The 115101-nt window shown below is 61.5% G+C and carries 100 protein-coding genes, 1 tRNA gene and 1 pseudogene (2 of these 102 running past the window's edge); 65 read left to right on the top strand and 37 right to left on the bottom strand.

The genetic code is table 11. From position 1 onward, the window contains the following. Positions 1-846 carry the 3' portion of a nucleoside deaminase gene (locus ACQ4WO_RS23835; RefSeq protein WP_436483529.1) on the top strand. It extends 372 nt beyond the left edge of the window, so only the last 846 of its 1218 coding nucleotides appear in the window; the start codon falls outside the window, past its left edge; it ends in the stop codon at positions 844-846. Here ACQ4WO_RS23835 and ACQ4WO_RS23830 read toward each other — a convergent pair. The 4 genes from ACQ4WO_RS23830 to ACQ4WO_RS23815 form a co-directional block, all read right to left on the bottom strand. Next, positions 843-2006 carry a dipeptidase gene (locus ACQ4WO_RS23830; RefSeq protein WP_436483499.1) on the bottom strand — a complete coding sequence of 388 codons (1164 nt, stop codon included), beginning with the start codon at positions 2004-2006 and terminating at the stop codon, positions 843-845. The two genes, ACQ4WO_RS23835 and ACQ4WO_RS23830, sit on opposite strands and share 4 nt — an antisense overlap. 11 nt (positions 2007-2017) lie before the next feature. Then, a complete protein-coding gene (locus tag ACQ4WO_RS23825; protein WP_436483498.1) occupies positions 2018-2440 on the bottom strand; it encodes a VOC family protein in 423 nt (140 codons plus the stop codon). Positions 2441-2600: 160 nt separating this feature from the next. Next, positions 2601-2870, bottom strand: coding sequence for a hypothetical protein (locus ACQ4WO_RS23820; RefSeq protein WP_436483497.1), 270 nt, complete (start codon positions 2868-2870; stop codon positions 2601-2603). 142 nt (positions 2871-3012) lie between these two features. Beyond that, positions 3013-3495, bottom strand: a complete 483-nt coding sequence (locus ACQ4WO_RS23815; RefSeq protein ID WP_034754565.1) for a hypothetical protein — start codon at positions 3493-3495, stop codon at positions 3013-3015. A 310-nt stretch (positions 3496-3805) separates the two neighbouring features. On the opposite strand from ACQ4WO_RS23815, the gene ACQ4WO_RS23810 reads away from it, so the two are divergent. Then, the gene (locus ACQ4WO_RS23810; RefSeq protein WP_436483496.1) at positions 3806-4741 is read left to right on the top strand and encodes a choice-of-anchor A family protein; all 936 of its coding nucleotides are present in this window, start codon (positions 3806-3808) and stop codon (positions 4739-4741) included. A 27-nt stretch (positions 4742-4768) separates the two neighbouring features. Here the strand turns inward: ACQ4WO_RS23810 and ACQ4WO_RS23805 are convergent, their stop codons facing one another. Next, complete coding sequence (locus tag ACQ4WO_RS23805; RefSeq protein ID WP_436483495.1) at positions 4769-5452, bottom strand: TetR/AcrR family transcriptional regulator; 684 nt, start codon at positions 5450-5452, stop codon at positions 4769-4771. Positions 5453-5462: 10 nt separating this feature from the next. Next, a complete protein-coding gene (locus tag ACQ4WO_RS23800) occupies positions 5463-6920 on the bottom strand; it encodes an aminotransferase-like domain-containing protein (protein ID WP_436483494.1) in 1458 nt (485 codons plus the stop codon). Between the two features lie 201 nt (positions 6921-7121). Here ACQ4WO_RS23800 and aptA point away from each other — a divergent pair, with 201 nt between their 5' ends. The 7 genes from aptA (at position 7122) to ACQ4WO_RS23765 (ending at position 17014) form a co-directional block, all read left to right on the top strand. Then, positions 7122-8438 (top strand): omega-aminotransferase AptA, encoded by a 1317-nt coding sequence (gene aptA, locus ACQ4WO_RS23795; RefSeq protein ID WP_436483493.1) that lies wholly within the window; start codon positions 7122-7124, stop codon positions 8436-8438. A 118-nt stretch (positions 8439-8556) separates the two neighbouring features. Then, a complete protein-coding gene (locus ACQ4WO_RS23790; protein ID WP_436483492.1) occupies positions 8557-10059 on the top strand; it encodes a CoA-acylating methylmalonate-semialdehyde dehydrogenase in 1503 nt (500 codons plus the stop codon). Between the two features lie 45 nt (positions 10060-10104). Further along, a complete protein-coding gene (locus ACQ4WO_RS23785; protein WP_436483491.1) occupies positions 10105-11472 on the top strand; it encodes an NAD(P)-dependent oxidoreductase in 1368 nt (455 codons plus the stop codon). Continuing rightward, positions 11472-12752, top strand: coding sequence for an NAD-dependent dihydropyrimidine dehydrogenase subunit PreA (gene preA, locus ACQ4WO_RS23780; RefSeq protein WP_436483490.1), 1281 nt, complete (start codon positions 11472-11474; stop codon positions 12750-12752). The genes ACQ4WO_RS23785 and preA overlap by 1 nt, the downstream gene beginning before the upstream one ends. A 122-nt stretch (positions 12753-12874) precedes the next feature. Further along, on the top strand, positions 12875-14359 hold the full coding sequence (locus ACQ4WO_RS23775; RefSeq protein ID WP_436483489.1) for an NCS1 family nucleobase:cation symporter-1: 1485 nt from the start codon (positions 12875-12877) through the stop codon (positions 14357-14359). Positions 14360-14376: 17 nt separating this feature from the next. Continuing rightward, positions 14377-15768, top strand: coding sequence for a dihydropyrimidinase (hydA, locus tag ACQ4WO_RS23770; RefSeq protein ID WP_436483488.1), 1392 nt, complete (start codon positions 14377-14379; stop codon positions 15766-15768). A 10-nt stretch (positions 15769-15778) separates the two neighbouring features. Further along, on the top strand, positions 15779-17014 hold the full coding sequence (locus tag ACQ4WO_RS23765; RefSeq protein WP_436483487.1) for a Zn-dependent hydrolase: 1236 nt from the start codon (positions 15779-15781) through the stop codon (positions 17012-17014). A gap of 2 nt (positions 17015-17016) precedes the next feature. Here the strand turns inward: ACQ4WO_RS23765 and ACQ4WO_RS23760 are convergent, their stop codons facing one another. Both ACQ4WO_RS23760 and ACQ4WO_RS23755 read right to left on the bottom strand, forming a co-directional pair. Then, complete coding sequence (locus tag ACQ4WO_RS23760; protein WP_436483486.1) at positions 17017-18771, bottom strand: allantoate amidohydrolase; 1755 nt, start codon at positions 18769-18771, stop codon at positions 17017-17019. Positions 18772-18843: 72 nt separating this feature from the next. Then, the gene (locus tag ACQ4WO_RS23755; RefSeq protein WP_034754583.1) at positions 18844-19782 is read right to left on the bottom strand and encodes a LysR family transcriptional regulator; all 939 of its coding nucleotides are present in this window, start codon (positions 19780-19782) and stop codon (positions 18844-18846) included. Positions 19783-19913: 131 nt separating this feature from the next. Here ACQ4WO_RS23755 and ACQ4WO_RS23750 point away from each other — a divergent pair, with 131 nt between their 5' ends. The 13 genes from ACQ4WO_RS23750 to ACQ4WO_RS23690 all read left to right on the top strand — a co-directional run bounded on the left by ACQ4WO_RS23750 (position 19914) and on the right by ACQ4WO_RS23690 (position 35324). Continuing rightward, complete coding sequence (locus ACQ4WO_RS23750) at positions 19914-21146, top strand: urate hydroxylase PuuD (protein ID WP_436483485.1); 1233 nt, start codon at positions 19914-19916, stop codon at positions 21144-21146. Then, on the top strand, positions 21143-22378 hold the full coding sequence (locus ACQ4WO_RS23745; protein WP_436483484.1) for a M20/M25/M40 family metallo-hydrolase: 1236 nt from the start codon (positions 21143-21145) through the stop codon (positions 22376-22378). Before ACQ4WO_RS23750 ends, ACQ4WO_RS23745 begins: the two co-directional genes overlap by 4 nt. Positions 22379-22435: 57 nt before the next feature. Next, the gene (locus ACQ4WO_RS23740) at positions 22436-23353 is read left to right on the top strand and encodes a LysR family transcriptional regulator (RefSeq protein WP_436483483.1); all 918 of its coding nucleotides are present in this window, start codon (positions 22436-22438) and stop codon (positions 23351-23353) included. A 189-nt stretch (positions 23354-23542) separates the two neighbouring features. After that, the gene (locus ACQ4WO_RS23735; RefSeq protein WP_436483482.1) at positions 23543-24214 is read left to right on the top strand and encodes a hypothetical protein; all 672 of its coding nucleotides are present in this window, start codon (positions 23543-23545) and stop codon (positions 24212-24214) included. A 108-nt stretch (positions 24215-24322) separates the two neighbouring features. Next, positions 24323-25651: an MFS transporter gene (locus ACQ4WO_RS23730; RefSeq protein ID WP_436483481.1), complete on the top strand. Its 1329-nt coding sequence runs from the start codon at positions 24323-24325 to the stop codon at positions 25649-25651. A gap of 4 nt (positions 25652-25655) precedes the next feature. After that, positions 25656-26333, top strand: coding sequence for a DUF2848 domain-containing protein (locus ACQ4WO_RS23725; RefSeq protein ID WP_436483480.1), 678 nt, complete (start codon positions 25656-25658; stop codon positions 26331-26333). Between the two features lie 4 nt (positions 26334-26337). Then, a complete protein-coding gene (locus tag ACQ4WO_RS23720; RefSeq protein ID WP_436483479.1) occupies positions 26338-27687 on the top strand; it encodes an amidase in 1350 nt (449 codons plus the stop codon). Positions 27688-27815: 128 nt separating this feature from the next. Beyond that, positions 27816-29108, top strand: a complete 1293-nt coding sequence (locus ACQ4WO_RS23715; RefSeq protein ID WP_436483478.1) for a paraquat-inducible protein A — start codon at positions 27816-27818, stop codon at positions 29106-29108. After that, entirely contained in the window at positions 29101-30732 is a 1632-nt protein-coding gene (locus ACQ4WO_RS23710; RefSeq protein WP_436483477.1) for a PqiB family protein, read from the top strand. Before ACQ4WO_RS23715 ends, ACQ4WO_RS23710 begins: the two co-directional genes overlap by 8 nt. Further along, the gene (locus tag ACQ4WO_RS23705) at positions 30729-31325 is read left to right on the top strand and encodes a PqiC family protein (RefSeq protein WP_070303397.1); all 597 of its coding nucleotides are present in this window, start codon (positions 30729-30731) and stop codon (positions 31323-31325) included. The genes ACQ4WO_RS23710 and ACQ4WO_RS23705 overlap by 4 nt, the downstream gene beginning before the upstream one ends. Before the next feature lie 47 nt (positions 31326-31372). Next, complete coding sequence (locus ACQ4WO_RS23700) at positions 31373-31780, top strand: DUF2946 domain-containing protein (RefSeq protein ID WP_436483476.1); 408 nt, start codon at positions 31373-31375, stop codon at positions 31778-31780. Between the two features lie 77 nt (positions 31781-31857). Continuing rightward, positions 31858-33981 carry a TonB-dependent receptor family protein gene (locus ACQ4WO_RS23695; protein ID WP_436483475.1) on the top strand — a complete coding sequence of 708 codons (2124 nt, stop codon included), beginning with the start codon at positions 31858-31860 and terminating at the stop codon, positions 33979-33981. Between the two features lie 8 nt (positions 33982-33989). Next, positions 33990-35324 carry a PepSY-associated TM helix domain-containing protein gene (locus tag ACQ4WO_RS23690; protein WP_436483474.1) on the top strand — a complete coding sequence of 445 codons (1335 nt, stop codon included), beginning with the start codon at positions 33990-33992 and terminating at the stop codon, positions 35322-35324. Here ACQ4WO_RS23690 and ACQ4WO_RS23685 read toward each other — a convergent pair. The 3 genes from ACQ4WO_RS23685 to ACQ4WO_RS23675 are packed head-to-tail and all read right to left on the bottom strand — an operon-like array spanning position 35296 to position 37283. Continuing rightward, positions 35296-36693, bottom strand: a complete 1398-nt coding sequence (locus tag ACQ4WO_RS23685) for a hypothetical protein (protein WP_436483473.1) — start codon at positions 36691-36693, stop codon at positions 35296-35298. The two genes, ACQ4WO_RS23690 and ACQ4WO_RS23685, sit on opposite strands and share 29 nt — an antisense overlap. Then, positions 36690-37118: a hypothetical protein gene (locus tag ACQ4WO_RS23680; RefSeq protein ID WP_436483472.1), complete on the bottom strand. Its 429-nt coding sequence runs from the start codon at positions 37116-37118 to the stop codon at positions 36690-36692. Before ACQ4WO_RS23680 ends, ACQ4WO_RS23685 begins: the two co-directional genes overlap by 4 nt. A gap of 9 nt (positions 37119-37127) precedes the next feature. Further along, a complete protein-coding gene (locus ACQ4WO_RS23675; RefSeq protein ID WP_436483471.1) occupies positions 37128-37283 on the bottom strand; it encodes a hypothetical protein in 156 nt (51 codons plus the stop codon). Between ACQ4WO_RS23675 and ACQ4WO_RS23670 the strand changes: the two genes are divergently transcribed. Both ACQ4WO_RS23670 and ACQ4WO_RS23665 read left to right on the top strand, forming a co-directional pair. Further along, positions 37282-38418 carry a YncE family protein gene (locus ACQ4WO_RS23670; protein ID WP_436483470.1) on the top strand — a complete coding sequence of 379 codons (1137 nt, stop codon included), beginning with the start codon at positions 37282-37284 and terminating at the stop codon, positions 38416-38418. The genes ACQ4WO_RS23675 and ACQ4WO_RS23670 overlap by 2 nt on opposite strands. 74 nt (positions 38419-38492) lie before the next feature. Beyond that, positions 38493-38876 (top strand): hypothetical protein, encoded by a 384-nt coding sequence (locus ACQ4WO_RS23665; protein WP_436483469.1) that lies wholly within the window; start codon positions 38493-38495, stop codon positions 38874-38876. Positions 38877-38882: 6 nt separating this feature from the next. On the opposite strand, the gene ACQ4WO_RS23660 is transcribed toward ACQ4WO_RS23665, so the two are convergent. After that, positions 38883-39797 carry a LysR family transcriptional regulator gene (locus ACQ4WO_RS23660; RefSeq protein WP_046685653.1) on the bottom strand — a complete coding sequence of 305 codons (915 nt, stop codon included), beginning with the start codon at positions 39795-39797 and terminating at the stop codon, positions 38883-38885. Positions 39798-39899: 102 nt separating this feature from the next. Between ACQ4WO_RS23660 and ACQ4WO_RS23655 the strand changes: the two genes are divergently transcribed. The 4 genes from ACQ4WO_RS23655 (at position 39900) to ACQ4WO_RS23640 (ending at position 43659) form a co-directional block, all read left to right on the top strand. Continuing rightward, the gene (locus tag ACQ4WO_RS23655; protein ID WP_436483468.1) at positions 39900-41009 is read left to right on the top strand and encodes a muconate/chloromuconate family cycloisomerase; all 1110 of its coding nucleotides are present in this window, start codon (positions 39900-39902) and stop codon (positions 41007-41009) included. Positions 41010-41018: 9 nt separating this feature from the next. Further along, positions 41019-41309, top strand: coding sequence for a muconolactone Delta-isomerase (gene catC / locus ACQ4WO_RS23650; protein WP_128140472.1), 291 nt, complete (start codon positions 41019-41021; stop codon positions 41307-41309). 11 nt (positions 41310-41320) lie between these two features. Then, positions 41321-42124, top strand: coding sequence for a 3-oxoadipate enol-lactonase (gene pcaD, locus ACQ4WO_RS23645; protein WP_436483467.1), 804 nt, complete (start codon positions 41321-41323; stop codon positions 42122-42124). Between the two features lie 131 nt (positions 42125-42255). After that, positions 42256-43659: a sodium:solute symporter family protein gene (locus tag ACQ4WO_RS23640; protein ID WP_436483466.1), complete on the top strand. Its 1404-nt coding sequence runs from the start codon at positions 42256-42258 to the stop codon at positions 43657-43659. Positions 43660-43672: 13 nt separating this feature from the next. Here the strand turns inward: ACQ4WO_RS23640 and ACQ4WO_RS23635 are convergent, their stop codons facing one another. The 3 genes from ACQ4WO_RS23635 to ACQ4WO_RS23625 form a co-directional block, all read right to left on the bottom strand. After that, positions 43673-45067 carry a GntP family permease gene (locus ACQ4WO_RS23635; protein WP_436483465.1) on the bottom strand — a complete coding sequence of 465 codons (1395 nt, stop codon included), beginning with the start codon at positions 45065-45067 and terminating at the stop codon, positions 43673-43675. 288 nt (positions 45068-45355) lie between these two features. Continuing rightward, entirely contained in the window at positions 45356-45547 is a 192-nt protein-coding gene (locus ACQ4WO_RS23630) for a hypothetical protein (RefSeq protein WP_436483528.1), read from the bottom strand. Between the two features lie 24 nt (positions 45548-45571). Beyond that, positions 45572-45937: a hypothetical protein gene (locus ACQ4WO_RS23625; protein ID WP_436483464.1), complete on the bottom strand. Its 366-nt coding sequence runs from the start codon at positions 45935-45937 to the stop codon at positions 45572-45574. A 97-nt stretch (positions 45938-46034) separates the two neighbouring features. On the opposite strand from ACQ4WO_RS23625, the gene ACQ4WO_RS23620 reads away from it, so the two are divergent. From ACQ4WO_RS23620 to ACQ4WO_RS23605, 4 genes are all read left to right on the top strand, one after another. Next, on the top strand, positions 46035-47420 hold the full coding sequence (locus tag ACQ4WO_RS23620) for a ParB N-terminal domain-containing protein (protein WP_436483463.1): 1386 nt from the start codon (positions 46035-46037) through the stop codon (positions 47418-47420). 59 nt (positions 47421-47479) lie between these two features. Further along, positions 47480-48334, top strand: a complete 855-nt coding sequence (locus ACQ4WO_RS23615; RefSeq protein ID WP_436483462.1) for a DNA adenine methylase — start codon at positions 47480-47482, stop codon at positions 48332-48334. Positions 48335-48364: 30 nt separating this feature from the next. Continuing rightward, positions 48365-49054, top strand: coding sequence for a hypothetical protein (locus ACQ4WO_RS23610; RefSeq protein WP_436483461.1), 690 nt, complete (start codon positions 48365-48367; stop codon positions 49052-49054). A 114-nt stretch (positions 49055-49168) separates the two neighbouring features. Continuing rightward, entirely contained in the window at positions 49169-49504 is a 336-nt protein-coding gene (locus tag ACQ4WO_RS23605) for a tyrosine-type recombinase/integrase (protein ID WP_436483527.1), read from the top strand. Between the two features lie 26 nt (positions 49505-49530). Here the strand turns inward: ACQ4WO_RS23605 and ACQ4WO_RS23600 are convergent. The 4 genes and pseudogenes from ACQ4WO_RS23600 to ACQ4WO_RS23585 form a co-directional block, all read right to left on the bottom strand. Continuing rightward, positions 49531-50591 (bottom strand): annotated as a pseudogene (locus tag ACQ4WO_RS23600) (IS3 family transposase). A 28-nt stretch (positions 50592-50619) separates the two neighbouring features. Then, positions 50620-50937 (bottom strand): hypothetical protein, encoded by a 318-nt coding sequence (locus ACQ4WO_RS23595; RefSeq protein ID WP_436483460.1) that lies wholly within the window; start codon positions 50935-50937, stop codon positions 50620-50622. Positions 50938-51148: 211 nt separating this feature from the next. After that, positions 51149-51225 (bottom strand) — tRNA-Pro (locus tag ACQ4WO_RS23590). 72 nt (positions 51226-51297) lie between these two features. After that, complete coding sequence (locus ACQ4WO_RS23585; protein WP_436483459.1) at positions 51298-53391, bottom strand: AsmA family protein; 2094 nt, start codon at positions 53389-53391, stop codon at positions 51298-51300. Positions 53392-53511: 120 nt separating this feature from the next. Between ACQ4WO_RS23585 and ACQ4WO_RS23580 the strand changes: the two genes are divergently transcribed. After that, positions 53512-53883: an ArsR/SmtB family transcription factor gene (locus ACQ4WO_RS23580; RefSeq protein ID WP_436483458.1), complete on the top strand. Its 372-nt coding sequence runs from the start codon at positions 53512-53514 to the stop codon at positions 53881-53883. Continuing rightward, the gene (gene arsC / locus ACQ4WO_RS23575; RefSeq protein WP_436483457.1) at positions 53880-54302 is read left to right on the top strand and encodes an arsenate reductase (glutaredoxin); all 423 of its coding nucleotides are present in this window, start codon (positions 53880-53882) and stop codon (positions 54300-54302) included. The genes ACQ4WO_RS23580 and arsC overlap by 4 nt, the downstream gene beginning before the upstream one ends. Before the next feature lie 49 nt (positions 54303-54351). On the opposite strand, the gene ispB is transcribed toward arsC, so the two are convergent. Next, a complete protein-coding gene (gene ispB, locus ACQ4WO_RS23570; RefSeq protein ID WP_034754644.1) occupies positions 54352-55341 on the bottom strand; it encodes an octaprenyl diphosphate synthase in 990 nt (329 codons plus the stop codon). Between the two features lie 304 nt (positions 55342-55645). On the opposite strand from ispB, the gene rplU reads away from it, so the two are divergent. The 5 genes from rplU to proB all read left to right on the top strand — a co-directional run bounded on the left by rplU (position 55646) and on the right by proB (position 59060). Beyond that, positions 55646-55957, top strand: coding sequence for a 50S ribosomal protein L21 (gene rplU / locus ACQ4WO_RS23565; RefSeq protein ID WP_034754730.1), 312 nt, complete (start codon positions 55646-55648; stop codon positions 55955-55957). A 40-nt stretch (positions 55958-55997) separates the two neighbouring features. After that, positions 55998-56270, top strand: a complete 273-nt coding sequence (gene rpmA / locus ACQ4WO_RS23560) for a 50S ribosomal protein L27 (RefSeq protein WP_070219281.1) — start codon at positions 55998-56000, stop codon at positions 56268-56270. Positions 56271-56381: 111 nt separating this feature from the next. After that, complete coding sequence (gene obgE / locus ACQ4WO_RS23555) at positions 56382-57491, top strand: GTPase ObgE (protein WP_436483456.1); 1110 nt, start codon at positions 56382-56384, stop codon at positions 57489-57491. Between the two features lie 12 nt (positions 57492-57503). Further along, on the top strand, positions 57504-57914 hold the full coding sequence (locus ACQ4WO_RS23550) for a hypothetical protein (RefSeq protein WP_128140466.1): 411 nt from the start codon (positions 57504-57506) through the stop codon (positions 57912-57914). Between the two features lie 27 nt (positions 57915-57941). Then, positions 57942-59060, top strand: a complete 1119-nt coding sequence (gene proB / locus ACQ4WO_RS23545; protein WP_086137518.1) for a glutamate 5-kinase — start codon at positions 57942-57944, stop codon at positions 59058-59060. Positions 59061-59210: 150 nt separating this feature from the next. On the opposite strand, the gene nth is transcribed toward proB, so the two are convergent. Both nth and rsxB read right to left on the bottom strand, forming a co-directional pair. Continuing rightward, positions 59211-59858, bottom strand: a complete 648-nt coding sequence (gene nth / locus ACQ4WO_RS23540) for an endonuclease III (RefSeq protein ID WP_034754654.1) — start codon at positions 59856-59858, stop codon at positions 59211-59213. After that, positions 59855-60586 carry an electron transport complex subunit RsxB gene (gene rsxB, locus ACQ4WO_RS23535; RefSeq protein WP_436483455.1) on the bottom strand — a complete coding sequence of 244 codons (732 nt, stop codon included), beginning with the start codon at positions 60584-60586 and terminating at the stop codon, positions 59855-59857. The genes nth and rsxB overlap by 4 nt, the downstream gene beginning before the upstream one ends. Before the next feature lie 368 nt (positions 60587-60954). Between rsxB and ACQ4WO_RS23530 the strand changes: the two genes are divergently transcribed. Then, a complete protein-coding gene (locus ACQ4WO_RS23530) occupies positions 60955-61689 on the top strand; it encodes a substrate-binding periplasmic protein (RefSeq protein WP_436483454.1) in 735 nt (244 codons plus the stop codon). A 99-nt stretch (positions 61690-61788) separates the two neighbouring features. Here the strand turns inward: ACQ4WO_RS23530 and ACQ4WO_RS23525 are convergent, their stop codons facing one another. From ACQ4WO_RS23525 to ACQ4WO_RS23510, 4 genes are all read right to left on the bottom strand, one after another. Beyond that, complete coding sequence (locus tag ACQ4WO_RS23525; protein ID WP_436483453.1) at positions 61789-63009, bottom strand: polyhydroxyalkanoate depolymerase; 1221 nt, start codon at positions 63007-63009, stop codon at positions 61789-61791. A gap of 276 nt (positions 63010-63285) precedes the next feature. Then, entirely contained in the window at positions 63286-63609 is a 324-nt protein-coding gene (gene fdxA / locus ACQ4WO_RS23520) for a ferredoxin FdxA (RefSeq protein ID WP_010395176.1), read from the bottom strand. Positions 63610-63942: 333 nt separating this feature from the next. Further along, on the bottom strand, positions 63943-64230 hold the full coding sequence (locus ACQ4WO_RS23515) for a protealysin inhibitor emfourin (protein ID WP_128140464.1): 288 nt from the start codon (positions 64228-64230) through the stop codon (positions 63943-63945). 92 nt (positions 64231-64322) lie between these two features. Then, positions 64323-65720, bottom strand: a complete 1398-nt coding sequence (locus tag ACQ4WO_RS23510) for a gluzincin family metallopeptidase (RefSeq protein WP_436483452.1) — start codon at positions 65718-65720, stop codon at positions 64323-64325. Positions 65721-65920: 200 nt separating this feature from the next. On the opposite strand from ACQ4WO_RS23510, the gene ACQ4WO_RS23505 reads away from it, so the two are divergent. The 4 genes from ACQ4WO_RS23505 (at position 65921) to proX (ending at position 70188) form a co-directional block, all read left to right on the top strand. Beyond that, a complete protein-coding gene (locus tag ACQ4WO_RS23505; protein ID WP_071325161.1) occupies positions 65921-66205 on the top strand; it encodes a polyhydroxyalkanoic acid system family protein in 285 nt (94 codons plus the stop codon). Positions 66206-66787: 582 nt separating this feature from the next. After that, positions 66788-68020 (top strand): glycine betaine/L-proline ABC transporter ATP-binding protein ProV, encoded by a 1233-nt coding sequence (gene proV, locus ACQ4WO_RS23500; protein ID WP_035828675.1) that lies wholly within the window; start codon positions 66788-66790, stop codon positions 68018-68020. Beyond that, the gene (gene proW / locus ACQ4WO_RS23495; RefSeq protein ID WP_070303355.1) at positions 68017-69120 is read left to right on the top strand and encodes a glycine betaine/L-proline ABC transporter permease ProW; all 1104 of its coding nucleotides are present in this window, start codon (positions 68017-68019) and stop codon (positions 69118-69120) included. Before proV ends, proW begins: the two co-directional genes overlap by 4 nt. Positions 69121-69129: 9 nt before the next feature. Continuing rightward, entirely contained in the window at positions 69130-70188 is a 1059-nt protein-coding gene (proX, locus tag ACQ4WO_RS23490; protein WP_436483451.1) for a glycine betaine/L-proline ABC transporter substrate-binding protein ProX, read from the top strand. A gap of 91 nt (positions 70189-70279) precedes the next feature. Here the strand turns inward: proX and ACQ4WO_RS23485 are convergent, their stop codons facing one another. The 3 genes from ACQ4WO_RS23485 to ACQ4WO_RS23475 form a co-directional block, all read right to left on the bottom strand. Further along, the gene (locus ACQ4WO_RS23485) at positions 70280-70750 is read right to left on the bottom strand and encodes a GNAT family N-acetyltransferase (RefSeq protein ID WP_436483450.1); all 471 of its coding nucleotides are present in this window, start codon (positions 70748-70750) and stop codon (positions 70280-70282) included. A gap of 46 nt (positions 70751-70796) precedes the next feature. Beyond that, positions 70797-71051, bottom strand: a complete 255-nt coding sequence (locus ACQ4WO_RS23480) for an acyl-CoA-binding protein (RefSeq protein WP_034760268.1) — start codon at positions 71049-71051, stop codon at positions 70797-70799. 199 nt (positions 71052-71250) lie between these two features. Continuing rightward, positions 71251-71607 carry an FKBP-type peptidyl-prolyl cis-trans isomerase gene (locus ACQ4WO_RS23475; protein WP_034760263.1) on the bottom strand — a complete coding sequence of 119 codons (357 nt, stop codon included), beginning with the start codon at positions 71605-71607 and terminating at the stop codon, positions 71251-71253. A 196-nt stretch (positions 71608-71803) separates the two neighbouring features. On the opposite strand from ACQ4WO_RS23475, the gene ACQ4WO_RS23470 reads away from it, so the two are divergent. From ACQ4WO_RS23470 to ACQ4WO_RS23440, 7 genes are all read left to right on the top strand, one after another. Continuing rightward, on the top strand, positions 71804-72775 hold the full coding sequence (locus tag ACQ4WO_RS23470) for a YVTN family beta-propeller repeat protein (RefSeq protein ID WP_436483449.1): 972 nt from the start codon (positions 71804-71806) through the stop codon (positions 72773-72775). Positions 72776-72789: 14 nt separating this feature from the next. After that, positions 72790-73629 (top strand): polysaccharide deacetylase family protein, encoded by an 840-nt coding sequence (locus ACQ4WO_RS23465; protein ID WP_436483526.1) that lies wholly within the window; start codon positions 72790-72792, stop codon positions 73627-73629. Further along, positions 73626-74666, top strand: a complete 1041-nt coding sequence (locus ACQ4WO_RS23460; protein WP_436483448.1) for a sterol desaturase family protein — start codon at positions 73626-73628, stop codon at positions 74664-74666. Before ACQ4WO_RS23465 ends, ACQ4WO_RS23460 begins: the two co-directional genes overlap by 4 nt. Next, positions 74666-75493, top strand: a complete 828-nt coding sequence (locus ACQ4WO_RS23455; protein ID WP_436483447.1) for an EI24 domain-containing protein — start codon at positions 74666-74668, stop codon at positions 75491-75493. Before ACQ4WO_RS23460 ends, ACQ4WO_RS23455 begins: the two co-directional genes overlap by 1 nt. A gap of 31 nt (positions 75494-75524) precedes the next feature. Further along, a complete protein-coding gene (locus tag ACQ4WO_RS23450; RefSeq protein WP_436483446.1) occupies positions 75525-76310 on the top strand; it encodes a competence/damage-inducible protein A in 786 nt (261 codons plus the stop codon). 364 nt (positions 76311-76674) lie between these two features. Further along, positions 76675-79803 (top strand): transglycosylase domain-containing protein, encoded by a 3129-nt coding sequence (locus ACQ4WO_RS23445; RefSeq protein ID WP_436483445.1) that lies wholly within the window; start codon positions 76675-76677, stop codon positions 79801-79803. Between the two features lie 59 nt (positions 79804-79862). Then, positions 79863-80243, top strand: a complete 381-nt coding sequence (locus ACQ4WO_RS23440; protein ID WP_436483444.1) for a hypothetical protein — start codon at positions 79863-79865, stop codon at positions 80241-80243. Positions 80244-80252: 9 nt separating this feature from the next. Here ACQ4WO_RS23440 and ACQ4WO_RS23435 read toward each other — a convergent pair whose 3' ends face one another. Continuing rightward, the gene (locus ACQ4WO_RS23435) at positions 80253-80858 is read right to left on the bottom strand and encodes a glutathione S-transferase family protein (RefSeq protein ID WP_436483443.1); all 606 of its coding nucleotides are present in this window, start codon (positions 80856-80858) and stop codon (positions 80253-80255) included. Positions 80859-80989: 131 nt separating this feature from the next. Here ACQ4WO_RS23435 and ACQ4WO_RS23430 point away from each other — a divergent pair, with 131 nt between their 5' ends. Then, positions 80990-82342, top strand: a complete 1353-nt coding sequence (locus tag ACQ4WO_RS23430) for a TAXI family TRAP transporter solute-binding subunit (protein ID WP_436483442.1) — start codon at positions 80990-80992, stop codon at positions 82340-82342. A gap of 4 nt (positions 82343-82346) precedes the next feature. Here ACQ4WO_RS23430 and ACQ4WO_RS23425 read toward each other — a convergent pair whose 3' ends face one another. The 3 genes from ACQ4WO_RS23425 to ACQ4WO_RS23415 form a co-directional block, all read right to left on the bottom strand. After that, positions 82347-82631, bottom strand: coding sequence for an XRE family transcriptional regulator (locus ACQ4WO_RS23425; protein WP_099760471.1), 285 nt, complete (start codon positions 82629-82631; stop codon positions 82347-82349). 1 nt (position 82632) lies between these two features. Further along, the gene (locus ACQ4WO_RS23420; protein WP_436483441.1) at positions 82633-82977 is read right to left on the bottom strand and encodes a type II toxin-antitoxin system RelE/ParE family toxin; all 345 of its coding nucleotides are present in this window, start codon (positions 82975-82977) and stop codon (positions 82633-82635) included. 157 nt (positions 82978-83134) lie between these two features. Next, positions 83135-83596 carry a rhodanese-like domain-containing protein gene (locus ACQ4WO_RS23415; RefSeq protein WP_436483440.1) on the bottom strand — a complete coding sequence of 154 codons (462 nt, stop codon included), beginning with the start codon at positions 83594-83596 and terminating at the stop codon, positions 83135-83137. Positions 83597-83981: 385 nt separating this feature from the next. Between ACQ4WO_RS23415 and glnA the strand changes: the two genes are divergently transcribed. The 7 genes from glnA (at position 83982) to ACQ4WO_RS23380 (ending at position 94422) form a co-directional block, all read left to right on the top strand. Continuing rightward, positions 83982-85397 carry a type I glutamate--ammonia ligase gene (gene glnA / locus ACQ4WO_RS23410; RefSeq protein ID WP_029496182.1) on the top strand — a complete coding sequence of 472 codons (1416 nt, stop codon included), beginning with the start codon at positions 83982-83984 and terminating at the stop codon, positions 85395-85397. Positions 85398-85570: 173 nt separating this feature from the next. After that, entirely contained in the window at positions 85571-86053 is a 483-nt protein-coding gene (locus ACQ4WO_RS23405) for a DUF4124 domain-containing protein (RefSeq protein ID WP_436483525.1), read from the top strand. Between the two features lie 5 nt (positions 86054-86058). Continuing rightward, entirely contained in the window at positions 86059-87147 is a 1089-nt protein-coding gene (gene glnL, locus ACQ4WO_RS23400; RefSeq protein WP_436483439.1) for a nitrogen regulation protein NR(II), read from the top strand. Positions 87148-87195: 48 nt separating this feature from the next. Continuing rightward, positions 87196-88683 carry a nitrogen regulation protein NR(I) gene (ntrC, locus tag ACQ4WO_RS23395; RefSeq protein WP_128140455.1) on the top strand — a complete coding sequence of 496 codons (1488 nt, stop codon included), beginning with the start codon at positions 87196-87198 and terminating at the stop codon, positions 88681-88683. Between the two features lie 146 nt (positions 88684-88829). Next, positions 88830-89795: a magnesium/cobalt transporter CorA gene (gene corA / locus ACQ4WO_RS23390; RefSeq protein ID WP_128140454.1), complete on the top strand. Its 966-nt coding sequence runs from the start codon at positions 88830-88832 to the stop codon at positions 89793-89795. Between the two features lie 134 nt (positions 89796-89929). Beyond that, entirely contained in the window at positions 89930-91303 is a 1374-nt protein-coding gene (locus tag ACQ4WO_RS23385) for a GAF domain-containing sensor histidine kinase (RefSeq protein ID WP_436483438.1), read from the top strand. A 368-nt stretch (positions 91304-91671) separates the two neighbouring features. Beyond that, positions 91672-94422: a TonB-dependent receptor plug domain-containing protein gene (locus ACQ4WO_RS23380; RefSeq protein ID WP_436483437.1), complete on the top strand. Its 2751-nt coding sequence runs from the start codon at positions 91672-91674 to the stop codon at positions 94420-94422. A 79-nt stretch (positions 94423-94501) separates the two neighbouring features. Here the strand turns inward: ACQ4WO_RS23380 and ACQ4WO_RS23375 are convergent, their stop codons facing one another. Beyond that, positions 94502-96133 carry an NAD(P)/FAD-dependent oxidoreductase gene (locus tag ACQ4WO_RS23375; protein WP_436483436.1) on the bottom strand — a complete coding sequence of 544 codons (1632 nt, stop codon included), beginning with the start codon at positions 96131-96133 and terminating at the stop codon, positions 94502-94504. A gap of 1492 nt (positions 96134-97625) precedes the next feature. Here ACQ4WO_RS23375 and ACQ4WO_RS23370 point away from each other — a divergent pair. Then, entirely contained in the window at positions 97626-100688 is a 3063-nt protein-coding gene (locus ACQ4WO_RS23370) for a TonB-dependent receptor (RefSeq protein ID WP_436483435.1), read from the top strand. A gap of 140 nt (positions 100689-100828) precedes the next feature. On the opposite strand, the gene ACQ4WO_RS23365 is transcribed toward ACQ4WO_RS23370, so the two are convergent. Further along, entirely contained in the window at positions 100829-101554 is a 726-nt protein-coding gene (locus ACQ4WO_RS23365; protein WP_436483434.1) for a 16S rRNA (uracil(1498)-N(3))-methyltransferase, read from the bottom strand. Between the two features lie 188 nt (positions 101555-101742). On the opposite strand from ACQ4WO_RS23365, the gene tkt reads away from it, so the two are divergent. Next, entirely contained in the window at positions 101743-103740 is a 1998-nt protein-coding gene (tkt, locus tag ACQ4WO_RS23360; RefSeq protein ID WP_436483433.1) for a transketolase, read from the top strand. 76 nt (positions 103741-103816) lie between these two features. After that, complete coding sequence (gene gap / locus ACQ4WO_RS23355; protein WP_046685413.1) at positions 103817-104827, top strand: type I glyceraldehyde-3-phosphate dehydrogenase; 1011 nt, start codon at positions 103817-103819, stop codon at positions 104825-104827. A 181-nt stretch (positions 104828-105008) separates the two neighbouring features. Here the strand turns inward: gap and ACQ4WO_RS23350 are convergent, their stop codons facing one another. Both ACQ4WO_RS23350 and glnE read right to left on the bottom strand, forming a co-directional pair. Beyond that, entirely contained in the window at positions 105009-105773 is a 765-nt protein-coding gene (locus ACQ4WO_RS23350; RefSeq protein ID WP_139090166.1) for a YoaK family protein, read from the bottom strand. A 13-nt stretch (positions 105774-105786) separates the two neighbouring features. Next, a complete protein-coding gene (gene glnE / locus ACQ4WO_RS23345; protein ID WP_436483432.1) occupies positions 105787-108540 on the bottom strand; it encodes a bifunctional [glutamate--ammonia ligase]-adenylyl-L-tyrosine phosphorylase/[glutamate--ammonia-ligase] adenylyltransferase in 2754 nt (917 codons plus the stop codon). 235 nt (positions 108541-108775) lie between these two features. Here glnE and ACQ4WO_RS23340 point away from each other — a divergent pair, with 235 nt between their 5' ends. The 3 genes in view from ACQ4WO_RS23340 to tldD are tightly spaced (at most 30 nt apart) and all read left to right on the top strand, a layout consistent with a single transcriptional unit that may run on beyond the window. After that, entirely contained in the window at positions 108776-112966 is a 4191-nt protein-coding gene (locus ACQ4WO_RS23340; protein WP_436483431.1) for a YhdP family protein, read from the top strand. 30 nt (positions 112967-112996) lie between these two features. After that, positions 112997-113797: a carbon-nitrogen hydrolase family protein gene (locus ACQ4WO_RS23335; RefSeq protein ID WP_268991801.1), complete on the top strand. Its 801-nt coding sequence runs from the start codon at positions 112997-112999 to the stop codon at positions 113795-113797. Positions 113798-113821: 24 nt separating this feature from the next. Next, a protein-coding gene (gene tldD / locus ACQ4WO_RS23330; RefSeq protein WP_436483430.1) for a metalloprotease TldD crosses the window boundary here: on the top strand, positions 113822-115101 show its 5' portion. The gene runs 181 nt beyond the window's last position; only the first 1280 of its 1461 coding nucleotides appear in the window; the start codon lies at positions 113822-113824; its stop codon lies beyond the right edge, outside the window.

Here is a 115101-nt window from a genome sequence, read left to right as displayed (position 1 = left end):
GGCAGCGCCACGTTCGCGACCTTGCCGGCGCCGCTGCGGGCGCAGGCGGGCCGCAGCTTTTGCTATCCAGCCGTGCGCGGCGCGACCGAATATGCGCGGCTGCCGTCCGGCGCCGCGCCCAAATCTTTTTTCATCGGCAAGAGCATCCACGAGGCGACGCAGGCACTATGTTCGCTCGTGTTCGAGTCGACATCGGCGCAGGTGATGCAGCTGCTGAACGCGGGCGACGACGTGCATCTGCGCGATCCGGCCACCTTGCCGTCCGAGCATGCCGTGGTGCGCGCCTTGCGCCGCCGCTATCCCGACGCCCTGACTTACCGCTGCGAGCCGCATGCGCCCGATGCGGGCCTGGCGCCATTTCTGCAGGCGGCCATGGAGCAGGATGCGCGCGATGGCGGCCAGGGCGACGCGGCCGCCTTGCTCGATTCCTTCGGCAACCTGCTGCTGTGCATGCCGGGAAAATTGTCGCAATCGGTCATCCGCACGCCGTTCATGGAGTGCACGCGCCAGTACGCGCAGCTGCGCTTCGAGTTGATGGCGAGCGCCGATCCTGCGCTGCAGGAAGAAATCAAAAGCTACCTGGGCCACCCCAAGCACGGCACCTTTGTGCTGGCCATCGGCCCGGACGACGGCGCCGCCAGTTTCATGACCCTGGGCGCCTACGGCTCCACCATGGAAGGGGCGCTGCCGGAGAATAATCCCGCGCAATTCCAGTACGTGCGCCCGGCCATGGAGGAAGACGCGCTGCTGGCGCTGTGCGAGTCGATGCCGCCCCTGTACCGCAAGCTGATACGCATCCGGCCGCGCCAGGTGACGCACCAGGCGTTGATCAGCGCACTGGCCTAGGCGTCATCGTCGGGCAGGTTTTTCAGCAAGAAGTCGCGCACGTTTTCACCGGCCACTCTGCGGATCTGCGCTTCCGACAGGCCAGCGTCGAGCAGCGCCTGCGTCAAGCGTGGCAAGCCGGCCGCATCGATGGCCGTGGTGACGGCGCCGTCGAAGTCCGAGCCATAGGCCACATGTTCGGCGCCGATCAGTTTTACCGTGTACTTGATGGCGCGCGCGATGGACGCCACGTCCTTGCCGCAGACGGCCGTATTCCAGAAGCCGATACCCACCAGGCCACCCTGGGCGGCGATGCGTTTCAACTGTGCGTCGCTCAGGTTGCGGCCGTTGGCGCAAGTGCCGCGCACGCCCGTGTGCGACACCATCACGGGGCGTTTCGCCATCGTCAACACGTCGTCGATGGTGGCCGGCGAGGCGTGCGCCAGGTCGACGATCATCTTGCGCTGCTCCATGGCGCGAAGCCATTGCTTGCCCAGCGGCGTCAGGCCGCCTTTCTTCAAACCGTGCTGGGAGCCGGACAGTTCCGTGTCGAAGAAATGCGTGGGCGCGGCCATGCGGTAGCCGGCCTGGTACAGGATATCGAGGTTGTCCAGTTTTCCTTCGAGCGCATGCGCGCCTTCCAGGGTCAGCCAGCCGGCCAGCAGGGCGGGGTCTTTTTCGCGCGCGGCGATGAAGCTGCGCAGCTGGGCGCGGCTGCCGATGACCCGCACCTTGCCATCGCTTTTGTCCGCTTGCTGGCGCAGCTCGCCGGCCTGGTAAGTGGCGCGCGCCAGCAGGCTGTTCCAGGTGGCGGGCGGCAAGCCTTGCGCCACCACCAGCGCCGTGATGTTGTCCGTGTCGCTGCCATTGCGTTCGATATTCATCTTGCGCGGCGTCTTGGTGACGACGGAAAACGCTTGCAGCGCCACGTTGGCCCGCTGCAGGCGGGGGAAGTCGACATGCCCGCGCTGACTGTCGCGGTTCAGATTGCGTTGCCACAGCAGGCTGTCGGCGTGCAGGTCGGCGATCCACAGGCTCTCGTGCAGGGCCGTAGTGGCTGCCGATGGCGCCTTGCCGGACGGGGGATGGACGCGGTTGAAATGTTCGTCGACGAGGACGGGAGCGGACAGGAAGCCGCCGATCAGCGCAAGGCTGGCAGCGGTGAGGGTACTGATAATCATTGTTCTCCGTTTTACCATGGATCGTATGTGCCCAGGCTCCATATATGGCCTTCCGGGTCGCGGCAGGTAAAGCCCCGTCCGCCGTAATCTTCATCCTTGATGTCGAGCACGATCTCGGCGCCCGCTTCGCGCGCGCTGCGGTAGACGGCATCGGCATCGCTGACGACCAGGTAGCAGCTTTGCGTGTTGGCGCCGCCGACGTCGCCGGGCAGTTTCATCAGGCGACCATAGTCGCTGTCGATGGCGGGCGCCACCATGACCATGCCATTGCCAAAGCTCAGTTGGGCATGGGCGACGCCACCGTTGCCGTCAGGCACGATCAATTGTTTTTCAAAACCGAGCGCCTTGCACAGCCATTCGATGGCGGCAGGCGCGTCGCGGTAGCGCAGGCAGGGAATGGTCGTCGCTGCTGTCGTTTTTGCTGTCGTGGTCATCAGAAAACTCCTATGGCTGTGGGGGAGTAGCTTCGATCATGGATCCTGCGTGGCGTTCCGTATCAATACCCTCCATCGGGATGGGCTTGACGCCCGTCAGTGCTGGGCCCATCCATAGTGCCATAGAACAATCATTGCACTCTTGCCACGACACAAATTTTTATTGCGGCGACTGCTGCGAGCCCGGTACTTTTTCGTCTGTGCCGGCATCGTCGCCGTTGCTTGCCCATTTCAGCAGCATGACGAGGGCAAACAGCATGATGGCCAGCGGCAAGATGGTGATCAGGAACGCCAGGCCCAGGCAGCATACCAGCAGCATGGGCCAGGGCATGGCGCGCAAGGCTGCCATGCCCTGGCGCGTGTAAGCGCACAGCTCGTTCCAGAAAGCGCTGAAGGAAGTGCTGCCCGGTGCCGAATTGATGTCTTTCATGCCGTTCTCCTGTCGTGTGGGTGCCGCTGCCGTATGCATGCTGGCAATGAATCCACTATAGGAAAAACCTTGCTGCCGCGCATCGCGTATGCGATGAATGGCAGGAATGGCGGACCGAACGGCGACAGGCAGGGACAAGCGGCTATTCGAATACCTTGAGTTTCAGCTGGAAACTGAGGGCGCCATACAGGCGGTCCTTGTAGGACGGCACGATGGCGATATTCACGCCCACGCGCTGGTATTCATAGCTGATGGTGGGGACGAGGGCCGGGAACCAGCCGCCATCGCGCATCTTCGGATAGCCGCTGAAGCCGCCAACGACGGCGCCGATGCGCAGCGGGCCCACCTTGATTGGCTGGTAGTACACGCCCAGGTAGTTCGAGTAGGCGCGGTCGCTATTGTAGAAGCGGCCAGCCGTGACCGACGCGACCGTGGAAAAGCGGTATTCGGCGCCCAGGCCCGGATTGCTGTCGTTCAGGTTCTTGTCGCGCTGAAAGTGATACGAATAAAAACCCGCGTTGAGCCAGGTTTCGCTGAGCGGCTGGTTGTCGATCATGTTAAACACATCGGCGTGCGCGCCGCAGGCATATGCCAGCATCAGTGCGCCTAGGGACAATCGTTTCATGCGTGCTTCATCCTTATGATTTCGTACTCTGTGGGCGGGCCTGGTCTGGCGCTGCCGCGATCGTATCACCAAGTTGGCCGCGCTTCTAAGCAATATTGAAAGTGCAGAACAGGCGGCTGTTTACCCGTCTGTTCAAAGCGTCATCGGGACGGCGTGGGCGTTCTCCGGGCAGCGATAGGAGAATGATTCTCATTGTGCAACTATGTTTGCATTATTATTATAAAAGTTGTTGGTTTGCGACATATCAAAGTCAATGGATATGATATTCTGGCGTCAAGTTAATTTTCTTTTTGGAAATAAAATGTCAATCATGCCTAAATCATCATTCGTACTCGTTCTGTCGACCGTGTTTGTCGCCAGCGCCGCGCAAGCCGGTGTTCTCGATTTGGGCATCGGTGGCGCCAATTTATATTCCCTGAGCAACTTCAGCGCGTCCGGCAGCGATGTCGAAGGCGGCGTGCTGGTGGCCGGCAATCTGACGGCATCGAATTATTCGGTCAATGACAAGAACAAGGACGCTTACGTCACGCACGGTAATACCGGCTATGCGCTGGTCGTTGGCGGCAACCTGAACTACAGCTCCGGTTCGATCAAGAACGGCAATTACTTTGTCGGCGGCAGCGCGACGACGAGCAGCGTGGGCCTGAACACGGCGACCAAGACGACGGCGTCGCCCGTATCGTTTGACTCGACCTCGGCCCAGCTGAAAAACACCTCGGCCTCGCTGGCGAACGTGGCGTCCACGGGCAGCAGCTCCGTGGCCTACGGCGGCATGACCCTGAAGGGCGGCACGGGCAATGTGCAAGTGTTCGACCTGACTTCCGCCACGCTGGGCTCGGTGAACAATTTCAAGTTCAGCAATCTGCACACGAACGACACCCTGATCCTCAATATCAGCGGCACGAACGTGAACCTGTCCGGCGGCTACGGCGATTTCAGCAAATACAATGTGCTGTACAACTTCTATGAAGCGCAGACGATCACCCTGAACGGCGTGGGCCTGTACGGCAGCGTCCTGGCGCCGCTGGCGACCATGACCGGTGGCAACGGCCAGATCAATGGCGACGTGGTCGTGGGTAACTGGGCTTCAAACATCCAGGTCAACGCCAGCCATTCTTTCAACGCCACCAACGTGGCCGGTTATGTCTCGGCCGTGCCGGAACCGGAAACCTATGCGATGCTGCTGGCAGGCCTGGGCCTGGTTGGCTTCATGGCGCGCCGCCGCAAGAGCAAGACGGCAGCGTAACGTTCGCGCTGTTCGGGAAACCGCCTTTCAAGGCGGTTTTTTTTCGCCTGCCGGCGGCATGGACACGGCCGCCAGCACCATGTGCGCGATCAGGATTTCCGCATCCTCGTAATCCTTGCGCGTGAGCTGCCTGCGTTCCAGCACCAGGGCCATCTGCGCCGAAAAATCCGCATACGATTGCGTCATGGCCCAGATGGCGAACATCAGGTGCGTGGCATTGACGGGCGCGATCCTGCCGGCCGCGATCCACGCTTCGAAGACGGCGATATCCTTGCGCAGCAGGGGCACGACTCTTTCTCGTATCTGCGCGCCGTACAGGGGCGCGCCATTGATTACTTCCAGCGCATACACGCGCGAAGCCCATGGCTGCTCGCGCGAAAAGCGCAGCTTGGCGCCGATGTAGGCGCGCAGTACGTCGCGCGGCTCGTCGTGTGCATTGGCCAGCATGTCCATGCGCGCCAGCCAGTCGTCGAGCACGTCGTCGAGCACGCGCTGGTACAGCAGCTGCTTGGACGGGAAGTAATACATGAGGTTTTGCTTCGACAGGCCGGCCCGCTCGGCGATCGTGGCGATCGACGCGCCTTCATAGCCGCTTTCCGCGAACGCGCGCACGGCTTGCTCGAGGATGTCCGCTTCCAGGCGGTCGCGGTTTTGCAGGCGCCGGCCGCCGGCATTTTTCAAAAGAAGGGCAGGGGATTTGTCGCTGGCCATGGCGGGTTCTTTAGCGTGGGCGGATCGATTGCAGGAATGCCTGCAGCACGGGGGTATCGGTGTAGGCCACGTTGAAGCGGAACCACACCGTCTCGGGCGCGCGCAGCATGAAAAATTCGTTTGGCGACAGCAGGATGCCCGCCTTCAAGGCCATGTCGGCGATGATCTTGCCATTCCATTCCGGCGTCTGCACGTCGGGCCAGCCGGCGCTGACGAACATGCCGCCGCGCGGCCGCGCCACGGGCGCCATGCCCGCCTGCGCCAGGCAGTCGATGCTGCGCTCGCGGGCCGCATCGAGCTGCGCCACCAGCCGCTCCACCATGCGCTTGTAGGGCCGCGCGGACACGGCGTGGTAGACGGCGCGCTCGTTGATTTCCGACGTCGTCAACCCTGCCAGCATTTTCACGCGCACCAGTTCGGCCACCAGCGACGGCGAAGCGCAAATCGATCCCACGCGCAGCACGGGCGACAGGGTCTTGGAAAAACTGCCCACGCGGATCACGCGGCGCAAGCCATCCATGGCCGCCAGCGACGCTTCGCCGCGCGCCGCCAGTTCGCGGTAGATATCGTCTTCCACCAGCCAGAAATCGAATTGTTCGGCCAGTGCCAGCAGACGGTGCGTTTGCGCCTGGCTGAGCGAGGTGCCGAGCGGATTTTGCAGCACCGTGTTGACGAACATGAGTTTCGGCTGCGTGCGCGCGGCTTCGCTGGCCAGCGCATCGAGGTCGAGGCCCGCCTCGCCGCGCGCAATGCCGACGGGGATGCAGCCGTGGTGGCGGATCAGCGACTGCAGATTGCTGTAGCCGGGATCTTCCACCAGTACCGTGTCGCCCGGCTTGGTCAGGCTGCGCAGGATCAGATCGAAGGCATGCGTGGCGCCATGCGTCAGCAAGACCTGGTCGGGCTCCACCTGGAACAGCTCTTCCGACAGGCTGGTAGCCAGGTGCTGGCGCAGCGAGGGAAAGCCCAGCGGGTGGCCATAGCCGCGCAATCGGCTGGCGGGAATGCGCATGGCCTGGCGCACGGCATCGAGCACGGTCGCCTCGCCATACATTTCGGGCGGCAGCCAGCCAGCCCCCACGGGCAGGGCATCGGACACGCCCGAATACAGATCGGGCGTGAGGGCGTCGATGGCGGTGGGACTCGCATGTACGGTGCTCTGTGGCGTAGCGGCGATATCGTGGCGCGCGACGAAATAGCCGGAGCCGCGGCGCGACGACAGCAAGCCGAGGTTGACCAGGCGGTCGTACGATTCGACGACGGTAAACGTCGACACGCCATTGCAGCGGGCGAACTGGCGCACGGACGGCATGCGCGTGCCGATGCGCAGGGCGCGGCTGCCCACCATGACGCTGATGGCGATGACGATCTGCTCGACGAGGCCGCCCTTTTTCTGGCGGTCGATGTCGAGCACGGGCCAGCCACTGGCTTGCTCGGGGGCATCGTCCTGCTTCACGTTGTGCGTCACCGGTGGCTCCTTTGCTGCCTTGCACAAAACTGTAGTGGTTTTCCGACCTGTACGGTTGGGATACTTTGCCGTTTGTGTATCTGTGCCATTGGGGATGGCCTGTCTATTATTACATCAGCTTTTTGCCAACTGGTAAATTATTTTACGCTTCGTCAAAAACGATCCTGGCCCCGCGCCAGCCCCCATCCCAAGGAGAAGGTCATGAACGAAACAAGGCCGGAATCGATGTCGGCATTCTGGATGCCGTTTACGAATAACCGTGATTTCAAGGCCAACCCGCGCCTGCTCGTGTCGGCCGAAGGCATGTACTACAAGGACGTCGATGGCAACGCCATCCTCGATGGGACGGCCGGCCTGTGGTGCGTGCCGTGCGGCCATGCGCAGCCAAAAATCGTTGGCGCCATCCGCGAGATGGTGGGCCAGCTGGACTTCGCGCCCACCTTCCAGATGGGCCATCCGGCTGCCTTCGAGCTGGCGGAAAAACTGATGGATTACACGGGGCATAAATTCGGCCACGTCTTCTACACCAACTCCGGTTCCGAAGCCGTCGACACGGCGTTGAAGATCGCGCTGGCCTATCACCGGGCGCGCGGCGAGGGTGCGCGCACCCGATTGATCGGCCGCGAACGCGGTTATCACGGCGTGGGTTTCGGCGGCATTTCCGTGGGCGGCATCGGCGGCAACCGCAAGACCTTCGGCCCCCTGCTGCCCGGCGTGGACCATCTGCCGCACACGCATAACCTGGACAAGAATGCCTACACGGTGGGCGAGCCCGAATATGGCACCCATCTGGCTGATGAACTGGAACGCATCGTCGCGCTGCACGACGCGTCGACGATCGCCGCCGTCATCGTCGAACCGGTGGCCGGTTCCACGGGCGTGCTGATCCCGCCGAAAGGCTATCTGAAACGCTTGCGCGAGCTGTGCACCAAGCACGGCATCCTCTTGATTTTCGATGAAGTGATCACGGGTTTCGGCCGCATGACGACACCGTTCGCGGCTGATTATTTCGACGTCGAGCCGGACCTGATGACGACGGCCAAGGGCCTGACCAACGGCATGGTGCCGATGGGCGCCGTGTTCAGCAAAAAATACATTCACGACGCCTTCATGGACGCGCCAGCCGGCATCGAACTGTTCCACGGCTACACGTATTCCGGCCACCCGCTGGCCTGCGCCGCCTCGCTGGCGACCCTGCAAGTGTTCGAGGAACAGGACATCCTCGGTCACGCTAAAGCGATGCAGGCGTATTGGAGCGACGCCGTGCATTTCCTGAAAGGCTTGCCGCACGTTATCGACTTGCGCAGCATCGGCCTGATCGCCGGCATCGAACTTGATCCCATCGCCGGCAAGCCTGGTGCGCGCGCCTTCAACGCCTTCAAGCAGGCCTTCGCCGACGGCGTGCTGATACGCACGACGGGCGACATCATCGCCCTGTCGCCGCCGCTGGTGCTGGAAAAACAGCATGTCGACGAGCTGTTCGGCAAGCTGGCCAAGGTACTCAAAAATCTCGATTGAACGGCAAACTCAAACAAAACCCGTGGTCAGACCACCTCATCCATTAGCGTCGACTTTTGCGTTAGCGGCATTGAGGGTCTGACCCCAGCCTCTGCCCTTGGGGTTAAAAAGGAACACCATGAACGATCTCGATACGATTACCCACTTCATCAACGGCGCCAAAGTCGACACCCAGAGTGGCCGCTACGGTGACGTCTACAACCCCGCCCTGGGCGAACCCGTCGCCAAAGTGGCGCTGGGTACCGTGGAAGACGTCGACGCGGCCGTGCAGGCGGCCGCCGCCGCCTTTCCCTCGTGGTCGGCCACGCCGCCATTGACGCGTGCGCGTGTCCTGTTCCGCTACCTGCAGCTGTGCCAGCAGCACACGGACGAATTTGCCGCCATGCTCACGCGCGAGCATGGCAAGACCTTTGCCGATGCGCAGGGCGAAGTGGCGCGCGGCATCGAGATGGTGGAATTTGCCGTCGGTATTCCGCAGCTGCTGAAAGGCGAATTCACGGACCAGATTTCGCGCGGCATCGACGCCTGGTCCATGCGCCAGGCACTCGGCGTGGTGGCCGGCATCACGCCATTTAATTTCCCCGTGATGGTGCCGATGTGGATGTTCCCCGTCGCCATCGCCTGCGGCAATACCTTCGTCTTGAAACCATCCGAGCGCGATCCGTCGGCGTCCCTGCTGCACGCGAAACTGCTGAAAGAGGCGGGCTTGCCCGACGGCGTCTTCAACGTGGTGCAGGGCGACAAGGTGACGGTCGATGCCTTGCTCGATCACCCTGTCGTACAGGCGATCAGCTTTGTCGGCTCTACGCCGATTGCCGAATACATCTATGCGCGCGGCAGCGCCAGCGGCAAGCGCGTACAAGCCTTGGGCGGCGCAAAAAACCATATGGTGGTGATGCCCGACGCGGACATGGACATGACGGTCGATGCGCTGATCGGTGCGGCCTACGGTTCGGCGGGCGAGCGCTGCATGGCCATCTCCGTGGTGGTGGCCGTGGGCGACGCGGGGGACAAATTGATCGACGCACTGGCAACGCGCACGGCCGCACTGAAAGTGCGCGACGGCATGGAAGATGGCGCGGAAATGGGGCCCGTCGTGTCGCTGGCCGCCAAGCAGCGTATCGAAAAACTGATCGCCTCGGGCGTGGAGCAGGGCGCGACCCTGGTCGTCGATGGCCGCAACCACGTGGTGCCGGGCCGCGAGAACGGCTTCTTTGTCGGCGGCACCTTGTTCGACCACGTCACGCGCGACATGAGCATCTACAAGGAAGAGATTTTCGGCCCCGTGCTGTGCGTGCTGCGCTGTCCTGACGTGGTGCACGCGGTGGAGCTGATCAACGCCAACGAGTATGGCAACGGCGTGGCCATTTACACGCGCGACGGCGGCGTGGCGCGTGAATTCGTGCGCCAGATCCAGGTCGGCATGGTGGGCGTCAACATCCCCTTGCCCGTGCCGATGGCCTTCAACAGTTTTGGCGGCTGGAAGCGCAGCATGTTCGGCGACCACCACGCCTATGGCCCCGAAGGCGTGCGCTTCTACACGCGTCACAAGGCCGTGATGCAGCGCTGGCCGAACACGGCAAGTGCTGGTGTGGAATTTGCTTTTCCCCAGATGAAGTGAAGGTTTAAATTACAAGTCGGCCGCACATAACAAGAGGAATACGCGATGATCGAGTCTTTGAACTATTTGCCCCATCCCGCCCTGCCCAATGAAGAACTGGCGGGCCATTTCACGGACCTGGCGCCGCCACTCACGGCACGCCAGGCGGCCATCGAAAGCGCCCGCTGCCTGTATTGCTACGATGCGCCGTGCAGCCGCATCTGTCCGTCGGAAATCGACGTGGCCAGCTTCATCCGCAACATCCACGACAAGAACATCAACGGCGCCGCCGCCGGCATCCTGAAACAGAACATCCTGGGCGGCAGCTGTGCCAGGGTCTGCCCGACGGAAATCCTGTGCGAAGACGTCTGCGTGCGCAACCACGACGCGGAAGGCCAGCCCGTCAAGATCGGCCTCTTGCAGCGCTACGCCGTCGACCACATGCATTTTGCACAGCACCCGTTCAAGCGGGCGGCCGCCACGGGCAAGACGGTTGCCATCGTCGGCGCAGGGCCGGCCGGCCTGTCGTGCGCGCACCGCCTGGCCATGCTGGGCCACGACGTGGTGATCTTTGAAAAGGAAGGCAAGGCAGGTGGCCTCAATGAATACGGCATCGCCAAGTACAAGCTGACGGACGGCTTCGCGCAAAAGGAGATCGACTTCCTGCTCGATATCGGCGGCATCGAGATCCGATGTCGCCAGGCGCTGGGCGAGAACGTGCAGCTGCGCGACTTGCATGCGCAGTACGACGCCGTCTTCCTGGGACTGGGCCTGGGCGCCAGCCGCAAGCTGGGCTTGACGGGGGAGGATGCGCCGGGCTTGCTGGCCGCCGTCGATTACATCGCCGCGCTGCGCCAGGCGGACGACCTGGCCGCGCTGCCCGTGCCGAAGCGGGCGATTGTGATTGGCGCCGGCAATACGGCCATAGACATGGCCGTGCAGATACAGCGCTTGGGCGCCGAGGAAGTCACCCTCGTCTACCGGCGCGGTTTCGACGCCATGACGGCCACCCACCATGAACAGGAGATCGCCAAGGCGAATCAGGTGCGCATGCTGACGTGGGCCCAGCCGCAGCAGGTGCTGCTTGACGCTGCCGGCAAGGTGGCGGGCATGCGTTTCGAGAAAACGCAGATGCAGGGCACGCGCCTGGCGGGCACGGGCGAAACGTTCGACGTGCCGGCCGACGCCATCTTCAAGGCCATCGGCCAAAGCCTTGACACGGAAATGCTGCATGATCCGATGGCGTCGCTGCTGCAGCGCGAAGGCGACAAGATCGCCGTCGATGGAGGTTTTCGCACGGTGCTGCCGGGGATCTACGCGGGCGGCGATTGCGTGGCGCCCGGGCAGGACTTGACGGTGCAAGCCGTCCAGCATGGCAAGCTGGCCGCACTGGCCATCCATTCCGATTTATTGATTAAAGTGGAGGCTGCATAATGGCTGATCTCAGCATCGAATTTTGCGGTATCAAGGCGCCGAATCCCTTCTGGCTGGCGTCCGCACCGCCGACCGACAAGGCTTATAACGTAGTGCGCGCCTTCGAGGCGGGGTGGGGCGGCGTCGTGTGGAAAACGCTCGGTGAAGACCCTGCCGCCGTCAACGTCTCGTCGCGTTATTCCGCTCTGTACGGCAAGAACCGCGAAGTGGTCGGCTTCAACAACATCGAGCTGATCACCGACCGCTCTTTGGAGATCAACCTGCGCGAAATCACGCAGGTGAAAAAGGATTGGCCCGACCGCGCCATGATCGTCTCGCTGATGCTGCCCTGCGAAGAGCACTACTGGGCCGACATTCTGCCCAAGGTCGAGGCGACGGGGGCGGACGGCATCGAACTCAATTTCGGCTGCCCGCACGGCATGCCGGAACGGGGCATGGGCGCGGCCGTGGGCCAGGTGCCCGAGTACGTGCAGATGGTGACCAGCTGGTGCAAGAAGCACAGCAAATTACCCGTCATCGTCAAGCTCACGCCCAACATCACGGACGTGCGCATGCCGGCGCGCGCGGCCAAGGCGGGCGGCGCGGACGCCGTCTCGCTGATCAATACGATCAATTCCATCACCTCGCTGGACCTGGATCGCATGGTGGCCTTGCCCATCGTGGGCAGTGCCAGCACGCACGGCGGTTATTGCGGCTCTGCCGTCAAACCGATCGCCCTGAACATGGTGGCGGAAATCGCCCGCGATCCGCAGACGCGCGGCTTGCCCATTTCCGGCATCGGCGGCATCGGCAACTGGCGCGACGCGGCCGAATTCATCGCCCTGGGCGCCGGCTGCGTGCAGGTGTGCACGGCCGCCATGCTGCATGGTTTTCGCATCGTCGAAGAGATGAAGGATGGCCTGTCGCGCTGGATGGATGAAAAGGGCTATGCACGCATCAGCGACTTTTCCGGGAAGGCCGTGGCCAACACGACGGACTGGAAATACCTGGACATGAATTACCAGGTCATCGCGCAGATCAACCAGGACGACTGCATCAAATGCGGCAAGTGCTACGTGGCTTGCGAAGACACGTCGCACCAGTCGATTGCGCAACTGATCGACGCCGCCGGCACGCGCACGTATGAGGTGATCAAGGACGAATGCGTGGGCTGCAATCTGTGCGAAATCACCTGTCCGGTGCAGGGCTGCATCACGATGGTGCCGCAAACAACAGGCAAGCCGTACATGAACTGGACGCAGGATCCGCGCAACCCTCGGGCATTGGCGGAGTCGGCATAGGGCACGGTTATTGCGTGCGTTTTATTTGTAAACAGCGGCCGGCCTTTGCGGTAAGCTAGATCGACTTAAAGGTCGCGCCGTTTCTATAAAACCGATCCCCTCCCAACCGATGGAGCATACCTGTGAACCACGACTACTCAGGCAACACGCAACTCTGGAATGAAGACCTGGCGCCCACCACGGCGGCGCAGCGCACCTGGCGCTGGTATCACTTCGCCGCGCTGTGGGTCGGAATGGTGATGTGCATTCCCGCCTACACCCTGTCGGCCAGCCTGATCGACAGCGGCATGTCCGGTTACCAGGCCGTGCTCACGGTATTTCTCGCCAACGCCATCGTACTCCTGCCCATGCTGCTGATCGGCCATGCGGGCACCAAGTACGGTATTCCGTATGCGGTGCTGGCGCGCGCCTCGTTCGGGACCATGGGCGCGCGCTTGCCCGCCCTGATGCGCGCCATCGTCGCCTGCGGCTGGTACGGCATCCAGACCTGGTTCGGCGGGCAGATGATCTACACCCTGATGGGCGTGCTGGCGGGCCATGAACTGGGCGGCGAGAAGATCGCGGGCCTGGGCATCAACGGCAGCCAGTTGCTGTGCTTTTTGGCTTTCTGGGCCATCCAGTTCTATTACATCCTGCATGGCATGGAATCGATCCGCAAGCTCGAAACCTATACGGCGCCGCTGAAAATCCTCATCTGCTTCGTGCTGCTGTACTGGGTGCACAGCAAGGCGGGCGGCGTGGCCAGCCTGCTGGACCAGCCATCGCAGTTCATCCCCGGCGGCAAAAAGGCGGGCCAGTTCTGGAGCGTCTTCTGGCCATCGCTGACGGCCATGGTGGGTTTCTGGGCCACGCTGGCATTGAACATTCCCGACTTCACGCGCTTCGCCAAGACGCAGCGCGACCAGGTGATCGGCCAGTCGATCGGCTTGCCCGTGCCGATGGGCCTCCTGGCCATGCTGGCCGTGATCGTCACGGCAGGTTCCGTCGTCATGTACGGCAAGGCCATCTGGGACCCCGTCGACCTGGCCAGCCGCATGACGGGCGCCGCCGTGCTGATCGCCCTGATCATCCTGCTGATCGACACGGTCAGCGTCAACCTGGCGGCCAACCTGGTGGGCCCGGCGTACGACTTTTCCTCGCTGGCGCCGAAGCAGGTTTCGTACAAGATGGGCGGCTACATCACGGCCTTCATCGCCATCGTCATGATGCCGTGGAAGGTGCTCGAGTCGACGCAGGGCTATATCTTCACGTGGCTGATCGGCTACTCGGCCCTGCTGGGGCCCATCGCCGGCATCCTCATCGTCGATTATTATTTTGTGCGCAAGACGCAGCTCGACGTCATGCAGCTGTACCGCGACGACGGCGTCTACTCGTATGGCAATGGCTGGAACATGGCGGCGTTGATCGCTTTTGTCATCGCCGTGCTGCCGAACATCCCGGGCTTTTTGAATGCGGCCTTTCCCACGGCGTTTCCCGGCGTGGCCGAAGGCTTCAAAACCATCTACACCTACGCCTGGTTCGTGGGCGTGGCCATCGCCGCCGTCGTGTACGGCGTCATGATGAAGGGCAAGGCCGTGGCGCACGTGCAGCAGGCGCCGCAGTCGTAATCACTGAAGGAGACAAGATGACTACACTGATACGTGGCGGTACCGTCGTCAACGCCGACCGCGCGTTTCGCGCCGATGTGCTGATCGAGGGTGACACGATTGCCGCCGTCGGCGAGAACCTGGCCGTACCGGCAGAGGCTACGGTGATCGACGCGGGCGGCCTGTACGTGATGCCGGGCGGGATCGACACGCACACGCACATGAACCTGCCCTTCATGGGCACGGTGACGTCCGACGATTTTTTCACGGGCACGGCGGCCGGACTGGCGGGCGGCACCACCACCATCATGGACTTCGTCATCCCGGCGCCGAAGCAATCCTTGATCGAGGCCTTTCACCAGTGGCGCGAGTGGTCGGCCAAGGCGGCCGGCGACTATACCTTCCACGTGGCGATCACCTGGTGGAGCGAGCAGGTACATGCAGAGATGGGCACCCTCGTGCGCGAGCATGGCGTGAACAGCTTCAAGCATTTCATGGCCTATAAAAACGCCATCATGGCCGACGATGAAACCCTGGTGAAAAGCTTTACCCGTTCGCTGGAGTTGGGCGCCCTTCCTACTGTGCATGCGGAAAATGGCGAGCTGGTTTTTCAACTGCAGCAAGCGTTGCTGAAAAAAGGCATCACCGGGCCACAGGCCCATCCGCTGTCGCGCCCTCCGGCCGTGGAAGCGGAGGCGGCCAACCGCGCCATCGCCATTGCCAACGTCCTCAATACCCCCGTGTACATCGTGCACGTCTCGTGCGCGGAGTCGCTCGACGCCATCACGCGGGCGCGCGCCAACGGCCAGCGCGTGTATGGCGAAGCGCTGGCGGGCCATCTGGTGATCGACGACAGCGTCTACCGGAGCGATGATTTCGACTACGTGGCCGGCCACGTCATGAGCCCGCCGTTTCGCGGCAAGCACCATCAATCGGCCCTGTGGCATGGTCTGCAAAGCGGCAACCTGCACACGACGGCCACCGACCACTGCACCTTCTGTGCCGAGCAGAAGGCGGCCGGCAAGGACGACTTTACGCGCATCCCGAACGGCTGCGGCGGCGTCGAGGAACGCATGGCCGTCGTGTGGGACGCTGGTGTCAATTCCGGCATGCTGACGCCTTCCGAATTCGTCAAGGTCAGTTCCACCAATGCGGCGCAGATCTTCAATATGTATCCGCGCAAGGGTGTCATCGCCGCGGGCAGCGACGCCGATATCGTGCTGTGGGACCCGCAGGGCACGCGCACCATTTCCGCCGCCACGCAGTTCGCCAAAGGGGGCTTCAACGTCTTCGAAGGGCGCACCGTGCGCGGCATCCCCAGCACCACGATTGCCGCCGGCAAGGTGGTGTTCCACCAGGGTGAACTGATGGCCGTCGAAGGGGCCGGGCGCTATATCGAGCGTCCCGCCTTTTCCGCCACCACCGCATAAGGAGTTGACGATGGATGCATTGCGTATCAATGGCGAACGCCTGTGGGCGGCCCTGATGGAACTGGCGCAGATCGGCGCGACAGCGAAGGGCGGCGTCAAGCGCCTGGCCCTGACGGACCTGGACAAGCAGGGACGCGACCTCGTGGTGGGCTGGGGGCGCGAAGCTGGCATGAGCATCACGATCGACCAGATCGGCAATGTCTTCATGCGCCGCGACGGCGTAGATAACACCTTGCCGCCCGTGATGACGGGCAGCCATATCGACACGCAACCGACGGGCGGCAAGTTCGATGGCAATTACGGCGTGCTGGCCGGCCTGGAAGTGGTGCGCACCCTGAACGATCTGAAGATCAAGACGCGGGCGCCCATCGAAGTGGCCTTCTGGACCAACGAGGAAGGCTCGCGCTTCGTGCCCGTGATGATGGGTTCCGGCGTATTTTGCGGCGCCTTTTCGCTCGAAACGGCGTATGCGGCCAAGGACACGGAAGGCAAAACCGTGGGCGAGGAGCTGGCGCGCATCGGATACAAGGGCGAGCAGGTGCCGGGCGACCATCCGATCGGCGCCTATTTTGAAACGCATATCGAGCAGGGCCCCGTGCTGGAAGATGCCGATAAAGTCATCGGCGTCGTGCCTGCCGTGATGGGCCTGTCGTGGTACGACTGCGTGGTGACGGGCATGGAAGCGCATGCGGGCCCCACGCCCATGGGCTTGCGCAAGGATGCGCTGCAGGTGGCCACCACCATCATGCAGGAAGTGGTGGCGATTGCCAACCGCTACCCGCCGTATGGGCGCGGCACCGTGGGTATGGTGCAGGTCTTCCCGAACAGCCGCAACGTGATCCCCGGCGAGGTCAAATTCAGCATCGACCTGCGCAACGTGAACGACGAGCTGCTCAACACCATGCATGGCGAGATCACGGCCTTCATCGAGGCCACGCGCGACAGGACGGGCCTGGGCATTTCACTGGAAAGGGTGTCCTACTACCCGCCATGCCCATTTCACCCCGACTGCGTGGGCGCCGTGCGCAACGCCACGGAAAAACTCGGCTACTCGGTGATGGACGTGGTCTCCGGCGCCGGCCACGACGCCATCTACGCGGCCCGGCTGGCGCCGGCCGGCATGATCTTCGTGCCATGCAAGGACGGCATCAGCCACAATGAAATCGAGGACGCCAAGCCCGAACACCTGGAAGCGGGCTGCAACGTGCTGCTGCACGCGATGCTGGAGCGGGCCGTGGCGGTGTAACCTTATGGCTTCGGCTGGAAGGCACGCAAAAACGCCAGCAGCGCGTGCGCCGCGATGTCGGCGTCGTCCGCCGTCATGGTTTCCAGCGGGTTGTGGCTGATGCCGCCATTGCCGCAGCGGGTAAACAGCATGGCCACGTCGGTGATGGCGGCCATGGCCATGGCGTCGTGACCGGCGCCCGACAGCAGCGCATACGGTTCGATGCCGACCGATTCCACGGCCTGCGCCAGCTGCGCCATCAGCCACGGTGCGCACGGCGCCGCACGCGCCGACAGCAGCAGTTCCAGCTGGTAGTCGATCTGGCGCCGCGCGCAGATGGCGGCGATGCCATCCAAAATGTCGTCAACGGCTGCCTGGCGCACGGCATCGCTGGCGGCGCGGATATCGAGCGACAGGGTGCAGGCGCCCGCGATCACGTTGACGGAGCCGTTGGGCACGTGCAGCTGGCCCACGGTGCCCACCAGCGCTTCGCCCTGGCTGCAGCGCTGTTCCACCAGCAGGATGATTTCGGCGGCAGCACTGGCCGCGTCCTTGCGCATGGTCATGGGCGTGGTGCCCGCGTGGCTGGCCACGCCGCCAAGATTGACCAGGTAGCGCGAGCTGCCGGCAATCGCCGTGACGATCCCCAGCGGCAGGTCGCGCTCGAGCAGCACGGGTCCTTGCTCGATATGCACTTCCACATAGCCGAGCAAGCCGGCGGGATCGCGCGCGACGGCGCCGATGGCGCCCGCCTCGTGGCCGGCGGCGGCCAGCGCGTCGCACATGCTCACGCCGTCCGCATCGACTTGCTCCAGCAGCGACACGTCGAACTTGCCCGTGATGGCCGTGCTGCCCAAAAACGTGCTCTTGAAGCGCACGCCTTCTTCTTCGGCAAAGCCGACGACCTCGAAATGAAACGGCAGTTTTTCGCCCCGTTCATGCAGGTGGCGCACGACGGTGATCGGCAGCACGATGCCCAGCCGGCCGTCGTACTTGCCGCCATTGCGCACCGTGTCGTAATGCGATCCCGTCATCAGGGTCTTCGCGCCGGGGATATCGGACAGATAGCGGCCGACGACATTGCCGACGGCGTCGATGTGCACCTGCATGCCGGCGTCCCGCATCCAGTCGCCCAGCTGCGCGGCCGTTTTCTGGTGCGCCGGCGTCAGGTAAGCGCAGGTCAGGTTGTAATCGCTGTCGCTCCAGCCGGCCAGGGTTTCCGCCTGCTGCATGATGGCCGGGCCGAACTCCAGGCGCACGTCGAACAGCTCGTTCAGGCGCAGCTCGGCGATGCGCTTGATCTGCCGCAGCGATTCGGCCAGTTCGTCGGCGCGGCGGTTTTTCAGGCGCCGCGCAAACGTGGCGATGATGTCCTGGCGCGTCAAGCCTTCGCCTGTCGGGCCCTTGACGGCCAGGATGAAGGGAAAGCCGAACTTGGCGTTGTAGTCGGTGTTCAGGCGCTGCAGGGTGGCGAATTCGTCGGCGCTGCACAGGTTCAGGCCGGACTTGGCCTGTTCGCGTGTCGATTCCGCCGTCAGCTGCCCGGCGATGGCGGCCTTGCCGGCCAGCTCCGGGTGGGCGCGTATCAGCCCCAGCTGCTCTTCGGGCGAGGCTTGCGCCAGCACCCGCTGCAGTTCCGTCTTGAGTGCCGTCAGGCTGGCAAACGGCCGGGCGGCGGCCGCGCGCTGGGCGATCCAGGACGAATGTTCGTAGATGCCGTGCAGGTGCGCGATAAAATCGGCCTGGCTGCCGGCGTTCAGGTCTGAAAGGGTGGTCATGGTTTTCCGATCATGCAAGCGGTGATGATAGCGCCCCGTTCTGCGTCCATTATATGCGCGCGCTGATAGCGGCTATCGCTGGACCAGCGCCTTGGCCGCCGCGCTGACCTGGTCGCGCAGCCATTTGTGCTCGGGCGCCTGGTGTACGCGTTGGTGCCACAGCTGGTAAAAGCGCATGGGCGGGAATTTCAGTGGCACAGTGTACGTTTTCAGCGGCAGGGTCTTTTCATAGAAGCGCATGAATTGCCGGCCCGTGGTCAGTACCAGGTCCGTCTGCGTCAGCATGTAGGGAATCAGCCCGAAATACGCGGATTCCACCACCACGTTGCGCTGCAGGTTTTGCCGTTCGAGGAAGGAATCGATGACGCCGTGGTAGCCGGGCATCATCTGCGACGGCGCCACATGGGGCAGGCTCAGATAATCGTCGAGGGTCATGGCGTCGCTGGCCGTGCGCCGCGCATAGGCGTTTTCCGCATGCATGGCGCAGATGATGGGGTCTTCGAACAGCTTCGAGATATGCAGGTGCGCGGGCGGCTCGTCCCAGTTGGCGATGACCAGGTCCAGGCCACCATCGGACAGCTGGCGGATATGGTCGATGCCCGGCCCCAGGCTATGCAGCACGACGCGGCTTTTCGGCGAACCGCGGCGCAGCAGAGCCACCACGTTGGGCAGGAACTGGCTGTCCAGGTAGTCGGGTGCGGCGATATGGAAGGTGCGCGCCTCTTCCTGCGCCACGAACGGCGTCTTCTTGACGAACAGGCTTTCCGTCTGGTCGAGGATGCGCTTGGCCGGATTGAGCAGGCTTTCGCCATGCTGGGTCGGCACCATGCCGCGCGCGCCGCGCACGAGCAGCGGGTCGCCCGTCAATTCTCTAAGCTTGCGCAGGGAGGCGGAAATCGAGGGCTGCGGCTGATTGAGCTTCAATGCCACGCGCGAGACATTCTTTTCCACCAGCAGCAGGTAGAGGATGCGGATCAGGTGCAGGTCGAGGTGTTGCGGCAGGCTGGACATGTGGCGGCGGCTCTGTTGTATATCGATTTGAATATGTCAAATATACGATATTTTTCATATGATGGGCGGTAAATCCGTTTATCTTGTGTAGATTGGCACGAATATTGGTTCGGTCTGACTAGAGGAAATTTATGGAAGTATTTGCCTACCTGATCCCGTACGGCCTTGAGTGGCTGAACCTGATCGTCCGCTGGCTGCACGTCATCACGGGGATCGCCTGGATCGGTGCTTCCTTTTATTTCGTCTGGCTCGACAACTCGATCCGCCCGCCCGCGCCCGGCTCCGAGCTGGCGAAGAAGGGCGTCTCGGGAGAATTGTGGGCCGTGCATGGCGGCGGCTTCTACAACCCGCAAAAATACCTGGTGGCGCCGGCCGAACTGCCGAAGGAGCTGCACTGGTTCAAGTGGGAAGCGTATTCCACGTGGCTGTCCGGCTTTGCGCTGCTGACGATTGCCTACTACTTCAATGCCCAGGCCATGATGATCGACAAGGCCGTGGCGGACATCTCCAGCGGCCAGGCCGTCGGCATCGGCATCGCCACCCTCGTCATCGGCTGGACCGTGTACGATTTGCTGTGCCGTTCCCCGCTGGCCAAACATGAACTGTGGTTCGGCGTGACCGTGTTCGCGCTGATCGTCGGCGCCGCCTACGTGCTCACGCATTTGCTCAGCGGGCGCGCCGCCTACATCCACGTGGGCGCCATGATCGGCACCATCATGGTGGCCAATGTGCTGATGCTGATTATTCCCGGCCAGCGCAAGATGGTCGAAGCCATGGCGGCCGGCAAACTGCCCGATCCCAAGCACGGCTTGAAGGCCAAGCAGCGCAGCGTGCATAACAATTACTTTACCTTGCCTGTGCTGTTCATCATGATCAGCAACCACTACGCGATGACTTACCGGAACGACCACGCGTGGCTGGTGCTGGCGCTGATCATGGCGGCTGGCGTCTTCATCCGCCACTTCTTCAACCTGCGCCACAAGGGACGTGTCGAGTGGCGTTATCCGGCTCTCGGCGTTGCCCTGTTGCTGGCAGTGGCCGTCGCCATTGCACCCAATGCACCCGTGGCCGTGGCGGCCGCGCCGGCGGTGGACCCTGCCGCGCAGTTCAAGAGCGTGCATGCCATCATCGCCCAGCGTTGCGCCACCTGCCATTCGGCCCAGCCCACGCAGCCCGGCTTCGCCACGGCGCCAGCCGGCATGATGCTGGATAATGAAACTGAAATACGCCAGCACGCGGCGCAAATCTACAAGCAGGCCGTCGAGCTGAAAGCCATGCCGATCGGGAACCTGACGAATATGACGGAGGCCGAGCGCAGCGAGCTTGGCGCCTGGCTGCAACAGACCATGCAAGGAGCAAAATGACTACGCAAGCAGAAAAAATCACGGCCTGGATCGACGAACACTTCGACGAGGAAGTCGCATTTTTACAGAAGGTGGTGCAGCAGCCGACGGATACGCCGCCCGGTAATAACGCGCCCCATGCGGACCTGGTGGCGCAGCTGCTGCAGGCGTATGGCTGGAACGCGGAAAAGCACGCCGTGCCGGCGGACCAGGTCGAGGCGTATGGCATGCAGAGCATCACCAACCTGATCGTGCGCCGCCCCTATGCGGCGGGCGGTCCGACCGTGGCCCTGAATGCGCATGGCGACGTGGTGCCGCCCGGCGACAACTGGACGTATCCGCCGTACGGCGGGCAGATCGACGGCGGCTATATCTATGGCCGTGCGACGGCCGTGTCGAAAGGCGATTTCGCCACCTATGTGTTTGCCGCGCGCGCGCTCGAAGCCTTGGGCGTTCCGCTCAAAGGCCAGCTGGAACTGCATTTTACGTACGACGAGGAATTCGGCGGTTTGCTGGGGCCGGGCTGGCTGCTGGAACAGCAGCTGACGAAACCCGATTTCGTCATCGCCGCCGGTTTCAGCTACGGCATCGTTACGGCGCACAACGCCTGCCTGCAGCTGGAAATCACCGTGCACGGCAAGTCGGGCCACGGCTCGATGCCTGAGACGGGGCACGACGCGCTGCAGGCGGCCAACAAGATCCTCAACGCGATCTATGGACAGTTGCCGGAGCTGAAAAAGATCAAGTCCAAGGTCGCCGGCATCGATTCGCCCACCATGCTCGTGGGCCGTATCGATGGCGGCACGAACACCAATGTGGTGCCAGGCAAGGTCGTCATGAAGATGGACCGCCGCATGATTCCGGAAGAAGACCCGGTGGCGGTGGAAGCGCAGGTGCGCGCGCTGATCGAGGACGCCGTGCGCGGCGAGCCGGGCATCCGTATCGAGATCCGCCGCCTGCTGCTGTCGCACGCGCTGCGGCCCTTGTCCGGTTCCGAACAGCTCGTCGGCAGCCTGCAGAAAAACGCGCAAGCGATTCTGGGCGAGACCATTCCCGCCGTCGGCACGCCCCTGTATGCGGATGCGCGCCTGTATGGCGAGCGTGGCATCCCGGCCGTGCTGTATGGCGCCGGCCCGCGCACGGTGCCCGAGTCGAACGCGAAGAAGGCCGACGAACGTCTGGCGCTCGATGATTTGCGCAAGGCCAGCAAGATCGTCGCCCTGACTTTGCTCGACTTCCTGGGCGAGAAATAGAACGGGGCGCTTTGGCTTACAATGGGGCGGACACTCAACCTGTGAAGAAGAGCTCCATTGAATACCCGTTTTCTCGAAGCGTTTGTCTGGGCTGCGCGGCTGGGCAGCTTTCGCACGGCAGCCGACAAGCTGCACATCACGCAGGCGGCCATCTCGAACCGCATCGCCTCGCTGGAGCAGGACTTCGGCACGCGTCTGTTCGACCGCGACGCGCGTGAAATCCGCCTGACTTTCGCCGGGCGCAACCTGCTCGTGTACGCCGAACGCATGCTGGAGCTGTGCCGCGACATGTATGCGGCCAATTCCTCGCCCGCGCTGATCACGGGCGAAGTGCGTATCGGCGTCATCGAAACCATCGTGCATACGTGGCTGATCCCGTTCCTGCAGCGCGTGCAGGAGCGCTATCCTGGCATCGAGATTCAACTGACGTCGGAATCGACGCGCCGCCTGCACGAACAGCTGCAGCAGGGCGAGCTCGATATCGCGCTGCAGACGGACATGCTGACGGGCGACCATATCCGCAGCACGGGCAGCGGCGCCATCGCCATGGGCTGGGCCGGCAGGGCCGCCGACTGGCCCGACACGGGCGTGCCGTTCACGGTGGCGCAACTGGCGCAGCATCCGATCATCACCATGAACCGCGGCTCGCAGCCGCATTCCGCTTTAAAGGCGCTGTGCCAGGACGAGGGTGTGCAGCTGGGACGGGTCCATTGCGTCAGCTCGATCTCCGCCATCGTGCGCCTGGTCAAAGCGGGCTTCGGCATCGCCGTGCTGCCGCTGGCGCCCCTGCGCGAGGAAATCGAGCAGGGCCACATCGCCCTGATTCCCTGCGCCAGCAGCCTGGCGCCGCAGCGCATCGTCATCAGCTACAGCGAAGACATCACCACGGAAGCGATCCAGCTGGTGGCCATGCTGGCGTGCGAGGAGGCGGCACGGTTTACCCTGGGCCTGGGCGAGGAGTATGGCGCAGGGTGACGTCGGCTTACGCTGACCGCGTAGGTCGGATTAGCGCCATGCGCGTAATCCGACAACATTGTTGGCCCGTCCCCCGCGCCACCCACAAGAAAAACTTATCAGTCGCGTTCAGAATAACCCGTTTGCCAAGTGTTGGCGTGCCCCCTATTCTGGGTTGGCATACCACCCATAACGCAGAACGGAACCATCATGACGACGTCCCCCACCTTGCCAGGCATCCTGTTTGTCTGGACCAGCGCCGACCCGGAGCACGAACGCGATTTCAATCGCTGGTACGATCGCGAACACGTGGAAGAGCGCGTGCGCATTCCCGGCTTCGTCAGCGGCACGCGCTACCAGAGCGTGCGCGGCCCGCGCAAATACCTGGGCCTGTACCGCACCATGTCGCTGGGCGCCTTCCAGACGCCCGACTACTTCAAGGCCTTCGGCCAGCAGACGCCATGGTCGCTGACGAACTTGCAGCGCATGGTCGACCCGATGCGCCGTGTATGTGCCATCGAGGCGGAAACGGGCATGGGCACGGGCGCCTGGCTGGCCGTGCTGCGTCTGGGCGCGCCAGCCATCGGCCAGGACGCGCAAGCCGTGGACGCCATGGCCACGCTGGGAACGAAGCTGCTGCAGATCGACGGCGTCATTGCCACGCGTCTGCTGACTCCGGACGCGAATCTGTCCGGCCCTCTGCCGGCGGAACGGACGGAGGGTCGCGTGCTCGATCCGATTTTCCTGATCGACGCATCGTCCGAAAGCGCCGTCATGGCGGCCGCCAATGCCGCCAGCGCGGCGCTGGGACTCGATGCGGAACAGGCGGCCATCCTGCAGTTGTCCTGGCAATTGCGCGAGGCGGACCTGCGCGCTGCCTGACACGGCCGCGCGCATCTTGCCGGCACCGATAACACGAGACACGGGCCACGGCGCAGGGCAAAGCATCCTGCGCCGGGCCTGCAATAAAACTGACAAGAGAGGTAGGCTATGACCACATATACGAACGCTGCGCATCCGGCAGCCCAGGCACCGGGCGAGAAGGCCACGACGGCCAAGACGGGCCGCCTGGCCACGGCCAGCATGGTCGGCACGACCCTGGAATGGTATGACTTCACCGTCTACAACACCATGGCCGCGCTGATCTTCAACCACCTGTTCTTCCCTTCATTCGACCCGTTGACGGGCACCATCCTGGCCTTTTCCACATATGCCGTCGGCTACATCTCGCGCCCCATTGGCGGCGTGATCTTCGGCCATTTGGGCGACAAGCTGGGACGGCGCTGGGTGCTGGTGGTGACCCTGATGCTGATGGGCGTGACGACGGGCTTGATGGGCCTCTTGCCGACTTACGCGACGGCCGGCATCTGGAGCCCCGTTCTGCTGGTGGCGCTGCGCTTCGTGCAGGGCATCGCGCTCGGTGGCGAATGGGCGGGCGCCGTGCTGATTTCCGTCGAACACGGGGCGCCGGACAAGCGGGGACGCAACGCCTCGTGGACACAGGTGGGACCGTCGTTCGGCACCTTGCTGGCCACCGGCTGCATCGGCCTGATCACCTACCTGCTGCCGCATGAAGCATTCATGGACTGGGGCTGGCGCATGCCGTTCATCGCCAGCCTGCTGCTGGTGGCGTTCGGCATGTGGATACGCAGCGGCATCGAGGAAACCCCGCTGTTCAAGGAACTCGACCAGCAGGATGCGAAGGCGGAAGCGCCGATCGGCGACGTGCTGCGCGTGTACTGGCGCCGTTTGCTGATCGCCGGCGGCGTGCGTATCGGCTCGGACGTGCTGTATGCGCTGGTGGTGGTGTTCACCCTGACGTATGTGACGACGGTGCTGCACTTGTCGTCGACCCTGGCGCTCACGGCCATCATGGTCGGCACGGCGTGCAATGCGCTGGCGGTGCCCGTCTTTGGCGCGCTGTCGGACAAGATTGGCCGCCGCCCCGTGTATGCGCTGGGCGCCATCCTGGGCCTCGTGTGGGCGTTTGCCTTCTTCACCTTGTTAGACACGGCCAGCCCGGCCGCCATCGTCACGGCCGTCGTCGTGGGCCTGGTCATCCACGCCATCATGTACGGCCCGCAAGCGGCCTTCGTCATCGAACAGTTCCCCACCAAGGTGCGCTACGCGGGTTCCTCGCTGGCCTACACCCTGGCCGGCGTCATCGGCGGCGGCTTCGCACCGCTCGTCATCGCCAGCCTGTACCGTTCGTACAACAGCACCGTGGCCGTCTCGCTGTACGTGGCGGCGGCCTTGCTGATCACCGGCGCCGCCGTTTTTGCGGCGCGCGAAACGGGCCGCGGCCCCCTTGAGGAATAACATCATGACGACATTGCGTTTTCAACTGGCCGGCCACGGCCCCGTTACCTTCGACATCGATCACCTGATCATCGCCGGCTGGACGGGCCGCGACATGGCGATGGTGGAACACCATATCGCCGAACTGGAAGCCATCGGCGTGGCGCGCCCGAAAAGCGTGCCCACCTTTTACCGGGTCTCGGCGGCATTGCTCTCGAGCGACGCCGCCATCGAAGTGCCGGGCGGCGATTCCTCGGGCGAAGCGGAATTCGTGCTGTTTTCCACGGAATACGGCCTGCTGGTGGGCATCGGTTCCGATCATACGGACCGCAAGGTGGAAAGCTATGGCGTGACGGTATCGAAGCAGATGTGCGGCAAGCCCGTGGGCGACACCTTGTGGCGCTATGCCGACGTGGCCGGCCACTGGGACCAGCTGCAGATGCGCTCCTGGCGCGAACGGGCTGGCGTGCCGGCCCTGTACCAGGATGGCCCCGTGACGCGCATGCTGTCGCCGGAAGACCTGATTCAGCGCTACACGGGGCAGGCCAGCCTGCCCGTGGGCAGCGCCATGTTCTGCGGCACGCAACCGATCATCGGCGAGATGGGCCATGGCGACGCATTCGAGCTGGAGCTGTATGATCCGGCCTTGCAGCGCCGCCTGCAGCACCGCTATGCCGTGCAAACCCTGCCCGTGGAAGGATAAAACAATGACCAAGACCATTCGAGAACTGGCGGCCGACCTGGCCGCCGGCCGCAGCACCAGCGTGGCGCTGACACAGCAGATGCTGGCGCGCGCCGAGGCGCACCGGGCGCAGGGTGGCCATGCCTATGTCAGCCTCGACGGCGAACAGGCGCTGATGGAGGCGCGGGCCAGCGATGCGGCGCGCGCCGCCGGCATCGTTGCCTCGCCGCTGGCCGGCGTGCCCATCTCGATCAAGGACCTGTTCGACGTCAAGGGGCAAACCAGCAGCGCCGCCTCGCTGGCGCTGGCCGATGCACAGCCTGCCGTGGCCGATGCGGGCGCCGTGGCGCGCCTGCGCGCGGCCGGCGCCGTCCTGCTGGGCCGCACCAACATGAGCGAGTTCGCGTTTTCCGGCCTGGGCTTGAATCCCCATTACGGCACGCCGCGCAATCCGCAGGACCGTGAACGTGTGGCGGGCGGTTCCACCTCGGGCGGCGCCGTGACGGTGGCGCTGGACATGGCGGCCGGCGCGCTGGGCACCGATACGGGCGGCTCGATCCGCATCCCGTCCGCCTTTTGCGGCTTGACGGGTTTCAAGCCGACGGCCGCTTCCGTGCCGCTGGCCGGCACGGTGCCCCTGTCGCGCTCCCTCGATTCGGCCGGCCCCATCGCCCACAGCGTCGACTGCTGCGCCATTCTGTACGCAGCGCTGTCGGGCCATGACATCGGCGCGCAGGCGCCGGCACTGAAAGGCTTGCGCTTCGGTTTTACCCTTGACTATGTCGGCACGCACGTGGAGCCGCAGGTGCAGCAGGCTTTCGATGCGGCGCTGGACCAGCTGCGGCAAGCGGGCGCCCTTGTGGAGCAGTTCGATTTCCCCGAATTGCTGGAACTGCCGGGTATCAATGGCGGCGGCGGGCTGGTGGCGGCGGAGGCCTGGCACTGGCACAGGGAGCTGCTGGAAGAGAAGGGCGCGCAGTACGACCAGCGCGTGGCGGCGCGCATCCGCCGCGGCCAGCAGCAGGGTGCAGCGGACTACATCGACTTGCTCGATGCGCGTGCGCGCCTGATCGCCATCGCGAAGCAGCGCCTGGCGCCATTCGACGCCTGGCTGATGCCCAGCGTAGCCATCGTCGCGCCGCAGGTCGCGCCATTGGAATCGGATGACGCCACCTTTTTCGCCACGAATGGCCTCGTGCTGCGCAACGCCAGCGTGATCAACTTCCTCGACGGCTGCGCGCTGTCCTTGCCGTGCCATGCGGAAGGCGAACTGCCTGTGGGGCTGGGCATTTGCGGCCTGGCCGGCGCGGACGATCAAGTGCTGCAAATCGGTCGCGCCGTGGAGGCGCTGTTGCGCGGGAGCGAAAAAGAATAGTGCCGTAGTGCAGGAAAATGCCAACTCTGTCATGATGGCTGGCATTAACATGGGAAAGTCGCGCTTCGGGCGCCGGCAAACTTCATACTGTGCACCGATACGACCTGATTAGCTGTCATGACTGCGGCGTGCTGTACCGCAAACGTCCGCTGCGTCCCCGCGAAAAGGCGCGCTGCATCCGTTGCCGCTCGGTGCTGTACCGGGGCACCCACGCCCGCGGCGCATCGGCCGAATTGGCCAAGGTAGTGGCGCTGACGCTGGGTGCCGCTTTCGTCTTCCTGATCGCCCAGTTTTTCCCCATCGTCGAACTCGACGTCAACGGCCTGACGTCCAGCGCCACCTTGCTCGGTTCCATCCGCGTGCTGTGGTCCGAGCAGATGCACATCGTGGCGACGATGGTCTTCCTGTTTACCATCCTCTTTCCCGCCATTGAACTCGGTTCCCTGCTGTATGTGGCGCTGGGCTTGCGCGGCGGCGTCAAGGTGCCGGGCTTTAACCGCGTGCTGCGCGCCGTGCAGACGGCGCGCGAATGGGGCATGACGGAGGTGCTGATGATCGGCATCCTGATCACCGTCGTCAAGATGACCAGCCTGGCCACGGTGCTGCCGCAACCGGGGCTGTTCGCGTTTGGCGCGCTGACCCTGATGCTGGCCATCGTCGTCTCGTTCGACCCCAAGGCCCTGTGGAACCTGGGCGACGACCTGACCCGCCAGGCGCTGCCCGGCATCCGCTACAAGGCTTTCGCGCCGGGCGAGAAGGTGCTGCCCTGCCATGCGTGCGGCCTGGTGGCGCCACCCTTGGGCAAGGGCAGGCACCTGGCGTGCGTGCGCTGCGGCACGGCCCTGCACGTGCGCAAACCGGATAGCATCAACCGCACCTGGGCCTTGCTGATCGCCGCCATGATTCTCTACATTCCCGCCAACCTGCTGCCCGTGATGGTGACGCAATCGCTGTTCGGCGCGCAGGACGACACCATCATGAGCGGCGTGGTGCTGTTCTGGACCAGCGGCTCGAAGGGGCTGGCCATCATCATTTTCATCGCCAGCGTGGTCGTGCCCATGCTCAAGCTGGGCGTGCTGGCGCTGCTGGCGTTCACCGCGCAGCGGCGTTCGCGCTGGCGGCCGCGCCAGCGCACCATCTTGTACCGCATGGTCGAATTCATCGGCCGCTGGTCCATGCTCGACATCTTTGTCGTCACCCTGACGGTGGCGCTGGTGCGCTTCAAGTCGCTGGCCGTGATCACGGCCGGACCCGGCGCGCTGGCCTTCGGCGCCGTGGTGGTGCTGACCATGCTGGCGGCGATGCAGTTCGACCCGCGCCTGATCTGGGACCCCGTCGACGACAAGGCGGCCGAGGATGAAAAACGCAGCAGTGCAGCAGCTACCGGAAACAATACAGTGATTGGAGAACAGCATGTCTGACAAAGAAGCAGGCGACCTTGCCGAAACCGGCGCACGGCCTTTGCCCGAACCCGATGTGGACCCGGCCAGCCGCTGGCTGCCGTCGCTGGTGTGGCTCATTCCGCTGCTGGCCGCGCTGATCGGCGCCGGCCTGGCCGCCAAGTCCATCCTCGACCAGGGGCCCACGGTGACGGTCAGCTTCAAGAGCGCCGAAGGCCTGGAGCCGGGCAAGACCAAGGTCAAATACAAGGATGTCGATATCGGCCAGGTGCGCGCCATCACCCTGGGCGACGACTTGAGCAAGGTGCTGGTGACGATCGACATGAGCAAGGAAGCGCGCCGCTTCGCCACCGCCGATTCGCGCTTCTGGGTGGTGCGCCCGCAGATCGGCGCCAGCGGCGTGACGGGGCTGGGCACCTTGCTGTCGGGCGCCTACATCGGCGTCGACACGGGCAAGTCGGAAGCAAAAAAGGAGAGCTTCATCGGCATGGAAAGCCCGCCCGCCGTGGCGGGAGACCAGAAGGGCAAGCTGTACACGCTGCATGCGGAAAGCCTCGGTTCCGTCGACGTGGGCTCGCCCCTGTTCTTCCACCGCCTGCGCGTGGGCAAGGTGGTCAGCTTCGCGCTGGACAAGGATGGCAACGGCATCACCATGTCGGTCTTCGTCAATGCGCCGTACGACCAGTTTGTCGGCAAGGATGCGCGCTGGTGGCATGCCAGCGGCGTCGACGTGCGCCTCGATTCCAACGGTTTCAAATTGAATACGCAATCGCTGGCCGCCATGCTGGTGGGCGGCATCGCCTTCGAGGCGGAAAACGGCCGCAAGCCCGTGGAGCCGGCGCCGGCCGGCACCAACTACCGCCTGGCGGCCGATGAGGCCAGCGCCATGCGCGAGCCCGATGGCGAGGCGATCACCACCGTGTTCTATTTCGACCAGTCCCTGCGCGGCTTGCAGCCTGGCGCCACGGTGGACTTCCGCGGCATCGTGCTAGGCGAGGTGCGCTCGGTGGGCATCGAATTCGACCCCGTGAAGAAGAACTTCCGCATGCCCGTCACCGTCAACCTGTACCCGGCCCGCCTGGGCATGCGCTTCAAGGCCGCCGTCGACGATGAGGAAGGCTCGGCCGGCCACCAGCTGCTCGAACGCATGGTCAGCCGTGGCTTGCGCGCCCAGCTACGCACGGGCAACCTGCTGACCAGCCAGCTGTACATCGCGCTCGACTTCTTCCCGAAAGCGCCGAAGGTGGCGCTCGATCCGAACAGGTACCCGCTGGAAGTGCCGACCGTACCGAATACCCTTGATGAATTGCAGACGCAGATCGCCAGCATCGCCCGCAAGCTCGATCAGGTGCCGTACGCGGAGATCGGCAATAACCTGAATGCCACCATCAAGCAGGCCAATACTCTGTTCAAACAGCTCGATGGACAGGTGGTGCCGGAAATGCGCGATACGCTGACGGCGGCGAAGCAGACCTTCGGCACGGCCGAACAGGTGCTGCAAAAGGATTCGCCGCTGCAGTCGGACGTGCGCCAGGCCTTGCAGCAATTGACGCAAACCCTGCAATCGCTCAATGCCCTGTCGGATTACCTGGAACGTCATCCCGAGTCCCTGATCCGCGGTAAAAAAGGAGATGAAAAAAAATGATGAAACCAATTTTTTCCGCACTGCTGGCGGCCAGCCTGCTGGGCGCCTGCTCCACGCCCCAGCCCGAGCATTTTTATACGCTGAGCGGCGGCGCCGACGCGCAGCCGGCCAAGCCCGTCAAATACTATGTCGAGGTGCTGGCCGTCAGCGTGCCGCAGCAGGTGAGCCGCAACCAGTTCGTCGTGACGGCGCCATCGGGCCGTATCGAATTGCTGGAGCAGCAGCGCTGGGCGGGGCCGCTGGCCGGCGAGATCGGCCAGGCCCTGTCCACGGCCGTGACGAACGACCTGGGCGCCATCGATGTGTTCCGCACGCCATACCCGGACAAGCTGCCCGTGTACCGCATCAGCACCAATGTGCAGCGTTTCGAGTCGGTGATGGGACAGTATGCGCTGATCGACGCCGTGTGGAGCGTGCGCCAGCTGGCCAGCAACAAGGTGGTGACGTGCCGCACGATCGCCAATGAAAAGGTGGGCGCCGGCTACGATGAACTGGTGCTCGGCCACCGCCGCGCCGTGAACCGCATCGCCGCCGATACGGCAAGCGTCGTGCGCGCTTTTGACAGCGGCAACGCCGCCTGCCCGGCCGCCTGAGCCGCTTTCCGCTACCCAGTCCCGGCGGCCGCTGGTAAAATGCGGCCATGGGAATGACCTTGTTCACGCGCCGCTTTGCCGCCTGGATCGCCTGTTTCGCGATCCTGCTGGCGGCGCTCGCGCCATCGATTTCCCAGGCCGTCGCCAACGCCAAACAGGAATCCGGCTCCGGCTGGGCGGAAATCTGCTCGGTGGCCGGCATCCGCTTTGTCCAGCTTGTCCAGGCCGGTGACGGCGCCGCCGATGAAAAATCCGGCGGCAAGGCCATGCAGATGGAGCATTGCGCCTTCTGTTCCACGCATGCGGGTTCCGTCGGCCTGCCGCCCGCCAGCCCCATGCTGCCGCTGCTTGTGGCCAGCGGCACGGCCGTTTTCCCGTCCCTGTACTACCAGTCACCCGCACCGCTGTTCATCTGGTCCACGGCGCAGTCGCGCGCGCCGCCCCCTCTCGCCTGAGTTTTTGCATTTTCAATGCTGGCGCTGTCCACCTTGCGGTGTGACGCGCCGCATCCGCACACTTAGACGAGAATCACATGAACAAGAAACTGTTGGTGCTGGCTGTCGCCATCACCGTAGCTTACCCCTGCGCGCAGGCGCAGCAAGCTGACCAAACTGACCACGCCATCGACACCGTCGTCGTTTCCGGCTCGCGCGCGCAATCGTGGCTGTCCGAAACGCCGCAAGCGATCGGCGCCGTCAATGCCAAAATCCTGGAACGCGACAAGCCCAAGACCATGGGCGATATCCTCAACCGCATCGCCGGCGTGTACTGGAATGACCTGGGCAACGAGCAGCACAGCATGAGCATCCGCCAGCCCATCGGCACGAATGCCGTCTACCAGTACCTGGAAGACGGCATTCCCATCCGTCCGCTGGGCGTCTTCAACCACAATTCTCTCAACGAGATGAACATGGCGGGCGCCGGCGGCGTGGAAGTGGTGAAGGGCGCTGCTTCCTCGCTGTACGGCAGCAATGCCGTCGGCGGCGCCGTCAATTTCCTCACGGCTGGCGCCAGCGTGACACCGACGGCAAGCGTGGGCGTGCGACGCGATAACGTGGCCGGTTACACGCGCTATGACACGGCCGCCAGCGATACCTGGGGCCCGCTGGGACTGCGCTTTTCCCACTACAGCTCGCGCCGCTCGCGCGACAACTGGCAAGAGTACAGCTATGGCGACAAGGATTCGTTCTCGCTGCGCGCCGACTATGCGCTCAGTCCCACGTCCCAGCTGCGCGCCACCATCGTCCACACGGATCTCGATGCGGCCATGACGGGCAGCCTGTTCGAGAACGACTACCGCAACAATCCGGGCAAAAGCCTGAATACGTTCACCTATCGCAAGGACAAGACCACGCGCATGAATCTGGCGTGGGAGGTGGCAACGACGTCCAATGGCATCAGCACCGTCACCGTGTTTACGCGCAAGAACGACCATGGGCAGCTTCCCGCGTACTCCATCGGCAGCTGCGTGGGCCTGCTGTGCAAGGGCGTCATCAACAACAACCACGTCGATTCACTGGGGCTGGACGTGAAGCACCAGCAGGAATTCGCCTGGCTGCGTTCACGCCTCGTCGCCGGCGTGTATGTCGACAAGAGCGACAATCCCTTTGTCAGCGATAACCTGTCCATCGTGCGCGATGCGGCCACGGGCCGCTACCTGCGCTACTCGCTGGCCAATGCGTCCAATCCGCAGGGTGTGCGTGACTACCAGACGGACATCCTCAACACGGCCGTCTTCGCGCAATGGGAATTCTCTCCGCTGGCCGGCACGCGCGTGGTGCTGGGCGGCCGCTCGGACGCCATCCGCTACGACTACCATAACAGGCTGGCGCCGGGCGGCAGCGCCAATTACGGCGCGCCCGACGAGTCGCGCAGCTTTTCGCATGTGAGTCCGAAGCTGGGCGCCACCTACGCCATCGGCCATGCTGGCAGCGCGTATGCAAACGTCAGCCAGGGTTTCACGCCGCCCGAAGTGAGCCAGCTGTATGGCAAGACGGGCATCGCCGACTTGCAGCCGTCCGTCTACAACAACTATGAACTGGGCTTGCGCTGGGCTTTTTTGCAGGGCCGGCTGAAACTCGACACGGCCCTGTACCGGCTCGATGGGCGCGACACCATCGTCAGTTATACGCTGTCGCCGGGTAACAGCGAAAACCGCAATGCGGGGCGCACGCGCAGCGAAGGGCTGGAACTGGGCCTGAACTACGACAGCGGTCCGTTCGACGCGCGCTTCGCCACGGCCATCGCGCGCCACCGCTACCTGCGCTACCAGGTGTCCTCCAGCCTCGATTACAGCGGCCGCGCCATGCCGCAGGCACCGCGCGACATCACCTCGATCGAGATCGGCTACAAGCCCGTGGCCGGTGCGCGTATCGCGCTCGAAGCCGTGCACCAGGGCCGCTACTGGATGAACAATGCCAACACGGTGGAGTACAAGGGCCACGCCTTGCTCAACCTGCGCGCCAGCTACCAGATCGCGCGCGGGCTGGAAGCGTGGGCGCAGGTACGCAATCTGATGGACAAACGCTATGCCGATTCGGCCAGCAGCAGTTACTCGGGTGTGGGCAGTTATGTGGCCAATACGCAGAACCAGTACACGCCCGGTGCGCCGCGCAGCGTGATGCTGGGCCTGTCCTATACCTATAACGGACTGTGAGGATGGTCATGGACGATTTCACCTTTCTCATCGCGCGCCGCAAAAGCCTGTACTGGCGCATCCACTTCTGGGCCGCGCTGATCGCCTCGCCGTTTGCCCTGGTGGCCACCCTGACGGGCATTTTGTATGTGTTCACGCCGCAGATCGAGGCAAGGCTGTACCAGCATCTCGATCACGTGGCGCCGCAAGCGCCCATGCTGCCGCTGGACGCCGCCGTGGCGGCAGCGGAGCGGGCGGCCCCGCGCGGCTGGACGGTGCAGAACGTGGTGCCGCCGTTCCAGGCGAACGACGCGGTACAAGTGGCGTTCGCGCCGCCCGGTAGCGCGCAGGATGAACATGCGGGCCATGGCGGGCATGTCGCGCCGGCCAAGCCGAAGTTCGGCCTGCCCGCGCAAGCCATCGTCGTGTATGTGAACCCCTATGATGCGCGCGTGCTGGGCAGCCTGGCCAGCAGCGAGCGTTTCGGCAACTGGGCAAAAAAGCTGCATTCGCGTTTGCTGCAAAACGATGGCTGGCGCTGGATGATCGAGCTGGCCGCCAGCTGGCTGATGGTGATGCTGGTGACGGGCGTGGTGCTGTGGTGGCCGCGGGGCGCGCAATCGGGCTTGCCGAAGCGGGGCGCGCAGGGCCGCAATGGCTGGCGCCAGTGGCATGCTTTTCTCGGCGTGGGGCTGGGGCTGGTGAGCCTTGTGATCCTGACGACGGGGCTGACGTGGAGCCAGCAGGCGGGCGGCCGCATCCGCGCGCTGCGCGACGTCAGCGGCCAGGCGCCGCCGCCCGTGCCGCGCGGCTTGCATTCGCGCGAGGAGGGCGCGCCGCTCGACTGGCAGGATGCGTGGCAGGTGGCGCGCAGCCATGCGCCCGCCATCGCCGTGCAGCTGACGGCGCCGGCCAGCCAGGACGACGTGTGGCGCGCCACCATGGCCGACCGCAGCCAGCCCACCTTGCGCTTCGACCTGCAATTCGACGCCTACAGCGGCAAGCCCCTGTATTACGCGGGTTGGGCGGCGCAGACGGCGTTCGGCAAGGCCACGGCCATCGGCATTCCGTTCCACCGCGGCGAATTCGGCTGGTGGAACCAGGCCTTGCTGCTGCTCTTTGGCGCCAGCGTGCTGTTCTCGCTGGTATCGGGCTGGGTAATGTTTTTCAAGCGGCGCTTGCCAGGTTCGCTGGGCTTGCCCAAGCTGCTGCCGGGAGCCTGGAGCTCGCCTTCCGCGCTGGCCTGGCTGGCGGCCGCCGCCATGTGCGCGCTGATGCCGCTGCTGCTCGTTTCCGGTGGCATGTTGCTGCTGCTGGAGCTGGTCCTGGCACGGGCTAGCCGCCGACGATGGGCTGCGAGATGATCCAGAGACTGAGCAAAGTGTAGGCGACCATCAGTGCCAGCATCGGATACTGGCTGCGCAGGGCCGCGCGGCGGCTGGTGTACAGGCGCCGCGCGCAGACGTGGGCCAGCCAGACGGCCGCAACATGGCCTGCGACGATGGCGAACAGCGACACGTACCACACCACCTTGGCGTCGACGATGCCAAGACGGATGAAGTACAGCTGCGTGCCGAACAGGTCCCAGCCCAGGCCCAGCGGGTCCGACGCCAGCGGTATCAGATACTGGCCCGCCATCGCCAGAAAGGAGAGGTAGTGGGCGAAATGGTAGGCGATGGCGATCGGCACCAGGGTCAGCACGAAGTGGCCGGCCACGCGCAGCAGCGGCAGGGGCGGCTGGCCGTCGCTGGCGCCGCAGCGGGCGATCAGCGCGCAAAACAGCAGGAACACCAGCAGGAACAGGGCCGGCATCAGCAGCAGGGCGGCCGTGGTGATCCATGCCAGCGCGCCCGGCGCCACGGCGAGGACGGCGTCGACGATGTCGTACCACGTTTGCGTTTCCATCATGCCGTCGAAACTGACGGAGGCCAGCATCAGGATCACCAGCACCAGGCAGGCGGGACGCACGGGTTCCACCGTCAGCAAGCCCGCCGCGTACGGACGCACGTAGCAGGCGCCGTCGCGGAATGTCACGGGCGCGAAGCGCGCCAGCAGGCCGAAGACGACGCTGAACACTTCCGCATTGCGCAGCCAGGCGGCGCGGCCGAACAGCGCCATGCCCGCCCACGAGCAGGTTGAATACAGCAGCATGGTCCAGGCCAGGCTGGCCGGCTGCTCGCTGCCTTCCCAGTTCAGCTCCATCCAGATAAAACAGAAGTACAGGGCCGCCGCCGGCCAGCTGTCGAGCCAGCGCGGCCAGGCCAGCGGTGCGCGCCAGCGGGGAAACAGTTGCTGCCCCGCGCGCGCCACGCTGTCGAGCGGATTAACCAGCGCCCACAGGTCGCCAAGCAGCGCCGACACGTAAGCCATGCCCACCCACCAGATGGCCCACACCATGGCGGGCGCGATATTTTTCACGGGGTTCTGCACGCCCACCAGGCCTGCCACGATGACCAGCAGGTAGAGGGCCAGTACCAGCAGGCGCAGTGCGAGGGTGATGGCGCCCGCGCCGGGGATGCGCCGCAGGAGCAGGCGAGCATAGTCGCCCATGTAGGGCGCTGCATCCTCGCGGCGCCACAGGGCCAGGAAGGCAAACGACAGCGCCACGGTCAGCCCTGCACCGATCAAGTACAGCCATAGCGGCAATGGCAGATCGTAGCGCTGGCCGAAACCGTGCGCATGGGCGAGGCGTGGCGCGACCAGCAAGCCGGCAGCGGCGGCGCACCGCATCATCGCGGCAGCACTTCCAGGTACATCAGGGGCGTCTCGCGGTGATGCTTGTGCTGCTTGCCCTTGCCCTCCGTTTGCGCGCCATAGCCGTGCGCGGAAACGGGGAAGCGTCCCTGCACCGCAGCGTCGATGCGCATGGCTTTTGTCTCGCCCGGCTTGACCGTCAGCAGCTGGTCGTAGCCATGCAAGTGGATATTGACTATTTCGTCGGTAGTCCAATCGAGCGTGATTGTATCGTGTTGTTTGACCCGTACCGTCGGCGGCTTGGCGGCGATTTTTCGCTGCGCGATGGCCAGTGCCATACGCTGTTTCGGCAACGGCCCACTAGCCGCCGGGCCGCTCTGCGACTGGCTTTGCGCCGATATGCACAACAGGGAAAGGGCCAGGCCCAGGCCGGCGGGGGGAAGGCGAAATGGAGTTTTTTTCATGCTTAAATTTTAGGAAAGATTTCCATCATTGGCCATCTGAAAAAAAACGCCAGTTTGAAAAAGTGCGGCCGTAGAATGATCGGCGCGGATCCGACCACACTTGGAAAAGGCAGGGGAGATGATGACAAATAAAAAAGCGATGTTGGCATTGGCGGCGACATGCATGGCGGCGTTGCCTGCGTCGGCCGAAATCCTCGCCATGGTCAATTACGAGAGCAAGGCGCCCGAGTCATTGAAGTCGCTGAAAAGCCCCGTCGCGCCGCCCTCGCGCAAGGAGGGCATCGCCATCATCGATGTCGATCCGGAGTCGAAAAACTTCGGCAAGATCGTGCGCGACATTGCCCTGCCGCCGGACCTGGTGGCGCACCATATTTTCTACAACCACAACATGAGCAAGGCCTACATCACGGCGCTGGGCAAGACGCAGCTGCGCGTGATGGACATGCGCCACAAGGACTTGCCGATCAAGGTGGTCGAGGTGCCGACTTGCCAGGTGGGCGAGGACATCGTCTTTTCGGATGACCACAAGCGCTGGTATCTGAGCTGCATGGGATCGCAGGCGATGCTGGAGGGCGACGCCGTGCACGACAAGCCGGGGCGCACCGTCAAACTGCCCGCGCCTTATCCGCATGGCCTGGCCGTCCACGACGGCATCGACCGCACCCTGTTGACGAGCACCATCCGCCCCACGGACCTGGGCGATGCGGGGGAAGTGATCAGCGTGCTGGAAACGAGCACGGGCAAGGTGCTGGGCACGCACAAGCTGTCGAAAAAACCGTCGCCGTCGGGCGAAGCGCCGGTGGAAGTGCTGTTCGTCCCTGGCAGCAATCCGCCCGTCGCCTACGTCGCCAATATGTATGGCGGCACCGTGTGGACGGCCACGTGGAATCCGACAACGAAGGATTTCGACACGGCGCAGGTGCATGACTTTGCCGAGCAAAAGGCGGGCGTGCCGCTGGAACTGTATTTCAACAAGGGCGCCACGCGCCTGTACCTGACGACGGCCAAGCCGGGCCACCTGCATATCTTCGACCTGACGGGCGGCATCGGCAAGCCCCGGCTATTGAAATCGATACCCGCCGCCGAAGGCGCGCACCACGTGGCGTTTACCAGGGATGGCCGCTATGCCTTCGTGCAGAACGCGCTGCTCAATCTGCCGGGCATGAGCGATGGCAGCATCACCGTCATCGACATGAAAAAAGAGGCGGTGGCGGGCAGTGTCGACACCCTGAAAAACAAGGGGCTCAATCCGAACAGCATCGTGCTGCTGCCGAAGTGGAATGACTTCATGGGGCATTGAAAGACGCATTCCGCTAGAATGGAAAGGCGCGGCCAGGCTCGTTGCCACAGGCCGCACCTTTGCAATGGCTGAACATGATATTCATCGATTTCCCCGCCTTGTCCGCGCTGGCCATCGCTTCTGCCACGATTACCAAAAAATGCAGCTGTTGCGCCGTCCCGCTCGACGCCTGGCAGCGCCTGCCTACCTCGCTGGAGCTGGACCGCTTTGAAGAAATCGGCACCCTGCGCGAAGACCCGTACGAGGAACCGACGTTTGCCGAGTACCACCCGCACGGCACTCGCTACGACAGCATCGATGCGCCCATCGCGCCGCGCTACTATCCCGCGAACCTGAGCCAGGTGGCCCGCTGCCTGAACTGCGGCCGCTACTACCTGCGCTACAACGAGGCGGGCGGCTATTTCACGGAATTGCGCATCCGCGCGCTGCGCCCGGAATTGCTGACCGACGCCGCGTAGTCATAGCTACAGGCTTTCCTTGACGTGCGCGATGCCGTGTTCATCGTAGATCGAGTACACGGCGGCGAGGATGTTTTCCAGCTCGGGCGAGCGGTCCCTATGCCGCATGCTGAATAAGATGGGCGAGAACGCGTGCTTGTCGTCCAGCTTGCGGTACACGACGTTCCGGTGATGCATGGCTTGCACGCTTTCCGGCACGATGGAAATGCCCTGGCCGGCCGCCACCAGTCCCATGGAAATCTGCAGCTCGCGCACTTCCGTGACGGGGCCGGGCGTGACATTGCCTTCGCTGAACATGGCCAGCACCTGGTCGGCAAAGCTGGGGCGGGGCGCTTTCGGATACACGAGCAGGGTTTCGTGGATCAGGTCCGTCAGGCGCAAGCCGCCTTCCCCCTTGGCCAGCCGGTGGCCGGGCGGTAGCGCCACCACCAGCCGCTCCTCGCGCAGCAGAATGCGGCGGATGCTGGGGTCTTCGCTTTTCAAACGCCCGAAACCCACGTCGATGCGGCCTTCCTTCAGGGCCTTGAGCTGCTGCACCGTCGTCATTTCATGCAGGGTCACGTCGACCTCGGGATGGCGCTCGCAAAAACGGTGCACGATGTCGGGCAATTCTCCATACAGGGTCGAGGCGACAAAGCCGATCGACAGCGTGCGTTCCAGCTTGCCCACGCGCTGCGTCATCGCCTGCAGGTCGCGCACCTGGTCGAGCAAGGGCCGCGCATGGGCGAGGAAAAACTCGCCCGCTTCCGTCAGCCGCAAGGGCCGCGAACCTTTTTCGATCAGCGCCACGCCCAAGGTTTCTTCCAGCTGCTGCATCTGCCGGCTCAACGGCGGCTGCGCGATATGCAGGCGCGCGGCGGCCCGCGTGAAGTTCCTTTCCTCTGCGACCGCAACGAAGTAGCGCAAGTGCCGTAATTCCATCTTCATACCTTTCAGGTATAGGTTTGATACCAACTCGGTGTTGGACGTGGGGATATTTGGGGAATATCGTGTCACCACTCCACAGAATTATACGGAATAAATATGATTCAAAATATCGAGACCTACCTGGTCGATGTGCCTACCATTCGCCCGCACCGCATGTCGGTCGCCACCATGCATACGCAAACCCTGGTGCTGGTGCGGCTGCGCTGCGCCGACGGCATCACGGGCTGGGGCGAAGCGACCACCATCGGCGGCCTGGGCTACGGCGGCGAAAGCCCGGAAAGCATCAAGACGAATATCGATACCTATATCGCGCCGCTGCTGGTCGGCATGGAAGCGAGCGAGGTGGCCAAGGCCATGGCCAGGGTGCGCAAGGTCATCCAGGGCAACCGCTTCGCCAAGTGCGCGATCGAGACGGCCCTGCTGGACGCCCAGGCGCGCCGCCTGAACGTGCCGCTGTCGGAATTGCTGGGTGGCCGCGTGCGCGATGCGCTGCCCGTGGCCTGGGTGCTGGCCAGCGGCGACACAGCGCGCGATATCGCCGAAGGGGAAAACATGCTGGAACTGCGCCGCCACCGCATCTTCAAGCTGAAGATCGGCTTGCGCGGCGTGATGGATGACGTGGCCCACGTGCTGGAGATCAAGCGGGCGCTGGGCGAACGGGCCAGCGTGCGCGTCGACGTCAACCAGGCCTGGAGCGAGACGGACGCCGTGCGCGGCATCGCCGCGCTGGAAGCGGGCGGCGTCGACCTGATCGAGCAGCCCGTCAAGGCTGGCAACCGCGCCGCGCTGGCGCGCCTGAAACAGCGCTTCGACGTGGCCATCATGGCCGACGAAGCCTTGCACGGCCCCGCCGATGCGCTGGCGCTGGCGCAGGCCGACGCGGCCGACGTGTATGCGGTGAAGATCACCCAGTCGGGCGGCTTGATGCCGGCGCTGGAAGTGGCCACCGTGGCGCGTCTGGCGGGCGTGGGCCTGTACGGCGGCACCATGCTCGAAGGCGGCGTCGGCACGGCCGCCACGGCCCACGTGTGCTCCACGTTTGCGGAACTGGCCTGGGGCACGGAGCTGTTCGGGCCTTTGCTGCTGACGCAGGAAGTCTTGCGCGAGCCGCTCGTGTACCGCGACTTCATGCTGCAGGTGCCGACCGGCCCGGGCCTGGGCGTCGAGATCGACCTGGACAAGCTGCGATCCATGCAGCGTCAATAAGGAGAAACCATGTTATTCCATGTACGCATGAACGTGAACCTGCCCTTGAGCATGCCCGCCGAGCAGGCGGCGCAACTGAAACAGACGGAAAAGGAACTGGCCCAGCGCCTGCAGCACGAGGGCAAGTGGCGCCATCTGTGGCGCATCGCCGGCCAGTACGCCAACGTTAGCGTCTTCGACGTGGACAGCGTGGACGAGCTGCATAATTTGCTCACTTCCCTGCCGCTGTTCCCTTACATGCAGATCGACGTGATGCCGCTGTGCCGCCATCCCTCGTCGGTGCGCGGCGACGATTCCTGAGGAGACATGCCATGACGCAGATAGGCAATGACACTGTCGGGAAAACGTGCGACGTGGACGGTATTCGCCTGCATTACCGCACGGATGGCGAGCGCGGCAAGCCTTGCCTGGTCCTGTCGAATTCCCTCGGCACCGACCTGTCCATGTGGGATGCGCAGGCGGCCGCGCTGAGCGACGACTTTTTTGTCGTGCGCTACGATACGCGCGGCCATGGCCGGTCGGCCAGCGGCAGCGCGCCGTTCGGCATCGAGCGGCTGGGGCTGGACGTGGTGGCGCTGCTCGACCACCTCGATATCGAACGCGCCGCCTTCTGCGGCATTTCCATGGGCGGCTTGACGGGCCAGTGGCTGGGCATACACCAGCCGCGGCGTTTGACGAAGCTCGTGCTGGCCAATACGGCGGCGCGCATCGGCGGCGCCGCGCCGTGGCAGCTGCGATCGGAGCAAGTGCGCCGCGACGGCATGGCCGCGGTGGCCGAGAGCGCCGCCACGCGCTGGTTCACGCCGCAGTTTATCGAACGCGAAGCGGACACGGTGGCGCGCATGACCGGCATTTTGCACGGCCAGGATGCGGGCGGTTACGCGGCCTGTTGCGACCTGCTGGCCCAGACGGATTTGCACGACGGCGTCGGCACGATCGCCGTGCCGACCTTGATCATCGCGGGCGAGCACGATCCCGTGACCACCATCGACGACGGGCGCTGGCTGCAGCAGCAGATCGCGGGTTCCCGCCTGGCAAGCCTGCCCGCCTCGCATATCTCGAACATCGAAGCAGCGGATTTGTTTACAGCGCAGTTGCGGACATTTTTATTGTGAGGCTTGCTGTACCGTATCGGTACGGCGGGAATGTGGTTTTCCCCTGAGCACCGCCGCCGGCTGGTCCGGCATGCGGCAGGGGAAGCTTTCTTGAAAAATAATAATAAGAAAAGCAGACTTGGAGTAGACGGATGGAAAACAGATTGATCATCATCGCCGCGGTCACGGTGGGCTATTTCGCCCTCATGTCGTACATTACCTATAGCGTGCGCAAGCATGCCAACAGCGCCGAGGGCATGACGGCGGGCGGGCGCAACTATCCCGCCTTCCTGATCGGCGCCTTGCTGCTGTCGGAGTTCATCGGCAGTTCCGTCAGCATCGGCACGGCCCAGAAGGGCTATGAACTGGGCATTTCCGCCGCCTGGAACCTGGTGGCGCTGTCGTTGGGCTTTTTCCTGCTGGCCATCGTGCTGGTCAAAAAATACAAGGAAAGCGGGCAGTCGACGATTTCCGGCATCCTCGCGCAAACCTACGGCGAGCCCGTTCGCTATGCGGCGTCCATCCTCACCATCGTCGCGCTGAGCATCGTTGCCGTGGCCCTGTACGCGAGCGGCGGCGCCGTGCTGGCGGCCGTGCTGCACATCAATAAAACGGTGGCTATTTTGCTGGTCGGCGCCATCACCGTGATCTATGTCAGCCTGGGCGGCATGCGCTCGGTCGTGTATACCAATTTTGCCCACTCCATCGTCAAGTACCTGGGCGTGATCCTGGCGCTGGCGTATGCCCTGGAAGCAACAGGCGGCATCGGCGCGCTGCAGGCGCAGCTGCCGGCCAAGATGTTCAACTGGGTCGAGATCGGCTGGGGCCAGATCATCGCCTGGATGATCGGCGGCATCGGTTCCATCTTTGCCACGCAATACGTGATCCAGGCCCTGGTCAGCACGGACAACCCGGCCGTGGCCAAGCGCGCCTGTTATTACGTGTCGTCGCTGATGATACCGTTCGGCCTGATGGCGGCCCTGATCGGCATGTGCAGCGCCGTGCTGTATCCGGGCATGAAGTCGATCGACGCGTTTCCCACCATGATCGCCCACATGCCGGCGTTTTCCGCCAGCATCATGATCGTCGGCCTGGCCGGCGCCCTGTTCGGCGGCATTTCCGCCACCACCCTAGCATCGGCCACCCTGGCCATGAAGGATTTTTATGATCCCTGGTACAACAAGGCCAAGAACGACGCGAAATCGCTGATGTTCCTGCGCATCGCCATCGTCGTGGCGGGATTGCTGCCGCTGGTGCTGGCGCTGTATGCGGAAAAACTGCTGATGATCGCCTTCCTCGGCAAGGCCCTGCGCGCCACCCTGGCCGTGCTGGTGCTGATGGCCTTCTATGCGCCGAAATTCGGCACGCCGCGCGGCGCCTTTGTCGGCGTGATCGTCTCCGTGATCGCCACCATCGGCTGGTTCCTGGCCGGCAATCCGTATGGCGTGGACAGTTCCTACCTGGCGCTGGCCGGCCCGCTGCTGACCATGGGCATCAGCCATCTGTTCAAGCCGGCGCAAGCATTGGCAAAGCCGGCATCGTCGTCGCGGCTGTAGCTTGCCCCAACCCTCAGACCAGTCCCGTCATGTAATAGATGGCAATGACGAGGAACACGGCCACCGTCTTGATGACGGTGATGCCGAAAATATCGCGGTAGGACTGGCGGTGCGTGAGGCCTGTGACGGCCAGCAGGGTGATCACGGCGCCATTGTGCGGCAAGGTATCCATGCCGCCGCTGGCCATGGCCACCACGCGGTGCATGACTTCGAGCGGAATATGCGCCTGCTGCGCGGCCTGGATGAAACTGTCCGACATGGCCGCCAGCGCGATGCTCATGCCGCCCGAGGCCGAGCCCGTGATGCCGGCCAGGGTCGTTACGGACACGGCCGCATTGACGAGCGGATCGGGCACGCTGCGCAAGGTATTGCTGACTGCAAGAAAACCGGGCAGGGCCGCGATGACGCCGCCGAAACCGTATTCGGACGCCGTATTCATGGCCGCCAGCAAGGCGCCGCCCACGGCTGCCTTCGTGCCTTCGGCAAAGGCGGCGCGAATGCGCCCGAAGGCCGTCACGCAGACGAGCAAAATTCCCAGCAACAAGGCGCCTTCCACGGCCCAGATACCCGTCACGGCGCCTATCGACGTCGACACGGGCGCATGCAAGCCCGGCAGGGCCTCGGCGGTAAGCACGTAGCTGGCGCCATACCATTGGGGAATCAGTTTGGTCAGCGCAAAGTTGGCCACACCGACGAGCACCAGAGGCGCCACCGACAGCAGCGGATGGGGCAGGTCGCCCACGTCGGCCGTGGCCTTGTCGGCCTCGGCCCCATAGCCTTCGCCCGTCGCCATGACGGAGCGCCGGCGCCATTCGAGGAAAGCCAGTCCCATGATCACCGTCAGCACGGCGCCGATGGTGCCCAGCCATGGCGCGGCCCAGCCGGTCGTGTTGAAGAAGGTGGTCGGGATGATGTTCTGGATCTGCGGCGTGCCCGGTAACGTATCCATGGTGAACGAAAACGCGCCCAGGGCAATGGCACCCGGCATCAGCCGCTTGGGGATATTGCTCTGGCGGTACAGCTCGGCCGCAAACGGATACACGGCAAACACCACGACGAACAGCGATACGCCGCCGTACGTCAGCGCCGCGCACACGGCAACGATGGCGGCATTCGCGCGCGCACTGCCGATATAGCGAATGGCGGCCACGACGATGGACTGGGAAAAGCCGGACAGCTCGATCAGTTTACCGAACACCGCGCCGAGCAAAAAGACGGGGAAGTACAGCTTGATAAAGCCCACCATCTTTTCCATGAAGATGCCGCTGAAGACGGCCGGCACGGCCGACGGATCTGTCAGCAGCACGGCGCCCAGCGCGGCGACGGGCGCAAACAGGATCACGCTGTAGCCCCGGTAGGCGGCCAGCATGAGGAAGGCCAGTGCGGCCAGAACTATCAGGAAAGACATCGGTCAGGCCCTTGCGCGAGAAGTGGTTAAGATATTAATAGTGAAATTAATAACATACTTCTCGGCAACCCGCCAACGCGCAGGTCAAGGTGCAAGCAGTTCAAGCTGGCGCAGTGAGGGAAGAGGCTGGTCGGGGTGAGAGGATTCGAACCTCCGGCCTCTGCGTCCCGAAGAATGCGGATTTAACACAGGCACCGCATAAACACTGGCTTCTATGGTCAAGTACTACACTGCTGTACTACACTGACCAGCTGCTGAAAATGTAACACTACAGCAGCTGATGGTCGATCACTTCTTCACGAAGCCTTTGCGCAGCGCGCCGCTCATCACTTCGATCTGGGCGTCCAACTCGCCAGCAGTTACAGCAGCTTTCAGCGTTTCCAGCGTCGGAATCAGGTCAGCTTGCACGGACAGCTCGATAGCCACTTTACCCTTAGCCAGTTCCAGCGGCTTAGTACCGTATTTGACGACCAGACACAGCTTGCCGCTGTCATCGGTGAACCACTAAGGTTTGACGCGCTTCGGCATTTCGACGCTTTTGCGCTCGCCCGATTCCTGATCGGTGACTTTGCGACTGCGCGTTGGCGCGTACAGGCTGCCGTCTTGCTGGGCACGAGCGTAAGCAACCTGTTTGTTCAGTTTCGTGATGAGCATGCTTCGACGGCGTGCGATTGGCGATACAGGGGCAGGGCGTTTAGCAGTAACGATTTTCAAGCTGTTCAGCAGGGATATTTTAGCCATCCTTAGTAGTTGTTCATGTAAAGGACGGTGCGCTTTGATTGGTAAAAAATTAACAATAGAGTGATTTTCTAGATGAAATAGTTCTATGTTAGTTATATTTTGTGGAAATTGGTTAGATTTGCTATGCATCTGAATGTTATGCTGAGCGGCAAATTTCCTGAAACGTAAGTTAGAAAAACCGTCTCAGCGGAAAGATTTTCTATCTCTTTAGGCACGGAATTTAGTTATGGTTACGACACAAGGTAGCAGCCGCAAAAAAGAATCTGCCATAATTTTGGGCGACCAAGTGGTGTCGATCAATCGCCTGCATCTCGATCCCCAGAATCCTCGGCATGATCCTTTGGCTGGTGACGCTGAAGTGATCGCGCAACTTTGCAACGCTGAAATGGTTGCTGAACTTGCACAGGATATCGCAAGACGCGGGGCGTTGAGTCCGCTTGATATCATGGGCGTGATCCCGGTTGTTGGGCATCCCGGTCATTTCGTGACTGTTGAAGGCAATCGCCGTACCTGTGCTTTGATTTTACTGTCAGACCCTAGCCGTGCTCCAACAACAGCTTTGCAAGCGCAGATGCGAAAGATATCATCTTCTACTAAAGTGCCGAACCCGATCAAAGTTCATGTATTCCCTGACCGTGCAGCAGCCAAACAGTGGATAGACTTGCGTCACCTTGGGCTGCAAGGCGGTATCGGAACGCGCGAATGGGATGCGGATCAAAAAACGAGAGCTAGCGGAGATAGTACTCGTACATCCTCTCGTGCCAACACATTGGCTTTAGCAGTCTTGGATCGGCTATCGCTATTGGGGAAACTTACAGCTGCTCAACGCGAGCAGGTCAGCCTTACTACCATTACCAGATATTTAGGTACTCCAGGTGTTCGCGCCATCATTGGACTCGGTAGTGCAAACGAATTGATTTATACGCATGACGCCGCAGAAGTTGATGAGGCGTTGTTACGGCTCGTGTTGGATAGTATTGTGTCTCAAGCTTCCGGAGGCTTTGCTGTCAACTCGCGGAGCGGAAGTGCCGATCGAGTTGGGTATGCAAACACCTTAAAAAAGGAGGGAATTGCTCCGACAACTCCTCTGCCTAGCCCTAGTGCAGTACCCGCGCCGGTCGCTGGCGCAGCGAGTGCTTCGATTCCGCTGCCGACGCCGGGTGGGCAGAAACGTAGTGCACGGAATCCTGCAAATTTACGTACATTGTTCGACAGTAGCTTCCTTGTGAAGCATCGTGATCCTGTGCTGTTAAGATTGCGAAAAGAATGTCTTGAGCTTCAGTTGGAAGACTTTCCGTTCAGTGGCAACTATCTTCTACGCGCTATCGTTGAGCAAATTATGGTGCTGTTTGCAAAAAAACGAGGAAAGTACAACTCGAATATGACTGATGATGCCCTAACCCAGACGTGTGCCGCTGAGTTGAAAGCAATGGGCACTAGCGGTAAAGCACTTGGTGTGATCAATAAAGCGGCTGGCAGCGCTGCTACTCCATACAGCTTACATAGCCTGGGACATGCTGTGCATGGTGGATCTATCCCAACTCGGCAAAGTCTCAGGGCACATGCAGATACCTGGCTTCCGTCACTTAGGGTGATGTTAGATGCGCTATAATTCGGCCCCTTCAATGCCGCTGAGTATGAGACGTTTAAAGTCTCATCGGACTTAATTATATGCCAGTTACTGATTCACCATTGCGTTATCCCGGCGGAAAGACTCAACTAAGTCCATTTGTCGTTGACTTAGTGCGAACCAATGGCCTTTATGGTGGAGTTTACGCTGAACCATTTGCGGGTGGAGCTGGCATTGCATGGCGGTTATTGCTAAATGGTGATATGACTGAGGTTTGGTTAAATGACATTGACCCTGTTATATTTGCTTTCTGGGATGCTGTCATTAATCGTCCAGATCCGCTATGCGAGCTTATACTGCGCAAAGATGTGACAATTGATGAGTGGCATCGACAGCGTGCGATTCTTTCAAGTTCACAATCTTCGCCTTTAGAATTAGCTTATGCAACTCTATTTTTAAACCGGACAAATAGATCAGGGATACTCAAAGCTGGCGTAATTGGTGGAAAGAACCAAGACGGAAACTATAAGCTTGATTGTCGCTTCAATAAAAACGATTTGATACATAAAATCCAGCGAATTCATGTTTATCGCGATGTGATTAAATTCACTAGATTGGATGCTGAAGAATGTTTGAGAAAATGGAATAAAGAATTACCGAGTCGTGCATTGGTTAATATTGATCCTCCCTATTATAATCAAGGGAGGGATTTGTATTTGAGCTTTTATCAGCCTGAAGATCATGCCCGTTTGGCAAAATTAGTCCGTAGTTTAAAGATTAAATGGATGCTTACTTATGATGAGGCGCCCGAAATCGAAAAACTCTATTCGGGATTGCCATTGTATAGAAAGAATTTGGTTTATTATGCACAGGTAAAACGTCGTGCTTCCGAGTTGCTTGTTCTTACACCTAAACTCTCCTTACCCAACTCCATGAAGGTCGGTTTAGCCGCTTAGAAGAATTTTCTATTGAATAATTGAGGTTCTATGCATCTACCATCGGCTCATGTTTTTTCTGTGCTTTCAGAAAAAGGTGTAACGAATCTTCATCATGCTAATAGTGTTGCAACGGCGTGTCAGTTCATTAAAGAAAAATCTTTACTGTCAAGGGGAACTGCGGAACGTAAGGGGACCACACAAACCACGCAATCTTCTGATAGTTTGGATCGTATATATAGCATTTGGTTTGACGTTTTTCTTGACTCGGTTGATATCCATAATAGAGCTAGTCGTGCAAATGTATATGGTCCAGTATTGTTTGAATTTTCTGTTGGGATAATAGATAAAAATAAAACAGGGCGACTTTGGGTGACTAAGTTAAACCCGACTAAGTGGGCTGACAAAGCCGAAGAGCAGCGCTGGTTTCAAAGTAAAGCTGATTTGGAAGAGAATTTTGTTTTGGGTCGGTTTGATCAAATGGTTCTTGCAAGGCACTCAGGAGGTGAACTTCCCTTCGGGAAATATCTAAAAAGAATTGTGCTTGATGATCCTAAACATACGACAGATTCAAATGTAGATGTTTACAGTATGGCGGTAGGGGCCTTACGGTTAGCGATGCAGGACGCTGGGCTTGATGTTCCGATTGTGCGTCGCCAATGCCGTGATCAATGCAGATGTGTAGAATACTGGACGCAAGATGAGGACAGGCTATTGAAAATGTTTGATCCAAAAATCTAAGTTTTTTTGGAATATAAGAAAATTGCTAAATTCTTACATTGTCAGCTAACCTATTGAAATTAAAGGCATTTGTTTGCCATCACTTTTCCGTTGATTTATTGAACAAAAGGTTTCATCTTTAGGTGCATTAAATACTTTTGTTTTTTATATGGCACAAGCAAAACACTTACCAAGAAAGAACTTAAACGCATCCTTGCGTTTATTTCAGTTAAACGACACGCTGCTAGAAATCGGGCTATGTTGCTGATGACCCATTTAGCCGGAATGCGAGTTGGCGAGGTCGCAGCGCTACGCGTCAGCGATGTACGGTTGGAAGACGAGGTTGTTAAGTCTGAAATTCGGCTTCTTCCAGAACAGACGAAAGGGCATCGGGCGCGTACGGTGTTCCTAAACGAGCGCTTGCAAAATAAAGTGGATCCATCAGTCAAGACACTTTGCCGACTAATTTAAGCTGCACCCGTTTCCGCTGCTTCAGCTCATCGGCGCTGACCCGTATTGCTCTTTTCCTGTGACTTCTTATCGTCATCACCGAACCGGTCGACGATCAGCGCACCGCCGCCGATGCCGTCGCGGTAGACTTGTCGGGAGTCTGGTAGCCCAGCGACTGGTGCGGTCGCTCAGCGTTATAGAACGCGAAATACTGTGCCAGGCCCACCATCAATTCCGCCATGTTGGCGTACCCCTTCAGGTACACAACCTCGTACTTCACGTTGCGCCACAGGCGCTCGACAAAGATGTTATCCGGTGCTCGTCCGCGCCCGTCCATGCTGATGGCGACGCCTTAGCGCTTGAGCACGTCGGTGAAGGCCTCGCTGGTGAATTGTGAACCCTGGTCGCTGTTGAACACTTCCAGCGTGCCATGGCGGCGCAAGGCCTCCTCCAGGCAATCCACGCAGAACGACGCGTCCATGCTGTTGCTGATGCGCCTGGACAGCACATTGCGGCTGTACCAGTCGATGATCGCCACCAGATACGCGAAGCCCCGCGCCAACCGGATGTAGGTGATATCCGTCGACCACACCTGGTTAGGGCGCGTCACCGGCACGCCGCGCAACAGGTATGGATAGACCTTGTGCCGTGGATGCGTATGGCTCGTGTTTGGTCCCGGCGCCATGCCCGCCAGCCCCATGCCGCGCATCAGGCGGTGCACGTGCTTGCGGTTGACCACATGGCCAGTCGCGCGCAGGAACACGACCATGCGCCTGCCGCCATAAAAAGGCCGGCTGGTGTATTGCTCGTCAATCAGTGCGCGCAGCTTCAGGTCGCTCTCGTCCTCGCATGCCTGCCGGGATGCCGCGTCGATCCGGCGGTACACCGTTGCGCGCGGCACGCTTGCCAGCTCGCATTGGCGCGTCAGCGGCAGCTTCTCGAGCCCGGCTTCGATTCAGCCCAAGCGCGCCTCCTGGCCCACCAGCACCGGATGCACGCCGAACTCTTGCGCGATTTCCGTCACCGTCTTGACGCCGCGAACGACCTCCAGACCGACCTTGGCCTTGAACTCGGCCGTGTGTACCCGACGTTTTTTACCTTCACTCATTTGCTGTCATCCTTTCACGGACCACAGCTTAAACCATTGTCTCAGATTCGGGATCCACTATATCGACAAAGAAGCCTCGGCTGTGTTCCACCCTCAGCTTAGCGCTCACAAGTTCAGCCTCCTTCAGGGAGTTCGCGTACAACACGTGGTCCTCGTGCCCCTTTTTGCGGATGCGGACCATGTAGTGGTCATCCAGGAGGATCAGCTTGGGTTTGAATTTTTGCATCCGCATGGACTGGCGGTAAGCTTCCGCATTTTTCTGCTTATCGTGGGGGAATATCTTCGTAAGATCGTCGCGGTTCTTGACCGAGACTTGGTAGTGCGAGCGATTTTCAATGGACGCCATGTCCGTACTCCATGAAGTTGTGGAGCACGGTATAGATCGATACCGATGGGATGAATTTTCGCGTTGGACGACACTTCGCTAAATGCCCCTGCAAATAAGCTCAGTTTTTGCAATCGCCACTTCGTCAGATGGTAACTGCCACTGATTTGCCACTGAATTGACTTCGAGGCGAGGTGGTATTGCAGTAACTAATTGTTTTGCAAGGATATTTTGGTCGGGGTGAGAGGATTCGAACCTCCGGCCTCTGCGTCCCGAACGCAGCGCTCTACCAGGCTGAGCCACACCCCGCTTTCCTTCATTACAGCAGATGGCGGGGCGGGTTTCAAGCGGCTGTATCAAGCCAGTTTGTTGCAAGCCTGCTTATTTCCTTTCCTGCTGCGCCTTCCTGATTTCCGCTTCGCTGAGTTTTTTTGCTGGCGCATTTGTCGCCGGCGAAGTCGGGGCCTTGCGGGTGGCGTTGGCTTGGGCCATGACGGCGGCGCAGTCCGTGTCCGGGGCCTTGTCGACGTTGACCAGCGGCAGCAGGGCGGCCAGCGGCGTGACGACCGTAGCGAGGGCCACGGCGGCGCCGGCTTTCAGGGCCAGCGGGCCTTTTTGCGGACCCACGTCCGGGTTCTTGAACGTGCCTTTCGCATACAGCGGCGTGCGCAGGGTGATGATGCGGGCGCCCTTGGTACGGGGGCGCACGTCGAGGTCCAGGGTTTCGGTGGCCAGGTTGACGTTGCCCGTGACATTTACGACGGCCGTGTCCGTGTCGAGCACGAAGCGGCGCACGTCGGCCTGGCCATTCGTGACGGCGAAATCGCTGGCCAGGCAGTTCAGGTGGACTTGCTTGTCGCCAAAGATTTTCACGAAGACGGCGTTGGCCAGGTTGAGGCCAGCCAGTTCCAGCATGAACTGGCTGACGGAGCCTTCGCTGACGGTGGCTGCCAGTTCGCCATTCGCGCTGGCCAGCATGGCCGAGACGGAATTGCCGTGGCCCGTCAGCGCCGCATCGCCATACACTTCACCGAAGCTCGCTTGCATCGATTGCAGCTTGGGGAACAGCTCGCGTATCTTGAGGTGGCGCGCCGCCACCTTGGCCTGCGCGGCGATGGTTTTTTGACGGCCGTCGAGCGTGATGTTCGAGGTGATGTTGCCGCCGGCCATGCCGAAATTGAGCGGCGTCAAACTCAGCACCTTGTCCTGCATGCGGATGTTGGCGACGATATCGTTGAGCGGGATATCGTGCGTGCGCACCAGTTTCTTGCCCGTGAATTTCACGTCGGCGTCGAGCGCATCCCATTTGGCCGTATTGAACTGTTCCACGGGCAAGGCTTTATTCCCGGGCTGCACGGGCGCCTTGCCGCGCGCCTGTTTGCGCGCATTGCTGTCGGCACCGATGGTGGGACCCAGGTCTTCCAGGCGCAGCTGCTGCGACGTCACTTCGCCGCGCAGCAGGGGCCGGGGCTGGCGTGGCAGATATTGCAGGGTGCCGGCCAGGTCGCTCTGGCCTACCGTGCCCTTGAAGTTTTGATAGGTCCAGTTCCAGCTGGCGCCGTCCTTCTTGCCCAGCAGGCGACCCTTGGTCGCGTAGTCCGGCGTTTCCGGCAGCAGCACGCCCGTCAGCGGGTACAGGTCGGCCATGCTGGCGCCGGCCAGGCTCAGCTGCAAATCGATGCCGGACAGCGAGCGCGGGTCCGTCAGCGTGCCATCGATGCTGGCCTTGTTCTTGCCCAGCACGGCATGCGCCTGCACGGGATACACGGTGTTGTTGTCGGTCAATGACAGCACGGCGCCCGCCTTGCCGCCGCCCGTCACGGGCGCCTTGCGGTAGCTGCCGCCCAGGGTGAAGGCGATGCCGTATTTTTGCACGGGCGCATTGCCTGGCGCATCGCCGGGCGTGGCGTCGGGCGCCGTCGAGCTGACCTTGGCGTGTACGTCGAGGGCGATGCCCTCGTCCAGATAGCGGATGACGCCGTCGCCGAAGGCCATGCGCTGAATTTCTACGTCCCATGCCGAAGGGCCGTTGTCTTTCAGGGTCCAGCTGTTGCTGCCGTCGGCGCGCCGTTGCAGGGCAATATTGGGTGCCTCGAGCGCGAGGTCCGTCAGCACCACGCGATGCTGCAACAGGGGCAAGGGATGGATGGCCACGTCGATACGTTTCGCGCTGGCCAGTTGCGGACCGGCCGTCGCCCAGTCCGGGTTGCTCATGCGCACGTCCTGCGCGCTGATGACGGGCCGCGGCACATAGCGGCGCCAGCCCGGCTCCGTCTTCAGCCCCTGCTGCCATTTCACCTGCAAGTCGCCGCCGATGACGAAGCTGCGGCCCGTGCTTTCCGACACCTTTTCGTTGATGTAGGGGCGGGCGCGGTTCCAGTCGAAGGTCAGCACGAAGATGACGACAATGGTGATCAGGGCGAGCAGGGCGGCCAGGCTCCAGCCGAGGATTTTGAGCGGGGTTGAGCGTGTCATGGTAAGCCAATCGCAATGATTTTTTCATCAAGGTAGACTGATAGGCCATGAAAGTCGGTGCGCTAGGTTACGTAAGGCACCTCGCTTGAAATGGTTCAATAATTCGACTATTATTGAAATATGGAAAATGAAAAATCAATTGCGGCGCAAGCCGAGCCACTGACAAGCACGGCCGCCATCGCAGCCTTGGCTGCGCTGGCGCAGGAATCGCGGCTTGCCGTGTTCCGCCTGCTGGTGCAGACAGGGCCGGAAGGCATGGCCGCGACGAAAATCGCCGAAGCGCTGGCGATAGCGCCATCGTCGCTGTCGTTTCACCTGAAAGAACTGGCGCACGCCAATCTGGTGACAGCGAGCAAGGCGGGCCGCTCCATCATCTACGCCGCCAACTATGCGGGCATGAACGGCTTGCTGGCCTTCCTGACCGAGAACTGCTGTGCTGGCGCGCCTTGCTGCGTCAGCGAACCACATTTATTGAAGGACATCACGACATGACGATCACGATTTATCACAACACGGCGTGCGGCACGTCGCGCAATACCCTGGCCCTGATCCGCAATACGGGCGTCGAGCCCGTCATCATCGATTACGTCAAGCATCCGCCATCGCGCGAGGAACTGGTCGACCTGATCGCGCGCGCGGGCCTTTCCGTGCGCGCCGTCATGCGCGACAAGGGCGCCCTGTACGACGAGCTGGGCCTGGCCAATCCTGAGCTCAGCGATGCAGCCATGCTGGACGCCATGCAAGCCCATCCTATTTTGATCAACCGTCCCATCGTCGTCACGGAACTGGGCGTGCGCCTGTGCCGGCCGTCGGAAAAGGTGCTGGAGATTCTGCCGCTGCCCCAGCAAGGCGCATTTGCCAAGGAAGATGGCCAGGCCGTGGTCGGCGCCGATGGCAAGCCGGTGAAATAAAAAAACGGCGCCAGTGGCGCCGTTTTGTATTGCACATAATAAAACGCGATCAGTGATTGCGGTCCACGGCAAACGAGCACAGTTGCAGCATCGATTGCTTGTAGACGCTGTCCGGCCAGCCGGCGATGGCGTCGGCTGCGCGCTGGCCGGCGATTTCCGCCTGCTTGCGCGTGTAGTCGAGGGCGCCGCTGCTGGTGATGGCCGTCAGGACGGTGTCGAAATGCTGTTCGTCGCCTTGCTCGATGCAGCTGCGCACCAGTTCACGCTGTTCCGGCGTACCGTTTTCCATCAGCCAGATCAGCGGCATGGTCGGTTTGCCTTCGCGCAGGTCGTCGCCCACGTTCTTGCCGATTTCGGCGGCGTCGCCTGCATAGTCGAGCACGTCGTCGATCAACTGGAAAGCCGTACCCAGCGAACGGCCGTATTCGGCGGCCGCTTCGATATCGTCTTCGCTGGCGCCGGCGATCAGGGCGCCCAGTTGCGCCGACGCTTCGAACAGCTTGGCTGTCTTCGAGCGGATGACGTTCAAATAGCTTTCTTGCGTCACGTCCGGATCGTGCATGTTCAGCAACTGCAGCACTTCGCCTTCGGCGATCACGTTGGTGGCGTCCGAGAGGATTTGCATGACGCGCATATTATTGAGCGACACCATCAGCTGGAACGAGCGCGAGTGCAGGAAGTCGCCCACCAGCACCGACGCGGCATTGCCGAACAGGGCATTGGCCGTCTGGCGTCCGCGGCGCATCGACGATTCATCGACGACGTCATCGTGCAGCAGGGTGGCCGTGTGGATGAATTCGACCACGGCGGCCAGTTCATGGTGCGCCGTGCCGCGATAGGCGTGGGCATTGGCCACCAGCAAAATCAGCACGGGACGGATGCGTTTGCCGCCTGCGCTGATGATGTATTCAGCGATCTGGTTGATCAGAATCACATCGGAGTGCAACTTTTGGCGGATCACCGTATTGACTGCATCCATATCGGCGGCAATCGTTTGCACGATGGTGTTTTGGTTAACGTGTTTGTTAGCGTCAGACAAGGCGAACCTGCATTAGATTGTGGGTGCCGCGATTATACGACAAGGCTTGCGCGTGCGTGACGTTTGCCTATGGCTGTAGGGCAATTGATTGATCTGGTTGGCACTGGCGCGCGTTTTGTTGTCCGCCTGGCGCAAGCCTGACATGATGGTCGGGTTGTCGACATACCACGATCATCGGCCTTTGTGAATAGTTTTTGACGCCATTTCTCAGTCCGTGTATAATCGCTGGTTCCCCCTGTTGTGTACGGCTTGCTTTGCACGGCAATGGGACAAATTCTTTCAACATTTGATGAGGTTTCAAATCATGTACGCGGTCATAAAAACCGGTGGCAAACAATACAAAGTTGTCGCTGGCGAAAAACTTAAAGTAGAACAGATACCGGCAGACATTGGTTCCGAAATCACCATCGATCAAGTTCTCGCAGTAGGCGCGGGCGACAGCATCAAGTTTGGTGCTCCATTGGTCGAAGGTGCAACGGTACTGGTTACGGTTGTGGCGCATGGTCGCCATGATAAGGTCAAAATTTTCAAGATGCGTCGTCGTAAGCACTACCAAAAGCATCAAGGCCATCGCCAGAATTTTACCGAAATCCAAATCGTTTCGATCAACGGCTAATCGCCGCTGTTTGAATTAATCAGCTATCAAGGAGTCTTAAATGGCACATAAAAAAGGCGGCGGCACAACGCGAAACGGCCGTGATTCAGAATCAAAGCGTCTGGGCGTTAAAGTCTACGGCGGCCAAGCTATCAATGCTGGCGGCATCATCATTCGTCAACGCGGCACCCCAGTGCGCGCCGGCGAAGGCGTAGGCATGGGCAAGGACCACACGTTGTTCGCGCTGATCGCGGGCAAAGTGAAGTTCGTTGTCAAAGGTGCTGGCTCGAAGCAATTCGTGACCGTTGTACCAAACGAAGCAGTACCAGCGTAATTCATCGCGGAGCCAGTTCGCTCCGCAATGATCGCATGATGTAAGGCGCAAGCCTTCAATCGAAAGGCTCTGCCCAAGGTAGAGCCTTTTTAGTTTTATGGCGGCAAAATTATGAAGTTTATCGACGAAGCAAAAATCGAAGTCATCGCGGGCGATGGCGGCAACGGCTGCGCCTCTTTCTGCCGTGAAAAATTCCGGCCTTTCGGCGGTCCCGATGGCGGCGATGGCGGCAAGGGCGGCACCATTTGGGCAGTCGCCGACCGCAATATCAACACGCTCGTCGATTTCCGCTTCTCCAAAATGCACAAGGCTCGCAATGGCGAGCCTGGCCGTGGCGCAGATTGCTATGGCAAGGGCGCCGATGACATCCACCTGCGCATGCCGGTCGGCACCTTGATCATCGACAACGCGAGCGGTGAAATCCTGGCCGATCTGACCGAGCACGGCCAGACCGAAATGCTGGCCAAGGGCGGCGAAGGCGGCTGGGGCAATATCCACTTCAAGTCCTCGACCAACCGCGCACCGCGCCAAAAAGGCGAGGGTAAGGAAGGCGAACGCCGCGAACTGCGCCTGGAACTGAAAGTCCTGGCTGACGTTGGCCTGCTGGGCATGCCGAACGCCGGCAAGTCGACCTTCATTTCGGCCGTCTCGAACGCGCGTCCGAAAATTGCCGATTACCCATTTACCACCCTGCACCCGAATTTGGGCGTGGTGCGCGTGTCGCACGAGAAGAGCTTTGTGATCGCCGACATTCCCGGCTTGATCGAAGGCGCTTCCGAAGGCGCGGGCCTGGGCCATCAATTCCTGCGCCACTTGCAGCGTACGGGTCTGCTGTTGCACATCGTCGACCTGGCGCCGTTTGAAACCAACGTCGATCCTGTCAAGGAAGCCAAGGCGCTGGTCAAGGAATTGCAGAAGTACGACGAGTCGCTGGTCGACAAGCCGCGCTGGCTGGTGTTGAACAAGCTCGACATGGTGCCGGAAGAAGAGCGCAAGAAGATCGTCAAGGACTTCCTCAAGCGTTTCGCGTGGAAAGGTCCCGTCTTCGAGATCTCCGCGCTGAACCATCAGGGTTGCCCGGAACTGGTGAATGCGATTTATCAGCATCTGGAAGAGAAGAAACACAGCGAAAGCCGTGCCGAAGAAACGCAGATGACCGAAGAAGCACGCGGTATCTCGTCGATCGACCCGGATGATCCGCGTTTCAAGATCCTCGACTAAGGCTTTACCCTGATGTCGGTACAGATGGCCGCTGCCGCGCCCGCACGCAAGCAAGCGTGGCAGCGCCGTGTATTGCATCTGATCGCGTATGCTTACGGGCTGAGCGCGGTCGCCTGCCTGCTGTTCGCCGATGCAATGGCGGCCGGCATGGGCATCTTCCTCAATGGCGTCAATGGCTACAGCCAGTTCTACGCTACGCATGTCGGTGTCTGGGGCGCTACCGCGCTCCTGGCGCTGTTCGCGGCACGGCAGGGCGAACCGCCTGTCCTCGGCGATATCACAGCAATGTTGCTCCTGGCGCAGCCCGCCGGCCGTCTGTTCGCGGCCATCAGCTTCGGCTTGCCCCAGGGTTTTGTGTTGTTCATGTGCGCAATGGAGCTGACGGCGGGGCTGGCCTTGCTGCTGCTGCGTCCTGCGCGCTGACGTCTATTAAGTGAAGAGCGCCGCCCCATGGATTCCGTGATTCAAAAAGCTACCCGCATCATCATCAAAGTCGGCTCCTCGCTGGTCACCAACGATGGCCGCGGACTCGACCATGCCGCCATCGCGCGCTGGGCCGCGCAGATTTCCGGCTTGCGCGCCCTGGGCAAGGAAGTCGTGCTCGTCAGCTCCGGCGCCATCGCCGAAGGCATGCTGCGCCTCGGTTTCGAGCAGCGTCCCACCGATATCCACGAATTGCAGGCGTGCGCCGCCGTCGGCCAGATGGGCCTGGCGCAAATCTATGAAAGCAGCTTCCGCGCCCACAGCCTCGGTACGGCGCAAGTGCTGCTCACGCACGCCGACCTGGCCGACCGCGAACGCTACCTCAATGCCCGCTCCACCCTGACGACCTTGCTGCGCCTGGGCGTGGTGCCGATCATCAATGAAAACGACACGGTCGTCACCGATGAAATCAAGTTCGGCGACAACGATACCCTGGGCGCCCTGGTGGCCAACCTGATCGAAGCCGATGCGCTGGTCATCCTGACGGACCAGCACGGCCTGTTCTCGGCCGACCCGCGCAAGGACCCGAACGCTTATCTGATCACGCAAGGCATCGCCGGCGATCCAGCCCTCGAAGCGATGGCCGGCGGCGCCGGCAGCAGCCTGGGGCGTGGCGGCATGCTGACGAAAATCCTCGCCGCCAAGCGCGCCGCCAAGTCCGGCGCCCATACGATCATCGCCTGGGGCCGCGACAGCGACGTGCTCAGCCGCCTGGCACAGGGCGAAGCGATCGGCACGCAGTTGCTGGCGCAAACGGGACAATTGACGGCGCGCAAGCAGTGGATGGCCGATCATCTGCATACGGCCGGCGCCGTCGTGCTGGACGCGGGCGCCGTGCAAAAGCTGCGCCAGGAAGGCAAGTCGCTGTTGCCGATCGGCGTGACGGGCGTGAATGGCGAATTCGGCCGCGGTGCCGTGATCACCTGCGTCGACGCGGACGGCGTGCCCGTGGCGCGCGGCCTGTCGAACTACACGAGCGGCGAAGCGCGCCGCATCATGCGCAAGCCGTCTACCGAGATCGAGTCCATCCTCGGCTATATGGAAGGCCATGAGCTGATTCACCGCGACAATATGGTGTTGCTGTAGGTCGGATTAGTCCAAAAGGGCGGATTAGGCCCAAAGGGCCGTAATCCGACAACATTGTTGGCACGGACCGCGGTGTTGTCGGGTTACGCCCTGCGGGCTAACCCGACCTGCGACGCAACGACAGCGGCCCATTCCGGCCGTTTTTTTTGACTACACCACGGCCGGCATCGGCGACTTGTCCTTGTAGTCGCACAGGTCGGCGATCATGCAGTTCCAGCATTGCGGCTTGCGCGCCGTGCATGTGTAGCGGCCGTGCAGGATCAGCCAGTGGTGGGCGTCGTGCAGGAATTCTTTCGGTACAAACTTCAATAATTTTTGCTCGACGATATCGACATTCTTGCCCGGCGCGATGCCGGTGCGGTTCGAGACGCGGAAGATATGCGTGTCGACGGCCATCGTCGGTTCGCCAAACGCCGTGTTCATGACCACATTGGCCGTCTTGCGGCCCACGCCGGGCAAGGCTTCCAGCGAGGCGCGGTCGCGAGGCACTTCGCCGCCGTGCTGCTCGAGCAGGATCTGGCAGGTGGCGATGACGTTCTTGGCCTTGGTGCGGAACAGGCCGATGGTGCGGATGTAGCTGGTCAGCTCGTCGACGCCCAGGGCCAGTATCTTGGCCGGCGTATTGGCGACCGGATACAGCAAACGGGTCGCCTTGTTGACGGACACGTCGGTCGCCTGCGCCGACAGCAGCACGGCGATCAGCAGCTCGAACGGCGTCGTGTATTCGAGTTCCGTTTTCGGGGAAGGATTGGCGGCGCGGAAGCGCGTAAAGATTTCCAGGCGTTTGGCGGCGTTCATGCGTCTTTTTTCGGCGTGTTGGGGGCTGACGGTGCGGTATCCGGGCTGGCGGCAGCGGCCTTGGCGCGCGCGCGCTCCATGGCGGCGGCGATGATGGCGCGCTTGCGCTCCTTTTCTGCCTGTTCATCTGGCGTGACGGGCATTTCCTGTGTCACTTCCTGCATCTTGGCGACGGCCTTGGCGGCCAGGCGCGCGTCGTTGGCCTCGGCTTCGCGGCGCAGGCGCTGTGTGCGGAAATCATGGCGCGCGCGCGCGTCGTCTGCCTCTGCCTGGCTCCAGGCATCCCAGCCCGTGGCGTCGCCGCTGACCGGGTACATGACGATGCAGTCGACGGGGCAAGGCGCCACGCACAGGTCGCAGCCCGTACACAGATCCGTGACCACCGTATGCATCTGCTTGGCGGCGCCGACGATGGCGTCCACGGGACAGGCCTGGATGCACAGGGTACAGCCGATACACAGCGATTCGTCGATATAGGCGACAGATCGCGGACGTTCGAGGCCGTTGACGGGATTGAGCGGAATAACTTTTTTGCCCAGCAAGCCGGCCAGGCGCGCGATGCCTTGCACGCCGCCCGGCGGGCACTGGTTGATGTCGGCGCTGCCGGCGGCAATCGCTTCCGCATACGGGCGGCAGCCGTTGTAGCCGCATTTGGTGCATTGCGTTTGCGGCAACAAGTCTTCGATCTGGTCGGCAAGTGAGGGAGAGGCAGGATGCGGCACGGTCATCTTCGATACGGTAAAACGCCATTATCGGCCATCTGGCGCGCGCACAAGTAAAAACCTGTTTCGTGACAGGGAATAAGGTGTGCCAAGGTGGCCTGTTGCTGCCGCGCCGCAATCGTATTTTATTTCCCATGGGAATGTCAAAGTGCAAATAAACAACTTTGCAATTTCTTTCTTTTGTGGGAGCATGATTTATCAAGTCAGTAATAAAAAAAGCCGACCGCCAGTCCTGTTGCCGCACCAGCATTGCAATGCGCACCAGGCCATAGGAGCCAAACATGCGTTTCCTCCGGACAGTTGGTTTGCCCTTCTGTTTGTTCATGCACGCTTCGCTTGCCCTTGCACACGGGCAGGCGGCTACCTCCATAGCGGTGCAGGGTACTGCCAGCTCGCGCATCGTCCGCTTCGCGGCGGAAGACTGGCCGCCCTTCATTTCCCGCAGCCTGCCTGCCGACGGCATGTCGGGCGCCATGGTCAGCGCCATCTTCGAGCGCCTCGGCTATGCGGTCAAGTATGAATATTTCCCCTGGAAGCGCGCCATGCAGTTTGGCCTGGCCAGTCCCCGCTACGCCGGGCTGCTGGCCGTCTGGCGCACGCCGGAACGGGAAAAGCTCTGCCACTTTTCTGTTCCGGTTGGTAACACGCAGGGTGTGCTGGCCTATTTGAAGGAGGATGGCGCGCCCGGTGCCAGCCTGGCCGATCTGGGCAAGCTGCGCATCGGCACCGTGGCCGGCTATTCGAATGGAGAACAGTTCGATGGCATGGTGGCGCGCGGCGAGCTGAAGACGGAAGAGGGCTTGAACGACGCGACGAATCTGAAAAAACTGTTGATCAAGCGCTACCGCGTGATCGTCATCGAGCGCCATGTCCTGCAGCATTTGCTGATGGGGCGCAATTTCAGCAAGGCTGAACGGGAACGCATCGGCATCATCGAGTCCGTCTTCAAGGAGCGCCCCGTGCACGTGTGCTTCCAGCGCGATGCCCAGGGCGCGCTGTGGCAAAAGCGCTTCAACGAGGCGGCGCGCGATGTCGACACGGCCCGCCTCGAACGCGATTACTGGAAGCGGCTCGACCAGAGCCTGGCCACGGCCCCATCTTCCCCTTGACCTCCCACTGACGTGTGGCGCCGCTGTTGCACGTGCATAAAAGAAAACGCCACACCAGTGTGATGAACTGGCATGGCGTTTTGATGGAGATGCCGTGTATCAGCCGTGTTTCTGAATGAATTCGCCGATTTTCGGGCAAATGATTTCGCGCCAGCGGCGGCCCGAGAAGATGCCGTAGTGGCCGCATTTCGGCGCCACGAAGTCTTGCTGCATCTCGGCAGGAATACCGGAACACAGGTCATGCGCCGCCTGCGTCTGGCCGGTGCCGGAAATGTCGTCCAGTTCGCCTTCTACCGTGAACAGTGCCACGTTCGTGATGTCTTGCGGACGCACCAGCTGGCCGCCCACTTTCCACGTTCCCATCGGCAGGCTGAATTCCTGGAATACCGTTTTAATCGTTTCCAGGTAGTACTCGGCCGGCATGTCCAGCACGGCGTTGTACTCGTTGTAGAACTGGCGGTGGCCTTCCGCCGGCTCGTCGTCGCCCGTCACCAGGTGCATATAGAACTCGCGGTGGCTTTGCGCGTGGCGGCCCGGGTTCATGGCGATGAAGCCGGCATGCTGCAGGAAGCCCGGATAGACCTTGCGGCCAAAGCCCGGATAGTTCGGCGGCACCGCGTAGATCACGGTGTTTTCAAACCACGAGAATTTCTTTTCCGTCGCCAGGTTGTTCACTTGCGTAGGCGAGCGGCGCGGATCGATCGGGCCGCCCATCATCGTCATGGTTTTCGGCATGTGCGGATCTTTTGCCGTCGCCATCAGCGAGATGGCAGCCAGCACGGGCACGGTCGGTTGACAGACGGAAATCACGTGCAAGTCAGGCGCCAGCAGACGGATGAATTCCTGCACATAATAAATGTAGTCGTCCAGGTGGAACGGACCTTCCGTCAGCGGTACCATGCGCGCGTCCGTCCAGTCGGTGATGTAGACATCGTGCTCGGCCAGCAAGCCGCGCACGGTATCGCGCAGCAGGGTCGAGTGGTGACCGGACAGGGGGGCAACCAGCAAAACTTTGGGCTGTTGCAAGCCAGTGGTTTCTTTTTTGAAGTGAATCAAACGGCAAAACGGTTTTGTCACGACAACGTGTTCGCGGATGTCGACGCTCTCGCCTTTGACGAGAACGGATTGGATGTCGAATTGCGGTTTTTCGTAGTCTTTGCCAAGGCGGTACATCAGCTCGTAGCCGGCTGCGATGCGTTGCGAAAACGGGGTATGGGCCAGTGGAGAAACCGGGTTGGTAAATAACTTGGAGGACATGTCTGCCCATTGCATCACCGGAGTGAGGAAAGAGCGTTGCAGTTCGTGCAGTTGGTAAAGCATATAGAGTCCTTGTTTGATTCCAAGCGCCAATATCGGCTCAAATATCATAATCCAATTTTACGATATTTGTTGAGGACAAAATGTGCTTTACCGCGCATAGATCCGCAGTTTGCGCAGAGTTGTGACAGCGCGCCACACTTGCATGGATAGACCTGCAACCATGCTTTAAAAGCAAAAAAAGCAGCGTTTCCGCTGCTTTTTGTCTGTTTTTTTGCCGCCAGGCCCCTTGGGGGAAGAGTCTCCCCCGCAAGAACCGCCGCCGCAGCTGCCGTGCGCTTAGCGCACCAGCATGTCGAGCTTGTCCTTGACGTCCTTGTATTGCTCGGCTTCCGGCAAGGCAGCTTTCGTCTTGGTGATCGATGGCCAGTTACGCGCCAGATCGACGTTGATCTTGATGAAGGCTTGCTGGTCGCCCGGCACGTCTTCTTCCGCGAAAATCGCGTTCACCGGGCACTCTGCCACGCAAACGGCGCAGTCAATACATTCGTCCGGATCGATTGCCAGGAAGTTCGGGCCTTCCCGGAAACAATCTACCGGGCAGACATCGACGCAGTCGGTATAGCGACAGGCGATGCAGGATTCGGTGACAACGTGGGTCATAACAGTCCTATCAATTTTTGGGGGAGGTGCTGTCGCGCCTGCGGGAACTTCGGCGGCGCATACTAAAGCAAAGCATTGTATTTTAAGGCAATTCGCTATTTCTCACAAATCCCGCTTATATACAATACATATAAGCAAATTCATTTTTTGGCAGTGCCGTTGCCGCGCAGAGCGGGAAATTCAGCGACTATCCGGGACGTTGCGATGAAGAACGCGGCAAGAAAGCGACAGTCGCCCGATGCGGCAGGGGGCCGGGCGGGCGGCATGCTGGCTTGCCGTGTGGTGTTTTTGTTTTACCCAAATCAAGATCGGCACAGATAAGTGCTGGAGCCATCAGGCGCTGGCGCGTATTTGCGTCAGTAATTGCTGCCAACGTGCATTTTCAGCACTGCCATCTTCGGCAAACGTGATGGTGCGGCGCGCGGTGGGCGCATCGACCGTGATCTGCCAGCGGGGAATATCAGCGCCCACCTGTTCGCCCGCCGCCTGCGCGTGCGTGAAAAAGCCGCTGCTGGCCAATGCCGCTTCCAGCCCGGGGCCAGCCGGATGGGCTTGCGTATCGATCTCATACTGTTCGCTCAGGCCGGCAAAGCCGCCGCTGCTGCGGGCTGAAATTTTCATGCTGCTCCTTGCTGTTGGGGGGGGGGGCGCGCCACGGCCTGCCGCAGTTCCGGCAGGCCTGGATAGGACGCGCTGGTGCGCTGCAGTGCTGTCTATTTGGGGCCGTAACTGCGGCACCAGGCGGCCAGCGCTTCGCGCTCCGCTTCGAGCAATTGATCCGACTCGCTGTATTCCGCATGGTTCATGGTACCGCAGCAGGCGCGCCTGTCTTGCACGGCGTTGTCGTCGTCGACGATATCGGGAGCAAATGTCGTCTGCCCATCCTCCGTCATGGCATTGGCCTTGAGCACTTCACGCACGGTAAAGCTGTTGCGGATGAAGTCCAGGTAGGCGCCATTGCCATCGGCCTCGGCGATCGTCAGCATGTGGCCGGCCACGTCGGCATAGGTGGCCGCCTGGTCGGGCGATGCCACGAGGGCGCGCAGGACCAGGCTGCGCAGGTAGTCGCCGCAGCGGTGCAGGACGGCCGCGTCGTCCTCCAGCTGGGGCTGGCGTTCGTGGGCAAAGATGTCGGCCAGGATGTCGTAGATGGCACCCGTAAACACTTGCGAGATGGCGTGCACTTCCGTGCCTGCTTCCGACAATTTGATGTCGTTGTCCGCATTGCGCAAGCCGTTGGGCCGGCCCAAGGCCAGGCCGAACTGCTCGGCCAGATCGGCCAGAAACGTTTTATCGTGCAGGTCGGATTTCGTTTGCGCGATCACGGCTTCCACCTGGTCCAGCTGCGACAGGGCCAGGAAGATGGCCGTCAGGTCGCCGAACGATTCGTGCAAGCCGCCCGTCTGCGGCGGGTTGTTGCTGAGCAGCCAGTTGGGCTTCAGGCCATCGAGCACGGCATGTCCCGTTTCATGCGAGACGATGTCGAGCGAGCGGCAGGTGTAGACGCGCTCGGTGGCGCCGCTGGGAATGAAGTCGCCGAATTTGAGCGCCTTGTCGCTGCGGCTGTAATAGGCATTCATGACATTGGGCAAGCCGTGCGGGAACACGCGCAGCGGTGCCGTGTTGCTGGCGCTGTTCCATTGCCAGGGCAGGGGCGGCGCCGTGTCGTTGCTGGCCAGCGCGCGCTGGTACATGGTCAAGGTCATGCGCACGATGGCAAACGTGTGCACGGCGTCGAACTGGTCCGTGTTGGGCGAGACGATGAAGTCGCCGAAGGCATTCGGGCTGACCTGCGCGATGCCCGGTTCGCCAAACGTGATGCGCGCGTCACGCGGGCCTTGCAGGATCAGGCCGGGCAAAAAGCTCTTGCGCGTGCCCAGTTCGCTGACGGACGGATCCTGCTTCCAGATCAGCACGCGCGAACCGACGGGCACGGCGGCCGCGTTGCGCACCGTGGCCTCGGTCAGGCGGGGCGGCCCCGGCTGCAGGGTCAGTTGCGCATTCTTGCGGTGCCGGCGGTACGGCGCCGAGGGGGTGGGGACATAGCCGACGGGCAGGGACATGCATTTGGTCAGTACGGCTTCGACCGGCACGATGACTTTCTGGTCCATGGTAGCTCTCCAAGACACGCGCAACTGGAACTGGAATGGTCGTCCCGCTTCGGCGCATCTGGTTTGATACGGCGCAAGCGATGCGCGGGAAGGACGGGCTTTTTTAGCCGTCCGGCGCCTGCTTCGGCCGCGCCCGCCGCATGGCGGCTGGTATGATGCTGGCCGTATGGCACCCGTTTTTATAATAAAAGGATCGTTTGATGGCGGATATAAATATAGTTCAGCAACATAAGCTGACAGCGGTAAAGGCGCGTGAAGCGGCGCAGCAAGTGGCCGACAAGCTGGCCCAGGAATATGATTTGGCGTGCGCCTGGGATGGCGATGTGCTGCGCTTCGAGCGCAGCGGCGTCGATGGTTCGCTGACCCTGGAAAAAGAGCAGGCGCAACTGCAAATCAAGCTGGGCTTCATGCTCAGCGCCTTTGCTTCCACGATTGAAGGCAAGATTGCCGAGAAGATGCGCAAGGTGTTTACCGAGCCAGCTTGAGGGCGTTTGCCCCGCTTGTCTGGCGCCAAGTTTGGTGGTAAAAATGGCGCCGCGGCGGAAGGCGAAAAGACGACGAAAACACGTCGCTTTTCGCCTTTTTTACGTCTGACTGTACGCTAGCGAACATTGCTAGCACATTTCTATTTGGAAAGCCATTGGACTTTGGCGGCTTTTTGCGTTATACTTGAGTCATATTTACAACAGCTACACCGCGTTTCGCCTTCTGCTTCGCAGTACTCCCCACTCGCTGAGTGGTGAATAATTCTTCGGGTTTTACACCCGCATCCAGTTAAAAGTAGCTTGGTCGATTTTTTTCGGTCAAATACATTTGGTGCCATGTATTTGCATGGCGCTAGCGTTGTTAAAAGTCCTGAACCACAGCCTCTTTTAGCACGCACACGGCACCCCGGCACCGGCTTTGGCCATCCGCTGGTCACACGCGTGTCACCCCCTGTTTCCTGTCGCTCCCGTGCGCTTGTGCGCCGTGGCGTAGCCGACGCAACAGGGTTTGTTGATTCCCGCCGCAAGCTAGCAGGCTTGCTGGGTTTCATTCCATTCGTCAAATCGAGGGAGAACCACATCGTGGCAAAACAAATCATTATCGACCATGTGTTCAAAGTGTTCGGCGACAAGCCAGAAGAAGCACTTGAACTCGTTCATCAAGGCGCCAGCAAGCAGGACATCCTGGCCAAGACCGATTGCACCATCGGCGTTTTCGACGCCACCTTTACCATTGAAGCGGGCGAGATCTTCGTCATCATGGGCCTGTCCGGTTCGGGCAAGTCGACCTTGGTGCGCATGCTGAACCGCCTGATCGAGCCGACGGCCGGCCGCATCCTGATCGACGGCAACGACATCAATACCTTGCCGGATGCCCAGTTGCGCGCCCTGCGCCGCAAGGACATCAGCATGGTGTTCCAGTCGTTCGCGCTGCTGCCGCAAATTACCGTGCTCGACAACACTGCCTTCGGCATGGAGCTGGCCGGCATGCCCAAGGCCGAGCGCCATGCGCTGGCCCAGCAAGCGCTGGAACAAGTGGGCCTGGACGGTTACGGCGCCAGCTATCCTGACGAATTGTCGGGCGGCATGCAGCAGCGCGTGGGCCTGGCCCGTGCGCTGGCTTGCGATCCATCGATTTTGCTGATGGATGAAGCGTTTTCCGCGCTCGATCCGATCATCCGCACGGAAATGCAATCGGAACTGCTGCGCCTGCAACAGATCAAGCGCCGCACCATCGTCTTCATTTCGCATGACCTCGATGAAGCCATGCGCATCGGCGACCGCGTTGCCATCATGAAAGACGGCCACGTGGTGCAAGTGGGCACGCCGGAAGAAATCCTGCGCAAACCGGCCAACGATTACGTGCGCAACTTCGTGCGCGGCGTCGATGCGGCGGCCGTGTTCAAGGCCAGCGATATTGCCCGCAAGAGCCAGATCGTCGTGTCCGAGTCGCCGAGCCGCGGCTCGCGCGCCGCGCTGTCGATGCTGGAAGAGCAGGATCGCGCGTTTGCGTATGTCGTCAATCCGCAGCGCAAGTTCCTCGGCGTCGTGTCGGCCGATTCGCTGCGCAGTGCGCTCGATGGCCATGTGGGACCGCTGGGCCTGGCGCATGCGTATCTGCCCGACGTGCAAACCATCAATGCAGACGAGCCAGTCGCCGGCCTGTTCGGCCAGGTGGCGCAGCTGCCTTACGCCGTCCCAGTGGTGGCCGATGACGGCAGCTTCCGCGGCGCCATCAGCAAGACAACCTTGCTGAAGTTCCTCGACCGCGATACGCCAGCCATTGCCGAACAACAACAGAAAGGACAAGCATGAATCCAAGCACCGTTTCCACAGTAGAAGCTGTTGTTGAACAGCCGGCCGCGCAAATCAATCCCTGGGCGCTGACGCCGCCGGGCGACACGTCCTGGCTGGACGCGGCCGGGCCGGCCGTGCAGCCGGAACACGCGGCCTCCGGTTTTCACCTGACGCAGATTTTCGATGGCTCGCTGCCGCTGGAAAGTTGGATCAATCAGGGCCTGGGCTGGGTCGTCGCCCATTTCCGTCCGTTTTTCCAGGCCGTGCGCGCGCCGATCGACAGCGTGCTGTCCGGCGTGGAAGGCGTGCTCCTGGCGGCCCCGTCGCTGACGGTCATCGCCATCATCGGCTTGCTGGCGTGGCAATTTACCAGCCGCACCTTGGCCATCGGCACCGTGCTGGCGCTGCTGGTCGTGTCGATGCTGGGCATCTGGCCGGAAGCCATGACGACCTTGTCGCTGGTGTTGACGTCGCTGGCCTTCTGTCTGGCCATCGGTTTGCCGCTCGGTATTTTCCTTGCCAGCAGCGACCGCGCACAGAATATCTTGCGTCCCTTGCTCGACGCCATGCAGACGACGCCTGCTTTCGTTTATCTGGTGCCGGTAGTAATGCTGTTTGGTATCGGTAATGCGCCAGGCGTGATCGTGACGATCATCTTTGCCCTGCCGCCGCTCGTACGTTTGACCAATCTCGGTATCCGCCAGGTGCGTCCCGACCTGATTGAAGCGGCCCGCGCCTATGGCGCTTCGCCGTGGCAGTTGCTGACCCGCGTGCAGTTTCCGCTGGCCATGCCATCGATCATGGCCGGTATCAACCAGTCGCTGATGCTGTCGCTGTCGATGGTCGTGATCGCCTCGATGATCGCCGTCGGTGGCCTGGGCCAGATGGTATTGCGCGGTATCGGCCGTCTGGACATGGGTCTGGCAACCGTCGGTGGCCTCGGTATCGTGCTGCTGGCCATCACCCTGGACCGCTTGACGCAAGCGATGGGCCAGCCACGCCGCGGCGTGCGCCATTGGTACCAGACGGGTCCCGCCGGTTTCGTGCTGCGCCTGGTGCGCGGCAACACGGAGAAAAATAATGTTGCACAGCAAGCTACGCTGGCCAACGCACAATAAAGGATACACATGCATCAAATCGCACATTTCAAAGAGACGCAAAAATCGCAACGCAAGTTCCAGTTGTTTTCCGCCCTGGCGATCGCCGCCATGGCCCTGACCACGAGCCTGGCCATGGCGCAGACGCTGGCCGCGCCCGCCGATGCGCTGCCCGGCAAGGGCATCAAGGTGCAGGCGCTGCAAAGCTCGATCGCGGAAGAAACCTTCCAGACCATGCTGGTCGACAAGGCGCTGGAAAAGCTCGGCTACGAAGTGCAGGCGATCAAGGAAGTGGAGTATCCGACCGCGCATATCGCGATCGCCAACGGCGACGCCACCTTCATGGCCGTGCATTGGGATCCGATGCACAAGGATTTCTATAACAACGCGGGCGGCGACGCCAAGCTGTTGCGCACGGGGCAGTATGCCGGTCCTGCCGCGCAAGGTTATCTGATCGACAAAGCGACGGCCGAGAAGTACAACATCACGAATATCGACCAGTTGCGCGACCGGAACCTGGCCAAGCTGTTCGACCACGATGGCGATGGCAAGGCCGACTTGACGGGCTGCAACCCCGGCTGGGGCTGCGAAGCGCTGATCGAGAATCACATGGATGCGTACAAATTGCGCGAGACGGTAACGCACGTGCAGGGCAGCTATGCGGCCCTGATCGCCGACACCATGGGCCGCTACAAGCGTGGCGAACCGATTTTGTACTACACGTGGACGCCGTACTGGGTCAGCGGCGTGCTGGTGCCGGGCAAGGACGTGATCTGGCTGAAAGTGCCGTTCTCGGCCAACCCGGAGAAAGTGAACACGCGTCTGGACAATGGCAGCGATTACGGCTTTGCCGTCAACACGGCGCGCATCGTGTCGAACAAAGCCTGGGCCGAGAAAAACCCGGCCGCAGCCAAGCTGTTCGAAGTGATGCAACTACCCGTGGCGGACATCAATGCGCAGAACGAACGCATGCGCCGCGGTGAAAACACGCAAGCCGATATCGCGCGCCATACGGCTGGCTGGATCAAGTTCCACCAGCAAAAGTTTGACGGCTGGATCGCGCAAGCGCTGGCGGCGGCGAAAAAGTAAGTTCTAGCGCCGTTTCAACATGAAAGAGTGGCTACCATTTTGGTAGCCACTTTTGCGTTAACGGCCTGTTTTTGTGGTTTTTGGTGAGTTTTTAGCCGTTTTCGGCCAGTTTCAGGTGCAAAATGGGGAAAGGCTTGCCGAACGGGTCGCGTTCGGAGCGGCTTTCCCCGATAAAGCCCTGGTGGCGGTAAAAGCCATGCGCTTGCGTGTTGTGTTCGTTGACATCGACGGCTGTGGCGCCCAGGGCGGCGATGGCGTGCCGCACGAGCGCGCGGCCGGCGCCGCTGCCGCGCTGGTCGGGATGTACGAACAGCATCTCGATCTTGGCGTGCTCGACGCACAGGAAGGCATAGGCGACGCCGTCATCGGCGCGCAGCACGTGCAGCAGGCGTTCGGCCGTCACCCTGGCCAGCTCATCGCGCACGAAGGGCATCAGGAAGGCGATATCGCTGTCAGCGAGGAAATCGTGGGTGGCGCGTACGGACAGGTGCCAGACATCGAACAGGCGGGGCAGGTCGGCGGCATGGGCCAGGGAAAGCAGGGAATTCGGTGATGGTGACATGCAGAAATTATACTGCCCCGGCAGGCGCCGGGGCAGGGAGGGACGATCAGTCCTTCAAGTCTTCGATCAGGTCGATGTATTGTTGCTGCGCATCTTCTTTCGAGGTGCCGGCCAGGGCCGCCCAGGCGTCGAACTTGGCGCGGTTGACGAAGTCGGTCATGCCAGGACGCTCGCCCGTGGCGTCGCCGCTCGACGCTTGCTTGAACAAGGCGTAGATTTTCAACAAGGTCATATTGTCCGGACGCTCGGACAGGGTCTTGGAATCGAGCTGCGCTTGTTCGAATTGCTCTTGTAAACTCATGATGGCTCCTGTGTGCTGATGGAATCGCTGGAAAAGTGCGGCAGGCCCGGCGGAGTGGCCACCGTGCGTGCTGCAGTGCCTGACATCATAGTGAAAAAAGCGCGCCGTGCATTAGAGGACACACTCAAAACAAAAACGCCGCCGCTGAGTGAACAGTGGCGGCGTCTGGCGCGGTCCTTGGAACGCAGCCTTCAGCTTCTTATACGCCCAGCAGTTCGACGTCGAAAATCAGGGTGGCGTTCGGTGGAATCACGCCGCCGGCGCCGCGTGCGCCATAGCCCAGTGCCGCAGGAATGATCAGCTGGCGCTTGCCGCCCACTTTCATGCCTTGCACGCCTTCGTCCCAACCCTGGATGACGCGGCCTGCGCCCAGCGGGAATTCGAATGGATCGTTGCGGTCCTTGCTCGAGTCAAATTTCGAACCGGCGCTGCCGTCGTCGTTTTGCAGCCAGCCCGTGTAATGCACGACAACATTGTTGCCGGCTTGCGCTTCAGCGCCTTCGCCAACGACGGTATCGATGTATTGCAGGCCGGAAGCGGTAGTGGTGGTGGTCATGATAATCCTTGTGTAGGCGATGAAAGCTTCAGATTGTAGAGCAATGAGTTGCAAAGCGCCATTCCAGGCCCGGCGCAAGGGAAAACCAGAAATTACGCCGATGTGTGGCTGCCGGTTGTATTTAAGGGGGATTTCACACAATAAATACAGTGTTCCACGTAAAATGCATGTTTTGTATTTAACAGTGATTTCTTCCATGTTCCGCAGTCTACGCCGCCTTGTTTTTTCCTCGCTGTGCCTGGTTTCCCCCATATCGACGGCGCAAGCCGAAGTGGTGGTGGTACTCAATTCCCGTGATGCTACGGTGCAATTGCTGGACCAGAAAACCTATGCTCCCCTGTCCACCTTTGCCGTCGGCAAGGAACCGCACCATCTGATGGAAACGCCGGACGGCAAGTCGCTGATCGTCGCCAGTTCCGTCGGCAACGAGCTGATTTTCCTCGATCCTGTCTCGGGCCAGATCCAGCGCCGCATCAGCAACATCCTCGATCCTTATCAGATCGGCTTTTCGCCGGACCAGAAATGGTTCATTTCGAATTCGCTGCGCCTGGATCGCATCGACCTGTACCGCTACGACGGCAAGAACCTGACCCTGGCCAAGCGCATCCCGCTGCCGAAACTGCCCAGCCACATGGCGTTCACGGCCGACAGCTCCATGGCCTTCATCACGCAGCAGGGCAGCAACCAGGTCAGTGCCATCGACCTGGCCACGCAAACCGTCAAATGGACCATGCCTGTCGGCCCCGCGCCCGCCGGCATCACGATGACGCCCGATGGCAAGCATTTGCTGGTCGGTATCATGGGCAGCGATTACGTGGAAGTGATCGACTGGCGCACGCAAAAGACCGTCAAGCGCATCAAGGCGGGCGCCGGCACGCATAATTTCCGCGCGCTCGGTGACAACCGCATGACATTCGTCTCGAACCGCGTGTCGAACACGATCAACATCATCGACCAGAAGACGCTGGAAAACGTGGGCACCATCAATGTGCCGGGCGGCCCGGACTGCATGGAAATCACGCCCGATGGCAAGACCATGTGGGTGACCCTGCGCTGGATCAAGAAAGTGGCCGTGATCGACCTGACCACGCGCAAGGTCATCAAGACCATACCGGTAGGCCGCTCGCCCCATGGCGTGTATTTCGCCACCCACTCGCCGCGCATGTGATGGCGGGTGTGATGATGAAACACCTGATTCCCGGGGGCCGCGTGTCCGCCATGCTGCTGTGCGCCAGCGCCATGCTGTCCCCCGCGCATGCTGCCGCACCGGCCCCAGCGGCGCCGGCCCCAGCCGCATCTTCTGCCCCGGCCGCCTGCAAGGGCACCATCTACATGACCTTCGACACGGGCAGCCAGTCGCAAGCGCAACTGATCGCCGACGTGCTGAACAAGCGGCATATCAAAGCCACGTTTTTCCTGGCCAATGAAAAGACCACGCGCGGCGATTATTCGCTCGATGCCTCGTGGGCGCCGTACTGGAAAGCCCGGGTCGCCGAAGGCCATGCGTTCGGCACGCATACGTTCGACCATGTGTACTGGAAGAAGGATCTGGCCAACGGCTTGATCCAGGTCAAGCCCCAGTTCGGCAAGGATGGCGGCAAGCTGACGTCGTTTACGGATAAACAGTTCTGCGAGGAATTGCGCCGGGTCGATACGCGCTTCCAGGAGCTGACCGGCCACAAGCTCGATCCGTTCTGGCGCGCGCCGGGCGGCTACACGTCGCCGCGTACCCTGGCGGCCGGCAGCGCTTGCGGCTACCAGCATGCGGGCTGGGCGCCAGCGGGGTATTCCGGCGATGAGCTGCCCAGCGACAAGTATCCGAACGCCATGCTGCTGAAAAAAGCGCTGGCGAACCTGCGCAGCGGCGACATCTTCATTTCCCACATGGGCATCTGGTCGCGCAAGGATGCGTGGGCACCGGCCAACCTGGACGCCTTGATTTCTGGCTTGCAAGACAAGGGTTTCTGTTTTGCCACCCTGCGCGAGCATCCTGCCTACGCGCAGAAGAAGGGTCAGCCATGATCGCCGCCGATATCCTCGGCTTCGTCACGCCCGTCATCGACGTCGTGGTCGACGCCTTTGGCGTGGCGCAAGGCTGGCTGTTCCAGACCATCGTCAACCCGCTCGTGTATCACCTGGGCTTTGGCGAATTCACGGAAGAAGCGTTCGAGGGCACGGAGTGGCTGCTGATCGGCCTGTGCGAACTGGTGCTGCTGTTTCTCGTGCTGCGCCCGCTCGAAGCCCTGATTCCCGCGCAAAAGATCACCGACCCGCGCGCCCGTTGGAACGATTTCATCTACACCGTGCTGCACCGGATCGGCCTGTTTTCTGTCGTGATCTTCTTCACGCTCGATCCGTTGATGGATGCGCTGGCGGGCGCCTTGCGTTTCGATAATATCCATCCATTCAATCTGGAATCGCTGTTGCCCGGCATCAGTCCCTTGCTCAGTTTTATCATTTATTTTGTGATACTGGACTTCGTCGACTATTGCTACCACCGGGCCTCGCACCATTTCGGCTGGTGGTGGGGCTTGCACAGCCTGCATCACAGCCAGCAAAACATGAACTTGTGGAGCGATGACCGCAACCACTTGCTCGACGACTTCTTGCGCGACGTGGTGATGGCCCTGGTGGCGCTCGGCATCGGCGTGCCGCCGGGCCAGTACGTGCTGCTGGTGTCGGTTTCGCGCATTCTGCAAAGCTTGCAGCATGCGAATGTGAGGATACACTTCGGCCGCATCGGCGAGCGGCTGTTGGTTTCGCCCCGTTTCCACCGCACGCACCATGCGATCGGCGTGGGGCACGAGTCGAAAGGCAAGGGTAGCATGGGCGGTTGCAACTTCGGCGTGGTCTTGCCGATTTGGGATATGCTGCTGGGCACCGCGAATTTCTCGGCCGGCTATGCGCGCACGGGCGTGCGCGACCAGCTGGCCCGTATCGACAGCAAGGGCATGGGCCGGCCGGGACGCGACTATGGCCGCGGCTTCTGGCAGCAGCAATGGCTGGGCCTGCGCCGCATGGTGGAATTTGCAAGAATCAAACGAAAAGGACGCCGTTGATGCGTAATGTGTTGCATTCGTATGGCCGCGCCTTGCTGTCGCAATTGCACGGCAGGATATTGCTGCTGAGCGTGGCGCCGTTCATCCTGTCGCTGGTGCTGTGGGGAGGACTGCTGTATGTGGGCTTGCAGCCGCTGATCGACAGCCTGCATGCGCTGTTCACGCAGTATGACTTCTTCCGCACCAGCGGGCAGGTGCTGTCCACCTTCGGCCTGGGCATGCTGAAAGCCGTGATCGTGCCGCTGATCGCCATGTTCATGCTGCTGCCGCTGATGATCTTGACGGCGCTGATCTTCATGGGCCTGTTCGCCATGCCGGCCATCGGCCGCCATGTGGGCGGGCGGCACTTTCCGCAACTGGACAAGAAGCATGGCGGCAGCCTGCTCGGCAGCGTCGCCACTTCGCTGGCCACGTTCTTGCTGTTTATCATCGCCTGGGTCATCATGCTGCCCCTGTACGCGTTTCCGCCGGCCGCCCTGGTGGGGCAAGCCGTGCTGTGGGGCTGGCTGACGTATCGCGTGATGGCGTATGACGCCATGGCCGATTACGCCAGCGCGGAAGAGCGCCATGCCATCATGCGCACGCAGCGCTGGCCTTTGCTGGCCATCGGCATGGTGTCCGGCGCGGCCGGCGCCGTGCCTGGCATGCTGTGGATGGGCGGCGTGATGTCGGTGGTGTTCTTCCCCTTCCTGGCGGCGTTCGCCATCTGGCTGTATGTGCTGATCTTTATCTTTACGGGTCTGTGGTTCCAGTATTACTGCCTGGAAGCACTGTCGCGTTTGCGGGGCGTACGCGGCATGACCGACGTGGCGCCGGCGGACGCTTGAGTATTTTTATCGAATTCTACGAGGAAGCTTCATGGCTATCGGATTGATCATCATCGGCGACGAAATCCTGTCGGGCAAGCGCACGGACCAGCATTTTCCAAAAGTGGTAAGCATGCTCAAGGCGCGGGGCTTGCAGCTGAGCTGGGCGGAATACGTGGGCGACGAACCGGCCCGCCTGGTCGCCTTGCTCAAGCGCAGCTTTGCCAGCGGCGACATCGTCTTCAGCTTTGGCGGCATCGGCGCCACGCCGGACGACCATACGCGCCAGGCGGCGGCCGATGCGCTGGGCTTGCCGCTGGTGCTGCATCCGCAGGGCAAGCTCAATATCCAGCAACGGATCACGGAAATGGGCGAAGAAGCGGGTGTACCGGCCGATTTGAACTCGCCGGAAAACCTGCACCGCCTGAAAATGGCGGAATTTGTCGAAGGCGCCGAGCTGATTCCGAATCCGTACAACAAGATTGCCGGCTTTGCCGTGCGCGAGCATTATTTCGTGCCCGGCTTTCCCGTCATGTCCTGGCCCATGATCGAATGGGTGCTCGACACGCATTACGCGCACCTGTTCAATCAGGTGCCGCACGCGGAACATGCCTTGCTCGTGTACGAAACGGCCGAATCCCTGCTGACACCGCTCATGGTGCGCCTGGAAGCGGAGTTTCCGCTGATTAAGGTATTCAGCCTGCCGAGCGTGGGCGATGCGCAGACGCGCCGGCATATCGAACTGGGCGTCAAGGGCGAGCCCGCGCAGGCCGCCGCCGCCTTTGCGCAGATGTGCGCCGCGCTCGATACCTTGCAGGCGGAATACACCACCATCTGAGATGCGGCCAGCCCGGCGCCGGCGGCTTTTTCGCTGGCGTTCAGCCCGCTTCACAGCTATGTACGCAAGCGTACGTTCCAAGACGTTGTTTTTTTGCGAAAATCTTCAATGAAGCAAGATTTTTGTGTGCGCTCGTCAGTCGTTTTCATGCCGATGTGGTGGAATGGTGAACAGGGGCCTTGCGTGTCGAACGCGGGGTCGCCTGCCTGTGCAGTAACGTGTTTTTTTGATTCACCGGTATGGACATCATGTTAAGCAAGCTTTGTTGTGACCGGCCCTGGCTGGCCCTCGTCTTATCCCGCGCGGAGCGGTATCGCTACCGCATTTTCCGCGCCGTCCAAACCCAACCTTACCCCAGCATCTCATGAAAGACACAGGCGTCAATCTGGCCGCGCAAGAGCGGCCCCCTTCTGATCCACTCGCCGACACGGGCGCCGAGGCGCCGCCGCCGGCGAGTCCGCCGAAGAAGCGCCGTTCGCGCATCTGGCCCATCTTTGCCATCATCGTGTTGGCGCTGATCGCCGGCGTGGCGTGGTTCGTCATGCGCGAGGTGCGCACCTCGGCCCTGCAGGCAGAGTTTTTCACGCGCCTGGACCGCCAACTGGCGTTCAAGGTCGAGCCTGGTCCCGCACCGGCGGGCGCCATCCGCTATCCGCGGCACGGGCCCTACGATGAGCGTCTTGGCTATGCCAGCCTGCCGGATTTCATTACCAAGCTCAACGCGCGCGATTATGAAGTGACGGCGCAGGCGCGCATGTCGCCGAAAATGGTGCAACTGGTCGACCGGGGCATCTTTGCCACGTATCACGAGAAAAACCGCGCCGGACTATCCATCCTCGATTGCCGCGCCGCACCCCTGTTTTCGGCCAGCTATCCCGAGCGCATGTTCGACGGCTTCGCCGAAGCGCCGCCCGCGCTCGTGCAAAGCCTGCTGTTCATTGAAAACCGCGAATTGCTCGACCCGGGCACGCCCGAGCGCAATCCGGCCGTGGAATGGGACCGCCTGAGCAAGGCTGTCCTCGACAAGGCGCTGAACCTGTTCGGCGGCCACCGCAGTGGCGGCGGCAGCACCCTAGCCACGCAGATCGAAAAATACCGGCATTCGGAAGACGGGCTCACCAGTTCCATGCAGGACAAGCTGCTGCAGATGATTTCGGCCAGCCTGCGCTCGTACCAGGATGGCGAAAACACCATGGAAGCGCGGCGCAGGATCGTCGTCAATTACCTGAACACCGTGCCGCTGTCGGCAAAGAGCGGCTTTGGCGAAGTCAACGGCATCGGCGACGGCATGTGGGTCTGGTATGGCCGTCCGTTTGCCGAAGTGAAAACTTTGCTCAAGGGTAAGATGGACCAGCCGGGCAGTGCGCTGGCCTACAAGCAGGCGCTGAGCCTCTTGATCGCCCAGCGCCGTCCCTCGCATTATCTGGTGGCCGGCGGTGCCGACCTGGAAGAATTGACCAATAGCCACCTGCGTCTGCTGGCGCAAGCGGGTGTAATCTCGCCGCAGCTGCGCGATGCGGCCATCGCCGAGAAGCTGCGTCCATCGACGGCGTCTGGCGTGCAATCGGAAGCGTCGACCTCGTTCGTCACGCGCAAGGCCTCGAATGCCGTGCGTAACCATCTGGCCAGCATGCTTGGCGATCCGCGCTTGTACAACCTCGACCGCCTCGACCTGAAAGTGGTCAGCACGCTCGATGCGCAGGCGCAAAACGCCGTCACCAAGGTCTTGCGCGAGCTGCGCGACCCGGAAGTGGCGAAAGCGGCCGGCCTGACGGGCAAGGGCATGCTGGGCAATGGCGACCCCGCCAATGTGGTCTACAGCTTTACCTTGCTGCAAAAGGGCGACCAAGCCAACTTGCTGCGCGTGCAGACCGATAACTATGACCAGCCGCTCGACATCAACGAGGGCGCCAAGCTGGACTTGGGTTCCACGGCCAAGCTGCGCACCCTGGTCACGTACATGGATATCATCGACCAGCTGCACCAGCGCTACAGCGGCATGGGCGCCGCCGAGCTGGGCAAGATCGCCGTCGATCCGAAGGACATGCTGTCGCAGTGGGCGATTGCCTATCTGAAACCGTTGGCAATCGGCGAGGCGCGCAACCTGCCTGCCATGCTGGCGGCCGCCATGGAACGCAAATATTCGGGCAACCCGGGCGAAGGCTTCTTCACGGGCGGCGGCTTGCACCATTTCGGCAACTTCTCCAAGCTTGACGACAGCCGCATCATGACAGTGCAGCAGGCGCTGCGCCAGTCGACCAACCTGGTGTTCGTGCGCCTGATGCGCGACGTTGCCCGCTACTACATGTTTTCGCGTCCTGATTCCTCGGCCTCGCTGCTGGCGGACGCGGACGATCCGCGCCGGGCCCAGTACCTGAGCCGTTTTGCCGACAAGGAGGGGCGCGAATTTCTGCACCGCTTCTACCAGAAGTACCGCGGCAAGAGCGTTGACGAGCAGGAAAAAATCCTGCTGGCCAGCATCCGCCCGACCCCCGTGCGCCTGGCCAATATCTTCCGCACCGTCAATCCGAAGGGGACTGTCGCGGAATTCGGTGATTTCCTCAACGCCAACTTGCCGTCGCAAAACGAAGTGCCGCCCGAGCGCGTGGCCAAGATGTACCAGCAGTACGCGATGGAAAACTGGTCGCTGGCCGACCGCGGCTACCTGGCCAACGTGCATCCGCTGGAACTGTGGATGGTGGCGTACCTGCGCCAGCACGAAGGTTCGACCCTGTCGCAGATGGTGGCGGCCAGCGAGAAGGAACGCCAGGAAGTCTACAAATGGCTGTTCAATACGCACCGCAAGCATGCGCAGGACCGCCGCATCGCCAACTTGCTGGAAGTGGAAGGTTTCCTGGAAATCCACCGCCAGTGGAAGAAGATGGGCTATCCGTTCGACTCGCTCGTGCCGTCGTATGCGACGACCCTGGGCGCGTCGGCCGACCGTCCCGCCGCGCTGGCCGAGCTGATGGGCATCATCATCAACGATGGCGTGCGCAAACCGAGTGTGCGCATCGATTCCATGCATTTCGCGGCCAACACGCCGTACGACACGATGGTCAAGCGGGGCAGCAAGGTGGAAGCGGAGCAAGTGTTGTCGCCGGACGTGGCGCGCGCCGTTGCCAAGGCCATCCGCGAAGTGGTGTCGGACGGTACGGCGAAGCGGGCGAAGACGGCGTTTGTCGGCGCCGACGGCGTGCCGATCCCCATGGGCGGCAAGACGGGTACGGGCGACCAGCGCTTCGACGTGTATGGCGCTGGCGGCCGCCTGATCGAGTCGCGCTATGTGAACCGTTCGGCCACGTTCGTCTTCAATATCGGCGAGCGTTTCTATGGCAGCATGACGGCGTATGTGCGCGGACCGGAATCGAAGAACTACGATTTTACGAGCGCCTTGCCCGTGCAACTGCTGGTGTCGCTGGCGCCAAGCCTGATGCCGCTGATCGAAGCGCCTGCGCCGGCCGAAGGCGTGGCGAAACAGTGCACTAATTAAGAAGGCCTTGCGGTGTGAACGCAGGCCCGCAAGGCCGGCGGTTTTTTGAGGGAGTGTCATTGGACGAGACGCAGCAGATTTTTCAGCAATACCATCGCTTTGACGATGGCGCGCTCGTGTCCATCGAGCAGCAGTATCAGCCCGGGGGCGTGCAGGCCGTGCGCATCGTCTTGTACGCAAGAAATCATGGGCTGGAAGGCAATGTCTGGCGTAACGTCGCCGTCACGGTAGGCGCCGTGCGGGAAGTGATGGTCAGGATGCCGGGCAACTTTGTCAACCGCATCTGCTGCGGCGTGAAATTGCTGCGTTTCGGCGACGTCTGGTGCGTCGATGTCGACGGCTGTTATGCGCACGATGATCCGGCGACCCTGGACGAAGTGCGCCGCGATGGCGATTGCTATGTCATCGGCGGCACGGTCGAGGCCATCGAACTCGCATAACTGGCAAACTTAACCGGCAAACATGGCGGTTTTGCTTTCCAGGCGCGCATGGTAGGCGGCGATGGCGGGGGTGCCGGGGCGTTGCATCGGTGCCATCAGCCAGCGCTTGACGGACAGGCCCAGCACGATATCGGCCAAGGTAAATTGCTCGCCGCAGACGAAGGCGCCCGTGCGCTGCAGCTGCTGTTCCAGCACACCCATCATCTTGTTCCATCCGGCAATACCGGCCGCCAGCTGCGCCGCATCCTGGTGTGCCGGGCTCTGGCGTACCAGCGACATGAAGGCGTAGCGCCAGCTATTGTTCAGGTCGCCCATTTGCCAGTCCATCCATTTTTCCACTTCCGCGCGGGTGCGGGGCGTGCTTGGGAGCAAGTCGTCGCGGCCCGCCTGGGCGCACAGGTAGCGGCAAATCGTGTTCGACTCCCACAGCACCAGGTCGCCATCGAGCAGCACGGGTACCATGGCGTTCGGGTTCAAGGCCAGGAAAGCCGGGTTGTCCGTACTGCGAAAGCCGCTGCCCCAGTCTTCGCGCTCGTACGGCAGGTCGAGTTCCTCGCACGTCCACAGGACTTTGCGGACGTTGATCGAGGCGGCTTTTCCAAGAATTTTCAGCATGCGGGGCTCCAGAGGGCAGGTGGTTGATCTGCCACTGTAGCGGATTTGGCCACCCCGCGCATGTGAAAGTGCCTTGCATAGTTGAGCTTTTCTTGGCATCGTAGCCACCCATGAAACCTATGCGCCACCACATGTCCAAAATCCTCGCGTTCAGCCGCTTTTCCGTGCGCGACTTCCTCGCCACCGCCGGTCCCACCTTGCTGCTGGTCGGCGCGTTTTGCGCGCTCGCTTACTGGCTGGTCGACCCGGCGCCGCCGCGCCAGGTAAGCCTGTCGACGGGGCAGGACAATAGCGCGTATGAAGAGTTCGGCAAAAAATACGTGGCCACCCTGGCCAAGCACGGTATCAAGGTGACCTTGCAGCCGTCGCTGGGTTCGCAGGACAACCTGCAGCGCTTAAATAGCGGCAAGACCGATATCGCCTTCGTGCAAAGCGGCTCGACGGAGCACGAGGATGCCGAGCGCCACGGCCTGATTTCCCTGGGCAGCCTGTTTACGGAACCCGTCTGGCTCTTTATGCGCGAAGACAAGGCGGTGACGGAGCTGGCGCAATTGAAGGGCATGAAGATCAACCTGGGACCGGAAGGCACGGGCGTGCCGGGCCTGTTCCGGCAGTTGCTGTCCGTTAATGGCGTGGAGGCGAACGAGCTGACGGTGAGCGATTTGCAAAACACGCCTGCCACCGTGGAGCTGCTGGAAGGGCGCATCGATGGCCTCGTGTTCAGTTCGGCGCCGGAAGCGCCGCTGATCCAGATGCTGCTGCAAACGCCGGGCATCAAGCTGTTTGATTTTTCACAAGCGGAGGCGTACACGCGGCGTTTGCCTTTCCTCACGCATGTCGTCTTGCCGCGCGGCATAGTCGACCTGGGGCAGAACATTCCTGCGCAGGATTATCATCTGATCGCGCCGACGGCCACCTTAGTCGCGCGCGAAGACTTGCATCCGGCCCTCGTCGACCTGTTCGTGCAGGCGGCGGCCCGCATTCATGGCGGCACGGGCTGGTTCCAGCAACAGGGGCAGTTCCCGTCCGCGCGCTACACGGAAATTCCCGTGGCACCCGAAGCGCTGAAATTCTACAAGGATGGCGCGCCCGTGCTGCAGCGCTATATGAGTTTCTGGCTGGCCAATTTCTTTGACCGCATGTGGGTGCTGGTGGTGGCGCTTGGTGCCTTGATCCTGCCCCTGTCGCGCGTCGTGCCGCCCTTGTATGTATGGCGCATCCGCTCGCGCGTGTACCGCTGGTATGGCCAGCTGCGCACGGTGGAGCAGGCGCTGGAAGACGTGCCGCCAGAGCAGCGCGCGCAAGTGTATGCGGCGCAATTGAAGCGGCTCGACCAGATCGAGGAAATGGTCAACCAGATATCGATTCCCCTGTCGTTTGCCGATGGCCTGTATGGCTTGCGCAGCCACATCAATTTCGTGCGCAAGCGCATTCTGTCCCTGATGGGCGAGCACCCTGCCGCCGAGGCGGGCGAGCCGGCCTGAGGATTTACACGAGGGTGATCGACAGCTTGCGTCCGACCAGCGCGGCGGCCCGCTCCAGGGTCGAGAGTGTGACGTCGCTGCTGGGGTCGAGCAGGCGGTCGAGCTGCGAGCGGCTCGTCTGCAGCAGGGCCGCCATGCGCGTCTTCGACATCGCTTGTTCCTGCATCGCCTGCGTCAGTTGCCAGGCGATCACTTCCTTGATGGCGCGGTTTTGCGTTTGCTCGAAAATGCCTTCTTCCTTGAGGAAGTCGTCGAGACTGCTGCCGAGGTGCGGAGCGGTGGCGTTCATGTCAGTTCCTTGTAGCGTTTGCGGGCCAGCGCCAGGTCGTCATCGGGCGTGGCGCGGGTTTTCTTATAAAGCCGTGCAGCGCCACCAGGCAGTCGCCGTGATGGCAGATCAGCACGCGGGCGATGCGGTTGCCGGGCAGGCTGCTGCGTACTTCCGACAATCCTTGCCCCAGATGGCGGCACAGGGGCATGCCCACGGGCCAGCGCCATTGCGCATGCATCAAATCCTGCCCGATCACATGGCGCTCTTCAACCGGCAACGACTTGAGCCAGTCACGCACAAGTTCGCCGCCATTGCCGTTCGCATAGAACAGCAGGGTAATTTGGCGCAAGCCGGAAGCATCCATGACGTACCCCTGTGTTGCACTATATAAGGTACATACTTGCAAGGAGAATTTGCGCCGCTCTTGAAGATATCGGGCGCGTATGGATGGTTGTAGCCGATAGCGGACCGCAGGATGGCCCGCCAGATCAGACACTGTTCAGATAGTCAGGAGGCCAGCGTCAGGCACCCAGCCAAGGCAGGCCCGCCCTGCACCAGCCGCCGATCTGCTTGCGGTGGCCGTCGGCGTCCTTGTCGCCTTCGAAGCCTTCGAGGATGTCGAAGCAGTTCAGGTAGCCGTGCTCGGTCGCCAGCTTGGCCGCGTGGCGCGAACGCACGCCGGAGCGGCACAGGAACAGCAGCACCTCGTCTTTGCCGGCCTGGGCTGCCAGTTGGGCGAGAAAGTCGGCATTCGGCACGCCACCGGGGTAGGTGGCCCACTGCACCGCACCATGCTGGGTATCGGCGATGTCGACCCGTCCCACCCAGTCGCGCTCGGCATTCGTGCGCACATCGATGAGCTTGACGGCCGCATCGCGCTGCAGCAGCTCATACGCTTCCTGCGGCGTGACGGCGCCGGCATACGGCGTACCTTCATTGGCCCGGCTGCGGGCGGTGGTCAGGATGTCGGCGGCGGTGGTCATGGCGTCCTCGATGAAAGTGGGTAGGTATGGTCGATTATAGTGCGCCGTCCGCGCCCCGCAAACGGGAAACCACGGTGCACGGCACATGCACCATAACAAAGCATTTTTCAAGAACCGGAGAAAAATGCACGATAATGGTGCGTTATTCGTTTTTTGCACTTGCTTAGTGCATGCTTGATTTGAAGCAAACGCAGCAGGAAAATCGCGGACAGGAAAACTTTCACTGGGATGGCCGGGTTTTGACCTTGGCGGCGACGTCCCACCAGAAGCTGGCATGGAATCTGCTATGATCCTTATGAGTTTTGGTGGCACGCAATGTTTGCTTCGCTTCATCAGCCCAGACGCACTAAGGTCGGCTCACCCCACATTCATTTAGGAGATACGCATGGCAATGACAGCCGCAGAAGTCTTGAAGATGGTAGAAGAAAACGAAGTCAAATTCGTTGATTTCCGCTTTGCTGATACCCGTGGTAAAGAGCAGCACGTGACGGTTCCCGTGTCGCACTTCGACATGGACAAATTTGAGTCGGGCCACGCCTTTGACGGTTCTTCGATCGCTGGCTGGAAAGGCATTGAAGCGTCCGACATGATCTTGCTGCCGGATCCAAACACGGCCAATATCGACCCGTTCATGGAAGAAACGACCCTGTTCATGCAGTGCGACGTGATCGAACCGTCGGACGGCAAGGGCTACGACCGCGACCCGCGCTCGATCGCGAAACGCGCAGAAGCCTACCTGAAATCGTCGGGCATGGGCGACACCGCCTACTTCGGCCCTGAGCCGGAATTCTTCATCTTCGACAGCGTGCGCTGGAAGATCGACATGTCGGGCTGCTTCGTCAAGATCGGTTCGGACGAAGGTTCGTGGTCGACCGGCAAGGACATCGAAGGCGGCAACAGCGGCCACCGTCCTACCGTCAAGGGCGGCTATTTCCCGGTGCCACCAGTGGACAGCTTCCAGGACATGCGTTCGGAAATGTGCCTGATTCTGGAATCGCTGGGCATCCCGGTTGAGGTACATCATCACGAAGTCGCCGGCGCCGGCCAGAATGAAATCGGCACCAAGTTCTCGACCCTGGTCGAGCGCGCCGACTGGACGCAAAACCTGAAATATGTGGTGTGGAACGTGGCGCACAGCTATGGCAAGACCGCCACCTTCATGCCGAAACCTATCGTTGGCGACAACGGTTCGGGCATGCACGTGCATCAATCCGTATGGAAAGATGGCAAAAACCTGTTCGCTGGCGACGGCTATGCCGGCCTGTCCGATTTCGCCCTGTACTACATCGGCGGCATCATCAAGCACGCCAAGGCATTGAACGCGATCACCAACCCGGGCACCAACTCGTACAAGCGCCTGGTGCCAGGCTACGAAGCCCCGGTGAAACTGGCGTACTCGGCGAAAAACCGTTCCGCCTCGATCCGTATCCCGCACGTGGCCAATCCAAAAGGCCGCCGCGTCGAAGCGCGCTTCCCGGATCCACTGGCGAACCCGTACCTGTGCTTCGCCGCACTGCTGATGGCAGGTCTGGACGGCGTTGCCAACAAGATCCATCCGGGCGAAGCCGCCTCGAAAGATCTGTACCATCTGCCGCCGGAAGAAGACGCACTGATCCCTACCGTGTGCGCTTCGCTGGAAGAAGCACTGGACGCCTTGGACAAGGACCGCGAGTTCCTGACCCGTGGCGGCGTATTCAGCGATTCGATGATCGACGCTTACCTGGAACTGAAAATGCAGGACGTACAGCGCATGCGCATGACCACGCATCCTGCCGAGTTCGACATGTACTACTCGCTGTAATGGCGCCATGCCGGCAATGTGCCGGTAGTGAATAAAAAAACGCGGGTGAGGCGATGGTCTTGCCCGCGTTTTTTGTTATGGCGCCACAGTGCGTTGTTGTATAGTCGGCCCAGGAACGATGCGGCACGCGCCGACAGGAGTGGAGATTGACCAAGCATTACAGAATGGCGCTGATGGCAGGATTGCTGGGCGCAGCGGCACAGGCGCACGGGCAGCTGTATGTATGCGCCGATGCGCAGGGACACAAGACGTACACGGACAAGCGGGCTGGCACGCATTGCCAGCTGCTCGATTTGCCGGGCGCCATGACGGAGCCGCCACGCAAGACGGCGCCGCTGGCCGGCGCGCCTGCCCGGTCTGCCACGCAGGCGGCAGCCACGGCGGCGCCTGCCGCCGGCGCGTTTCCCAAGGTCGATGGCGCCGAGCAGCGCGCGCGCGACCTGGACCGGCGCCAGATACTGCAGGACGAATTGCGCAGCGAAGAACAGAAGCTGGCGGCGCAGCGCCTGGAGTTCAATGGCGGCCAGCCCGAGCGCCAGGGTAATGAGCGTAACTATGCGAAATACCAGGAACGAGTGGCGCAGTTGAAGGACAACATTAGCCGGACACAGCAGAACGTCGAGGCCCTGAAACGCGAGATCGCGAATATTCGGTAAAGCACATGACACCAGACAACCATTCCAGTCGCCCGGCCCACCTGGCCGGCCTTGATTTGCTCGCTTCAGCCGTGATCCTGCTCGACGGCGACGGCCGCATCAGCTATGCCAACGCGGCGGCGGAAAACCTGCTGGAAAGTTCATTGAAAGCCCTGTCGCGGCAAAAGCTGACGGCGCTGTTCTTGAATCCCGACGAGCTGGCCGGTATTTGCGCGCAGGCGCTCGAACATAAATTTTCCGACTTGCGCCAGGACCTGACTCTGGAGCGCCTGGGGCGCGAGCCGCTGCGCGTGCACAGCATCATCAGCGCGCTCGACGCGCCGCGCGACGGCGTGCTGATCGAGCTGCGCGAAAACGTGCAGCAGCTCAAACTCGACCGCGAGGAGCGCATCCTCGACCAGAGCCAGGTCAACAAGGAGCTGATCCGCAACCTGGCGCATGAAATCAAGAACCCGCTGGGCGGCATCCGCGGCGCGGCCCAGTTGCTGGAGCTGGAATTGCCGGCCCTGCACCTGAGCGAGCTGCGCGAATATACGCAGGTGATCATCAAGGAAGCGGACCGCCTGCAAACCCTGGTCGACCGCCTGCTGGCGCCGCACCGCCGCCCGCATATCGTCGGCGACGTGAATATCCACGAAGTGTGCGAGCGCGTGCGCAGCCTGATCCTGGCCGAGTTTCCCAGCGGTCTGACCATTTCGCGCGATTACGATGCCTCGATCCCCGAATTCCGCGGCGACAAGGAGCAACTGATACAGACCGTGCTCAACATCGCGCACAATGCGGCGCAAGCGCTGGCAGAACGCATCGAGGCGGGCGATGCGGAGCTCATTTTCAAGACGCGCGTGGCGCGCCAGGTAACTTTGGCCAAGGTCCGCTACAACCTGGCATTAGACTTGCATATCATTGACAATGGACCGGGCATCGCACCCCAGATCCGCGACCGGATTTTCTACCCGCTGGTGTCGGGCAGGGAAGGCGGCAGCGGGCTGGGGCTGACCTTGGCGCAAACCTTCGTGCAACAGCACCTGGGCGTGATCGAGTGCGAAAGCCGGCCTGGATACACCGATTTCAGGATCGTTCTACCCTTGCCATAAGCGAGGCGGTATCCCACCCATGAAATCCATTGCGGGACGCACACACTAATGAAGCCAATCTGGATAGTTGACGACGACGAATCAATCCGCTGGGTGCTGGAAAAAGCCCTGGCGCGGGAAAATCTCGCCACCAAGAGTTTTGCCAATGCGCGCGACGCCATCGCCGCGCTGGAATTTGACACGCCGCAAGTACTCGTGTCCGATATCCGCATGCCGGGCGCATCCGGCCTGGAATTGCTGCAGACGGTCAAGTCGCGCTTTCCCGGCTTGCCGGTCATCATCATCACGGCCTTTTCCGACCTCGACTCGGCCGTCGCAGCCTTCCAGGGCGGCGCCTTCGAATACCTGGCCAAGCCTTTCGATATCGACAAGGCTGTCGAGCTGATCCGCCGCGCGCTCGAAGAAAGCCTGCGCGAGACGAGCGTCGAATCGGGCCCGTCGGAAACGCCGGAAATCCTCGGCCAGGCGCCGGCCATGCAGGAAGTCTTCCGCGCCATCGGCCGGTTGTCGCAATCGAACGTGACGGTGCTGATCACGGGCGAATCCGGTTCCGGCAAGGAACTCGTGGCGCGCGCGCTGCACAAGCACAGTCCGCGCGCGGCGCAGCCGTTCATTGCCCTCAACACGGCGGCGATCCCGAAGGATTTGCTCGAGTCCGAACTGTTCGGCCACGAACGCGGTGCGTTCACGGGCGCGCAGACGACGCGCCGGGGGCGCTTCGAGCAAGCCGAGAACGGCACTTTGTTCCTCGATGAAATCGGCGACATGCCGTTCGACTTGCAGACGCGTTTGCTGCGCGTGCTGTCCGACGGCCATTTCTATCGCGTCGGCGGCCACCAGCCGATGAAGGCGAACGTGCGCGTCATTACGGCCACGCACCAGAACCTCGAACAGCGCGTGCGCGACGGCCTGTTCCGCGAAGACTTGTATCACCGCCTGAACGTGATCCGCCTGCGCCTGCCCAGTTTGAGGGAGCGGCGCGAGGATATCCCCATCCTGGTGCGCCACTTTCTGGTGCAAAGCGCGCGCCAGCTGGGCGTGGAAGCCAAGCGCATGAGCGAGCCGACGATGCAGTTCTTGAGCGGCCTCGATTTGCCCGGCAATGTGCGCCAGCTGGAAAACCTGTGCAACTGGATCACCGTGATGGCGCCGGGCCAGACGGTGGAAATCAAGGATTTGCCGCTGGAATTGACGCAGGGGCAGGGCGATGGCGCGGCCACGGTGGCGGGAGAGGCTGCGCCGGCAGCCGTTGCCCACCCGCACGGCGGCCAGGTCTTTGAAGCTGCCGCGCCCGCCAACGGCGCGCCACCTGGCTGGATCGGCTTGCTGGAATTGCAAGCGGCCGGCATGCTGGGCGCGGGGCAACAGGAAGTCATGGCCGTGCTGGGACGGCAGTTCGAGTCGGCCCTGATCAAGACGGCGCTCAAGCATACGCACGGGCGCAAGAACGACGCCGCCGTGCGCCTGGGCATCGGCCGCAACACCATCACCCGCAAGATCTCCGAACTGGGCATCGACGGCGCCAAGGACGATTGATTGCCGTCCGGACGGGGCTCCGCCCCGTCCGCTTCCCCTCCTGGCGTTCCTCGCACGCCACAACACCCACAACAAGTGCAGTCGATAAGGTAAGCTGACGCCTGCCGGACTGTTTCGTCCGGTCTTAACTTTCATTGTGGAATTGTATGCTGATTAACTGCGTGGCCTATCAGGATGGCAAAAAACTGGCCGACTTGCCGATCGACGATATCAGCGATTACGTCGAGCGCCCCGATTGCTTCGTCTGGGTGGCCCTGCTCGACGCCACGCCGGACGAGCTGAAACAGATGCAGCACGAGTTTTGCCTGCACGAACTGGCCGTCGAGGATGCGCAGCGGGGCCACCAGCGTCCAAAGATCGAGGAGTATGGCGATTCCTTGTTTGCCGTCGTGAAAACCGTGGAAATGGTCGAGAACGAGCTGGTGCTGGGCGAAGTCGACATTTTTGTTGGCGCCAATTACGTGCTCTCGTCGCGCAGCAACAGCTCGCAAGGTTTCCTTGGTGTGCGCGCGCGCGCCGAGCGCGAGCCGCATCTGCTGCGCCAGGGTTCGGCCTTCGTGCTGTACGCGCTGATGGACGCCGTCGTCGACCGTTACTTTCCCGTGCTCGACGCGCTCGAATCGGAGTTGGAATTGATCGAGGACCGTATCTTCGACCGTGGCACCGAACGAGACAATATCGAACGGCTGTATCAATTGAAACGCAAGGTCATGGTCTTGCGCCATGTGGTCGCGCCCCTGATGGAAGCGGTGGGCAAGCTGCACGGCGGGAGGGTGCCGCCGCTGTGCCACGATACCCAGGAGTATTTCCGCGACGTGCACGACCATCTGGCGCGCATCAACGGTACGCTCGACACCATCCGCGACACGATCAGCACGGCCATCCAGGTGAATCTGTCGATGGTGGCCATCGATGAGAGCGAAGTGAACAAGCAGTTGGCGGCCTGGGCCGCTATTTTCGCCGTGTTCACGGCGTTTGCCGGCATCTGGGGCATGAACTTCAAGTTCATGCCGGAACTGGACTGGCAGTATGGCTATCCTGCCGCCGTGGCAGTGATGAGCTGTGTCTGCGGTTATATGTATTACTTGTTCAAGCGTTCCGGCTGGCTATAAAAAATTCCTGTGTATCTGTATTATTAAGCAATAGCCGGGGGTACAATCGCGGCAAGTCCGTTGACCCGGGCCTTTGCTGAGGATCGCCGCGCCGGCAGCTGTGCCTGCGCTTTCCGTGCTGCGCAGGAGCATTCATGAGTATTCCGTTGTTTGATGTGAATTCGCAAGAACCCCTGTTCGATCCCGAGCAGCGGCGCACCCTGGCGGAGGCGGCTCTGCGCTCGATCACCGCCTCGACGGCGCACGCCCGTGGCGACGACTTCCTGCGCATCCTCGTCAAGGACCTGGCCGAAGCGCTCGACGTGCACTATGTGATCGCCGGGCGGCTGGTGCGCATGGACGATGGCAGCGAAGGCATCCGCACCCTTGCCCTGTGGGGCGGCGACGACTACCAGCCGAATATCGAATACAGCCTGCAGCACACGCCTTGCCAGGACGTGACCTGCCAGAGCATGTGTTTTCACGGCAGCGATATCCAGCGTCGCTTTCCACTTGATACCCTCCTGGTCGACATGCATGCGGAAAGCTATGTCGGCATGCCGCTGATCGATACCGATGGCAAGACCCTGGGCATCCTGTCGGCCATCGACACGCGGCCCATCGATGAAAACAAGCGCCTGCTGGCCTTGCTGCTGCTGTCGATCTTCTCGGCCCGCGGCGCGGCCGAGCTGCAGCACCAGGAGCGCACCCAGCAGCTGGAAGAAATCGTGCGCGTGCGTACCGAGTCGCTGCTGGCGGCGCAGGCGAACCTGATCGAGCAGGAACAGATGGCGGCCCTCGGTTCGCTCGTGGCCGGTGTCTCGCATGAGGTCAACACGCCGATCGGCGTGGCGCTGACGGCGGCGTCGAGCATGGGCAGCTATGCCGACCAGCTGGTGCAGCTGCTGGGCGGCGCCAAGGTCAGCCGCGCCGAACTGATCGACATCGCCGAATCCCTGAAAGGCGCGGCGGCCCTGATCGAGCGCAACCTGGCGCGCGCCGCCGACCTGATCGGCAACTTCAAGCAGCTGGCCGTGGACCAGGTCAGCGAATACGTGGCCGACCTGGCGTTGCACGATTATGTGCACGGCCTGGTGTCGGCGCACAGCCCGGAATTGCGCAAGGCGGCGCTGGGTGTGGAACTCGATATCGCCCCCGATTGTCAGGTGCGCCTGGCGGCCGGCAAGCTGTCGCAAATCCTGTCGAACCTGCTGATGAACAGCGCACGCCACGGCTATCCGCAGGGCGGCCCGGGCCGCATCACGATACGCGCGCGCATCGAGGCGGACGGCGATGACGCGGCTGCGCGCTGGCTGCTGCTGGACTTTTCCGACGACGGCATCGGCCTGGCGCCGGCCGTGCGCGAACACATGTTTGAACCGTTTTTCACCACCAAGCGTGGCCAGGGCGGCTCCGGCCTAGGCATGCACATCGTCTACACCATCGTGCAGCAACTGGGCGGCCAGGTATGCGCCATCGACTGCACTCCTGGCTGTCATATACAAATCAGGCTACCGCTGGCCAGTTGACGCCGCGTGGCTTCCCTGCTACCGGGGAAAGCCGCCCTATCCCTTGTCGCCCTCTGCTTTTAACATGTTGTATGTACGCCATACACATACTGAGTTCTGTTGACACTTATATTCTTGCCGTGATTCTATGTAGTTGTCTAGTTGACTTTTAGTCGCCTAGTGCCATTTCTGTCCAAGTGTCCCAGCGAACTTCACGGTGCCTGACCGGGTACCGTGCGAGACGTTTCCTTTAGATGAACGAGTGCAATCCGGGTAGCAAATCCGGAGTCATATATAACCGTACAAATGAAAAAGGGTTCACCATGCTTAAAGAAACCGTCATATCTCGTGCTGTTCGCATCGTCTGCGCCGGTGGTGTAGTTGCCGCCATGTCCGTTGTTTCGCAGTCCGCGATCGCACAAGATGCGCAGGGCGCCGATGCGCAAATCCAGCGCGTCGAAGTCACCGGCTCGTCGATCAAACGTATCGCGGCCGAAGGCGCCTTGCCGGTCACCGTTCTGACCGCCGAAGCCATCCGCACATCGGGTGCCACCTCGGTCACCGATCTGGTCAAGAAGCTCTCTTCCGCCCAGGGTGCCACCAGCGAAAGTTCCTCGGTTGGCGGCAGCACCTTCGGCTTCTCCGGTATCTCCGTGCATAACGTGGGTGAGACGCGTACGCTCGTCTTGCTGAACGGCAAACGCCTGGCCCAGTTCGGCGGCCAGACGCTGACGGGTTTCGCCGCCGGTTTCGACTTGAACTCGATCCCTATCTCGGCAATTGAACGCGTGGAACTGCTGACCGATGGCGCTTCCGCTCTGTACGGTGCCGATGCCATCGCCGGGGTGGTCAACTTTATTACCAAGCACGATACGACGATCGGTGATGTGACCATCGGTTATTCCGCACCCAAAAACGGTGCGCGTGAGAAACGCATCAGCGCCACCAAGGGCTTTGGCAACCTGGACGAAGATGGCTACAACGTGGTGCTGACCTTTGGCCACGACGAGCGCGACAAGCTCGCTTCCGTCGACCGCAAGTTCGCCAACACGGGCAAGGTGCAATTCTCGGCCAATGGCAAGCGCTATCAGAAGCAGCAGTTTTCGGCCAGCCCGATTCCTGCCAATGCCACCGATGACAATGGCCAGCTGATCAGCCCTTACCAGAAGGCCAACGGTTCCTGCCCGGAAAAGACGTTCCGCGTGATCGAACCGTATAACGATGGCAGCGGCCTGGTCGATGACTATTGCGGCTATGACTTCACCAAGGACCTGGAAATCTATCCGGAGCGCAAGCGGGACAACTTCATGGCGTCGGGCACCTTCAAGATCGCCGGCCAGGAAGTGTATGCGGACGTATTGCTGTCACGCACCAAACAGACTTCGCGTATCGCTCCCGTACCTGGCGCGATCGCCGTCGATGCGGGCACGCCGCTGCATGACAAGTATTTGGTGCCAGCGGGTATCACCGGTGACAGCACGGCGTTCTACCGCTTGTTCGACATGGGCCAGCGTACCTCGAAAGATACGGCAGATTTTGCCAGTGTGGTGGTCGGCACGCGCGGCATTCTCGCGGGCTGGGACTATAACGCAGCCTATAACTTCTCAGAAAGCCGCGTAAAAGGCAGTATTTCCGGCTATCCTGGCGCCATTGCCGTCAATAACCTCACGTCGAGCGGCTTGCTCGACCCCTTCGTCGGCCCGGGCAAGCAATCGGCCGCGGCACAGGAAGCCATCAAGGGGGCTGCATATTCCGGTTACTGGGACGGCGGCACTTCACGCCTGCAAACCATCAACCTGAATGGCTCGACGGAACTGCGGCGACTGCCTGGCGGCGCAATGATGCTGGGCATGGGCGTGAACATCAACCGCGAGGAATTCTCCGCCAAGCCAAGTCCGTTTGCGCAAGGCATCCTGGCCGATCCCGTGAAGGGCACCTTGTGCGGCGGCACGACAGGGCTGGAATGCGACCAGCGTTTCGGCGATGCGGCCAGCAGCCAGCCGTACAGCGCCAGCCGTACGTCGAAGGGCATTTTTGGCGAAGTCATCGCGCCTGTGCTGAAAGAGCTGGAGCTGGGCGCCGCCTTGCGTTTCGATGAATTCTCGGACTTTGGTGGTGCGACCACGGCCAAGGCCAGCTTCAAGTGGACGCCGGCACCCACCTTGCTGATCCGCGGTTCGGTCGGCAATGGCTTCCATGCGCCGACAGTGCCGCAAGTCAACGCCTTGCAGCGCGGCTATGGCGTCACCAGCGACAAGTACACGTGCTCGCCAGCCTTGCAGGCGATCGCCACGCGTCTCAATGCGCAATGCCAGCCAGGCAATCGCCAGTACGACCAGCTGGCCGGCGGCAACCGCGAATTGCAGCCTGAGAAATCGAAACAGGCGACCATCGGCTTCCGTTACGAGCCGATCAGCGCCATCACCCTGGGCGCCGACCTGTGGCATGTGCAGATCCGCGATTCCTTCGGCCAACTGACCGAACAGCTGGTATTTGCCAATCCGGCCAACTTCCCGAAATCCTGGGGCGTCAACAAGGACGTAGGCACGGGGACTACCTACCTGGCCTTCCTGGCTGACAACCAGAACTTGGGCAAGTCGTTTGCCACCGGTGTCGATATCGATGTCAGCGCCCGTTACCGCTCCGGCATCGGCCTGTTCACGTCGCAGCTGAACGCGACGCAGATGCTGCGCGAGGATGTGCAGCTGGAACGCAACGGCAAGTATTATTCGGCGCTGGGCAACTTCGCCGATCTGGGCTCGGTGACTTTCCGCACGCGCGGCCAGTGGACGAACACCCTGAAAACGGGCAATTGGTCCAACTCGCTGACCGTCAACTTCCTGTCCGGCTACAAGGACCAGGAAACGTCGGTTGACGTGCTCGACGCGTCGGGCGCCGTGACGGGCCAGGAAAAGATCCGCATGCAGGTGGGTTTCTATTCGACCCTCGACTGGCAGACGGTATGGACCCCAAGCAAGAGCTGGGTCCTGACCGCCGGCCTGCTGAACCTGACCGACAAGAGCCCGCCATTCGTGCCATCGACGGCCGGCGCGAATCGCGGCCAGCAATTCGGCTATGACGACCGCTACTACGATCCGCGCGGCCGCACTGGCTACCTGAATGCTTCGTACAAGTTTTAAGCAAGGTACGCAGGCATCAAAAAACCGGCACTGAGTGCCGGTTTTTTTTCGTCCCGCCGCAGGGCGGGGAGGGCAGGGCTTAGCGGCGCGCCGCCATCGACAGGGCCACCGCCTCGGCCACCTTGATGCCGTCGACGGCCGCCGACAGGATACCGCCCGCATAGCCGGCGCCTTCGCCCGCAGGGAATAGTCCGCGCGTGTTCAGGCTTTGCAGGTCGTCGTCGCGGCGCTTGATGCGGATCGGCGACGAGGTGCGCGTTTCCACGCCTGTCAGCACGGCGTCGGCCTTGTAGTAACCCTTGATCTGCTTGTTGAAGGCCGGAAAAGCTTCGCGCAGGGCCGTGATCGCGTACTCGGGCAAGGACGGCGCCAGGTCCGTCAGGTGCACGGCCGGCTTGTACGACGGCACCACGCTGCCAAACTCCGTCGAGGCGCGGCCGGCCACGAAGTCGCCGACTAATTGTCCTGGGGCATCGTAGTTGCCGCCACCGAGGGCAAACGCGCGTTCTTCCAGTTCGCGCTGCAGGGCGATGCCGGCCAGCGGGTCGCCAGGATAGTCGGCTGGCGTGATGCCGACGACGATGGCGCTGTTGGCGTTGCGCTCGTTGCGCGAGTACTGGCTCATGCCGTTCGTCACCAGGCGGCCCGGTTCGGATGCTGCCGCCACCACCGTGCCGCCCGGGCACATGCAGAAGCTGTAGACGGAGCGGCCATTGCTGGCGTGATGCACGAGCTTGTAGTCGGCCGCGCCCAGGATCGGGTGGCCGGCGCTGGGGCCGAAGCGGCAGCTGTCGATCAGCGATTGCGGGTGTTCCACGCGGAAGCCGATCGAGAACGGTTTCGCTTCGATGTACACGCCGCGGCGGTGCAGCATCTCGAAGGTGTCGCGCGCGCTGTGGCCGATGGCCAGCACGACGTGGTTGCTGGCGATGGTTTCGCCATTGTCCAGCACCACGCCGCGCACCTGGCCGCCATCGCTGCCTGGCTCGATGTCGAGATCGACCACTTTGCTGCTGAAGCGGTATTCGCCGCCCAGCCGTTCGATATTGGTGCGCATTTCTTCCACCATCTTGACCAGACGGAAGGTGCCGATGTGCGGCTTGCTCACATACATGATTTCTTCGGGCGCGCCGGCCTTGACGAATTCCGTCAGCACTTTGCGGCCGTAGTGCTTGGGATCCTTGATCTGGCTGTACAGCTTGCCGTCCGAGAAGGTACCGGCGCCGCCTTCGCCGAACTGCACGTTCGATTCCGGATTCAGTTCGCGCTTGCGCCAGAAACCGAAGGTGTCGACCGTGCGCTCGCGCACCTGCTTGCCCCGTTCCAGGATGAGGGGGCGCAAGCCCATCTGTGCCAGGATCAGCGCCACGAACAGGCCGCACGGGCCTGTGCCGATGACGATGGGGCGCGGTTCATTGCTGTGGCCGGCCAGCTGTTCGCCGCCGGCGACGAATTTATAGTCGGTGTCGGGCGCGGGCATCAAATGGATATCGTGGCCCAGGCGCGCCAGCACGGCCGCTTCATTCTTGACGTCCACGTGCAGCGAGTAAATCAACACCACGGCACTGCGCTTGCGCGCGTCATAGCTGCGTTTGAAGACGGTAAAACCGAGCAAATCGGCGGCATCGATGCCCAGGCGCGCCAGGATGGCGGCGGGCAGGGCCGCTTCGTCGTGTTCGAGGGGGAGTTTTACTTCGTTAAGTCGTAACATGGTGTCTATCCGAAAAGTGCAGGGCTCCGTATTTAGCGGAGAGTGGGCAGCCGCGTGGCGCGGCGCAAGGCGGCATTTTACTCCTTCTCGCACGCAATGCATGGCGTACTGGGCGGATGTTGGGCCATTTTCCTGTCACATGGACGTTGTCGGTAGCCGACCTCAGCAAAGGAGGCGGCGTCTCCCCCGACACCAGGTTCGCCGCGATGCATGGCGCGATGGCAGGCATGACAGCGAGCTTCCGCAGCGCACCATTTGGGTGCGTCAGCCTGTCGTTTCGCCGCCACGGCTGATATTTGCAATGCGATAGACCAACTCTCCCCGAACGCTTGATGGCCGGGTGCCTTGCCTTTTTAAATATTGCTCATTTTGTGCGTGGTGTGCTGTTTTGGCGATATCAAATTACACATGCCCGTGCACTTGTCGATCAGAAGAGTTTTGACGCTGCGATAAGAAATTGAATATCAATATGTATAGCCAAATTCTGCATTTCTCGCCAAGTTGAATGGACAAGGAGTGCTGCAGCGATGCGGGAGAGGAGATTTTCCGCAGCCTTCGAAAGGCTGCCATCGCGGTATGGCGGGTCAACGTGCTACTGGTGTTGCCACATTTAACCTCCGCGCATGAGACGGAAGCTGCGAGCCGGGCCCGGCCATTGAACCTGCTTTTTATTTCAAATTATTGTGTTCAATAACTGCAGATGTTATTCAATGCGGCTTTCATTAATTGATGAGGGCACTGTATTTCTGCGTTATTTTTTTGATTGTCCAGATATGACTTTTCGGATGGCGTTGATTTTTTTATTTGCCAGTGGAGGGAGTTCGGAGTGTATTTCTATTTGTTCTTTATTCTAATATTGAATATAAAAATTTCACTTCGGGATTTTGGTAATCTTTGGTGTATTAATAACTTATATTCAAGCGTAAATATTCTCGTGAAAGATATTCATCCAATGTAATTGAAAATTTCAAATTTGAATAGTTCAATTGCGGCGTGTGTTGTCAATTCGCAACATTCCTGCTGCCATTCCGCATGTTTCGTCTGCTTGAAAGACGGTATTTCAAGGGCCGCAGGTGCGCCATGGCAGGCATTTCAGGTTGTGGGCGCGGGTGCGAGTTGCTCGCAGTATCACGTGCTTTTCAAGCAATACTTTTTCGCATATTAATATGCGTTTTTTTGCAGCGCATCAAATTGGTGCATTGCCGCACAATCTTGGACGCATTTGCCATTTTCCCACTCAATTCAGTTTGTTGTATCTTTGCATCATATTTTTTTTACTATGTTGACAGTGAACAATAGCATATGGTTTTATGTATCGCTTAGACAAGCAGGTTTTTCCTGTTTTGTCTGAAGCCTGTCCTATCAGTGGCGGGGGGAGTATCAAGTCATTAAAAACTAAAACCGGAAATAAAAACGTATTAAACATGATTTAGTGCTTAAATTTACCAAGCAACTCTACCAGAGACGCTTAATCTAATAATTAGGAAACCACATGTTGAGAAAAACAGTTTTAGTTCGCGCGCTGGCGCTGGCTTTCAGCGCTGGCGCCATGTCAGCCATGGTCGTTGCGCCCGTCATGGCGCAGTCGAACGCAGCAGGTAGCATTTTCGGTAAGGTCGGCAGCGGCAGCGGCGATACCGTCGTGTTGCAAAACAACGGTACCAACCAGACGCGTTCCACGGCAGTTGATGCAAACGGCGCATTCCGTGTCACGAGTCTGCCTATCGGTACCTATACCGTGACGCTGAAGAAGGGCGAATCGGTTGTTGGCACTACATCGCTGGAAGTGCTGGCCGGTCAAGGCGTCGAGGCGATTTTCCCTGTTGCTGGCGGCGTTCAGGCCGTGCAAGTGACGGGACGTCGCAACCGCATCGATATCTCGAGCTCGACCAATGGCGCGACCTTTACCGCACGCGAGCTGGACAAGTTGCCGATCGCACGTAACGTCGACGCAATCGTTCAACTCTCCCCGAACACCACCCGTGGCGACCCAACCTATCCTGCCGGAGCCAGCTTCGGCGGCGGCGGCGCTTCGGAAAATGCCTACTACATCAACGGTTTCCCGGTAACCAACCCGCTGTCGCAATTGGGCGCAATGGAGCTCCCGTTTGGCGCGATCGCTCAAGCTCAAGTTTTGACGGGCGGTTACGGTGTTGAGTTTGGCCGTTCGGTTGGTGGCGTGGTCAACGTCACGACCAAATCCGGTACCAACACCTGGGAAGCCGGTGCCCTGGTATCGATCGCACCGAAGTCGTTGCGCGCTAAATCCCGTGACATGTACTACGCCAATACCGGTGTTTTCCCGCAAACAGACGGGACCCTGCGTATTCGCCGCGAAGACAATGACTTCGAGCAAAAACAGTACTCCGCCTATGTCGGTGGTCCGCTGATCAAGGATACCTTGTTCGGTTTCGTTGCACTGGAGCAAACTCGCGCGGAAAGCAATGGCGTCTTCGGCGGCCGTACCGCGCTGACGAACACCGAGAACGGTTGGCGCGATTACAAGACCACCACAGAGCGCTACTACGGTAAACTGGACTGGAATATTTCCGATAATCATCGTATCGAGTTCACTACGATCGGTGATTTGCCAGAGACCAATACGCAATTCCGTTCGTATGATTACGCGACCCGCGCCGTTGGCAGCAAGGTCAACTCGTCAACCCACGAAGAATACGGCCCATTCAACCCTAACGGCGGCGAAGCAAACATTGCGCGCTACGTTGGTAATATTTCCGATAACCTGACGGTCACTGCCCTGTATGGTAAATCGCGTGCCAAGCATATCTATGAGCCTACAGGCTACGATCCAACGCTGGCACAAGTGACTGCGGCAAAGGCGGATCAGGCGCCAGGCTTGAACTACTCGGGTGGTCAGCCGTTCTCGACCAATCAACCAGTCAATGGTTCCACCGACCGTGTAACGTCCAAGCGTCTGGATTTGGAATACAAGATTGGCAACCACACCCTGCGTGCTGGTCTGGACAATAACAAGATGTCTTCGGCAGACGCTGGCGACGCTCTGGCCGGTGGCGCACTGTGGTTGTACGGCAAGACACCAGATCCTACCAAGCCATTTGACGTTCCTGGCGGCCAAGTTGGCGCGCTGGCAGGCCAGGGCCCGCTCGCATCGCAAGGTTATTATGTGTCGCGTGTCCTGTCCTCGACCGTATCGAATGCTTTCGCTGGTCAGGATGCTCAGTACATTGAAGATCGCTGGCAAGTGACGAAGGACGTGTTGCTGACCGCAGGTCTGCGTCGTGAGGGCTTCTACAATGCCAACCAGGACGGCACCAAGTATATTGAGATGAAGAACCAATACGCACCACGCGTAGCAGCAGTGTGGGACGTGAATGGCGATGCATCGTTTAAAGTATTTGGTAGCGCTGGTCGTTACACCTTGCAAATGCCAACCGTGATCGCTTTGCGCGGTGCAAACGGTTCGCTGAACACCAACCAGTACTACGCTTACACGGGTACGGATGCGCATGGCGCGCCAACGGGCTTGACCCAGTTGACGGATGTCTTGTCTGCAAACAATGAATTCGGTCAAGCAAAAGATCCGAAAACCGTTGCTGCATTGGACATGAAGCCATCGTACCAGGATGAGTTGACCTTGGGCTTTGAAAAGGCCTACAACCCTAGCCTGAATTTCGGTGCTAAGGTTACTTACCGTACCCTGAAATCGACGATCGATGACTTCTGCGATGGCCGCGTGTTCGAAAAATACGCCAAGCGTAATGGTATCGATACTTCGAACTACGGCGGTTTTAACTGCGCATCGTTCAACCCAGGCGAAGCAAATGATTTCCTGGTTGACTTCGCAGGTACGCAGTCCAACTACACCCGCGTCCACCTGACGAAAGAAGACCTGGGCTTCGACAAGGCCAAGCGTACTTACGCTGCACTTGATGTGTTTGCTGAGCATCCATACCGTAACGGCTGGTATGGTAAGATCAACTACACCCTGTCGCGCAGCAGCGGCAATACTGAAGGTCAGACGCTGTCCGATACCACGACTGGCCAGGCTGACGTTGCAGCTACCCAGACCTGGGATTACGCAGCACTGATGCGCTATGCGGATGGCCGCCTGCCAAATGATCGTAAGCATCAGATCAAGGCTTACGGCTTCTACGACGTGACCCCAGAGTGGACCGTGGGTGCCGCCGCCTTGCTCGCTTCGGGCCGCCCACGTTCGTGCGTCGGTACCAATCCGAACACGCAGTCGGCAGACGATATCGGCTTTAACTATCAGTCCGCTTCGCACTACTGCTTCGGTGCAACTGGCAATCAGAACGTTCCTTCGCCACGTGGTGCCGTGGGCAATCTGCCATGGGACAAAAACCTGGACTTGAACGTGTCCTACAAGCCAGCTTATGTGCCAGGCCTGGCAGTTAAACTGGACATCTTCAATGTGTTCGACACGCAAACCACGCAAAAAGTGGTTGAGCGTTACAACACCAACCAGGCACGCTATGCTCTGTATGAATCGGTACTGAGCTACACCGCACCTCGTTCGATGAAGTTCACCGCAGAGTTCAATAAAAAGTTCTAATTGTGTGATGGCCGCCGGTTTCCGGCGGCTTGCAAAAGACACGATTTCAGTAAAAATGCCGCGCCCTGTCAAACAGGGGGCGGCATTTTTTTGCTATGTGTGCCACCAGCCGCACAGGCGGCTGTGATGCGCATTGACGCTTACATCCCGCCCCACAAGGCATTCAGCGTGGCCAGCGCCGTCAGGCCCGCCGTTTCCGTGCGCAGGATGCGTGGCCCCATGGAAAGACCGATGGCGCCGGCGGCCAGGGCCGCCTTTTCTTCCGCTTCCGAAAATCCCCCTTCCGGCCCCACCATGACGGTAATCGCCTGCGGCGGCTGGTGGCGCGCCCAGTCGGCCAGCGGCTGCTGCGCGCGCGGCGTCAGGATGATGCGCTTATGTAAATCTTGCTGGCTGCTCCAGCTATTGAAGTCTTGCAGCGGCGCCAGCTGCGCCAGGCGGTTGCGTCCGCACTGTTCCGATGCGGATACGATGATGCCTTGCCAATGTGCGAGTTTTTTCTCGGCCCGCTCGGCGGACAGGCGCACCACGCAGCGCTGCGCCGACAGCGGCACGATGCCGGCCGCACCCAGTTCGATGGCTTTTTCGATGATCCAGTCCATTTTGGACGCTTCCGGCAGCGCTTGCGCCAGGGTCACGGCGTACGGCAGTTCCGCCTCGCGCGCCACGTGCGCCTGGATTTGCGCCGTCACGCTGCGCTTGGCGACCGCCACCAGGCTCGCCTGCACTTCGCCGCCTTCGCCATTGAACAGGGTGATGACGTCGCCCGGCGCCAGGCGCACGACCTGGATATGGTGGGCGACAGCCTCCGGCAGGGAGACGGTGGCGCCGACGACGAGCGGCTGGGGGCAGAAAAAACGCGGCATGCAAATCCTCAACGGGGGAGTAAGTGGGGTGGAAAGACGTCAAAGTATAGCCATTTGGCTGGGCAGTACGCCGCAATTCTAATTTGCGGCCCCCCAGTCTGGTAAAATAGTTGACTACAGAAAGCAGCCGGCTTCCCTGTCCGCGCTGTTGCACACGAATCCCAAACTCGCGACTGACCCACACCATCATGACAACTACGCTCCCGACTACCAAAATGGCCAATGCGATCCGCGCACTGGCAATGGACGCTGTACAAAAGGCCAACTCCGGCCATCCAGGCATGCCGATGGGCATGGCCGAGATCGCAGTTGCCCTGTGGAGTGGTCACTATCGCCACAATCCCGCGAACCCGAAATGGCAGAACCGCGACCGCTTCCTGTTGTCGAACGGCCACGGCTCGATGCTGCACTACGCGCTGCTGCACCTGACCGGCTACGAGCTGTCGATGGATGACATCAAGGCCTTCCGCCAGATGCATTCGAAAACCCCGGGCCACCCGGAAGTCGACATCACGCCAGGCGTGGAAACGACCACCGGCCCGCTGGGCCAGGGCATCGCCAACGCCGTCGGCATGGCCCTGTCGGAGCAATTGCTGGCCGCTGAATTCAACAAGCCTGGCCATGACATCGTCAACCACTACACCTACGCTTTCGTCGGTGATGGTTGCCTGATGGAAGGCATTTCGCACGAAGTGTGCGCGCTGGCCGGTACCCTGGGCTTGAACAAACTGATCGCTTTGTACGATGACAACGGCATTTCCATCGACGGCAAAGTCGAAGGCTGGTTCACGGACGACACCCCGGCGCGCTTCGAAGCGTACGGCTGGAACGTCATCCGCGCCGTCGACGGCCACGATGTTGCCGCCGTGGCTGCCGCCATCGCCGCCGCCAAGACCGCATCGAAGCCAACGCTGATCTGCTGCAAGACCATCATCGGCAAGGGTTCGCCGAACCTGCAAGGCGGCGACAAGGTCCACGGCGCCGCGCTGGGCGACAAGGAAATCGCTGCCGTGCGCGAATACATCGGCTGGGATGCTGCTCCGTTCGAGATGCCGGCCGACGTGTACGCGGCTTGGGATGCGAAAGAGCAGGGCGCCCTGCTGGAAGCGGACTGGAACGAGCGCTTTGCCGCCTACAGCCGCGAATTCCCGCAGCAAGCCGCTGAACTGACCCGCCGCATGCAGGGCGAACTGCCACAGGCATTCGAAGCGGCCTTGTCGGCTGCCATCGCTTCCTGCGTGGAAAAGAAAGAAAACATCGCTACCCGCAAGGCCAGCCAGAACGCCATCCAGGCGCTGGCTTCGTCCCTGCCGGAATTCCTCGGCGGCTCGGCCGACCTGACCGGTTCGAACCTGACGAACTGGAAAGAGTGCGTGGCCGTGCGTTCGGGCCAGCCTGGCAACCACATCAACTACGGCGTGCGCGAATTCGGCATGAGCGCCATCATGAACGGCATCACCTTGCACGGCGGCTACATCCCGTTCGGCGCCACGTTCCTGACGTTCTCCGACTACAGCCGCAATGCCCTGCGCATGGCCGCCCTGATGAAGCTGCGTTCGATCTTCGTGTTCACCCACGATTCGATCGGCCTGGGCGAAGACGGCCCGACGCACCAATCGGTCGAGCACGTCTCGTCGATGCGTTTGATCCCGAACCTGGACAACTGGCGTCCATGCGACACGGTCGAGTCGGCTGCGGCCTGGGGCGCCGCCGTGCGCCGCAAGGATGGCCCGTCGACCCTGATCTTCTCGCGCCAAAACCTGCCGTATCAAGAACGTAGCGCCGAACAGATCGAGAACATCTACCGCGGCGGCTATGTGCTGAACGACGTGGCCGACGCCAAGGCGATCCTGATCGCCACCGGTTCCGAAGTGGAACTGGCCGTCGCCGCCGCCAGCGCGCTGGCTTCGGAAGGCATCAATGTGCGCGTGGTGTCGATGCCGTCGACCGACGTGTATGATCGCCAGGACGCTGCCTACAAGGCCAGCGTGCTGACGAAAGGTGTGCCGCGCGTGGCCATCGAAGCGGGCGTGACCAGCTTCTGGTACAAATACGTGGGCCTGGAAGGCGCCGTGGTCGGTATCGACACGTTTGGCGAATCGGCCCCGGCCGGCGTGCTGTTCAAGCACTTCGGCTTTACGGTCGAGAACGTCGTCGCCAAGGTGAAAGCCGTTATCGCTGGCTAATATTGATTTTTAACGGTCCTGGCGATGTGCTCGTCGGGGCCGTGCATGTACCTTCTTTTTTAATCAGGAGCAGAGTATGACGATCAAAGTTGCAATCAATGGCTACGGCCGCATCGGCCGTAATGTATTGCGCGCTTTCTACGAAGGTGGCAAGAAACAGGATATCCAGATCGTTGCCATCAACGACCTGGGCGATGCCAAATCGAACGCCCACCTGACCCGCTACGACACCGCGCACGGCAAGTTCCCGGGCACGGTCACCGTCGAAGGCGACAACATGATCGTCAATGGCGATCCGATCCGCGTATTCGCACAGCGCAATCCTGCTGAAATCCCATGGGGCGAGCTGGGCGTGGACGTCGTGCTGGAATGCACGGGCTTCTTCACCACCAAAGAGAAAGCTTCGGCTCACTTGAAGGGCGGCGCGAAAAAAGTCATCATTTCGGCACCAGGCGGCAAGGACGTCGATGCGACCGTCGTGTTCGGCGTGAACCACTCGGTACTGAAATCGACCGACACCGTCATCTCGAACGCTTCGTGCACCACCAATTGCCTGGCACCGCTGGTCAAGCCGCTGAATGACGCCATCGGCATCGAAACGGGCCTGATGACCACCGTGCACGCCTACACCAACGACCAGGTACTGTCCGACGTGATGCATGAAGACCTGCGCCGCGCCCGTTCGGCCACCATGAGCATGATCCCGACCAAGACGGGCGCCGCTGCCGCCGTGGGCCTGGTGCTGCCTGAGCTGAATGGCAAGCTGGACGGCTTCGCCATCCGCGTGCCGACCATCAACGTCTCGCTGGTCGACCTGTCGTTCATCGCCAAGCGCGACACCACCGTGGAAGAAGTCAACGCGCTGATGAAGTCCGCTTCGGAAGGCGCCCTGGAAGGCATCCTGACGTACCAGACCGAACCGCTGGTCTCGATCGATTTCAACCACAACCCGGCTTCGTCGAACTTCGATTCGACCCTGACCAAAGTGTCGGGCCGCCTGGTGAAAGTATCGTCGTGGTACGACAACGAGTGGGGTTTCTCGAACCGCATGCTCGACACCACCGTTGCACTGATGTCGGCCAAGTAATTTTTTGACCGCATAAGAAAAAAACGCCCTTCGGGGCGTTTTTTTCATTCGTGAATTTGCGACGCCTAACAAAACCGTAGCGAGCGGCAGTGATTTGTGGCCGAGAAGCGCAACCGTACTTTAGTACGGTGAGCATCGCCGGCCGCAAAGCGCGACGCGCAGTAGGTTTTGTTAGGTGTACCTACAAGCGGCGGCGGTAAAAGCGCCATAGCAGGCGCAAGTCGCGCAGCACGGGCACGCCCGACAGCAGGGTCAGCACGCCGGCGAGCAGGATGGTGGCGGCGGGAAATCCGATGTGCTTGAAGGCCAGGGCGCCGCTGACGCCGCCGATGAAGAAGCAGGCGATCAGCAGGCTGTGCGTTCTGAGCTTGCCGCGGTTGACCTTGACCATCCGGTCCGGCAGGTGGCGCCGGTTGTAATACGCCATCTTGCCCAGTTCGATGCCGATATCGGTGGACAGGCCCGTCACGTGCGTGGTGCGGATGACGGCGCCCGAAATCTTGGTGATAATGGCGTTCTGCAAGCCCATGACAAAGCACAGCAGCAAGATGGTGACGGGACCCAGCACGTCGGGCATGGTGGCCAGGTAATTGCCCGTCAAGCCGAACATCAGCAGTAACGCCGCTTCCAGCATCAGGCTGGCGGCGAATTGGCTGTGCAGCCGTCGTCGCTTGCCCCAGTTCACCATGATGGCCGTCACGGCCGCGCCGCTGACAAAGGCCAGCCACGCGCCCAGCGCGGCCAGGGCCACCGTGATATTGCCCAGCGCCAGGTCGTCCGCCATGCCCGAGACGATGCCCGTCATATGCGAGGTATAGCCGCCGATGGCGAGAAAGCCGCCCGCATTCACGGCGCCGGCCACCAGCGCCAGCACGCAGCCCAGCTGCAGATTGGCTTGCGTATCGCGCGCCGATCCGCTCAGCCGGGACAGGTAATGGAGCGGCATGCCCGGGCCAGCCTCAGGCGGTGGCGCCGAAGATGGCTTGCCACAGGCGCATCACGTTGTCCGCATGCACGCGCACCCGTTCCGGTTCCACGCGGGCCAGGTCTTGCCCTTGCAGGCGCAACTGGTGCTGGAGCTTGCGCAGCGCGCGGTAGGCGTCGGCGACCTGGGCGGCCAGCTGGGCGTCGATCAGGCCCAGTTCGCCGCACAGGCGCAGCAGGGCGATATTGCCCGAGTTGGCCGTCAGCTGCGGATACTGCGCCGCATGCTGGAGCACCAGGTATTGCACCATGAATTCGATGTCGATCATGCCGCCCGGATCCTGCTTCAAATCGAAGCTGCCGGGGCGGCGCGGATGGGCATCGAGCATCTTCTTGCGCATGGCCACCACTTCGCCCTTGAGCGGGCCGTTTTCCGGGCGTTCCTTGCGCAGGATCGTGTCGCGGATGCGCTCGAAATGCTTGCCGATGGTGGCGTCGCCGGCGCAAAAGCGCGCGCGCGTGAGCGCCTGGTGCTCCCACACCCAGGCCGCGCTGCCCTGGTAGCGCTCGAAGGCCTGCACGCTGGAGACCAGCATGCCCGAAGCGCCGTCGGGGCGCAGGGCAATGTCGATGTCGAACAAAATGCCGGCCGAGGTGTGCGAAGTCATCCAGGTAATGAAGCGCTGCGCCAGCTTGGCGTACAGGCCCGGCGCATCCTGGTCGTCGTCGTCGAAGAGGAAAATGACGTCGAGGTCCGAGACATAACCGAGTTCCTTGCCGCCCAGCTTGCCATACGCGATGACGGCGAATTTCGGCACGTCGCGGTGGCGCGTCGGCAAGGTTTGCCAGACGGCTCGCACGGTGGCGGCGACGATGATGTCGGCCAGTTGCGACAGGTAGTCGGCCAGCTTTTCCACGCTCAGGTCGCCCGCCAGGTCTTGCGCCAGGCACTGGAACAGCTGCGCGTGGTGCATTTCGCGCAGGATATCCATCTGTCGCTCCGTGTCGCCGGGGGCATCGTCGAGCTGGCGCTGCAGGCCGAGCGCCAGGGCGGCCGGGTCCGGCACCGTGTTGCGGATGCGCTCGTCTAACAGTTCGTCGAGCAAGATCGGGTGTTGCGTGAGGAAGGTGGCGGCCCAGCCGCTGGCGCACACCATGCGCACGACGCGCTCGAGCGTGTGCGGGTATTCCGTCAGCAGCGACAGGTAGGCCGAGCGGCGCGCAATGGCTTCCAGGAAATCGAGCAGACGGCCCAGGGTGGCCAGCTGGCTGGCATTGCCGTTGGACACGGAGCAATCGGTGATCAGGGGCAGGGCGGAATTGACGAGGGCGACGAGGCGCGTGCGGCTCGCCTCGGGCAGGGACTGCAAACGGGGCGCCTGCCACGTGGCCAGCAGGCGGCGCGCGCAGGCGGCCGGCTCATGGAAACCGAGGGCGGCGAAGCGCGCTTCGATGGCTTCTTGCTGGTCCGAGGCGGCGCAGTCGTTCGACGTTTGCGGGTCGATGCCCGTGTCGGCCGGCGGCGTGCCGCTGCTCTTGTCGCTGAACATCTCGTCGAACTGGCCGGCGACAAACACGCGGTGCGCTTCCAGCTGGGCCAGCAGGGTGGCAGTGTCGGGCAAGCCCATCATCTGCGCCACGGTCAGGCGGTCGGCCTCGTTGGCGGGCAGGGTGTGGGTTTGCGCATCGTCAAGATACTGCAGCCGGTGTTCGAGGTTGCGCAGGAACGTGTAGGAGCCGAGCAGTTGTTCCACGATGGCCGGTTCCAATAGCCCCTTGTCCGCTACCGTGCGCAGGGTGGCGCGCGTGGAACGGTCACGCAGCTCGGCGTCGCGCCCGCCCCGTATCAACTGAAATACCTGGGCCAGGAATTCGATTTCGCGGATGCCGCCACGGCCCAGCTTGACGTTGTTGCTGCGGTCCGGATGCAGCCGTTCCTGGCGGTTGACCTCGGCGCGGATCTGGCCGTGCATGGTGCGAATGGCGTCGATGACGCCGAAATCGAGGTAGCGGCGGAAGACGAACGGGCGCACGATGGCGTCAAGTGACGCGATATCTTCCGGCTTGCCCGTCACGGCGCGCGCTTTGACCCAGGCGTAGCGCTCCCATTCGCGGCCCTGCACGATCAGGTATTGCTCCACCATGCCCAGGCTGGCGGCCAGCGGGCCCGAGTTGCCGTTCGGGCGCAAGGCCATGTCCACGCGGAAAGTAAAACCGTCTTGCGTGATCTCGGCCAGAGCGGCGATCAGTTTCTTGCCCATGCGAATGAAAAACTCGTGGTTGGACAGGCTGCGCTGACCCGGCTGGGTCGCTTGCGTGTCGCCATCTTCCGGGTAGACGAAGATCAGGTCGATGTCGGACGAGACATTGAGTTCGCCGCCACCCTGCTTGCCCATCGCCAGCACCATCAAGGCCTGTTCCTCACCCGATTCCTCGCCGACAGGCATGCCGTGCAGGGCCACCATCTCGGTCATGATGGCGTCCACGTGCGTGCGGATGGCGAAATCGGCAAAGCCCGTCATGGCAGTGACGACTTCGTTCAAGTCGGCCCGGCCTTCCAGATCGCGCGCGATCAGGCCGCAGACGAGCAGGTTGCGCAGGCGCCGCATGGCCCGCTCGGGCGGCAGCGGCGGCGTGGCGGCGTTCGCCTGGGCGGCCAGCTCGGCGGCAAAATCGAGCCCGTCCAACGGCGCGCGCACCAGTTGGGCTACCTGCGCGGCGCGCTCGGGGGCGGCGTCCAGCCAGCGCTGGTAGAAACGGGAGGCGGAAATCAAAGGCTGTGTGCTCATGGTATCGGTAAGTGTCTCGTGGATGCGGCGTGCATGTTCTTGTTTAACTTGGCTGCGAACGGCGGGGGATGCGGTAAAATTGTGCCGCCGGCCCAATACCGCCGGTAGTGCCTGCTCTTCCGGACGATGGTAAGGGAGGCTTTGCTCAGACGCAAGCGCAAGGGGGCAGGCGCGCACCACGAATGCAGACGATTTTTGCCATTATTTGACGCCGGACCAGTTTATTAGCTTATTGATGCAAAAACCGCCAGAAGCAAGCGTGACAGAACATGTGCCATTGGCTCTGCGCTGGCAGCGGCTGCGTGCCGCCTATCGCATGGCCAACCTGGCCACCCACCATGTGTTGGGTTTTACCATCAAATTGGTTCTGCTCGCGTATTTCGCCTTCGCCGTGCTGTTTTTATTCCTGCGTTACGCGATTCTGCCGAATATCGATTATTACAAAGGTGATATCGAGCGGGCGGCCAGCCGCGCGCTGGGCAACCCTGTCAGCATCGCGCGTATTTATGCCTCCTGGCATGGCGTGCGGCCGAATCTTTTCCTTGGCGACGTGACCCTGCGTGACCAGGCAGGCCGCCAGGCGCTGAGCCTGCCGAGCATATCGGCTACCGTGTCGTGGTGGAGCGTGCTCGGTTCCGTGCGCTTTACTACCCTGGAAATCACGCGGCCCGACCTCGATGTGCGGCGCAGCAAGGATGGCAAGCTGTACGTGGCCGGGGTGTTGATCGACAGTACGCAAGGCAGTGATGGCAAGGGTGCCGACTGGCTGCTGTCGCAACATGACATCATCATTCGCGATGGCAAGGTGCGCTGGACGGACGAGGTGCGTGGGACACCCGAGCTGGCTTTATCGCAAGTCAATCTGCTGCTGCGCAACCGCTGGCGCAGCCACCGCCTGGGCTTGCAGGCCATGCCGCCGGACAGTCTGGCCGCACCCATCGATGTGCGCGCTCACTTCACGCATCCGCCTTTCAGCACGCGCATCTCCGATGTGTCGATGTGGAAGGGCGAGCTGTACGCCGACCTGAAAAACGCCGACCTGGCCGCCTGGCGCCGCTACCTCGATTACCCGTTCGAACTGAGCCAGGGCAAGGGCGCCTTGCGCGCCTGGCTGAGCCTGGATCACGCGCGCCTGGCCGGTTTCACGGCGGACGTGGGTTTGACGGATGTGACGGCGCAGCTGGGCGAGCATATCGCGCCGCTCGACTTGCTGTCGGTCAGCGGACGCATTTCGGCAAAAGAAGAGCTCTCGGCGCAGGCACCCGATGGCAAACCAACGTTTGGCGCGAATGGGCACCAGGTAGAGTTGACGAATTTCGCGGTGGAAACCCGAGACGGCCTGAGCCTGCCGCCCACGACCTTGTCCGAGCGTTTCATTGCTGCCACCAAGCGCAAGCCGGCGCGCACGGAAATCACGGCCAAGTCGCTCGATTTGCAAACCCTGGCCGCATTGGCCGACAAGCTGCCGCTGGGCGAACAGCAGCGCCAGCGTCTCGACGCCCTGGCGCCGCGCGGGCGTTTGCAGGATTTTGCCGCGCAATGGGAAGGCGAAATGGCGACACCGGCCAGCTACCGTTTGCGCGGCAAGTTCATCGATCTGGGTCTGAACGCGCAGCCGGTGCGCCTGGCCGTGGCGAAGACGGCGACCGGCCCCGCGCAGGCAGCCGCACCGGCTATCCCCGGTTTCGAACATTTGACTGGCAGTATCGACGCCAGCGACAAGGGCGGCAAGGTCGATATCGATGCACGGGGATTGGTATTGCAACTGGCCTCCTATTTGAGTGAGCCGGCCTTGCCGTTCGAACAGTTCGAAATGGAGGCGCGCTGGGCTTTCCAAGCAGACAATATGCTACAAGTCGACCTGGACAGGCTTGATCTTAATCAACAAGGCTTGCGCGTCGCCTTGCAAGGCACGCACCGGATGCCGCTCGACGGCAAGAACTTGGGCCAGGTCGACTTGACGGGCACGATCGATAATTTCGAGATCAACACCATCGGCCGCTATCTGCCGCTGCAAACGCCCGAGCATCTGCGCCACTGGCTGACGGGCGCGCTGGAAGGCGGCATGGCGCACGATGTCAGCCTGCGCCTGCGCGGCGAACTCGAGCATTTTCCGTTCAAGGCCGACACGCCCGCCCAGCGCAACCGTGGCGACTTCCGTATTGCCGGCAAGATCGAGAATGGCAAGCTGAACTATGCGCCCGGCGAATTTGCGGAAAGCGGCCCGCTGGCGGGCAAGGCGCCCCTGTGGCCGCAGGCGGAAAAGATCAAGGGCAGTTTTGTGTTCGAGCGGGCGCGCATGGAAATTCGCGGCGACACAGCCACCACGGGCGGCGTGGCATTGACGAACGTCAAAGCCGTGATCCCCGACCTGACCGTTTTCGACACCTTGCTCGATATCGACGGCAACGCGGCCGGCCCGATGCAGGAATTTCTCAAGTACGTGACGGCCAGCCCCGTGCTGGGCTGGATCGAGCATTTCACGGATGAAACGACGGCGACGGGCAACGCCAAGCTGGCCCTCAAATTGCACTTGCCGATCGAGCGCATGCTCGAGTCGACCGTGCAGGGCAGCTTGCAACTGGCGGGCAACGACGTGGTGCTGTTCCACGACATGCCGCCCGTGCTGGGCACGCAGGGCAAGATCGAGTTCAACGAAAAAGGCGTCAACCTGAATGGCTTGAATGGCAGCCTGCTGGGCGGGCCGCTGGCCATCTCGGGCGGCACGCAGCCGGACAGCTCCATCCAGGTGAAAATTGCCGGTAACATGACCATCGACGGCTTGCGCAAGACCTATCCGGCGCCCGTGCTGCAGCGCCTGGCGAAACATTTGAATGGCGGCGCGCGCTACAACGGCTTGATCACGGCGCGCGACCACCAGGTGGTGGTCAATGTCGAGTCGCCGCTGACGGGCCTGGGCCTGGATTTCCCCGCTCCCCTGAAAAAGCCCGCCGGCGACAGCTTGCCCGTGAAATTCACCCTGACGGGCAATGCGGCCAATGGCGCCGGCTTGCGCACGGACGATATCCGCATTGCGCTGGGCTCCGGCATCGCTGCGCGCTACCAGCGCCAGAAGCAGGGCAAGGATGCCTGGCGCCTGCTGCGCGGCGGCATCGGCGTGAATGTGCCGGCACCGGAACCGGACAGCGGCATGATGCTCAACGTCAACATGAAAACCCTGGACGTGGACAGCTGGATTGCCGCCGGCAGCGAGATCGCCGGCAACGCCACGGCGTCCGCCGACAGCGGTGCCGCCGACGATGCGCCCGATATCGCGCAATACGTGGTGCCGGATATGATGGCGGCCCGCGCCAGCGAACTGATGCTGGGCGAGCGCAAGCTGGAAAACGTGGTGGTGGGCGCCACGCATCAAAAGGATGTGTGGCAAGCCAATATCGACGCGAAACAGGTGTCGGGTTATGTGACGTGGCTGGAAACGCCGTCCGGCCTGGGCAAGATGACGGCGCGCCTGTCGTCGCTGATCATTCCGGAGTCGGCCGCCAACGATGTGAAGAATTTGCTGGAAGGAAAAAGCGGCGCCCAGTCGATTCCTTCGCTCGATATCGTCGCCGAGCAATTCGAGCTGTTCAACAAGAAGATCGGCCGGTTGGAGTTGCAGGCCTATAACACCATGGCGACGGGCGGGCGCGAGTGGCGCGTGGGCAAGCTGCAACTGTCGAACGCTGATGGCGCGCTGAGCGGCAGTGGCAAATGGGTCATCAAGGATGGGCAAAGCACGACCAGCTTGCGTTTCGGCCTCGACATCGTCGATGCGGGCAAGCTGCTCGACCGCTTCGGCTTTGTCGACACGGTGCGCCGCGGCAAGGGCCGCCTGAGCGGCGACATCGCCTGGAACGGCTTGCCGTATTCGCTCGACATTCCCACCTTGTCGGGGCAGATCGAGATGAATGTGGAATCGGGCCAGTTCCTCAAGCAGGACCCGGGCGCGGCCAAGCTGTTGGGCGTGCTCAGCCTGCAAGCTTTGCCCCGCTTGCTGAAGCTCGATTTCCACGACGTGTTTTCCGAAGGCCTGGCTTTTGACGGCATCACGGCCAACGCCAGCATCAAGCGCGGCGTGGTGACGACGAACAACCTCAAGATGCATGGCGTGGCGGCCACCGTGCTGATGGATGGCACAGCCGATATCGCCAATGAAACGACGAATCTGCACGTGGTGGTGATCCCTGAATTTAACCTGGGAACGGGGCCGCTCGTGTATGCGCTGGCCGTCAATCCCGTCATCGGCTTGGGCAGTTTCCTGGCGCAGCTGTTCCTGCGTGCGCCTGTGATGAAGGCGCTCACGTACCATATGCAGATCGCCGGCCCGTGGAAATCGCCCGTCGTGACCAAGCTCGATGGTGGTAAATTGGAAGCTGTCGCCGTGCCTGCCGCTGCCGCTGCGGCGGTGGAGGCCGTGGCGAAGTAGGCGAGGCCTTCGAATCGATAAGAGGTGGCAATGATGCATACAGTCGCAGCAGTACAAATGATTTCCTCTCCATCCGTGGAAGACAACCTGGCCACGGCGCGGCGCCTGGTGGCGCAGGCCGCAGCCGGTGGCGCGCAGCTGGTGGTGCTGCCCGAATATTGGGCCATCATGGGCAAGCAGGAAACGGACAAGCTGGCGCATGCGGAACAGCCCGGCAGCGGACCGATCCAGGATGGCATGGCGCAGATGGCGCGCCAGCACGGCATCTGGCTGATCGGCGGCACCTTGCCCCTGATCTCGGGCCAGGAAGGCAAGGTTTTGAATACGACGCTGGTGTACGACCCGCAAGGCGAGCCGGCCGGCCGCTACGACAAGATCCACCTGTTCGGTTTTACGCGCGGCACCGAGTCGTACAATGAATCGCGCACCATCGTGCCCGGTGCGCAAGTGCGCTCGATCGAGACGCCGTTCGGCCGCGTCGGCTTGTCCATCTGCTACGACTTGCGCTTTCCCGAACTGTACCGCGCCATGGGCGATTGCGCGCTGATCGTCGTGCCCGCCGCGTTTACCCATACGACGGGCAGCGCCCACTGGGAAGTGCTGTTGCGCGCGCGCGCCATCGAAAACCAGTGCTATGTGCTGGCCTCGGCGCAGGGCGGCCTGCATCCGAACGGCCGGCGCACCTGGGGCCATAGCATGCTGATCGACCCGTGGGGCGAAGTGATCGCCGTGCTGCCCGAAGGCGAGGGCGTGGTCAGCGGCGAGATCGACCTGGTGTTCCTGGCTGGCGTGAGGGAGTCCTTGCCCGCGCTCACCCACCGGACCATGTAACTTGAATGTTGAGAAAAGATAGCCATGATTCCATTTGAACCCAATCTGTCCAGCCTGGCCGTGGCGCGCGATATCCTGCTCACGCCGTTCGGCCTGGACGAAGACAAGTTGCTCAAAGCCCTGGGCACGATGTTTACGCATAAGGTCGACTATGCAGACCTGTATTTCCAGTCGACCAAGAGCGAAGGCTGGAGCCTGGAAGAGGGCATCGTCAAGACGGGCAGCTTTTCCATCGACCAGGGCGTGGGCGTGCGGGCCGTGTCCGGCGACAAGACGGCGTTTGCGTATTCCGACGACATTTCCGAACGGGCCCTGCTGGAAGCGGCGGCGGCCACGCGCACGATCGCGCGCGCGGGCACCGGCAAAATCAAGATCGCGGGCCAGATGCAGCCGCAAGGCGGACGTTCCTTGTACCTGCCCAACGATCCACTGGCCTCGCTCGATGCCACGGCCAAGGTGCAGCTGCTCGAGCGCGTGGAAAAGATGGCGCGCGCGAAAGACCCCAGGGTGGTGCAAGTGATGGCGGGCCTGGCCGGCGAATACGACGTGGTGCTGGTGTTGCGCAGCGACGGCGTGCTGGCGGCCGACATCCGCCCGCTGGTGCGCGTGTCGTTGACCGTGATCGCGGAACAGAATGGCCGCCGCGAAACGGGCTCGGCCGGTGGTGGCGGGCGTTTCAGCTATGACTATTTCAGCGATGCCGTATTGGAACAATACGCGACGGACGCCGTCAATTCGGCCTTGGTGAACCTGGAAGCGCGCCCCGCGCCCGCCGGCCCCATGACCATCGTGCTGGGACCGGGCTGGCCCGGCATCCTGCTGCACGAAGCGATCGGCCATGGCCTGGAAGGCGATTTCAACCGCAAGGGTTCGTCCGCGTTTTCGGGCCGCGTCGGTGAACGCGTGGCCGCCAAGGGCGTCACCGTGGTCGATGACGGCACCCTGGCTGGCCGGCGCGGTTCCCTGAACATCGATGACGAGGGCAATCCCACGCAGTGCACGACCCTGATCGAGGATGGCATCCTGAAAGGTTACATCCAGGACACGATGAATGCGCGCCTGATGAAGATGTCCGTGACCGGCAACGCGCGCCGCGAATCGTTCGCCCACCTGCCCATGCCGCGCATGACGAATACGTATATGTTGGGTGGCGACAAAGATCCGGGCGAGATCCTTGCGTCCGTCAAAAACGGTTTGTATGCCGTCAACTTCGGCGGCGGCCAGGTCGACATCACGAACGGCAAATTCGTCTTCTCGGCCAGTGAAGCGTACATGATCGAAAACGGCAAGCTCAGCTATCCGGT

The organism is Janthinobacterium aestuarii, from assembly GCF_051380835.1.
Taxonomy (GTDB): domain Bacteria; phylum Pseudomonadota; class Gammaproteobacteria; order Burkholderiales; family Burkholderiaceae_D; genus Janthinobacterium; species Janthinobacterium aestuarii.
This window is presented reverse-complemented; position numbering and strand designations above follow the sequence as displayed.

Bases quoted from the DNA above. Each gene is read 5' to 3' on its own strand.
- ACQ4WO_RS23830 (WP_436483499.1), bottom strand. From the start codon at position 2,006: ATGATTATCAGTACCCTCACCGCTGCCAGCCTTGCGCTGATCGGCGGC.
- ACQ4WO_RS23825 (WP_436483498.1), bottom strand. From the start codon at position 2,440: ATGACCACGACAGCAAAAACGACAGCAGCGACGACCATTCCCTGCCTG.
- ACQ4WO_RS23820 (WP_436483497.1), bottom strand. From the start codon at position 2,870: ATGAAAGACATCAATTCGGCACCGGGCAGCACTTCCTTCAGCGCTTTC.
- ACQ4WO_RS23815 (WP_034754565.1), bottom strand. From the start codon at position 3,495: ATGAAACGATTGTCCCTAGGCGCACTGATGCTGGCATATGCCTGCGGC.
- ACQ4WO_RS23810 (WP_436483496.1), top strand. From the start codon at position 3,806: ATGCCTAAATCATCATTCGTACTCGTTCTGTCGACCGTGTTTGTCGCC.
- ACQ4WO_RS23805 (WP_436483495.1), bottom strand. From the start codon at position 5,452: ATGGCCAGCGACAAATCCCCTGCCCTTCTTTTGAAAAATGCCGGCGGC.
- aptA (WP_436483493.1), top strand. From the start codon at position 7,122: ATGAACGAAACAAGGCCGGAATCGATGTCGGCATTCTGGATGCCGTTT.
- ACQ4WO_RS23790 (WP_436483492.1), top strand. From the start codon at position 8,557: ATGAACGATCTCGATACGATTACCCACTTCATCAACGGCGCCAAAGTC.
- ACQ4WO_RS23785 (WP_436483491.1), top strand. From the start codon at position 10,105: ATGATCGAGTCTTTGAACTATTTGCCCCATCCCGCCCTGCCCAATGAA.
- preA (WP_436483490.1), top strand. From the start codon at position 11,472: ATGGCTGATCTCAGCATCGAATTTTGCGGTATCAAGGCGCCGAATCCC.
- hydA (WP_436483488.1), top strand. From the start codon at position 14,377: ATGACTACACTGATACGTGGCGGTACCGTCGTCAACGCCGACCGCGCG.
- ACQ4WO_RS23765 (WP_436483487.1), top strand. From the start codon at position 15,779: ATGGATGCATTGCGTATCAATGGCGAACGCCTGTGGGCGGCCCTGATG.
- ACQ4WO_RS23760 (WP_436483486.1), bottom strand. From the start codon at position 18,771: ATGACCACCCTTTCAGACCTGAACGCCGGCAGCCAGGCCGATTTTATC.
- ACQ4WO_RS23755 (WP_034754583.1), bottom strand. From the start codon at position 19,782: ATGTCCAGCCTGCCGCAACACCTCGACCTGCACCTGATCCGCATCCTC.
- ACQ4WO_RS23750 (WP_436483485.1), top strand. From the start codon at position 19,914: ATGGAAGTATTTGCCTACCTGATCCCGTACGGCCTTGAGTGGCTGAAC.
- ACQ4WO_RS23745 (WP_436483484.1), top strand. From the start codon at position 21,143: ATGACTACGCAAGCAGAAAAAATCACGGCCTGGATCGACGAACACTTC.
- ACQ4WO_RS23735 (WP_436483482.1), top strand. From the start codon at position 23,543: ATGACGACGTCCCCCACCTTGCCAGGCATCCTGTTTGTCTGGACCAGC.
- ACQ4WO_RS23730 (WP_436483481.1), top strand. From the start codon at position 24,323: ATGACCACATATACGAACGCTGCGCATCCGGCAGCCCAGGCACCGGGC.
- ACQ4WO_RS23725 (WP_436483480.1), top strand. From the start codon at position 25,656: ATGACGACATTGCGTTTTCAACTGGCCGGCCACGGCCCCGTTACCTTC.
- ACQ4WO_RS23720 (WP_436483479.1), top strand. From the start codon at position 26,338: ATGACCAAGACCATTCGAGAACTGGCGGCCGACCTGGCCGCCGGCCGC.
- ACQ4WO_RS23710 (WP_436483477.1), top strand. From the start codon at position 29,101: ATGTCTGACAAAGAAGCAGGCGACCTTGCCGAAACCGGCGCACGGCCT.
- ACQ4WO_RS23705 (WP_070303397.1), top strand. From the start codon at position 30,729: ATGATGAAACCAATTTTTTCCGCACTGCTGGCGGCCAGCCTGCTGGGC.
- ACQ4WO_RS23700 (WP_436483476.1), top strand. From the start codon at position 31,373: ATGGGAATGACCTTGTTCACGCGCCGCTTTGCCGCCTGGATCGCCTGT.
- ACQ4WO_RS23695 (WP_436483475.1), top strand. From the start codon at position 31,858: ATGAACAAGAAACTGTTGGTGCTGGCTGTCGCCATCACCGTAGCTTAC.
- ACQ4WO_RS23690 (WP_436483474.1), top strand. From the start codon at position 33,990: ATGGACGATTTCACCTTTCTCATCGCGCGCCGCAAAAGCCTGTACTGG.
- ACQ4WO_RS23685 (WP_436483473.1), bottom strand. From the start codon at position 36,693: ATGATGCGGTGCGCCGCCGCTGCCGGCTTGCTGGTCGCGCCACGCCTC.
- ACQ4WO_RS23680 (WP_436483472.1), bottom strand. From the start codon at position 37,118: ATGAAAAAAACTCCATTTCGCCTTCCCCCCGCCGGCCTGGGCCTGGCC.
- ACQ4WO_RS23670 (WP_436483470.1), top strand. From the start codon at position 37,282: ATGGCGGCGTTGCCTGCGTCGGCCGAAATCCTCGCCATGGTCAATTAC.
- ACQ4WO_RS23675 (WP_436483471.1), bottom strand. From the start codon at position 37,283: ATGCATGTCGCCGCCAATGCCAACATCGCTTTTTTATTTGTCATCATC.
- ACQ4WO_RS23665 (WP_436483469.1), top strand. From the start codon at position 38,493: ATGATATTCATCGATTTCCCCGCCTTGTCCGCGCTGGCCATCGCTTCT.
- ACQ4WO_RS23660 (WP_046685653.1), bottom strand. From the start codon at position 39,797: ATGGAATTACGGCACTTGCGCTACTTCGTTGCGGTCGCAGAGGAAAGG.
- ACQ4WO_RS23655 (WP_436483468.1), top strand. From the start codon at position 39,900: ATGATTCAAAATATCGAGACCTACCTGGTCGATGTGCCTACCATTCGC.
- catC (WP_128140472.1), top strand. From the start codon at position 41,019: ATGTTATTCCATGTACGCATGAACGTGAACCTGCCCTTGAGCATGCCC.
- pcaD (WP_436483467.1), top strand. From the start codon at position 41,321: ATGACGCAGATAGGCAATGACACTGTCGGGAAAACGTGCGACGTGGAC.
- ACQ4WO_RS23640 (WP_436483466.1), top strand. From the start codon at position 42,256: ATGGAAAACAGATTGATCATCATCGCCGCGGTCACGGTGGGCTATTTC.
- ACQ4WO_RS23635 (WP_436483465.1), bottom strand. From the start codon at position 45,067: ATGTCTTTCCTGATAGTTCTGGCCGCACTGGCCTTCCTCATGCTGGCC.
- ACQ4WO_RS23625 (WP_436483464.1), bottom strand. From the start codon at position 45,937: ATGCATAGCAAATCTAACCAATTTCCACAAAATATAACTAACATAGAA.
- ACQ4WO_RS23620 (WP_436483463.1), top strand. From the start codon at position 46,035: ATGGTTACGACACAAGGTAGCAGCCGCAAAAAAGAATCTGCCATAATT.
- ACQ4WO_RS23615 (WP_436483462.1), top strand. From the start codon at position 47,480: ATGCCAGTTACTGATTCACCATTGCGTTATCCCGGCGGAAAGACTCAA.
- ACQ4WO_RS23610 (WP_436483461.1), top strand. From the start codon at position 48,365: ATGCATCTACCATCGGCTCATGTTTTTTCTGTGCTTTCAGAAAAAGGT.
- ACQ4WO_RS23595 (WP_436483460.1), bottom strand. From the start codon at position 50,937: ATGGCGTCCATTGAAAATCGCTCGCACTACCAAGTCTCGGTCAAGAAC.
- ACQ4WO_RS23585 (WP_436483459.1), bottom strand. From the start codon at position 53,391: ATGACACGCTCAACCCCGCTCAAAATCCTCGGCTGGAGCCTGGCCGCC.
- ACQ4WO_RS23580 (WP_436483458.1), top strand. From the start codon at position 53,512: ATGGAAAATGAAAAATCAATTGCGGCGCAAGCCGAGCCACTGACAAGC.
- arsC (WP_436483457.1), top strand. From the start codon at position 53,880: ATGACGATCACGATTTATCACAACACGGCGTGCGGCACGTCGCGCAAT.
- rplU (WP_034754730.1), top strand. From the start codon at position 55,646: ATGTACGCGGTCATAAAAACCGGTGGCAAACAATACAAAGTTGTCGCT.
- rpmA (WP_070219281.1), top strand. From the start codon at position 55,998: ATGGCACATAAAAAAGGCGGCGGCACAACGCGAAACGGCCGTGATTCA.
- obgE (WP_436483456.1), top strand. From the start codon at position 56,382: ATGAAGTTTATCGACGAAGCAAAAATCGAAGTCATCGCGGGCGATGGC.
- ACQ4WO_RS23550 (WP_128140466.1), top strand. From the start codon at position 57,504: ATGTCGGTACAGATGGCCGCTGCCGCGCCCGCACGCAAGCAAGCGTGG.
- proB (WP_086137518.1), top strand. From the start codon at position 57,942: ATGGATTCCGTGATTCAAAAAGCTACCCGCATCATCATCAAAGTCGGC.
- nth (WP_034754654.1), bottom strand. From the start codon at position 59,858: ATGAACGCCGCCAAACGCCTGGAAATCTTTACGCGCTTCCGCGCCGCC.
- rsxB (WP_436483455.1), bottom strand. From the start codon at position 60,586: ATGACCGTGCCGCATCCTGCCTCTCCCTCACTTGCCGACCAGATCGAA.
- ACQ4WO_RS23525 (WP_436483453.1), bottom strand. From the start codon at position 63,009: ATGCTTTACCAACTGCACGAACTGCAACGCTCTTTCCTCACTCCGGTG.
- fdxA (WP_010395176.1), bottom strand. From the start codon at position 63,609: ATGACCCACGTTGTCACCGAATCCTGCATCGCCTGTCGCTATACCGAC.
- ACQ4WO_RS23515 (WP_128140464.1), bottom strand. From the start codon at position 64,230: ATGAAAATTTCAGCCCGCAGCAGCGGCGGCTTTGCCGGCCTGAGCGAA.
- ACQ4WO_RS23510 (WP_436483452.1), bottom strand. From the start codon at position 65,720: ATGGACCAGAAAGTCATCGTGCCGGTCGAAGCCGTACTGACCAAATGC.
- ACQ4WO_RS23505 (WP_071325161.1), top strand. From the start codon at position 65,921: ATGGCGGATATAAATATAGTTCAGCAACATAAGCTGACAGCGGTAAAG.
- proW (WP_070303355.1), top strand. From the start codon at position 68,017: ATGAATCCAAGCACCGTTTCCACAGTAGAAGCTGTTGTTGAACAGCCG.
- proX (WP_436483451.1), top strand. From the start codon at position 69,130: ATGCATCAAATCGCACATTTCAAAGAGACGCAAAAATCGCAACGCAAG.
- ACQ4WO_RS23485 (WP_436483450.1), bottom strand. From the start codon at position 70,750: ATGTCACCATCACCGAATTCCCTGCTTTCCCTGGCCCATGCCGCCGAC.
- ACQ4WO_RS23480 (WP_034760268.1), bottom strand. From the start codon at position 71,051: ATGAGTTTACAAGAGCAATTCGAACAAGCGCAGCTCGATTCCAAGACC.
- ACQ4WO_RS23475 (WP_034760263.1), bottom strand. From the start codon at position 71,607: ATGACCACCACCACTACCGCTTCCGGCCTGCAATACATCGATACCGTC.
- ACQ4WO_RS23470 (WP_436483449.1), top strand. From the start codon at position 71,804: ATGTTCCGCAGTCTACGCCGCCTTGTTTTTTCCTCGCTGTGCCTGGTT.
- ACQ4WO_RS23465 (WP_436483526.1), top strand. From the start codon at position 72,790: ATGAAACACCTGATTCCCGGGGGCCGCGTGTCCGCCATGCTGCTGTGC.
- ACQ4WO_RS23460 (WP_436483448.1), top strand. From the start codon at position 73,626: ATGATCGCCGCCGATATCCTCGGCTTCGTCACGCCCGTCATCGACGTC.
- ACQ4WO_RS23455 (WP_436483447.1), top strand. From the start codon at position 74,666: ATGCGTAATGTGTTGCATTCGTATGGCCGCGCCTTGCTGTCGCAATTG.
- ACQ4WO_RS23450 (WP_436483446.1), top strand. From the start codon at position 75,525: ATGGCTATCGGATTGATCATCATCGGCGACGAAATCCTGTCGGGCAAG.
- ACQ4WO_RS23445 (WP_436483445.1), top strand. From the start codon at position 76,675: ATGAAAGACACAGGCGTCAATCTGGCCGCGCAAGAGCGGCCCCCTTCT.
- ACQ4WO_RS23435 (WP_436483443.1), bottom strand. From the start codon at position 80,858: ATGCTGAAAATTCTTGGAAAAGCCGCCTCGATCAACGTCCGCAAAGTC.
- ACQ4WO_RS23430 (WP_436483442.1), top strand. From the start codon at position 80,990: ATGTCCAAAATCCTCGCGTTCAGCCGCTTTTCCGTGCGCGACTTCCTC.
- ACQ4WO_RS23425 (WP_099760471.1), bottom strand. From the start codon at position 82,631: ATGAACGCCACCGCTCCGCACCTCGGCAGCAGTCTCGACGACTTCCTC.
- ACQ4WO_RS23420 (WP_436483441.1), bottom strand. From the start codon at position 82,977: ATGGATGCTTCCGGCTTGCGCCAAATTACCCTGCTGTTCTATGCGAAC.
- ACQ4WO_RS23415 (WP_436483440.1), bottom strand. From the start codon at position 83,596: ATGACCACCGCCGCCGACATCCTGACCACCGCCCGCAGCCGGGCCAAT.
- glnA (WP_029496182.1), top strand. From the start codon at position 83,982: ATGGCAATGACAGCCGCAGAAGTCTTGAAGATGGTAGAAGAAAACGAA.
- ACQ4WO_RS23405 (WP_436483525.1), top strand. From the start codon at position 85,571: ATGGCAGGATTGCTGGGCGCAGCGGCACAGGCGCACGGGCAGCTGTAT.
- glnL (WP_436483439.1), top strand. From the start codon at position 86,059: ATGACACCAGACAACCATTCCAGTCGCCCGGCCCACCTGGCCGGCCTT.
- ntrC (WP_128140455.1), top strand. From the start codon at position 87,196: ATGAAGCCAATCTGGATAGTTGACGACGACGAATCAATCCGCTGGGTG.
- corA (WP_128140454.1), top strand. From the start codon at position 88,830: ATGCTGATTAACTGCGTGGCCTATCAGGATGGCAAAAAACTGGCCGAC.
- ACQ4WO_RS23385 (WP_436483438.1), top strand. From the start codon at position 89,930: ATGAGTATTCCGTTGTTTGATGTGAATTCGCAAGAACCCCTGTTCGAT.
- ACQ4WO_RS23380 (WP_436483437.1), top strand. From the start codon at position 91,672: ATGTCCGTTGTTTCGCAGTCCGCGATCGCACAAGATGCGCAGGGCGCC.
- ACQ4WO_RS23375 (WP_436483436.1), bottom strand. From the start codon at position 96,133: ATGTTACGACTTAACGAAGTAAAACTCCCCCTCGAACACGACGAAGCG.
- ACQ4WO_RS23370 (WP_436483435.1), top strand. From the start codon at position 97,626: ATGTTGAGAAAAACAGTTTTAGTTCGCGCGCTGGCGCTGGCTTTCAGC.
- ACQ4WO_RS23365 (WP_436483434.1), bottom strand. From the start codon at position 101,554: ATGCCGCGTTTTTTCTGCCCCCAGCCGCTCGTCGTCGGCGCCACCGTC.
- tkt (WP_436483433.1), top strand. From the start codon at position 101,743: ATGACAACTACGCTCCCGACTACCAAAATGGCCAATGCGATCCGCGCA.
- gap (WP_046685413.1), top strand. From the start codon at position 103,817: ATGACGATCAAAGTTGCAATCAATGGCTACGGCCGCATCGGCCGTAAT.
- ACQ4WO_RS23350 (WP_139090166.1), bottom strand. From the start codon at position 105,773: ATGCCGCTCCATTACCTGTCCCGGCTGAGCGGATCGGCGCGCGATACG.
- glnE (WP_436483432.1), bottom strand. From the start codon at position 108,540: ATGAGCACACAGCCTTTGATTTCCGCCTCCCGTTTCTACCAGCGCTGG.
- ACQ4WO_RS23340 (WP_436483431.1), top strand. From the start codon at position 108,776: ATGCAAAAACCGCCAGAAGCAAGCGTGACAGAACATGTGCCATTGGCT.
- ACQ4WO_RS23335 (WP_268991801.1), top strand. From the start codon at position 112,997: ATGATGCATACAGTCGCAGCAGTACAAATGATTTCCTCTCCATCCGTG.